The organism is Pseudomonas sp. E315 (assembly GCF_055406205.1).
The window spans coordinates 113,081-225,675 of sequence record NZ_JBUZPJ010000005.1 but is presented as its reverse complement, the minus strand read 5'-3'; the positions used below and the strand labels follow the sequence as shown (position 1 = coordinate 225,675).

Below are 112,595 nucleotides of genomic sequence, written 5' to 3'. Positions count from 1 at the left end.
AAGAAGTACTGGGCGTCGATTCCATCGACTCCTGGGACGTGGTGTTCAAGCCTGAAAACATGAAGAAGCTGCAAAGTTGCGGCGTAGCCTTCCTGGATTCGGCTGATGAAATGCTGCCCACCGTACTCAACTACTTGGGTCTGGATGCCAATAGCACCAACCCGAAAGACTACAAAAAAGCTGAAGAAACACTGATGTCGGTTCGCCCGTACGTCACCTACTTCCATTCTTCCAAATACATATCTGATCTGGCCAACGGCAACATCTGTGTCGCTATTGGCTTTTCTGGTGATGTGTTCCAAGCCAAGGCGCGTGCCGAAGAGGCTAAAAAGGGCGTCAACATCGCCTACATCGTGCCCAAGGAAGGCGGCGCCCTGTGGTTTGACATGCTGGCCATCCCCAAGGATTCCGGCAACGTCAAGGAAGCTCACACGTTCATCAACTACCTGCTCAAACCTGAAGTGATCGCTCAGGTCAGTGATTACGTTGGCTACGCCAACCCAAATCCTGCAGCAGACAAGGTGATGGACGAGTCTATACGTACCGATGAGGCGGTTTACCCAACCCAGGCGGTGCTGGACAAAACTTACGTTTCCACCGAACTACCCCCGAAAGTGCAACGTCTGATGACGCGCACGTGGACCAAGGTCAAGACGGGTAAATAGCTCGCAAGACCACCTATCCAAGGCCCGACTATCTAGGTCGGGCTGCTAAATTTGTTGGGAGTTTCGTAAATGGCTGTTGCCTCCGGCGCCTATAAGAAAGCCCTCGAGGGCGACCAGACCCCTAAACAGGTTCTGGTCAAAATCGACCGGGTCACGAAAAAATTCGACGAGACGATTGCCGTGGACGATGTGTCCCTGGAAATCAACAAAGGCGAAATTTTCGCCTTGCTCGGCGGATCGGGATCGGGCAAATCCACCTTGCTGCGTATGCTCGCCGGTTTCGAGCGCCCAACAGAGGGCCGCATTTTTCTGGATGGTGTCGACATCACTGACATGCCGCCTTACGAGCGGCCGATCAACATGATGTTCCAGTCTTACGCCTTGTTCCCGCACATGACGGTGGCGCAGAACATCGCTTTTGGTCTCAAGCAGGACAAAATGTCCAGCGCCGAGATCGACGCTCGCGTGGGCGAGATGCTCAAACTGGTCCACATGAGCCAGTACGCCAAGCGCAAGCCGCATCAGTTGTCCGGTGGCCAGCGTCAGCGTGTGGCCTTGGCTCGCTCGCTGGCCAAACGCCCGAAACTGCTGCTGCTCGACGAGCCGATGGGCGCCCTGGACAAAAAGCTGCGTTCACAAATGCAGCTTGAGCTGGTTGAGATCATCGAGCGTGTCGGCGTGACCTGCGTCATGGTGACCCACGATCAGGAAGAGGCCATGACTATGGCCCAGCGCATTGCGATCATGCACTTGGGCTGGATCGCCCAAATCGGTAGCCCGATCGACATCTACGAAACCCCGGTCAGCCGACTGGTGTGCGAGTTCATCGGCAACGTCAACTTGTTCGACGGTGAAGTGGTCGACGATGCCGAAGGCTATGCGCGCATTAAATGCCCGGAGCTGGAGAACGACATCTACGTCGGCCACGGCGTCAGCACGTCGGTGGAAGATAAGCACACCACCTACGCCATTCGCCCGGAAAAAATGCTCGTCACTACCGAGAAGCCGACCTGCGAATACAACTGGTCGCGCGGCAAAGTACACGACATCGCCTACCTTGGCGGGCACTCGGTGTTCTACGTCGAGCTGCCAAGCGGCAAGCTGGTGCAATCGTTTGTGGCTAACGCTGAACGTCGCGGCGCCCGTCCTACATGGGACGACGAAGTTTACGTGTGGTGGGAAGACGACAGCGGCGTGGTACTGCGCTCATGAACATGCGAAAGCTAAAACGCCGACTGCAACGAATAACCCCCGGTGGCCGTCATATGGTCATCGGGATTCCATTCCTGTGGCTGTTTTTGTTTTTCATGCTGCCGTTCTTCATCGTATTGAAGATCAGCTTTGCGGAAGCCGACGTCGCGATCCCGCCGTATACCGAGATTTACAGCTACGTTGACCAAAAGATTCAGGTGCTGCTAAACCTGGGTAACTACGCCATGTTGGGCGACGATGAGCTGTATATCGCCGCCTACTTGGGCTCATTGAAGATGGCCTTTTTCAGCACGCTGCTGTGCTTGCTGATCGGTTATCCGATGGCTTATGCCATCGCCAATGCGCGCAAAGAGATGCAAACCGTGCTGGTGCTGCTGATCATGATGCCGACCTGGACGGCGATTCTGATCCGCGTTTATGCGTGGATGGGCATCCTGAGCAACAACGGCCTGCTTAATGGCTTCTTGATGTCGATGGGCTGGATCAGCGAACCGTTGCAGATCCTTAACACCAACATCGCGGTGTATATCGGCATCGTTTATTCGTACCTGCCGTTTATGATCCTGCCGCTGTACGCCAACTTGGTTAAGCACGACACCAGCCTGCTGGAAGCTGCGTCTGACTTGGGTTCTAGCACTTTCAACAGCTTCTGGAAAATCACGGTTCCGTTGTCCAAAAACGGCATTATCGCCGGCTGCATGCTGGTGTTTATCCCGGTAGTGGGCGAGTTCGTGATCCCAGAACTGCTGGGCGGCCCAGAAACCCTGATGATCGGTAAAGTGTTGTGGCAAGAGTTCTTCAACAACCGTGACTGGCCGGTAGCGTCTGCGCTTGCTGTAGTAATGCTGGCGATCCTGATCGTGCCAATCATTCTGTTCAACCGCAGCCAGGCTAAAGAACTGGAGGGCAAGATATGAATCGCTTCCGTTTCTCAAGCTTTATGTTGGTCGCGGGGTTGGCGTTTATCTACCTGCCGATGCTGATTCTGGTGATCTACTCGTTCAACGCTTCCAAGCTTGTGACGGTGTGGGGCGGCTGGTCGCTGAAGTGGTACGTGGGCCTGCTGGACAACACCCAACTGATGGGTTCGGTGATGCGCTCGCTGGAAATCGCCTTGTACACGGCGATAGCCGCGGTAGCACTGGGCACCTTGGCGGCGTTTGTACTCACGCGCATCAGCCACTTCAAAGGCCGCACGCTGTTTGGTGGCTTGGTGACTGCGCCGTTGGTGATGCCCGAGGTGATTACCGGTCTGTCGCTGTTGCTGCTGTTCGTGGCGATGGCGCAGATGATTGGCTGGCCGCAAGAGCGAGGCATTGTCACCATCTGGATCGCCCACACCACGTTCTGTGCCGCCTATGTGGCGGTGGTGGTGTCAGCGCGGTTGCGTGAATTGGACATGTCGATCGAAGAAGCCGCTATGGACTTGGGTGCCAAGCCCTGGAAAGTATTCTTCTTGATCACCATTCCCATGATTGCGCCGTCATTGGCCGCTGGCGCGATGATGTCCTTTGCCTTGTCACTCGATGACTTGGTATTGGCCAGCTTCGTGTCCGGGCCGGGCTCTACGACCTTGCCGATGGAAGTGTTCTCGGCGGTGCGTCTGGGGGTTAAACCTGAGATCAACGCCGTGGCCAGCTTGATTTTGCTGGCAGTATCGCTGGTGACCTTCTTGGTGTGGTTCTTCAGCCGTCGCGCTGAAGAACACCGTAAAAAGGCCATCCAGCAAGCCATCGACGAAGCAGCCGCCGAGTCCTGGAAACAACCCGATGTACGCCGTCCGCAGTCGCCCAACGCGGCTTAAGACAGCACTATAAAAAACCTCGCGCTCTGTACAGGGCGCGAGGTTTTTTTATGTCCTCAACTCGTAGGAGCTGCCGCAGGCTGCGATCTTTTGATCTTTAAAAGACCGAAGCCTTGGCCAGTTACCACGGGTAAAGCGGTTAAGGCTTGGCCACTTTCCAAGCGCCGTCCATTTTGCCATCGCCCGTCCTATCACCGGCCTTCTTATCCATGATGAAGGTGTACAGCGGCTTGTTTTTATAGGCCCACTGCAACTGCTCATCATCGCGACTGATAACGCTCCACTTGCCCACTCCTTTATCGGTGCTTTCTGCTTTCAGTGGTGGCCAATTGGTTGCGCACTTGTCGTTGCACATGGATTTACCGTCCGCATCCTTGGCGAAGGTGTATAGCGTCATGCCTTGGTGATCGACCAGTACGCCATTTTTGACCATTGCAGGTTCGGCGGCGAATGCGAGCCCTGGCAAGGCCAACACCGCGCCAAGCAGTAGTGCCTTCAGGGAAAAAGAGCTGTAGCTCATCGGAATCGTCCTTTTTGCGTTTGTACGATTTGAACTCAAAGCGTAGTTCAGTAACCTGCATAGCGCGTCGAAGCCTGCGGCTGTCACACGACTGCAATATTTCCGTTATCTAATGCGCTTCAAGACAGTTTAATGACACGAGGATTACGGCATGGTTGGCAGGAGCATTCTGATCGTTGATGACGAGGCGCCGATTCGCGAGATGATCGCCGTGGCTCTGGAAATGGCAGGCTACGACTGCCTTGAAGCCGAGAATGCCCAAGACGCCCACGCAATCATCGTGGACCGCAAACCCGATCTGATTCTGCTGGACTGGATGCTGCCGGGCGGTACGTCTGGCATCGAGTTGGCACGTCGCCTTAAGCGCGAAGAGCTAACCACCGACATCCCGATCATCATGCTCACGGCCAAGGGTGAGGAAGACAACAAAATCCAGGGCTTGGAAGTGGGGGCGGATGATTACATCACCAAGCCTTTTTCCCCGCGTGAATTGGTCGCTCGTCTCAAGGCCGTGTTACGACGTGCTGGCCCAGCCGATGCCGAATCGCCGATTGAAATTGGTGGTTTGCTGCTTGATCCGGTCAGCCACCGTGTGACCATTGACGGCACGCCCGCTGAAATGGGGCCTACCGAATATCGCCTGCTACAGTTTTTTATGACGCACCAAGAGCGCGCCTACACCCGGGGCCAATTGCTCGACCAAGTGTGGGGCGGCAATGTTTATGTTGAAGAGCGCACCGTGGATGTTCACATCCGCCGACTGCGTAAAGCGCTCGGCGAGGTTTACGAGAATCTGGTACAAACCGTGCGCGGCACCGGTTATCGGTTTTCCACCAAAAGCTGATATCGGTCTAATTTGATCCAACGGCAAGCAAGGATCCGCGCGACGTGAATCAAAACTGGCATGGCACTCTGATTCGTCATTTGTTGCTTCTAATCACCGGCAGCCTGTTGATCGGGCTGATCAGCGGCTATTACGGCTGGAGTCTGGCCGTTGGTCTGGCGTTTTATCTGGGCTGGACACTTAAGCAACTGTTGCGCCTGCACGATTGGCTACGCCATCACCAACCCGATGAAGCGCCGCCTGATGGCTACGGGCTGTGGGGCGAAGTGTTCGACAGTATTTACCACCTGCAACGGCGCGACCAGCGGGTACGCGGTCGCCTGCAAGCGGTGATTGATCGCGTGCAAGAGTCCACGGCAGCGCTCAAGGACGCCGTGGTGATGCTCGACAGCGAAGGCAACCTCGAATGGTGGAACCGCGCCGCAGAGACCTTGCTGGGGCTCAAAACACCTCAAGACAGCGGCCAGCCAGTCAGCAACTTGGTGCGTCACCCGCGCTTCAAGGAATACTTCGAAAACGGTAACTACGCCGAACCGCTGGATATTCCGTCCCCGGTTAACGATCACCTGCGCATCCAGCTCTACATCACCCGCTACGGCAACAACGAACACCTGATGCTGGTGCGGGACGTCACGCGCCTGCATCAATTGGAGCAAATGCGCAAAGACTTCATCGCCAACGTCTCCCACGAGTTGCGCACGCCGCTGACAGTGATCTGCGGTTATCTAGAAACCCTGCTCGACAACGTTGACGACGTGAACCCGCGCTGGAAGAGGCCGTTGTCGCAAATGCAGCAACAAGGCGAGCGCATGCAAACCTTGCTCAACGACCTGTTGCTACTGGCCAAGCTTGAAGCAACGGACTATCCCTCAGACAACCAGCCCGTGGCTGTGGATACCTTGTTGCGCTCAATCAAGGGCGATGCACAGGCGTTGTCTGGCCAGCGCAACCAAACCATCACGCTGGACGTTGAAGCCGAGGCTGCGCTCAAGGGCAGTGAGGCCGAGTTGCGCAGTGCGTTTTCCAATCTGGTGTTCAACGCCGTTAAATACACGCCCGATGGCGGCAGTATTCGCATTCGTTGGTGGGCCGATGCGTCAGGCGCGCACTTGAGCGTGCAGGACTCGGGCGTGGGCATCGACAACAAGCATTTGCCGCGTCTGACTGAGCGCTTCTACCGCGTGGACTCCAGCCGTAACGCCAGTACCGGCGGCACCGGGCTTGGGCTGGCCATCGTCAAACATGTGCTGTTACGTCACCGCGGGAAGCTGGAAATCAGCAGTGTTTTGGGTCATGGCAGCACCTTTACCTGCCATTTCGCTCCCACTCAGGTGGCAAAAATGACCCTGACTAGCCTGACCGACTAGCCCCTGTAGCTTTTGCCTACTAGGCAAGGGCCGCATCAGCCAGTACATTGCTCGACCTGTGCCTGTTTTTCAGGTATTTGAACCTTAATCCCTATTCGAAATAACGGAACCCTTAAAACTCCATCATGGACCCTTCCCCTGGTTTTACCCTCGCGACACTCTTTGCCGACTTCGGCATGATTCTTTTTGCACTGATCCTGGTTTTGCTCAACGGCTTCTTCGTTGCGGCGGAATTTGCCATGGTCAAACTGCGCTCGACCCGGGTCGAGGCCATCGCAGAAGTTAACGGCTGGCGCGGACAAATCCTGCGCACTGTTCACAACCAACTCGACGCTTACCTGTCAGCGTGTCAGCTAGGTATCACACTCGCCTCGCTGGGTCTGGGTTGGGTCGGTGAACCTGCGTTTGCGCACTTGCTGGAACCGCTGCTGAGCGCCATCGGCGTTGAGTCGGCAGAAGTGGTCAAAGGTGTGTCGTTCTTTGCCGCCTTCTTCATCATTTCTTACCTGCACATCGTGGTCGGCGAGCTGGCCCCCAAGTCATGGGCGATCCGCAAACCCGAGCTTTTGTCGCTCTGGACCGCTGTGCCGCTGTACCTCTTTTACTGGGCCATGTACCCGGCCATTTACCTGCTTAACGCCAGCGCCAACGCTATTTTGCGGGTTGCTGGCCAAGGTGAACCCGGCGCGCATCACGATCACGCTTACAGCCGTGAAGAACTCAAACTGATTCTGCACTCCAGCCGTGGTCAAGACCCGAGCGACCAAGGCATGCGAGTGCTGGCCTCTGCTGTTGAAATGGGCGAGCTGGAAGTGGTCGACTGGGCCAACTCCCGCGAAGACCTCGTGACGCTGGACTCCAAAGCGCCGCTTAAAGAGATCCTTGCCTTGTTCCGTCGTCACAAGTACAGCCGTTATCCGGTGTACGACGCTGAGCACAACACCTTCGTAGGCTTGTTGCACATCAAAGACCTGCTGCTTGAACTGGCAGACCTTGATCACTTGCCCGAGATGTTCAACCTTGAAGAACTGACCCGCCCGCTGGAGCGCGTTTCGCGCCACATGCCGCTGTCGCAGTTGTTGGAGCAGTTCCGTAAAGGTGGCGCGCACTTTGCGTTGGTCGAAGAGGCCGACGGCAAAGTGGTTGGTTACCTGACAATGGAAGACGTGCTGGAAGTGCTGGTAGGCGACATTCAAGACGAACACCGCAAAGCCGAGCGCGGCATCTTGTCGTACCAGCCGGGCAAACTGCTGGTGCGAGGCGATACGCCACTGTTCAAGATTGAACGCCTGTTGGGTGTCGATCTGGATCACGTCGAAGCTGAAACCGTTGCGGGCTTGATCTACGACACCCTCAAGCGGGTGCCCGAAGAAGAAGAACTGCTGGAAGTTGAAGGCCTGCGCATCATTATCAAAAAGATGAAAGGCCCGAAAATTGTCTTGGCCAAAGTCTTGAAGCTCGATTGAGCCAAAGATGATGAGTAGCAGCTGCCGACGGCAGCTGCTACTACAAGTTAACCGAAACCCTGCTAACGCCCGCCGAGCGCAAAGTTCGGCTGGTTTTGCAGCGGTTGCATGAATTGAAACGGAACCGACACCCACCCTGCGCCTGAGTTGCGCTGCACCACAAAGTGCAGATGCGGCCCATTGCTGTGGCCGGTATTACCGGACAACGCCAGCAACGTCCCCAGCCCTACCATTTGGCCGACCTTCACCCTGACCGAACCTCGGGTCAAATGCAGGTACACGCCGGTGCTGCCATCGCTGTGCAAAACCCGCACAAAGTTGCCCGAAGGATTAGGCCCGGCGCCGAACTGGTTGTTCTCAAAGTCCATGACACGCCCAGCCCGTGCCGCCACGATTGGCGTGCCTTCAGGCATGGCAATGTCCATCGCGTAGCGGCTTCTGATGTCCTGATGGCTGTAAGAGCCTCCCGGCCCTTGTGACAGGCGGAACGGCCCACCTCGCCACGGGAAAGGGTAAAACTCACCTTGTGCAACCCACGGCATGATTGGCGCCGCCAACGCTGCGCGTGGGCGATTTTGGATCAGGCTTTGCCCCGGCACATAACCCAGCGCGGGGTTGTCTGGCACCCAGCGCTTTTGGGGGCTGACCACTTTGGCAGGCTTGGCTGGGCGCTCGCTGTACGTCACCACGCCATTGGCATCGGTATGGCTGTACACCTGAAACGCCGCAGCAGACGTGAAATAAAGCAGCAACAGTGTGCCGGCCAGCCTGCTCAACACCTTGGTTGAACGCCGATGCGGTGGCGCGCCGGTCGATTTGAAAAAAATCACAGGGAGTTTCCTTCGCACGAGAGCGGGCACACAACAGCCAGCCTCTGATTAGACAGTAGCCAACGTGCAGGAAAGTGCTGCTACCAGTGGTCTGGCGCGGGTTGTTGCATCGATTCAGCTCGCTCTTTTACGCGACAGTATTCAGATATTTCACCGCCGAAAGCTGGCTGAAAGAATTCATCACTAGCATCCCGTCACTACCGGCAATAGACCGGCTGGCCTGAACAGTTGTGCAACACGCTGTTAGCGCCCAATTAACAACAATAACAATGGTGATTTTTTATGCTGACCTTCCTTGGCTTTGCCATGGTCATTACGTTCATGTACTTGATCATGACCAAGCGCCTATCGGCACTGATTGCCTTGATTCTGGTGCCTATCCTGTTTGCGGTCTTCGGCGGTTTCGCGCCAAAAATCGGCCCAATGATGCTCGAGGGCATCACCAAGCTCGCCCCCACGGGTGTGATGCTGATGTTTGCCATTCTCTATTTCGCGCTGATGATCGACTCGGGCCTGTTTGACCCGGCCGTGCGTAAGATCCTCAAGTTGGTTAAAGGCGACCCGCTGAAGATTGCAGTCGGTACTGCCGTGCTGGCGTTAGTGGTGTCTCTGGATGGCGACGGCGCGACCACTTACATGATTTGCGTTGCCGCCATGCTGCCGCTCTACAGCCGCATCGGCATGAGCCCGCGCATCATGGCGGGGCTGATCATTCTGGCGGGCGGTGTGATGAACATGACGCCGTGGGGCGGCCCGACTGCCCGCGCCGCCAGCGCCTTGCATGTCGACCCTTCCGATATCTTCGTGCCCATGATCCCGGCCATGCTGGCAGGTTGCGTCGCCATTCTGGCCATCGCCTGGTTCTATGGTCTGCGCGAACGAGCGCGCTTGGGTGAGCTGCATTTGCAAGGTGATGAAATCGATCACAGCGAAATCAGCGTGTCGCAATACCCTGATGCCCGCCGCCCTAAACTGATCTGGTTCAACGGCGCGCTGACGTTGGCGTTGATGGTTGCGCTGATTGCGGGCCTGCTGCCATTGCCGGTGCTGTTCATGGTCGCGTTCAGCATTGCAATGATCGTTAACTACCCGTGTCTGCAGCAGCAAAAAGACCGTGTTGCCGCCCATTCGGGCAGCGTATTGGCGGTGGTAGGGCTGATTTTCGCTGCCGGGATTTTCACCGGCATCCTGTCGGGCACTGGCATGGTCGATGCCATGTCCAAAAGCTTACTGGCTGTAATCCCGCCTGAGCTGGGGCCCTACTTGGCCGTGATCACCGCGTTGGTGAGCATGCTCTTTACCTTCTTCATGTCCAACGACGCCTTCTACTACGGCGTACTGCCGGTATTGGCAGAGGCGGCCAGCCACTACGGCATCACGGCTGCCGAAATGGCTCGTGCTTCCATTGTTGGTCAGCCGGTGCATTTGCTCAGCCCGCTGGTGCCATCGACCTACTTGCTGGTGGCGTTGGCCGGTATTGAGTTCGGCGATCACCAGCGCTTCACCCTCAAATGGGCTGTGTTGGTGTGCGTGTGCATCTTGGTGGCGGCGTTGCTACTGGGCACATTCCCACTGTTCAGCACGCTCTAAATCACAGCAGAGAGGGTGTAGGAGTGAGCTTGCTCTCGATGGTTTCAACACGGTAAAGAATGAACACCGTATCGCGAGCAAGCCCGCTCCTACAGCTGAGTGATCGGGTAGATGTTTCTGAAATGTTTCAACACTGCGCCAGCTATGCGATGCTGGCGCACTGCTCAATAGCCGACTACAGCTTATGAAGTACCTGTAGAAAAGGCTCGCAGCTCTTTTGATCTAGCCCACGTGGGCATCCATCACACAGGGAGCCCGCATGCTGACCCTGCTTAATCTGCTTTCTGCTGTGGCCTTGCTGATCTGGGGCACGCACATTGTTCGGACCGGCATTTTGCGGGTCTATGGCTCAAACCTGCGTCATGTGATTGGGCAGAACGTCTCCAAGCGCATGCTGGCCTTTGTCGCCGGTATCGTGGTCACCTCGATGGTGCAAAGCAGTAACGCCACGGCCATGCTGGTTACCTCGTTTGTGGGCCAAGGGCTGATGGCGCTCACCCCGGCATTGGCCACCATGCTCGGCGCCGATGTGGGGACCGCCTTAATGGCGCGAGTGCTCACGTTTGACCTGTCGTGGTTGTCGCCGCTGCTGATCTTTTTGGGTGTGATCTTCTTTCTGTCGCGCAAGCAAACCCGTGCCGGGCAGTTAGGCCGAGTGGGTATTGGTTTGGGCCTGATTATTTTGGCGTTGCAGCTGATTGTCGAAGCTGCGGCGCCCATCACCCACGCCCAAGGCGTGAAGGTTATTTTTGCCTCGCTGACCGGCGACATTCTGCTCGATGCTTTAATCGGCGCGCTCTTCGCGATGGTGTCTTATTCAAGCCTTGCCGCTGTGCTGCTAACGGCAACGCTTGCCGGAGCGGGCGTCATCAGTTTGCCGGTGGCCATTGGTTTGGTGATTGGTGCCAACATCGGCAGTGGCGTATTGGCGTTCTTGAGCACCAGCATGCAAAACGCAGCCGGGCGGCAAGTAGCGCTGGGCAGCTTGCTGTACAAACTCATTGGCTTGCTGCTGATCATTCCTGTGCTCACCCCGTTGGTGACCTGGATGGACACGCTCAGCTATAGCGCGCAAGAGTTGGTGATCGGTTTTCACCTGCTCTACAACACCATCCGCTGCTTTTTGATGCTGCCCACCGTAGGCCCAATGGCGCGGATCTGCGCCTGGTTATTGCCTGATCGCGAACCCGCCAACGGCACAGTAAAACCGCGCCATCTAGACCCTACAGCGCTCGAAACGCCCAGCTTGGCGCTGGCCAATGCCGTGCGTGAAACCCTGCGCATTGGCGACTTGATCGACAACATGCTGGTGAACATGCTCGACGTGTTACGCGGCAAACAAACAGCCATCACCCAACAAATGCGCACCTTGGGCGATGACGTTGAGGTGCTGTACAGCGCGGTCAAACTCTATCTGGCACAAATGCCCCGTGAAGACTTGAGCGAACAGGACAGCCGACGCTGGGCTGAAATCATTGAGCTGGCCATCAACCTCAAACTCGCCAGCGACTTGATCGAACGCATGCTGCGTAAAGTGCAGCAGCAAAAAACGTCGCAGCGGCGCTCTTTTTCCGACGTGGGGTTGGAGGAGTTAGTGGGCCTGCAAAGCCAGTTGATCGACAACCTGCGACTTGGTCTGACGGTATTTCTCAGTTCCGACCCACAAAGCGCGCGCCAATTACTACGCGAAAAACGTCGTTTTCGCGCTCAGGAGCGGCGCTTGGCCCATGCCCATGTCAGTCGTTTGCAGCGCAAGATCACCCAAAGCATCGAAACCAGCTCAATGCACCTGGAACTGATTGCCGACATGCAACGCCTCAACTCACTGTTTTGTGGCAGCGCTTATGTAGTCCTCGAAACCTCTGAAACTGGCGTACTTGAACCTGATGAAACAGCCGACACCACACATTCGCCTTGAACGTTGCCCGCTGGGGAGTTGTCAGTCCTTATGCAGCGACTAACCTGCACAGACTGCTCCACGCTCCCCATACGGATTCAGGGATTTTTTATGCGTTGCCTGTTGTTCATCTGCCTGTTGCTGGGCGCCGTTCAAAGCTTTGCCCTTGATCGTTACAGCGTTGAAGGTTATCAACTGCCCAATGGGCTGCAATTGATCCTCAAACCGGGCAGCGAGCGCGGGCATGTGGCAATTCGCTTGGTGGTGGGTGTAGGGCTGGATGACTTCAGCTGCGCCGATCAACAGTTGCCCCATTTGCTGGAGCATTTGTTGTTCAGCGGCATCGACGACAGCGGTGAAGGCGGGCTGGAAGAGCGCATGCAGGCAATGGGTGGCGAGTGGAACGCGTTTACCAGCCATGCCGACACCACCTTTGTGATCGAAGCCCCCGCTAAAAATCAGCGCAAGATCCTCGACCTGCTGCTCAGCCTTATCACCCAAAGCCAACTGACCGATCAGCGCATTGCCGAGGCTAAGAAAGTGGTTGAGCGCGAAGATGGCGGCCATTATTCGCACTTGCAACGCTGGTTGGATCGTCAGGACTTGGGCCACAGCGCCAGTAATCAACTGGCGGTTGAGCTGGGCCTTAAGTGTGCCGAGCGCGCCGAAGTACATAACCTGACCCGTCAGCAACTAGAAGCCGTGCGAGAACATTGGTATGCGCCCAATAACATGACCTTGATTGTCGTCGGGGAATTGGATCGTTTGTTGCCCGCGTATCTGGAGCGCACCTATGGCTCCCTTGAGCCCGTGGAGCCCAGCGAGCACTTGCCGTTGCCCGCCATCGAAAGCAAGGCTGATACCGAACGTGAGCTGATTAGGGGCGTGGTGGGTAATACCGCCAAGTTGCATTGGCTGCTGCCAGAACCTGTGATTGAAGGCCAAAGCGATGAAACTTGGGATTTGCTCAAGGATTATCTGGAGTGGTCGCTGTACAGCGAGCTTAGGCTCAAGCATGGGTTGTCCTACGGGCCTTGGGCAGAGCGAGAAGTGTTTGGCGGCGTTGGCTTTTTAAGCCTTAACGCTGACCTTGAACACGATGATGTGCCCCAGGCGCGGCAAGTCATTGAGCGCATGAAGGCGCAACTGCTTAAGGATGGGTTAGACCCGCAGGTTTTTGCTCGGCTCAAGAGCGCTGCCATCGCACGTCAGGCGTGGGCCGTGCAGGGCAACAGCGCGCTGGCTGATTATTACTGGAGCGCACTGGCGGATTACGACGAAGGGCGTTTTGCTGACCCGACCAAACGCTTGCAGGCTGTGAGCTTGGAGCAGGCCAATACAGCACTGCGCCAACTGTTTACCGAACCCGGTTATGTGCGGATCGAGAAGCCCTTTTTCAGTTACAACGGTTTGAGTGCAGTGGTGTTGGGCGCGTTGGCATTGCTGGTGATTGTTGCCCTGAGTTGGCGGTTATACCGTCAGCGTCGGCCTTAATCAGTAATTGGACGAGTCCGACCGCTTTTGATGGCGTAAAATCACTGCCATTTGCGGCCGGTTAACCCAGCCGCTGGCCTGCGGAGTATTCATCGTGAGCGAACGTTCCAATCCTTGGCAGTTGCAAACCATCGTCAGCCAGCTGCGAACGGCGCGAAACCAGTGGCGTACGCAAAATGGTCGAGTCAGCGGCGAACTCGGTGGGCGCGAGCTGCCATCCCGGGCCGCGATGGCCGAAATCCTAGAAGCGCTGTGCGGCGCATTGTTCCCGATGCGTTTGGGGCCTGTAGACCTGCGCGAAGAGAGCGAAGACTTCTACGTCGGGCACACCCTCGATGTGGCGCTCAATGCCCTGTTGGCCCAAGCCAAGCTGGAGTTGCGTTACGCGGCACGTCAAAGCGGCGAGCCTGATGAGGGTGTTGGCGCAACGGCGACGTTGTTGATTCAGGATTTTGCGCTGGCCTTACCCGGCTTGCGCAGCATTTTGGACACTGACGTATTGGCGGCCTATCACGGCGATCCGGCTGCGCGCAGTGTTGATGAAGTGTTGCTGTGCTATCCGGGGATTTTGGCGGTGATTCACCACCGACTGGCGCATCACTTGTATCGCGCAGGCTTACCGCTGCTGGCGCGTATCAGCGCAGAGATTGCCCATTCGGCCACTGGCATCGACATCCATCCCGGCGCTCAGATTGGCCGCAGCTTTTTTATCGACCACGGAACAGGCGTGGTGATCGGCGAAACCGCGATCATCGGCGAACGTGTGCGTATTTATCAGGCGGTGACGTTGGGAGCCAAACGCTTCCCGGCCGACGAATCGGGGCAATTGCAAAAAGGTCATCCGCGCCACCCGATTGTGGAGGACGACGTGGTGATTTATGCCGGTGCCACGATTTTGGGGCGCATCACCATTGGCAAGGGTTCAACCATTGGCGGCAACGTGTGGCTGACTCGCAGCGTGCCTGCGGGCTGCAACTTGACCCAAGCCAACTTGCAACACGATGACGGGACGCAAAAATAGTTTTTTGTAAGCGTCAGCTTGCTCGCGATGGCAACACGTCGGTGTTTCAAATAAACCGAGGTGTTTTCATCGCGAGCAGGCTCGTTCCTTCAGGTTAGGGTGTTAGCTCTGACGCGCTTTACGCACCCCTTCGGCCAAGGCTGCGCACAAGCTTAATACGCCATCTACCGCTTGATCCGGTGTGGCTGCATTTTCGATTTTGTCGATTAACGCCGAACCTACCACGACGCCATCTGCCAAGCGTGCAATCGCCGCTGCCTGCTCCGGGGTACGAATGCCAAAGCCCACGCTGATCGGTAAATCAGTGTGACGTCGCAGGCGCGCAATGGCTTCGCTCACTTGTTCTGTGGTCGCAGAACCTGCACCCGTTACACCCGCCACCGACACGTAATACACAAAGCCCGAGCTGCCGGTCAGCACTTTAGGCAGGCGCGCATCATCGGTGGTCGGCGTGGTCAGGCGAATGAAGTCTAAGCCTGCCGCTTGTGCCGGGTCGCACAGCTCGCTGTTGTGCTCCGGTGGCATGTCGACCACGATCATGCCGTCTACGCCTGCCGCTTTGGCGTCAGCAATAAACTTAGGCACACCGTAGTGGTGAATCGGATTGAAATAACCCATCAGCACCAGCGGCGTGTCGCTGTTGCCTTCGCGGAATTCGCGAACCATTTGCAGGGTTTTTGCCAGATTTTGTTTGGCGCCCAGCGCCCGAATATTGGCCAACTGAATGGCGGGGCCATCCGCCATTGGATCGGTGAAGGGCATGCCCAGTTCGATCACGTCTGCGCCTGCGGCTGGCAGGCCTTTCAGGATGGCCAGCGAAGTGTCGTAATCCGGGTCACCGGCGGTTACAAACGTCACCAGTGCGGCGCGGTTTTGTTCTTTGAGTTCGGCAAAGCGCGTTTGCAGGCGGCTCATCAGTGTTTCTCCTGCTGGGAGTGCTCTTGTTGAGACTGTTCCATGTGGTGCATCACGGTTTGCATGTCTTTGTCGCCTCGGCCAGACAGGTTGACCACCATCAGGTGATCGGCGGGCAGGGTCGGTGCACGCTTGAACACTTCGGCCAGCGCATGGGCGCTTTCAAGTGCCGGGATGATGCCTTCAAGACGGCAGCACTTGTGGAACGCATCCAGTGCTTGGGCGTCAGTCACCGAGGTGTATTCGACGCGGCGGATATCATGCAACCACGCATGTTCAGGGCCGATGCCTGGGTAGTCCAGCCCCGCAGAAATTGAGTGCGCGTCGATGATCTGGCCATCGTCGTCTTGCAGCAGGAAGGTCCGGTTGCCGTGCAGCACGCCCGGCTCGCCGCCATTGAGGCTGGCCGCGTGCTTGCCGGTTTCGATGCCATAACCGGCAGCTTCCACGCCGATGATTTCAACGCTGGTGTCATCCAAAAACGGGTGGAACAGGCCCATCGCGTTGGAGCCACCCCCAATGCACGCGACCAGGCTGTCTGGCAGACGGCCTTCTTGAGCCTGCATCTGGTCGCGGGTTTCTTTGCCGATCACGGCCTGGAAGTCGCGCACCATCGCCGGGTAAGGGTGCGGGCCTGCCACAGTGCCGATCAGGTAAAAGGTGCTGTCGACGTTGGTCACCCAATCACGCAGGGCTTCGTTCATCGCATCTTTGAGGGTGCCGGTGCCCGCCACTACCGGGATGACTTCTGCCCCCAGCAACTTCATGCGAAATACGTTGGCCTGCTGGCGTTCGATGTCGGTGGTGCCCATGTAGATCACGCATTGCAGACCAAAGCGGGCTGCCACAGTGGCTGTGGCCACGCCGTGCATGCCTGCGCCCGTCTCGGCAATGATGCGTTTTTTACCCATGCGACGCGCCAGCAGGATCTGGCCAATGCAGTTATTGATCTTGTGCGCGCCGGTGTGGTTCAGCTCTTCGCGCTTGAGGTAAATTTTGGCGCCGCCACAGAACTCGGTCAGGCGCTCAGCGAAATACAGCGGGCTTGGGCGGCCCACATAGTCGCGCTGGAAGTAGGCCAGTTCTTTGATGAACTCAGGGTCTTTTTTGGCCAGCTCATACTCGCGGTCCAGATCAAGGATCAGCGGCATCAGGGTTTCTGCGACGTAGCGGCCGCCAAATGAGCCGAACAGGCCATTGGCGTCTGGGCCGTTGCGCAAAGTTGATTGAGTCATGTGACGCTCCAGATAAAGAGGTACGAAGGTCGATGGGCCTGACTTTACCCGCGACAGTTACAGATGAAAACCGATAAGATCGCCGCAACCTGTCAGGAAAACTCACAGATACCATGAGCCGCGACCTTCCTCCCTTAAATGCCTTGCGCGCCTTTGAAGCCACTGCACGCCTGAACAGCGTCAGCCAGGCGGCTGAGCAGCTAAACGTCACTCACAGCGCCGTAAGCCGGCAACTTAAAGTGCTTGAAGAACACTTGGGAGTGAGCCTGTTCGTCAAGGAAGGCCGGGGCTTGAGGCTTACCGAGGCGGGGATTCGTCTGCGAGATGCCAGTAGCGAAGCTTTTGATCGCTTGCGTAATGTGTGTGCAGAGATCACACAAACTCAGGACAACGCCCCATTTGTGCTCGGTTGCTCGGGCAGTTTGCTGGCGCGCTGGTTTATTCCGCGTTTAGGCCGATTGAATGCAGATTTGCCAGATTTACGTTTGCACCTGTCGGCGGGTGAAGGTGATCTTGACCCTCGCCGACCCGGGCTAGACGCGTTGCTGGTGTTTGCCGAGCCACCTTGGCCGGCTGATATGCAGGTGTATGAGTTGGCGAGCGAGCGAATTGGCCCGGTGCTGAGCCCGCGTTACGCGCGCTATGCACAATTGTCACAAGCCCCTGCAACTGCCTTGGTGCACGAGCCGTTATTGCACACCACTTCGCGGCCCCAGGCATGGCCCAGTTGGGCGCAGCAAAACGCTATCGAACCCAAGGATTTGAAATACGGGCAAGGTTTTGAGCATTTGTATTACTTGCTTGAAGCGGCTGTGGCGGGGCTGGGTGTAGCGATTGCCCCCGAGCCATTAGTGGCTGAGGACCTGCGAGCAGGGCGCTTGATTGCACCGTGGGGCTTTAACGAAACGCCGGCGCAGCTGGCGTTGTGGTTGCCCAAGCGCGCCGCAGATGGGCGCGCCCGGCAACTGGCGCAGTGGCTCAAGGCTGAGCTTGCGCGTAACGCGGTTTAGTTACCGCGTTTGCACATCAGGTATGCCGCCAGCAAACCCAGCGCGCCGATGGCAACACCCGCCGTGGCGTATGGGTGCTCTTGAGCATATTCGCGGGTGGCGATGGCCGTTTCGCGGGTTTTGTCCTTCACTTCTTCATAGGCGTCGCTGAGCAGATGACGGGAATGCTTGAGTGCATTTTCAGCGTTGCCTTTAAGTGCCTTGAGGGTCTTTTTGGACTCGTCAGACGCGTCGTCCTTCAGGCTTTCCAGAGACTTGAGCAGGCTCTCGATCTCAGCTTCCATGCTTTGCAATGAGGCTTTACGTAAAGAATTGCTAGCCATTAGGGCTCTCCTGCATTGATGAGTGAGGTACGTGTTAACTCCGACTCCAGTGATTTCAGAAAGTGCAGAAAACCTGAACTTTTCCTTTTAAATCGATCACGAAGTATTCAGCAGATTCGCTGCTAGGCTTTGATTTACGACAAAGGAGAATGTTATGTCTGATCATCACACCTACAAAAAAGTCGAACTGGTAGGCTCGTCCCCGAGCAGCATAGAAGATGCGATCAGTAATGCACTGGCTGAGGCCAATAAAAGCATCAAGCACCTTGAGTGGTTCGAGGTTATCGACACCCGTGGCCACATCAAGGACGGCAAAGTGGCGCACTACCAAGTGACTCTGAAGGTCGGTTTCCGCATCGCCAGCAGCTGATTGATACAAACCTTTTGAACTTACGGGCTGGCCGTTTGCCATAAAGTCCGCTACACCGTCTGGGTGCGATGCTGCGTAAGCGCGTCGCACCCTTTTGTTTTGATCTGGGGATTTGACCGATGAAAAAGATTTTATTAGCTGTAGGTTTGCTGAGCTTGGCGGGCACAGCGTTCGCAGCGGGCAAGCCTTGCGAAGAGCTAAAAGGCGAAATCGCCGCAAAGATTGAAGCCAACGGTGTCCCGCAGTATTCGCTGACAGTCGTCGACAAAGGCGCCTCGGCAGACGGTAAAGTCGTGGGCAGTTGCGAAGGTGGCACCAAAGAAATCGTCTACAAGCGCGGCTAACCACCCCGAAGACGACAAAGCCGACCCAAGGGTCGGCTTTTTATTTCATCACTGTGTAGAAGTGAGCTTGCTCGCCAGAGCACCCGCACAGCTCACCTGAAACACCGACTCGCCAATAGCGCGAGCAAGCGGGCTGCTACAGTTTTTGCGTTAATCCTGCTTCATCACCTGTGCCAGCAATTCATAGGAATGAATGCGGTCAGCGTGTTCATACAAGTCGCAGGTAAAAATCAGTTCGTCAGCCTGTGTTTGCTCAACCAGCATTTTCAAGTTGGCGCGTATTTTCTTTGGGCTGCCGACCATCGCCAGGCCGAGAAAGCTCATCACGGCGTCTTTTTCGTGGGGCAGCCATAGCCCATCCATTGTCTTGACCGGCGGGCGCTGCACCAAACTTTGCCCGCGCATCAACGCCAAAATGCGTTGGTATACCGAGGTTGCCAAGTAATCGGCTTGCTCATCGGTATCGGCGGCTACCAGCGGCACACCCAACATGACATAGGGCTTGTCGAGCACCGCCGAAGGTTTGAAATAGTTGCGATACACCCGAATCGCTTCGTGCATAAGGCGTGGTGCGAAATGTGAGGCGAAGGCATAAGGCAGGCCGCGCTCGCCTGCCAATTGCGCACTGAACAGGCTTGAGCCCAGCAACCAGACCGGGACGTTGGTGCCCGTGCCTGGCATGGCGATGATTCGCTGATCCGGGGTTCGCGGGCCTAAATAGCGTATTAATTCGGCCACATCTTCAGGGAACTCATCAGCGCTGCCAGAGCGCTCACGGCGCAGGGCGCGGGCTGTCATTTGGTCTGAACCCGGCGCGCGGCCAAGCCCCAGATCAATTCGCCCCGGGTAAAGGCTTTCAAGCGTGCCGAACTGCTCAGCAATCACCAAGGGCGCATGGTTGGGCAACATAATGCCGCCCGAGCCAACGCGAATGGTTGAGGTGCCACCCGCCAGATAACCGATCAGCACCGAAGTCGCAGAGCTGGCGATGCCATCCATATTGTGGTGCTCAGCCACCCAAAATCGGTTGTAGCCGAACTTTTCGACGTGCTGTGCCAAGTCCAGCGAGTTACGCAACGACTGGGCTGCGCTGCCGTTTTCACGCACAGGCACCAGATCGAGGGTCGAGAATTTGATATCAGACAAGCGTGTCATCAGTCGGCTACTCCAGGTGGGATGCAGTACCAAGGTACTCGTCTTGGTCTGCCAGTGTTGTTAGCAATATGGGCATATACCCGAGTTTCAATGGCTCTTGTGATTTGAGCCACGAAAAAATGCGTTTTGTCCGACAAGATGAACTTTGTGTGTCCGACTACCCTCACAACTCCAGTCAAGGCGTGAAACCGTCACGCCGTTCTTCAGGAGGCACGCATGAGTATCAAAAAAACAGCATCGGCTCATTGGGCTGGCGACCTTAAAACCGGTATTGGCTCCATTTCCACTGAAACGGGCGTACTGCGTGAAGCTCCGTATGGCTTTAAGGCGCGTTTTGAGGGCGGCAAAGGTACAAACCCTGAAGAACTGATTGGGGCAGCCCATGCCGGTTGTTTCTCGATGGCGTTGTCGATGATTCTCGGTGATGCCGGGCTTAAGGCCTACAGCATTGATACCCAGGCCGAAGTTACGCTGGATCAAGTGGAGGGTGGCTTTGCGATAACCGCTGTGCATCTGATCCTAAAGGCCAAAGTTCCTAACGCCACTCAGCAACAATTCGATGAGCTGACCAAAAAAGCTAAAGAAGGCTGCCCGGTATCCAAAGTGCTTAACGCCAAGATCACCCTCGACGCCACGTTGCTGAGCTAAGGCGCTGGATGAACAACATGCGCCCCTGCTTGTCATGCGCAGGGGCGCTGGCCCGGACAGTTCGCACACCTCTGCGATAGATCAGTCTTGCGCTGCGCCAAATGTGATCGAATGATCACCCAGCGCGTCAGTCTATGACTTTGCGTACTGCATCAAGGGAGTCTCACCATGAAACGTTTTGCTCTAGCTGTTATCTGCGGCGCTATGGCCACCTCGGCATTCGCGGCCCCCAAGCCTTGTGATGAGCTCAAGGCTGAAATCGAAGCCAAGATCCAAGCCAATAACGTGTCGTCTTACACGCTAGAAGTGGTGACTAACGACGAAGTTCACGACCAGAACATGGTGGTGGGCACGTGTGAAAACGGCACCAAAAAAATCATCTACCAAAAGAACGACAGCTAAGCCTTAAGGCAAGCAGTTCACCAGCCGCTCCTCGGCCACCACCTTACCTTCGGCGTTGTACAGCCGGGCGTAGGCGTTAAAGCCCAGCGAGCGAGCCTGTAAACGATAATGCTGCCCGGGCTGGAAGTCGGCGTAGTTGAGCGTCAGGTAGCACAAGCGCTCCTGCGGCTCGCTGAACAGGCCCATGCCGCCTAAAAACACCTCGTAATCGAAACGCACCATCAGTTCATGACTGCCCGGCGTGACCTGAAAATAGCGGCCGTCGTTTAGGCGCTGATTATCCAGACGCTCGGCCATGATTAACCTGCCGGTTTGAGTTTCAAGGTCGATCCAGGCCAATGCGGGATCAGGTTTGGGTAATGGGGTGCTGGCACAAGCGCTCAGCAGCCCGGCCATCAGCAACAACAAAAACAGGCGCATAGTGATCTCCGCGTAGGGCGCGCATAAGCATAGCGCCTGTTGGAGTATTGATCAGCCGTGCTGAATTAGCCCCACTGGATACCCTATGAAGCCGTTTGCACGCCACCTGTTCACTTTGCTGCTATTGGCCCTGCTTAATGGCTGCTCCAGTGTGAGTTATTACTCGCAATTGGCCACGGGCCAGTGGCAATTGTTAAAAGCTCGCGAACCCGTAAGCCAAGTGATTGCAGACCCCCAGCGTGATCCCGCGCTACGTGAGCATTTACGCAAAGCTCAAGCGGCCAGAACCTTTGCCAGCCAACAGTTACACCTGCCCGACAACCAGAGCTATCGGCTGTACGCCGACCTTGAGCGGCCTTACGTGGTGTGGAATGTGTTTGCAGCGCCAGAGTTTTCCCTCAGCCCAGTGACGCATTGCTTTCCCATTGCCGGGTGTGTGGCCTACAGAGGTTATTACTCACAAGGGGGCGCACGCGGCGAAGCTGCGCTTCAACGCCAGCAAGGCATGGACGTTTTTGTCAGCGGGGTTGAGGCCTATTCCACCTTGGGTTGGTTTGATGACCCGATCCTCAACACCATGCTCAATTGGGGAGATGAGCGATTGGCCTCATTGATTTTTCATGAGCTGGCGCATCAGCGGTTTTATGTGAAAGACGATACGGAGTTCAATGAATCCTTCGCCAACTTCGTCGAACAAGAAGGCACTCGACAGTGGCGCATCGCTCAAGGTTTACCGGCTGCTAATGCCAGCGGTCTACAGCAGCGCGATCAATTTATAGCGTTAGTCCTTAATACGCGTGAGCGCCTGCAACGGCTCTATGAGCAACCATTGAACGCAGCTGAGATGCGTCAACGAAAAGCTCAAGAGTTTGAGCGAATGCGCCGTGAGTATCGTCAGATGCGCGACCAGCAGTGGGGCTCAAATGGTCGCTTTGATGCGTGGGTTAATACGCCAATGAATAACGCCAAGCTATTGCCATTTGGACTGTACGACCAATGGGTGCCAGCGTTCGCCAACGTGTTTAAACACTCGTCAGGTGATTGGCAGGCGTTTTATATCCAAGTCGAGCAGCTCGGCAAACTTCCCCTTGAACAGCGTAAAGCCGCGTTGCGCCAATGGGCGTCTCACTAAAAAACGCTGTGTGTATTACATAGATACGCCCCTTGAAAACACGGACTCAATAGGCTGAGAACTTCCTAATCCTCAACCCTAATGAAGTCCATGTTTCAAGGAACCTATTGATGAATTCCGACAATCCGCTGCTGCAAACCAGTCAACTGCCCAACTATTCGAGTGTGCGCACAGAGCACCTTGAACCGGCCGTCGCCCATATTCTTGAGCAGAACCGTGAGGCAATCACGGCCATTATTGCCAGCCAGTCACAAGCCCCGTCCTGGGAGGGGTTGGTGCTGGCAATGGAGAACGTGGATGCTCGTCTAAACGACATCATTGAAGTGATTGCCACGCTGGGGCAAGTGCCTCGAGACGACCTCTGGCGCGAGAGCGTGAGCCAGTGTGCAGGTGATATTGAGAACTACCAGGCTCAGGTTTTGCAAAATTATGACTTGTTCCTGCTCTATCAGGCGTTATCAAACAGCGAAGTCGCCTCATCCTTTGATAAGGCTCAGCAGTTCTTGTTAGCCGAAAAACTGCGCCAATTTCGGTTGGCCGGAAATGAATTATCCCCGGCGAATAAAATAGAGTTCATTCGTCTTAGTCGCCAGATCAGTTCACTGCAATGGACCTTTTTTACAAATGCCCAACAAGCCAGTAAGGCCTGGACAAAGCACATAACAGATGAGGCGGAGTTGGCTGGCCTGTCTGTCGAAATCAAGGCCCGACTTGCAAGTAGGGCACAGGCGTCCGGCCTTGAGGGATGGCTGATTACCCTCGAAGAGCAAGCGCTTTATAGCGCCATCATGGCGGCCTGTGAAAACAGGGCGTTACGTGAAGAGTTGTTCACCGCCAATAACACGCGAGCTTCTGATCATGGTCCAACGAATGGGCAGAACGATAATGGCCCGATACTCACTGAGCTGCTGTTGTTGCGTCATCAAAAAGCGCTGCTTTTAGGGTATGAAAACCATGCCCAGTTAAGCCTGCAAAACAAAATGGCAACGTCGACTGATCAAGTGCTGAGCTTTTTATCCCGTCGTATTGAGCAAAAAAAAGCGCACTTCGCCATGCAAACGGCCGCACTGCACAACTTGGCGGCGTCCATGCAGTACTCGAGCATGCAACCTTGGGATTTGCTGTTTTTGGCACAAAAGCTGGCTGAGCAGCAAAGCTCTATTTCGACCGATGAGCTGAGCGCGTACTTTCCTTTCGCGCGAATGTTGAGCGGCCTGATCTTGGTCATTAAACGCTTGTTTGGGGTTGATCTGGTTGAGCAGCATGCTTTTGACACCTGGCATCCTGATGTGCGGATGTTTGAGGTTCGGGATGGTGGTGAGCTATTAGGTCACTTTTTCATTGACCCCTTCATACGAGAGCCCAAAACCAATGGCTGCTGGATGCAGCCCGCCCGCAACCGACGCATTACTGACGAGGGTGTTCTGGTAACGCCGATTGCTATTTTTCATGGCAACTTTACCCCTGAAGTTGAGGGTTCACCTTCGCTGCTAAGCCATATGCAAATGAGCATGCTGTTTCACGAAGTTGGCCATTGTCTGAAGCAACTGCTCACGCGCAGCCCTTATGGATCGCTTTCGGGGGTCGACAGCTCGGGCCGCGATACTACGGAAGTGTCAGGTAAGTGCGCCGAGCAATGGTGCTGGTCCAAGGAAGCCTTGATTTGGCTGGCCAGGCACTTTGAAACAGACACCCGCTTGAGCGCCGAACAGGTGGATCAAGTGCTGGCGGCCCGCAAGATAGAGTTCTGGCCGGGTGAAGCGCTAGAGCTTACCTACGCACTCTTCGATTTTGAGCTGCATCGAACTTATGGAGACGGTCGCAGTGTGCACGAGGTGTTGCTCAGCTCCAAGAATGCCGTGCAGCCTTTACCTTTGATCGAAAACGATCGCTTTGCCAACACCTTTGATTACATGGTGGCCGGCTACGATGCGGGTTATTTCGGCTATGAATGGTCTGAGGCGTTGGCGGAGCAAGTGTTCGTAAAGTTTGAGGAAAATAGTGTGTTTAACCCCGAAACAGGCCTTGCTTACCGCGAAGCGTTTTATACGCCGGGCGCAGAGTGCTCAGTGCTTGAGTCACTTGAAATTTTTACGGGCCAGACTGCTAGCGGGTTTCAGTAAGTGCGCTTGCCCGGTTGAGTCGCTCAACCGGGCAATACGCTATGTGTTGGCGGGTTTGAACCAGTTCATCACCACGCAGGACGCGAACGGGCTGGTGCTGCATGCACCGCTGCTTAAGGCGGTACGCAGTTGCGCAATATCAGCCTTCATCATGTAGTCCACGCCATCTTTGAAGTGTGAGTTTTCACCAAAGCCGCCTTGGGTCATTTCCTTTAGCGCGTCTTCCTTGCTCCAGTCCTGCACGACTACGCGGTACATCGCTGACATTAAACCGGTGCGATCTGAGCCGTGTTTGCAGTGCATCAGCACAGGGCCTTGAGCCTGTGCTGTTTGAATGGCTCGCAAAGCGGCCAGCACATCGGCGTCATCAACGTGGTTAGTGCGATAAGGCAACTGAACCTGAGTGACCCCGGAGGTTTTGAGCCAGGTGTCATCCGCTTCAGGCAAAAAGTTAATCACCGTGCTGATATGGAGCTTTTCCAGCAAGGGCAGTGCAGCGCTGTCTGGCAGGGCGCTGCGATACAGGGTGGGCGACATTTGATACAGGTTGTATTGCGCCGCGATCGGTTGAGCCCATTGCGCAGGTCGGGACGCGGTATTTTCGTCCGCCTGAGCCTGTGGCAGCGCAACCAGTGCAAGCAACGTCAGGCACAGGGCAGGAAGAATCCGGTTTCTCGACATGTTGGCTCGACCATCGTTAGAAAAGATGCCGTTAGCTTGTGTGAATCCAGATCAAAACCCCGTGAGGCGTTTGTCAAAAATCTGTGAGGGCGGGTCAGTAATTAGCCGCAGGTGCGGCAAATTTACGCATGAAACGATTCACCTGTCGGGCGGGCCTGTTAGAATTTGTAACTAATGGTTTCCCGCGTGTTCTATTTTCTTAGGTCGAAGACGACCTGTTGCGCTGCCAAAACGAAAAGTCGCCACTGAGCGGCTGTAATCCGTGACTGCCTGATGAGGTGCCTCCATGTCTGAGCAAGACAACCCGCGGCGTGAGTTTTTGCGCAAAACCCTGACCCTGATTCCCGTGGTGACAGTTGCCAGCACTGGCCTTGGCGGTTCTGTGCTGATGGCCTCCTCCGAGGTTGGCGCACAAACTGCCCCGCAATCTGTGCAGCGCACATCCACACCCGGCAAGGCCTATGAGCCGACGTATTTCACAGCCGAAGAGTGGGCCTTTTTGAACGCCGCAGTGGCCCGGCTGATCCCGGCTGACGAGCAAGGGCCGGGGGCAGTTGAAGCGGGTGTTCCTGAGTACATCGATCGTCAGATGAACACGCCTTACGCCAGCGGTGCGCTGTGGTTCATGCAAGGTCCGTTTAATGCTGAGGCGCCGCCCGAAATGGGTTGGCAGAGCAAACTGGTGCCAAAGCAGATCTATCGTTTGGGCATCGCCGAAACGGATGAGCAGTGCAAAAAGGTCTACGGTTCAGTATTTGCTGGGCTAGACAGCGCTACCCGAGACGAAGTGCTCAAACAGCTAGAAGCAGGCACGCCAAAATTCGAGAGCGTCCCGGCCAAAATGTTTTTTAGCTTTTTGCTGCAAAACACCAAGGAAGGCTTCTTTTGCGATCCCATCCACGGCGGCAACAAAGGCATGGTCGGTTGGACCATGATCGGCTTTCCCGGCGCTCGCGCTGATTTCATGGACTGGGTAGAACGCAATGAGCAGTACCCCTTCCCGGCAGTGTCTATTCGCGGCGAGAGGGCTTAAGCATGGCGACCGTAATGAAAAAAGTGGATGCAGTGATCGTTGGTTTCGGCTGGACTGGCGCGATCATGGCCAAAGAGCTGACCGAGGCGGGCTTGAATGTTGTAGCGCTTGAACGCGGCCCTATGCAGGACACCTACCCAGACGGCAACTACCCGCAGGTGATCGACGAGCTCACCTACAGCGTGCGTAAAAAGCTCTTTCAGGATGTATCGAAAGAAACCGTCACCATCCGTCATAGCGTGAATGACGTGGCTTTGCCTAATCGTCAGTTGGGTGCATTTTTGCCCGGTAATGGTGTGGGTGGTGCGGGCCTGCACTGGTCGGGTGTGCATTTTCGAGTCGATCCGATCGAACTGCGTATGCGCAGCCATTACGAAGAGCGCTACGGCAAAAACTTTATTCCCCAAGACATGACCATTCAGGACTTCGGCGTTAGCTATGAAGAACTGGAGCCGTTTTTTGATTACGCCGAGAAGGTGTTCGGGACTTCGGGGCAGGCCTGGACGGTCAACGGCCAGTTGGTCGGTGAAGGAAAAGGCGGCAACCCTTATGCGCCTGATCGCTCAGACCATTTCCCATTGGTGTCGCAGAAAAATACCTACTCTGCACAGCTGTTTCAAAAAGCGGCCAATGATGTGGGTTACAAGCCTTACAACCTGCCTTCGGCCAACACGTCGGGGCCTTACACCAACCCCTACGGTGCGCAGATGGGGCCGTGCAACTTCTGCGGTTTTTGCAGTGGCTATGTTTGCTACATGTATTCCAAGGCATCGCCCAACGTAAACATCCTGCCGGCCCTAAAGCCGTTGCCCAATTTCGAGCTGCGCCCTAATGCACACGTGATTCGGGTCAATCTGGACAGCACTAAAAGCAAAGCCACCGGCGTGACCTACATTGACGCGCTGGGTCGTGAAATAGAGCAACCCGCAGATCTGGTGATTCTGGGGGCATTCCAGTTTCATAACGTTCGCTTGATGCTGCTGTCAGGGATTGGCAAGCCATACGACCCCAAAACCGGCGAAGGTGTTGTGGGTAAAAACTTCGCTTATCAGAACATGGGCACCATCAAGGCCTACTTCGACAAGGATGTGCACACCAACAACTTCATCGGCGCGGGCGGCAATGGTGTCGCGATTGATGATTTCAACGCAGACAACTTTGACCACGGGCCACACGGCTTTGTGGGCGGCTCACCCATGTGGGTCAACCAGGCCGGGAGTCGCCCGATTGCAGGCACTTCAAACCCGCCGGGTACTCCGGCGTGGGGCAGCGCCTGGAAGCGTGCTACGGCTGATTACTACACGCATCAAGTGTCGATGGATGCCCACGGAGCGCATCAGTCCTACCGTGGCAACTACCTTGATCTCGACCCGGTTTATCGCGATGCCTACGGCCAGCCGTTGTTGCGCATGACCTTCGATTGGCAAGAAAACGACATCAAAATGAACCGTTTCATGATGGAGAAAATGGGCAAAATCGCCGAGGCAATGAACCCTAAAGCCATTGCCGTGATCGGCAAAAAAGTTGGCGATCATTTCAACACCACGTCCTACCAGACCACTCACCTCAATGGTGGCGCGATCATGGGCACCGATCCGAAAACCAGTGCGCTCAATCGCTACTTGCAATGCTGGGACGTACATAACGTGTTTGTGCCGGGTGCTTCGGCCTTCCCACAGGGGTTGGGTTACAACCCGACAGGCTTGGTGGCTGCGTTGACCTACTGGTCGGCCCGGGCCATTCGCGAGCAGTACCTGAAAAACCCCGGCCCGCTGGTTCAGGCATAAGGAGCGATCACCATGAAAGTAATTGTTATCGCGACCTTGGCCTTGTTGGGCAGTGTTTCGGCCGTGGCCGCAGACACGGATCAGCTCGCACTAATCAAGCAAGGCGAGTACCTGGCACGTGCCGGTGACTGTGTGGCGTGCCACACGGCCAAGGGCGGCAAGCCGTTTGCGGGCGGCCTGGCGATGGAAACGCCGATCGGGACGATTTATTCGACCAACATCACGCCGGATAAAACCGGGATTGGTGCCTACAGCTTTGAGGATTTCGACAAAGCTGTGCGTCATGGCGTCGCTAAAAACGGTAGTACGTTGTACCCGGCCATGCCGTATCCGTCTTATGCGCGGGTCAATCAGGCCGACATGCAGGCGCTGTATGCCTACTTTATGAAAGGCGTGAAACCGGTAGCTGAAGAGAATCAGGACGTCGAGATCCCGTGGCCGCTGAGCATGCGTTGGCCGTTGGCGATGTGGCGCTGGATGTTCGCGCCTGCTGTTGAGGACTTCACCCCGGTCGCAGGCCAAGACCCGGTTATCAGCCGCGGTGCTTATTTGGTGGAGGGGCTTGGGCACTGCGGTGCTTGCCATACGCCACGGGCACTGACCATGCAGGAAAAAGCGCTGAGTGCGAGTCAAAGCAGCGTGTTCTTGTCGGGCAGCGCACCGCTGGAAGGTTGGATCGCGAAGAACCTGCGCGGCGACCATAAAGATGGCTTGGGCAGTTGGAGCGAAGAGCAACTGGTGCAGTTTTTGAAAACGGGGCGCAGTGATCGCAGCGCAGTATTTGGCGGCATGAGTGACGTGATCGTACACAGCATGCAGTACATGTCTGACGCTGACTTGACTGCGATAGCCCGTTATTTGAAAGCGCTGCCTGCGGTTGACCCTGAGGACAAGCCACATCAATACGATTCTGCAGTTGCCGATGCGTTGTGGAATGGGGATGACAGCAAGCGGGGCGCGGCGGTGTATATCGACAACTGTGCGGCATGCCATCGCACTGACGGTCATGGTTACACCCGCGTGTTTCCAGCGCTGGCGGGCAACCCGGTGTTGCAATCAGATGACCCGACTTCGCTGGTTCACATCGTGCTTAAAGGCGCAACGCTGCCTGCAACTCACGCAGCGCCATCGACCTTCACCATGCCCGGTTTTGATTGGCGCCTGTCGGATCAGGAAGTGGCCGATGTGGTCAATTTCATCCGCACCAGTTGGGGTAATAAAGGCTCTGACGTGAAGGCTGTGGATGTAAAAGCGATGCGCGACTAACCCGATGTTTGCCGACCTGTAGGAGCAAGCTCGTTCCTACAGGTCAGGTGTTGCAGGCGCATTTAAGGTTTTGTGGCATCCATCCCAAACCATTTCTGCGACAAGGCGGCCAGTCGGCCATCTGCTTTGATGCGTTCGAGCGCCTTGTTCAAGCTGGTCTGAAAGGCCGGGTTCCCTTTTTGAAAGGGGATCGCCAAGCTGACCATCGGGCCTATTTGCGCGCCTTCGGTAACAGGCAAGTTGCTGTCACGAATAGCAAACGGAATGAGCAAACGATCACTCACGGCGGCGTCTACTTGTTTGCCTGCCACCGCCGCCAACGGCTGCTGGGCATCCGGGTAGCTACGAACATCAACCGCCTCGCTGGTGCGCACTTGTTCGACAAACTGACTGCCTTGGGCTACGCCTAAGAGCTGACCCTTGAGCGTTTCCAGAGAGTTAAGCGGGCGTTGCTCTTCTTTGCGCACGATCAATTGCGCACGGGTGTAGCCGTAAGGCTGGCTAAAATCGAACCGATCAGCAAGTTCGGGAGTCAAAGCCACATGATTGATCGCAACGTCATATTTACCGCTTTCAACGCCTGGCAGCAGGTCGTTGGCGTCGGTGACAAGCAGGGAGGCATGGACTTCAAGTTCCTGGGCCAGCAGCTCACCCAGCTCGACGTCAAAACCGGTCAAACGGCCGTCTTGTTTAAAGCTGAATGGCGGCGTATCAGCTTCGAGGGCGATGCGCAGTTCACCTCGATCGTTAACGTCGTCGATCAATTCGGCTTGGGCAAAAGGGCTCACCAATGGCAGTAAAAGTATCAGGCCCGGCAAAAAACGCATGGTCACTCCTTTGATCGGGATGCAAGCGATTCGCAATTAACGTTCGCTTTGCTTTATGTTGGTCACCTGCGGCGTTGGACAACAGATTGGCTCGAAGTTGTCCTAAGCCTATGAATTTAGTGAAACTCGGAGAAAAAAAATGAAAGCTTTACTGTCTCGCGTAGCATTGGCCTCTGTCTTGATGGGCGCTTCGGTTATGGCTATGGCCGCTACTCCAGCGCCTGAAGGCGCCAAAGTATCTATTATTTCCCCTGCTGATGGGGCCACGGTGGATAAAACCTTCACCGTCAAATTCGGTGTTGAAGGTATCGCGCTGGCGCCGGCTGGCGACCAAACGCCAAACACCGGTCATCACCACTTGCTGATCGACGTCGATACACCAGTGGCTGCGGGTCAGGTTATTCCGGCAGATGCCAACCACGTGCACTTCGGTAAAGCGCAGACCGAAACCGAAGTCACGCTGACACCGGGCAAGCACACCTTGCAACTGGAACTGGCTGACAAAAACCACATGGCATTCGACCCAGTGGTCGTGTCGAAGAAGATCATCGTTAACGTTAAGTAAGCGTTTTCGCAATAAAAAAGGGAGACCCAAGGGTCTCCCTTTTTAGTCACGGCTCAAACTTAGAACAGCACGCGGCAACGAATGGTGCCGGTGATAGTTTGCAGCTTCTCTTGCGCAAGGTCCGAAGACTCTGCGTCGACGTCGATCACTACATAACCCACTTTTTCGTTGGTTTGCAGGAACTGGCCGGAGATGTTGATACCGTTTTCGGCGAAGACCTTGTTGATCTCGCTCATCACACCCGGAATGTTTTCGTGGATGTGCAACAGGCGGTGCTTGCCAGGGTGAGCCGGCAGGGCTACTTCCGGGAAGTTCACCGACGATACCGACGTGCCGTTGTCGCTGTACTTGACCAGTTTTTCTGCCACTTCCAGACCAATGTTGGCCTGAGCTTCAGCTGTAGAGCCGCCGATGTGAGGGGTCAGAATCACGTTGTCCAGGCCGCGCAGCGGGCTTTCGAAGATGTCGTCGTTGGAGCGAGGCTCAACCGGGAACACGTCGATAGCAGCGCCAATCAGGTGCTTGTCCTTGATCGCGTCAGCCAAAGCGTCCAACTCAACCACGGTGCCGCGAGCAGCGTTGATCAGAATGCCGCCCTTTTTGATGGCGCGGATTTCTTTCTCGCCGATCATCCACTGAGTTGCAGCGGTTTCAGGAACGTGCAGCGTCACGATGTCGGACATGCCCAACAGTTCGTGCAGGTTGCCGACCTGAGTCGCGTTGCCCAATGGCAGTTTGGTCACGGTGTCATAGAAGAACACCTGCATGCCCAAACCTTCAGCCAAGACCGACAGCTGAGTACCGATCGAACCGTAACCCACGATACCCAGCTTTTTGCCGCGGATTTCGAAGGAGTTGGCCGCGCTTTTGATCCAGCCACCACGGTGGCAGGAAGCGTTCTTCTCAGGAATGCCACGCAACAACAGGATCGCTTCAGCCAACACCAACTCAGCCACCGAACGGGTGTTGGAGTAAGGGGCGTTGAAAACAGCGATACCGCGTTCGCGAGCAGCGTTGAGGTCGACCTGGTTGGTACCGATGCAGAAACAACCAACGGCAACCAGTTTCTTGGCGCAGTCGAACACTTCTTCGGTCAGCTGGGTACGAGAACGGATGCCGATAAAGTGGGCATCGGCGATCTTTTCCTTAAGCTGGGCTTCAGGCAAGGAACTGGTGATGTACTCAATGCTGGTGTAACCGGCAGATTTGAGAACATCAACAGCGGATTGGTGGACGCCTTCTAGAAGAAGGAACTTGATCTTGCTCTTATCGAGAGAAGTCTTGCTCATCTGCGTAAACCTGTGTCCCAGAGAAAAATGGCAGGGAAGTGGACAGCCTGAGCTGACCTGGCCGGCGTGAAGACCGGCACCGAGAATCGTCCTACGGCTCGATTCTACGGGGGGCCCGTATGCTAGCATAAGCGCCCCGCTAAACACCCATTCCTGCGACGTGAAGCGTTCTCAGGATGACCATGAATTGTTCGAGAGTTCTGTTGATGACCCATCCTGCCTTGATTGATGAGCTAAAGACCCTGGTAGAGCCTGGCAAGGTCCTGACCGATGCTGACTCCCTTAATGCTTATGGCAAGGATTGGACCAAGCATTTCGCCCCGGCTCCAGTGGCCATTGTGTTCCCGAAAACCACTGAACAAGTTCAGGCCATTGTTGTGTGGGCCAACACCCACAAAGTGGCGCTAGTGCCGTCGGGTGGACGTACAGGTTTGTCAGCGGCAGCGGTTGCCGCCAATGGCGAAGTGGTTGTGTCGTTCGACTATATGAATCAAGTGCTGGACATCAACCTGACTGACCGCACCGTGGTCTGCCAGCCGGGTGTCGTCACCGAACACCTGCAAAATCTGGCTGAAGAAAACGGCCTGTATTACCCGGTTGATTTTGCTTCGGCAGGTTCCAGCCAAATTGGCGGCAATATCGGCACCAATGCCGGCGGCATCAAGGTTATTCGCTACGGCATGACCCGTAATTGGGTCGCGGGCATGAAGGTCGTGACGGGCAAAGGTGATGTGCTTGAGCTGAACAAAGACCTGATCAAAAACGCCACCGGCTACGACATGCGTCAGCTGTTTATCGGCGCCGAAGGTACGTTGGGCTTTGTGGTTGAAGCCACCATGCGTTTAGACCGTGCGCCGAAAAATTTGACCGCGATGGTGCTGGGTACAGCGGACTTTGATTCGATCATGCCCGTGCTACATGCCTTCCAAAGCAAGCTGGATTTGACGGCGTTTGAGTTCTTCTCGGATAAGGCGCTGACTAAAGTCCTGGATCGCGGTGACGTGCCTGCTCCGTTTGAGTCGGACTGCCCGTTTTATGCGCTGCTCGAATTTGAAGCGACCACCGAAGAAGTGGCAAACGCCGCCTTGGAAACCTTCGAACACTGCATGGAGCAAGGTTGGGTGCTCGATGGTGTGATGAGCCAAAGCGAAACCCAGTTGCAAAACCTGTGGAAGTTACGCGAATACATCTCCGAAACCATCTCGCACTGGACACCTTACAAAAACGACATTTCTGTCACTGTGTCGAAAGTGCCTGCATTTTTGAAAGAAATTGACACCATCGTCGGCGAACACTACCCGGACTTCGAAATCGTGTGGTTCGGTCACATTGGCGACGGCAATCTGCACTTGAACATCCTTAAGCCTGAAAACCTGAGCAAAGACGAGTTCTTCGCCAAGTGCGCGACAGTGAATAAGTGGGTGTTTGAAACCGTCGAGAAGTACAACGGCTCAATTTCGGCTGAACACGGCGTGGGCATGACCAAGCGTGATTACCTGACCTACAGCCGTTCGCCGGTTGAGATCGAGTACATGAAAGCGCTCAAAGCGGTGTTCGACCCGAACGGCATCATGAACCCCGGCAAGATTTTTGCAGTTTAAACACATCATCTGTAGTCGCTGCTGCAGGCTGCGAAGGTTTGCCAAGCAGCTCGTTTCCTTGAAGCCTGTGCAGGCCCATCGCAGCTTGGGCAGCGACTACAAAAAACATGCGCCATCCAACACAACGGAGTCGGTCAATGAGCTATCAGCACCAGTATGTCGACGGTACCCGGATTCACTTTCCTATCGGCAAAGTGGTGTGCATTGGGCGTAACTACGCCGAGCACGCCAAAGAGCTAGATAACCCGATTCCGACTGAGCCTTTGTTGTTCATCAAACCCGGCAGTTGTGTGGTTGCACTGGAGGGTGGTTTTGCGATTCCGGCTGAGCGCGGTTCGGTGCATTACGAAGCAGAGATTTCGGTGCTGATCGGCAAGCCGTTGTCGAACAACCCGAGCGTGGAAGAAGTGCTGGACGCCATTTCGGGCTTTGCGCCCGGCCTGGATCTGACGCTGCGCGACAAGCAGGCAGAGCTGAAAAGCAAAGGCCTACCGTGGGAAATCGCCAAATCGTTCGATGGGGCATGTGTACTTGCTCCATTCGTACCGAGTTGCACCTTTGCTGACCTCACGGACATTGGGATTCGTCTGACGATCAATGGTGAAGTCCGTCAGGACGGCAACAGCGCCCTGATGCTCAACCCGATTGTGCCGATGATTCAGCACATGGCGGCGTGCTTCTCGTTGCAACCCGGTGACGTGATCATGACGGGCACGCCAGTGGGTGTTGGCCCGCTCAATGTCGGTGATGAGTTGGTGCTGGAATTACCCGGTGTGAGCCGTTTCGAAAGCAGCGTGCGCTAAACACGCCTCTCGTAGCTAACGCAGGCACACCCTGCGTCAGCTACACGTTTGACCCTTCAGATCAAAACGGGGCATCACCGAAAATAGTGGCGCGGTGCATCACGCGGCGGTTCGGGCGATAGTCATCGACCGCGTAGTGTTGCGTCACGCGGTTGTCCCAGAACGCGACGTCGTTTTCTTCCCAGCGCCAGCGAATGGTGTACTCGGGGCGCGTTGCGTGCGCAAACAACAACTTCAAAATGGCTTCGCTCTCAAGCTCCGACAATTCGTTGATGCGCGTGGTAAAGCCTTCGTTGACGAACAACGATTTACGCCCACTGACCGGGTGTGTGCGAATAACCGGGTGTGACAGCGGCGGGTTGTTTTTGCGGGTTTGATCCCAGCGTGCGAAGTCTTCCGGGGTGCTGCCAAAGCGCTCCAGCGGGAAGGACTTGGTGAAATCGTGAGTTGCCGTCAAGCCATCCAACAACGCTTGCAGCGGCTTGGATAAACCTTCAAAGGCGGCAATTCCGCTGGCCCAAAGTGTATCGCCGCCAAATGCTGGCAACTGTTTGGCGCTCAACACTGCGCCCATCGCAGGCGTGGCTAAAAAGGTGACATCGGTGTGCCACACCGCGTTATCGCGCACGTCTGTGACCGCTGTGTCCAGCACCAGGACTTCAGGCTGCTCAGGCACATTGGGGTAGATCGGGTGAATGTGCAGATCGCCAAAATTGGCGGCAAAACGCGCTTGCTGTTGCGGCGTAATCGACTGCTTTTTGAAGAAAATCACCTGATGCTTGAGCAGCGCTTGCTCGATGGCATCACGCTGCTCGGTGTTCAACGGCTGGGTCAGGTCAATGCCGTCAATCTGGGCGCCAAGGGCAGCACTAATGGGAGTAATGGTCAGGCTCATGATCGATCTCTTATTCAGCGCGCTGTCGAGTCAGCGTCGGGTGCAATTTGGATATTAGTGAGCCTGGCCGTGCCACGGCACCAGCTTGCGTTGCAGGGCGCGCAGGCCCATTTCCATAGCGAAGGCGATCACGGCAATCACCAAAATCCCCAGTACCACCACATCGGTGACCAAGAACTGTGCGGCCGATTGCACCATGAAGCCCAGCCCACTGGTGGCGGCGATCAGCTCGGCAGCCACCAGCGTCGACCAACCCACGCCCAAACCAATGCGCACACCGGTCAAGATATCGGGCAGCGCGCTGGGCAAGATCACGTAGCGAATCAACTGCCAGCGCGTAGCCCCCAATGACTGAGCAGCGCGCACTTTGGCCGGGTCTACGGTGCGCACACCGGTTGCTGTGGCAATGGCGATCGGGGCGAAAATCGCCAGATAAATCAGCAGCACCTTCGACAGCTCGCCAATGCCGCACCAGATCACAATCAGCGGCAAATAGGCCAAGGGCGGAATCGGGCGATAAAACTCAATCAGCGGGTCGAAAATCCCACGCGCAATGCGGTTGTGACCAATGGCAATGCCGACCGGCACGGCGGTCAAAATCGCAAAGCCCAGGCCCAAACCAATGCGGCTCAAGCTCGCGCCCAAGTGCTGCCACAAGGTGGAGTCCATGTAACCTTTGGTGACCAGCAGCCAGCCTTTTTCCAGCACGGCCGATGGTGGTGGTAAAAACAGTGGCTCAATTAACTGCGCCGCCGTCACGGCCCACCAGGCGGCGAGCAACGTGATGAGGGTCAGCACGCTAATCCAGCGGGTGCTTAGACTGCGCCGAATCGGGCGCGGGGTGTGTGGTGTGGCAGCAGGCGCTGCTGTTGCTGCAATTTCATAACTGCTCATGCGTGCTCCTGCCGCTGAGCGGCACCGCGTTGTGAAAAAACACGCTCAAGTACGTGCTCGCGGGTTTCGATAAAACGGGGGTCGGACTTGATCGAGCGGGCAGATTCGCCAGCGCTGTAACGCTGGCCGAAGTCCAGCGTCAGGCGTTCAACAATGCGTCCTGGGTTAGGTGCCAGCAGAATTAAATCGGTGGCCAAAAACACCGCTTCCTCAATGTCGTGAGTAATCAAGAACACGGGTTTTGCAGTGCGTTTGCACACTTGCAGCAGCAACTCTTGCATCTGCTCGCGGGTGAACGCATCGAGTGCGCCGAAGGGTTCATCCATCAACAAAACGCGTGGGTCAGCGGCCAAGGCGCGGGCCAGGCCCACGCGCTGCTTTTGTCCGCCAGACAGCTCCCATACACGGCGCTTTTCAAAGCCTGATAAATCCACCAGCGCCAGCATTTCGCGGGCGCGGGCTTCACGTTTGTTGCGTGCAACACCGGCCAGTTCCAGGCCGAATGCAACGTTTGCCAGCACGTCTTGCCACGGCAACAGCACGTCATCCTGAAACACCACGCCGCGCTCAGCACTGGGGCCATGCACGGGCGCGCCATCGAGGGTGATACGCCCGGCGCTGGGCTCTACAAAACCGGCTATCAGGTTCAGCAGAGATGTTTTGCCACTGCCTGAGGGGCCGAGTGCAACCAGCAGCTGCTGAGGGCCGAGGTTGACGGAAATGTCCGACAGTACCGGCTCGGCAGCGCCTGGGTACTGTGCGCTGATGCGCTCCAGTGATAACAAGGCCATGTCAGTCGACTCCTCGGCAGGCAAATATTATTGAGTGATAAAGCTGGCGTTCACCGACGGCGCGTAGTCGGGCAGCACGGCGTCGACCTTGCCTTGCTCTTTAAGGAAGGTGGCGGTATCTGCCAGAGCTTTAGTGGTAGGTTCGCCCAGCAGCAGCACTTGGTCGGCGGCCAGCGGATACACGTTGCCTTGCAGCAGCAATGGGATGTCCGCCGCTTTAGCGCCCGAGAGCTTCACCACTTTGTCGACATTGCTTTGGTTGGCCAGCCAGGCTTTAGGGTCTTTGTGGTAGTCGGCGTAGGCATCCAGCGTAACCTTGGCAAAGGCTTTGACGATTTCCGGGTGCTTGGCGGCGAAGTCTTTGCGCACGATCCACGCATCAAAGGTCGGTGCGCCGAAGGTGCTCAACTCACCCGAGGTGATCAGCACTTTGCCGTTTTCTTTGGCGGTGCCCAAGGCTGGGTCCCACACGTAGGTGGCGTCGATGTCACCGCGCTTCCAGGCGGCAATGATTGCCGGTGGCGCGAGGTTCAAAATCGTCACTTTCGAAGGTTCGATGTTCCAGTGCTTCAAGGCAGCCAGCAGGCTGTAGTGGCCGGTAGACACAAAAGGCACCGCAATTTTTTTTCCGATCAAGTCTTGCGGGGTGTTGATGCCCGAGCCGTCACGGGCGACCAACGCTTCAGCACCGCCGATTTGGGTGGCGATCAAAAAGGTTTCAACGGGCACTTTGCGGGTGATGGCGGCAGTCAGTGGGCTTGAGCCCAAATAGCCAATTTGTACGTCACCCGAAGCGATGGCAGCGATCACGTCTGCGCCGTTATCAAATTTGCGCCAGTTAATTTTGGCGTCAGTGGCTTTTTCGTAAGCACCGTCTGCTTGAGCGACTTTGGCCGGGTCGACGGTGGTTTGGTAAGCCACGGTGACATCTGTGGCAGCCTGCGCAAAGAAGCTGGCACTTGCCAGAGACAGAGCTGCCAAAAGGCGTAGGGGAGAATGCAGTTTCATCATGAAGCTCCTCGGCAGGCGGCCGGATATCGGCAGAACGCGAGGTTAAATGATCTAAGAATGGGTAAATAAATAACTTTTAGGCATTAGCTTATAAAGTTCTGAGCCCTTCTTACGTGCGGGCGTGCGCGATCTGTTATGGATATTTCAGTCAGAACTGATCTGCCTTAGCACTGAATCAGCCAACCATCTTAAAAATTTCACAAATATCTGTTTAGGAATTAGACCAAAGGCCGATAGCATCCGTCCGCGTTCGAACCCGGATTGCGCTGCCATATACCTAGAAAGCATTAAAAAGTTCTAAATAATTCTTTTTGGGTTTATGAAAAAGCTATTACCCTGCGCACAAACGGAAACTGACTAGACAAAAGTCGTAGACATCAATAGTTACGATTGACTTGTCAGTCACTGTCTGGCGCTAATCGCGCATCTGTAGCACCGAGACGTCAGATTTCGGGCTAAAGAACTACAAAAATTAGAAACGTAAAGGAGCAAGACAATGAACAAGTCCACCTTGGCCATCGCTGTGGCCGTAGGGTTGTTGGCGCAGCAAGCAGGTGCTGCCGGCTTCATCGAAGACAGTAAAGCAACACTGAAACTGCGTAACTTCTACATCAACAACGACAACCGTGATTCGGGCACTAAAGCCGCTAAGGCCTCAAACTACCAAGAAGAATGGGGCCAAGGCTTCCAGCTGGACTTCACCTCGGGTTTTACCCAAGGCACTGTAGGTTTCGGCGTTGACGCCATTGGTCTGTTGGGCGTGCGCCTGGATTCAGGCAAAGGCCGTCACGGCAACCCAAACAGCACAAGCTACGGCGGCACTGTATTCCCAACGGACAGCGATGGCCGTGCCGTTAACGACTTTTCAAGCGTGGGCCTGACAGCTAAAGCTAAAATTTCTCAGACCGAACTGCGTTACGGCACTTTGATGCCGAAACTGCCGGTCATCTCGTACAACGATGGTCGCCTGCTGCCACAAACCTTTGAGGGTGGCCAGATCACCTCCAACGAGTTCAAAGACCTGACCCTGATCGGTGGTCAGATCGAACACGTTAAAGGCCGTAACTCCAGCAACAACGAGCAAATGTCCATTGGCGGCGCCGCAGCACGCACTGCTAACAGCAACAAGTTCCTGTATGCCGGCGCTGACTACAAGATCAACAAGGATCTGTTGGCTCAGTACTACTACGGCAACCTGTCTGAATTTTACAAACAGCACTTCTTGGGCCTGACCCACAACTGGGCCATCGGGCCGGGTGTATTGAAGTCTGACCTGCGTTACTTCCACAGCACCGATGACGGCAAAAACGGTCACGACTCGGACTACTACAGCAGCGGTGATTACGCCAACAGCTCACTGGGCAACGGTAAGGGCAAGGTTGATAACAACCTGATCAGCGGCTTGTTCCTGTACACCGTTGAAGGTCACACCTTCGGTGGCGGTTATCAGGTCAGCAACGGCAGCAGCGACTTCCCGTGGCTGAACCAGGGCGACGGCTCGTCGGCTTACATCCCTACTGACATGCAGATCTCGAAATTCGCCCGCGCTGGCGAGCGTACTTGGCAGGCCCGTTACTCGTATGACTTCGCCAAAGTCGGCGTTCCAGGCCTGACAGCAGGCGCGGTTTACCTGCGCGGCGATAACATCGACACCTATGCTGGCGGTAAGCAGGCGAGCAATGGTGCTTCTGAGTGGGAGCGCGATATCACCGTGGCTTACGTTATCCAGGAAGGCGCGCTGAAGAACCTCGGCTTTATGTGGAAAAACGCCATGTGGCGCAACGATATCGCTGGCCAGCGCGACCAGGACGAAAACCGTCTGATCGTCAGCTACTCGATTCCGTTGCTGTAAGCCGCACTTAGAGCAAAGCTAAGAAAAATCCTGCCCGGCGCAATGCCGGGCAGGGTGTTGACCGAAGACTCTTGCAGTCAATGGGCAACACATTCAAATGTCGCAGCATCCTGCCGCTCCCCTTGCCTAAATCTGAGTTCACAGTGAACCCGGTGCTTTGTCGCGTCCAATGAAACAGTTTTTAATATTCCTTTCAGATCTAAATAAATCGATATTTATTCTTTTTAAATATTTTTTGGTGCAGGCAAAGTAAGCCATCACGCCCTGCCATTCCCTATAAAAAGGAGCTGCACCATGAGCCTCAGACTTGGCGATATCGCCCCCGATTTCGAACAGGATTCCAGCGCTGGCAACATCCATTTTCATGAATGGCTGGGCGACAGCTGGGGCGTGTTGTTCTCGCACCCGGCGGACTTCACCCCGGTATGCACCACTGAACTGGGTTTCACCGCCAAACTTAAGGATGAATTCGCCAAGCGCGGCGTTAAAGCCATCGCGTTGTCGGTTGACCCCGCGGACTCCCACCACAAATGGATCGAAGACATCAACGAGACCCAGCACACGGTGGTCAACTTTCCGATCCTTGCGGACGCAGACCGCAAAGTGTCCGACCTCTACGATCTGATCCACCCCAATGCCAGTGACACCTTGACCGTGCGCTCACTGTTCGTGATTGACCCGAACAAAAAAATTCGCCTGACCATCACCTACCCGGCCAGCACCGGGCGCAATTTCAACGAAATCTTGCGCGTGATTGATTCATTGCAACTGACTGACAACCACAAAGTGGCTACGCCAGCTAACTGGCAAGACGGCGACGAAGTGGTCATCGTGCCCTCGCTTAAGGACGAAGACGAAATCAAAAAGCGCTTCCCTAAGGGCTACCGCGCCGTTAAGCCCTACCTGCGCCTGACGCCGCAACCGAACAAGTAGCCTTAGTCAGCACTTATATGCACAGGGTTTGAGGCCGTTTCGACGGCCTTTTTTTTCGACTGTGATTGTTTAAACCATATATTCATTTATGGAATAACCAAATGAATAAATATGATTTATGGATATAAAAATCACCTGTTAATGTCTCTCCACTCAAGCGAAAACGCTGACAGCGAATTGCACACATTCATTCAAGGAAACGCCTAGATGCTGGTCGTGACACTCGGAGGAAGCCCAAGCCAACGATCCCGCTCCGGGGTGTTGCTGGAACGCGCCAAACATTGGCTGAACCAGCAAGGCGTTGAAGTGGTGAGCTATCAAGTACGTGATTTTCCGGCGGAAGACTTGCTGCATGCGCGCTTCGACAGCCCGAAAATTATCGACCTGCTGCAACAGATTGAAAACGCTGACGGCCTTGTGATTGCCACGCCGGTGTACAAAGCCTCGTTCAGTGGGGCTCTGAAGACAGTGCTCGATTTACTGCCTGAGCGCGCTCTGAGCCATAAAGTGGTGTTGCCGATCGCCACTGGCGGCAGCATTGCTCACATGCTGGCCGTGGACTACGCCCTCAAGCCTGTGCTGTCGGCACTGAAGGCGCAGGAAATGCTTCACGGTATTTTTGCTGAAGACAGCCAAATCGCTTACGGCGAAGGCAGCGCACAAGCGCAACTGGTGCCGGTATTGGAACAACGCTTGAACGAGTCGCTGGAGCATTTTTACAGCGCTCTGGCGCGCCGCCCCAAGCCGCTGGACCCGAGCATCCTCAACGAGCGCCTGATCACGGCTCGCTGGAGCATCTGACCCTTCCCCCGTAGGGGCTGCACCATCACCTTACTGATCCGCTAACGGCTCGGCAGGTGCCACCTGAATCTCGAACTGCAATAGGAGAGCGCCATGCGCCCTGTCATTTTGCGTCGCGGTCTGGTCGCACTGTTAGCTGCGGCTGTGTCCTTCGGCGTTGTTGTTGAAGCCCAAGCTGATGCACTGCGCATCGGTTATCAGAAGTACGGCACGCTGATGCTGCTCAAGGCCAAAGGCACGCTGGAAAAGCGTCTGGCCGAGCAAGGTGTGGACGTGCAATGGACTGAGTTCCCCGGCGGCCCGCAACTGCTTGAAGGCTTGAATGTCGGCTCAATCGACTTTGGGGTAACGGGCGAAACCCCGCCTGTGTTCGCTCAGGCGGCAGGTGCCGATTTGCTGTACGTCGCTTACGAGCCGCCAGCCCCCACCAGTGAAGCGATTTTGGTGCCCAAGGATTCACCGATCAAATCGGTGCAAGACCTCAAAGGCAAAAAAGTCGTGCTCAACAAGGGCTCCAACGTGCATTACCTGTTGGTGCGCGCCCTTGAAGATGCTGGCCTGAAATACACCGACATTCAGACCGTATTCCTGCCTCCTGCTGATGCCCGTGCCGCTTTTGAGCGTGGCAGCGTAGATGCCTGGGTCATTTGGGACCCGTATCAGGCCGCCGCCGAACAACAGTTGCAAGCACGCACCCTGCGTGATGCCACCGGCATTGCTGACAACCACCAGTTTTATCTGGCCACCAAACCTTATGCCGAGCAGCACCCCAAAGTGATCGAAACCTTGGTCGACGAGGTGCGCAACATCGGCGAGTGGGCCAAGGCCAACCCTGAAGAGGTGACCCAACACGTTGCGCCCCTGCTGGGTCTGCCGCCAGAGATCACCTTGACGGCGGTTAAACGCCAAGGCTACGGCGCACAGTTTTTGACCCCGCAAGTGGTCAACGCACAGCAAAAAATCGCCGACGCCTTTTACCAGCTCAAGCTGATCCCCAAGCCGCTGACGATTAAAGACGTGATCTGGACGCCACCGGCCACTGTGGCCAAAGCCCTCTAACGCTTGCCGTACCCACTTAGGAGACCACTCCATGAGCCTCAATATTTTCTGGTTTTTACCTACCCACGGTGATGGCCATTACCTTGGCACTTCCGAAGGCGCGCGCGCTGTTGATTTCGGTTACCTGCAACAAGTGGCACAAGCCGCAGACCGCCTGGGCTTTGGCGGGGTGCTGATCCCTACCGGGCGTTCGTGCGAAGACTCATGGCTGGTGGCTGCATCGCTGATCCCCGTGACCCAGCGCCTCAAATTTTTAGTCGCGCTGCGTCCGGGGATCGTTTCGCCGACCGTGGCTGCACGTCAGGCGGCCACGCTGGATCGGCTGTCAGGCGGGCGCGCGCTGTTCAATCTGGTGACGGGCGGTGATCCGGAAGAGCTGGCCGGTGATGGCTTGTTCCTTAGCCACGAAGAGCGCTATCAGGCGTCGGTGGAATTCACCCGCATCTGGCGCCGTGTGCTGGAAGGCGAAACCGTGGATTACGACGGCCAACACATCAGCGTCAAAGGGGCCAAGTTGCTCTACCCGCCGATCCAGCAACCGCGTCCACCGTTGTACTTCGGAGGTTCGTCCGAAGCGGCGCAAGACTTGGCTGCTGAACAAGTTGAAATGGTGCTCACTTGGGGCGAGCCGCCTGCCGCTGTGGCTGAAAAAATCGAACAGGTGCGTGCCAAGGCCGCCAAGCTCGGGCGCACAGTACGCTTCGGTATCCGTTTGCACGTGATCGTGCGTGAAACCAATGAAGAAGCATGGAAAGCCGCTGACAAACTGATTTCGCATCTGGACGATGAAACCATCGCTCGTGCTCAGGCATCGTTGTCGCGTTTTGATTCGGTGGGTCAGCAGCGCATGGCGGCACTGCATGGCGGCAGCCGCGACAATCTGGAAGTCAGCCCTAACTTGTGGGCGGGCGTTGGGCTGGTGCGCGGCGGTGCTGGCACGGCGCTGGTCGGTGATGGCCCAACTGTGGCTGCGCGGGTCAAGGAATACGCAGATCTGGGCATCGACACCTTTATCTTCTCGGGCTACCCGCATCTGGAAGAGTCGTACCGCGTGGCGGAGCTGTTGTTCCCGCACCTGGACATCGAACGTGCGGAGCTGCCAAAAAGTGCAGGCTACGTGAGCCCGTTTGGCGAGATGGTCGCTAACGACATTCTCCCTAAAGCCGCGTCGCAGAGCTGAGGCGGTCATGAGTACGGCGAAGGCGTTCAGCCTTAATAGCATTGGCCACAAGCTGGCCCCCTGGGCCTTGCCGATCTTGCTGTTGGCGGTGTGGCAGTTATCGGTGTCGGCAGGTTGGTTGTCGACGCGGATTCTGCCCGCGCCCAGCGCTGTGATCGCAGCTGGCGTTGAGTTGGTGCGCAGTGGCGAGATCTGGAAACACTTGGCCATCAGCGGCTGGCGTGCCGGGTTGGGCTTTGTGATCGGCGGCGGCATCGGTTTGGCGTTGGGCTTCATCACCGGCCTGTCGAAGTGGGGCGAACGCCTGCTCGACAGCTCAGTGCAAATGATCCGCAACGTGCCGCATTTGGCGCTGATCCCATTGGTGATTCTGTGGTTCGGGATTGACGAGTCGGCGAAGATTTTTCTAGTCGCGCTGGGCACTTTGTTCCCGATCTACCTCAACACCTATCACGGCATTCGTAACGTTGACCCGGCGCTGGTTGAGATGGCGCGCAGCTATGGTTTGTCGGGTTTTAGACTGTTCTGGCAGGTGATTCTGCCCGGCGCCTTGCCTTCCATTTTGGTCGGGGTGCGTTTTGCACTGGGCTTTATGTGGTTGACGTTGATCGTGGCCGAAACCATTTCTGCCAGCTCCGGCATTGGCTATCTGGCGATGAACGCCCGAGAGTTTTTGCAAACTGACGTGGTGGTGTTGGCGATTGTTTTGTACGCCGTACTCGGCAAGCTGGCTGACAGCGCCGCGCGCGGTTTGGAACGTGTCTGGTTGCGCTGGCACCCGGCCTATCAAGTGGCAAAAGGCGGTGCAGCATGACGGCTCAACAACCTCCTCGTTTGCGTCAGGGCATTCCGCTGGCGATCAACAACCTGCAAAAGTCGTTTGGCGAGCGTCAGGTGTTGCGCGATATCAATCTGCACATCCCGGCGGGTCAATTTGTGGCCATTGTGGGGCGCAGCGGTTGTGGCAAAAGCACGCTGATGCGTTTGCTGGCGGGGCTGGATCAGCCCACTGGCGGCGAATTACTGGCGGGCAGCGCGCCGTTGCAAGACGCCCGTGAAGACACCCGCTTGATGTTCCAAGAGGCACGTTTGCTGCCTTGGAAGAAAGTCATCGACAACGTGGGCCTGGGGTTAACTGGCGACTGGCGGCCCAAGGCCCTCAAGGCACTGGAAGAAGTCGGTCTGGCCGAGCGCGCCCATGAGTGGCCAGCCGCGTTATCGGGCGGGCAAAAACAGCGTGTGGCGCTGGCCCGTGCGTTGATTCATCAGCCGCGTTTACTGCTGCTCGACGAGCCGCTGGGCGCACTGGATGCCCTGACCCGTATTGAAATGCAGCAATTGATCGAACGCCTGTGGCACCAACATGGTTTTACCGTGCTGCTAGTGACCCACGACGTCAGCGAGGCCGTAGCCATTGCTGATCGAGTGATCCTGATCGAAGACGGTGAAGTGGGGCTTGATCTCACGGTTGAGCTGGCCCGTCCTCGGGTGCGGGGTTCACATCGACTGGCCGCACTGGAAACCGAAGTTCTCAATCGTGTCCTCGCTTTACCCGGCTCGCCACCCGAGCCAGAACCTGTTGCACCGTTGCCTACGCAATTGCGTTGGGCGCAATAACCTTCAGCTTTCTATCCCAAACAGGAATTGACCCCATGACTATTAAAGCCATCAACGTTCGCAACCAATTCAAAGGCCACATCAAAGAAATCGTACTGGGCGACGTGCTTTCTGAAATCGACGTACAAACGGCTTCAGGCATCGTCACATCTGTGATCACCACCCGTTCGGTCAAAGAGCTGGAGCTGGTGGTCGGCAGCGAAGTGATCGCCTTCGTAAAATCCACCGAAGTGTCCATCGCCAAGTTGTAAATCATGAACGATCCACAACCCCGAACGGCGCAAGCCCTTCGGGGTTTTTTGTGGGTGCAGATCAGCGCCTACAGTTAGCCGGACACAGAACAAAGATGTTTCTCGGACACTTCCCGCATCGTGTAGCGGTGTTGGCTTGCTTGCGGTGTCAGGTGAGCGAGCCTAGTCTTGGTGCAGCCAGTGAGCTGTATCAGGCTGTTGAGGTGGCTACGACAGCTTCTTCCTCAACATCCTTATCTTTATCGGCTGGGTCGAGTGACAGCAACTCGGGAGATGGTTGCGCACCCCAATTACGTGGTGATCTATCGAGTGACGGATCGAATCGAAATTGTGACGGTGCTGCATGCCAGACAGGAATACCCCTGAAGGGGGCATTCCTTTTACTCAGCGCTTGTTCAGTACCCGCGCCAAACGGTCGCCGCCGAGCTGAATCACGGCCACCAATATCACCAGCAGCACAATCACAGTGAGCATGATTTGCGTATCAAAACGCTGATAGCCGTAGCGGTAGGCAATGTCACCCAAACCGCCTGCGCCGATTGCGCCCGCCATCGCAGAGGAGTTGATCATGGTGACCAACGTGATGGTAAATCCACCGACAATGCCCGGTAAGGCTTCTGGCAACAGCACGTGCCAGATGATGTGATGGCGTTTGCAGCCCATAGCTTGAGCCGCCTCGATCAACCCATGATCAACCTCGCGCAAGCTGACTTCGGCAATGCGCGCAAAGAACGGCGTGGCGGCGATGGTCAGTGGTACAACTGCCGCCCACACGCCATAAGTGGTGCCGACAATCAAACGCGTAAACGGGATTAAGGCGACCATCAAAATCAAAAAAGGAATGGAGCGAAACAGGTTCACAAACGCGCCCAATGCTTTGTTCAACGCTGGTGCTTCATAAATCCCGCCTTTACCGCTGGTGACCAAAATTACGGCCAGCGGGATGCCCAGAACCAACGCGACTAACGACGAAACGCCCACCATCAAAAAGGTGTCGATCACGCCTTGCCATAAACGATCAAACCCCATAGCCCAGCACCTCGACCTGTTGTGCCCATTGTTCGGCGCGTTTGCGCAATTCGTCTGCTCCCAGCGACGTACTGGTCACGCTAAGCAGCAGTTGGCCCAAGGCATGGCCCTGAATTTGTTCAACCCCGCCATGCAGCAAGCGCACTTGGCCTCCAAGAGCACCAAACAGCGCACCCAAATCGGGCTCCTGTTGTTGGCTACCGGTAAAGCGCAGGCGCAAAATCACGCTCGATTGCGACGACTGCGGCTGGGCAGTGATACGGTTTTTCAGGGTTTCAGGCAGCGTGTCTTGCAGCGGCGCGAGCAAGGTTTTGCTGACCTCGTGTTGCGGGTCGCCAAACACTTGCCACACCGGGCCTTGCTCGACCACGCGACCTTGTTCAAGCACCACCACGCGATGGCAAATGTCGCGGATGACGGCCATTTCGTGGGTGATCAAAATGATGGTCAGGCCAAGACGCTGATTAATCTCACGCAGCAAACCAAGAATCGACTGCGTGGTTTCAGGGTCGAGGGCTGAAGTGGCTTCGTCGCACAGCAGAATTTTGGGGTCGTGAACCAGTGCGCGGGCGATGCCTACGCGCTGCTTCTGCCCGCCTGACAATTGCGCGGGGTAGGCTGCGTGTTTGCCTTGCAGGCCCACCAGTTCCAACAACTCACGAACCTTTTGCTCACGCTGCGGCTTGGGCACGCCCGCAACCTTGAGTGGCAGCTCAACGTTTTGCCACACGGTTTTGGCAGACATCAGATTGAAATGCTGAAAGATCATGCCAATTTGCCGACGCAATGCGACCAACGCGTTTTCGTTGAAGTCGCCGATATCGATCTGATCAATCAGCACGCGCCCGCTGCTGGGCTGTTCAAGACGATTGATGGTGCGAATCAACGATGATTTGCCTGCGCCACTGCGGCCAATAATGCCGAATATTTCGCCGTGTTGAATGGCCAGATCGATGCCCTGAAGTGCATCAACCGGGCCTTGGCGACCGTCATAGGTTTTGCCCACGCCAATAAAGCGCACATGGGCCCGGTTAAGCTCGGGATGCAATTGGGTGTGGGTCGCGCTGGGCTGCGGCTTATCGAGCAGCTCGCGAGCAATGGCAACGCTCATAAATCAGCCTCCCCAGCCAGGTTGGTACAGGGTGCCGTAGGTTTTATCCAGCGAGGCTTTGACCACTGGCGAGTGCTGGTAAATGTCGATGAATTTAGCCAGACGCGGGTCGTCTTTGCTTTTGGGTTGAATCACGAACTGAATCACGTATTCGGGGTGGTCCAGGCCATCGAACAGTAGGGCCGAACCCGCATCGAAGGTTTTGGCCAAGCGGATATAAGCCGGGTAACCCTGAACCAAATCGGCGTCGTCGTAAGCACGTACCAGTTGAACAGCTTCGACTTGCAGGAGTTTGATCTTCTTCGGGTTGGTGATGATGTCTTCTTCAGTGGCTTTGTAGCCGACGCCCGGTTTGAGGGTAATCAGCCCGGCCTTGGCCAGCAGTTGCAAACCGCGACCGCTGTTAATCGGATCATTAGCAATGGCCACGGTGGCGCCGACAGGTAAATCGTCGAGGCTTTTGTAGCGTTTCGAATACAGGCCGACGTTGTTGATAACCCCCGGTTTGTAAGGCACCAGATGGCTCCCGGCCGCAGCGTTGGCGTTCTCTAAAAACGGAATGTGCTGGAAGTAGTTCACATCAATATCGCCACTGGCGAGGCTGACGTTGGGTGCAATCCAGTCGGTAAATTCCACCAGTTCGACTTTCAGCCCTTGTTTTTCGGCCTCGGCCACTGCGGTTTCCAGTGGAATGGCAAAGGCGGCGGTGGTGCCGACTTTAAGGGGTTGCTCGGTGGCGTTTACCAAACCGCTGAATAGCCCGAGTGCCAGAACCAGTGCTTTGACTGGGTGAGAAATGTGCTTTTTGTTCATGGTTTATATCCAGTCAAAAATAAGAATGCGAACCCGAAAACTACGAGGGTTGGGTTATGAGGCGTGTCTGAACGCTGCGCCGGTATGACGCTGCGGCAGGTGTGCATCACCTTCGGTAAATAACTTTTGCCGCAGGCTGCCCGTGTCATAAGCAGTCTTATAAGAGCCCCGGCGTTGCAGCTCAGGGATCACCAAGTCGATGAAGTCGACGTAGCTTTCCGGCGTGACGATGCGGGTCAGGTTGAAACCATCCAGGCCCGTTTCAGAGATCCACGATTCCAGTTCGTCGGCTACCTGTTCGGGTGAGCCCACAAGCGTCATGTAGCGGCCGCCAAGCGCGTGCTGGTCGAGCAATTTGCGCCGCGTCCAGTCATTGTTTTGCAGCACTTTGGTCGCTGATTGAATGGCGTTGCTTTTCACGTATTGAATCGGCTCGTCCAATTCGTAGTCAGCAAAATCGATGCCCGTAGAGCTGGAAAAGTGCGCCACACCGGCTTCGGCGCTGGCATAGCTCAAATACTCGTCGCGCTTGGCCAGTGCTTGCGCCTCGGTGGGCGCAACAATCACGTTCAGGCCCATAAACAATTTAATGTCGTCAGGGTTACGCCCAGCCGCCACGGCGCTGGCGCGAACTTTATCGACTTGAATTTTGGTCGCAGCCTTGGTTTGCCCGCTGATAAACACGCATTCAGCATGCCGCCCGGCAAACACCAAGCCACGGTCTGAACTGCCCGCTTGAAACAGCACCGGCGTGCGCTGTGGCGAAGGTTCGCACAGGTGATAACCCTCCACCTGATAGAACTCACCCGCATGTTTGACCTTATGAACCTTGTCGGGCTGGGCGTAGATGCGTTGCACAGGGTCGTTGAGCACCGCGCCGTTTTCCCAGCTGCCTTCCCAGAGTTTGTAGAGCACTTGCAGGTATTCATCGGCCTGATCGTAGCGCCGGTCATGTTCGACTTGCTCGGTCAGGCCCATAGCCTTGGCGGCGCTGTCGAGGTAACCGGTCACAATGTTCCAACCCACGCGGCCACGGCTTAAGTGGTCGAGTGTCGACATGCGGCGAGCGAATAAATACGGGGCTTCGTAGGTCAGATTGGCGGTCAAACCAAAACCGAGGTTTTGGGTGACGGCTGCCATCGCTGAAACCAGCAGTAACGGGTCATTGACCGGCAACTGGATCGACTCTTTGAGTGGCACGTCAACTGACTGTTGGTACACGTCATACACGCCCACGATGTCGGCGATAAACAGCCCGTCAAACAGCCCGCGCTCTAGCAGTTGCGCCAGTTGTGTCCAGTATTCGAGGGTGTTGAATTGAGTGGAGTTATCCCGCGGGTGGGTCCACAACCCGTGGTTGATATGGCCAATGCAATTCATGTTGAAGGCATTGAGCAGGATCTTCTTTTTGGCCATCAGATGGTCCCCCGTAACGGCGGGTTTTCATCGTTGAGGTAATAATTGCCAACCGCGTGGTACTTCCAGCGCACGGGGTCGTGCAGCGTATGTACGCGAGCATTGCGCCAGTGGCGATCAAGCCCGTGCTCGGCCAGCGTGGCTTGACTGCCGGCTAGCTCAAACAAAGTGCTGCCTGCGGCCAGTGAGATTTCGGTGCTGATGGCCCGTGCTTCGGCGACGGCAATAGAAGCAGCGGCCACGGTGCTGGCGTTGGTGTTGGCTTGAGCAATATCGAGAAACTCGCCTGCGCGCTCCAACAACGCTTCGGCTGCGTGCAGGCGCACGCTCAAATGGCCGAAGCTTTTGAGCGTCAGCGGGTCTTCGCTGGCAATGTCGGTGGTGGCGTCGATCCAGGGCCGGGTTTTAGTACGCACAAAGTGCAGCGCATCTTCGAAGGCGGCCCGTGCGGTGCCGGTGTCGATTGCAGCGTGCAAAATCTGCGCGAGCGGGCCAACCGGAGTCGGACGCTCGAAGGCACTTTGAAACGGGATGACGTCTTCGGCCTCAACAAACACGTTATCGAACACCACCGAACCACTGCCCGTGGTGCGCTGACCAAAGCCGCTCCAGTCGTCAATCACGGTCAGCCCGTCGCTGTCACGCGGGACAAAAGCCAGATGCTGTATGCCGTCGTCATCCACGACTGAGGTAGGAATGCGCTGCGCATACAGTGCGCCAGTGGCGTAGAACTTACGGCCAGTGATGCGATAACCGTGTTCAGCCTTGGCCAGATGTGTGGTGCGTTCGTGAGCGTTTTTAGTTCCGATTTCAGCCAGTGCATTGCCAAAGCGTTGGCCTGCCAGTACTTGGGCGTACAACCGTTGTTTTTGCTGCGGGCGGCCATTTACGCGCAGCACTTCAAGGGCATAAAAGTGGTTTTGAGGAATTTGCCCCAGTGAGCTGTCAGCCGCTGCAATCAACGCAATGATTTTTGCCAGCGTGACGTTGGACACGCCTGCACCACCATAGGCCTTGGGCACAGTGATGCCCCATAGCCCGGTGCTTGAGAACAGCTCCAGTTCATCGTGAGGCAGGCGCCGCTCTCGGTCGCGTACCACGCTGTCGCGCTTGAAGTACTCGGCTAATTCATAGGCGATGCTCAGGGCTTCGGCATCGCTACGGATAACCGGGACCTGGTTGGATATCAGTGACATGGGTGTCTCCGGGGTCAGATCCAGGAATGCCGGGCAGGCAAGGTGCCGTTGAGGCGGTAAGCGCCGATGGCGTGGTATTTCCAGCGCACCGGGTCGTGCAGGGTATGCACGCGGGCGTTACGCCAGTGACGATCAAGATTGAATTGCGCGAGGGTGGCGCTGCTGCCTGCCAGTTCGAACAGTTTCTCGCTGGCTAACAACGACAGCTCAGTGCTGAGTACTTTGGCTTCAGCCACTGCAATAGACGCGCGGGCAGCTGCTTGTGCATCAATCGCAGCTGCGCTGACTTCATCCAATACTCGCCCAGCCTTACGCAGTAATGCTTCGGCGGCGTGCAGTTCAATGTGCAATTTGCCGATGTCGGCGATGACGTAAGGGTCATCACGGTTGCGTTGCACCTTGGCGTCGATCCATGGGCGGGAGCGTTCGCGCACAAAGGAGATGGCATCTGCGATCGCGCCGCGGGCAATGCCCAGGTCGATTGCGGCCTGAATCAATTGCGATACAGCGCCCTGAATATTGGGGGTTTCGTTGAGGCGCCAGTTGTCGACCACCAGCGCGGCTTCAACTCGCACATTGTTTAGCAAGACTGTTCCACTGGCGGTGGTGCGTTGGCCAAAGCCCGACCAGTCATCCACAACCCGCAGGCCGGGCGTACCGCGTTGCACAAAGGCAATCACTTGTTTGCCGTTTTCATCGAGGGCTTTAACTGCGATCCAATGAGCGAACAGGGCGCCAGTGGAGTAAAACTTCTGACCGTTGATAACGAATTCATCGCCGTCTGCGGTGATACGCGCCTTAAGATCGAGGGTATTTTTGCTCCCGCGCTCAGGCCCCGCATTACCAATGCGCCACCCTTGCAACACACTGCTGAACAGTTGTTGTTTTTGGGCTGGGGTGGCGGTGCTCGAAATCAGATTGAGAATGCCCACCTGATTTTGTGGGATTTGCCCCAGCGCTGGGTCAGCTGCCGAAATAATGGCAAAGACTTCGGCCAAAGTTACAAACGAGACCTGTGGGCCGCCGTACTCACGGGCAATGGAAATACTGCCCAAACCGCTTTGGGTGAATTGTTCTATCAGTGACCACGGCAGTTTGCGTTGCTGGTCGCGCTGGGCCGCATGCTCGCGGGCTGCTTGGGCCAGTTCATGGGCCGCTTGAAGGGCTTCGCTGTCGGTGCGCAGGATGCGCGCCAACACTAAAAGTGGCGCGACATCCGAGTCGCTTTGCAGTTGTGCATCAGCCAAATTAGACATCAGTGCCGCTCCTTGGCTGCACGCAATGCCCTGGCGATCTGCACAAGGGTGATTGTGTTACTGACCATACCTACCTCGCATCTCATTGAAGCGCCGCTTGTGCGGCGCGAGTAAAAACCAGAGAGTCCGGTGGTCCGGTGCATATACCCTAATCGAGCATAAAAATTAAAAGAACTAACTTTTAGGAATATAGATAGACGATTCTTTTGTCTGAGCCAATCAGTTACGCCAGTTAGGTCGCGTCTCTGCGGCGCGCAGCACCTCGCGTGGCGCAGTGTTGACGTAGAGCTTGTTGGCGCCGACCTTGAGTGTGCGTGCGGGCGCCCAGCGTGAGTTGTTACCCACGCGGTCAATAATGCAGTAGGTAACCTCCAGTTTTGGATCTTCCCCGGCTTCTTGAATGATTTCGGAGGGGACGAACACGCTGATCGGCTTGCCGATGTCCATCATGCGTAGCTTGGGCAGGTCGAGGCGTACATCGCCCCACATCACAGTGATTGCGTCTTCTGTTGCCATGTTGCGGTAAGGCTCGATGGTGATGGGAACGCCGCGTTTAATCTGACTCGGGTTGACCCCGTAGCGCTGAATGGGCTCAGGAATCGTCACGGGTGCGAGGCCCTGATTTTCTTCACCCAATGCTTGCCCGCCTGGGCAGTCGAGTTTAACCAACACTTTTAGTTGTGCAGAAAGAGCAGGGCAACTGCCAATATGCATGACGCGGTAATAAAGCCGGGCCGTCCCATTTTGAATAAAACTTTCGGGCACTCTTAATGATAGGGGTAGGCCGATATCACGTTTGCAAAGTTGTTGGGATGTCACATAGCAACCGTCCCAAAAAAGTTCTACAAGGTCGCCTTCTTCCATGTTTGGATAAGGGCATATTTCAATAAATAATTGTTCTGCGGCAAGCGCGCAGATTGTGTGTTTGCCGTGTTGATGAATACTGGGGGCAGCTAACTTTTCAGCGTGAGAAGTAAAGGGCATGTGTTCAGTTCCTGAATAACCGTGCATTAAGTAAAAGGCACACGTTGATGAACGCTCAGCACTGTTTTTGAGCGGGTTAATCAAGGTGCCGGTACTGTTTAATAAATTGTGGGTGACAGATGCCCGGAAAATGAGAGCGCTTGCGCCGCTCACTTTAGTCGTGCGCATATATCAGTTGTCTGCTAATTAGATAAGAGGCTCGGCCTATCAGTGTCAAGACCCAATACTGTGAATCTAATTGTCCTCAGCTTATTCAGAAAACTCCTACTGATAATGTGTTGCTTACGCAAGGAACTACACCCTTTCTTTAAGAAGTCTCGAGAGTGTAGAAATAAATTCTGTCATTTTTATATTTCATTTTTTATACGTAGATGACTGTGAAGATTTATTACCTGGCAATTCTGATTTAAATGAAGGTGCGCAGGTGAAAATATTAGACACGATTAAAGAGCTGTCCTACATATGATGTTATAAAGGCCGCACCAAAATTGGATGCACATTCGACGGGCGCGCAACGATCGTAGCCTTTAGCCGTGCTTCGTGATTTCTTGGTGCTCGACGCTTGATTTGCCATTTATTTCACACATTCTTTGGATAATGTACCCAAGTAGGGCAGTCGAATAAGCCCTCAGTGTGATATTTAGAAGCAGCAAAAAAATCAGGAAAAAACCAATGACCATTGCTACTCGTAAAACCCCGCCTGTACGCCGGCTACCTCGTTTCATGTTGCGTTGGTATTACTGGCTGTTATTGCTTGTGGCGCTGTTTTATGGCGTGGCGGTGGTAATGCATTGGGATGATCGGGGGGCATTGTGGGTATTAGAGCGCTTCGAGAGTGTGTCAGAGCAGAACGATAGCGTTTGGTTGCCTGACTATGTAGCGGTCATTGATGCCAAGCCTCTGCCAGGGATGGAGGAAGATGAAGCATCAGATCTGGCTTATAACCCACTGAGTAAAACGCTGTTTTCGGTCATGGGCAAAAACCCGTTTCTGGTCGAACTGACGCTGGAGGGTGATGTGTTGCGCAAGATCCCTCTGGTGGGCTGGAGCAACCCTGAAGGTGTGACCGTTATGGAGAATGGCTTGCTGGCCATTGTCGATGAGCGTGAGCATCTGCTGACCTTGGTCAAAGTAGACGCAAACACTAAAAGCCTGAACATCGCAGACTTCCCTAAGTACAACCTGGGTGTGTCCAAGGATCAAAACAAAGCATTCGAGGCCATTGCATGGGACCCGCGCCGCCAGCAACTGCTGCTGGGCGAGGAGCGCCCGCCTGCGTTGTTTGCGTGGCAAAGCAATGGCAGTCAAGTGCTCAGGGGCAGCAAACAGCGCGTCCCCAGCGATGAGCTGGATTTGCGTAACTTGTCAGCGCTGAGCATTGACCCGCGTACCGGCCACACGCTGGTGCTGTCGGCAGACTCCCACATGCTGCTTGAGCTGGACGAGGCGGGTGAGCAAGTTAGCTTCATGACCCTACTGCGCGGCTTCAACGGTCTTAAAAACACCATCCCTCGAGCGGAAGGTGTGGCGATTGATGAACAAGGCACGCTGTACATGGTGAGTGAGCCCAACTTGTTTTATCGCTTCGAAAAAACCGGTAAATCGACGGATCAGGGTAAGAAGCAGACCCAGCCCTAATGTCAGCAGTGGCGTTGGCGCTTAAGGAGGATTAAGTTTGGATTCATGCAGTCGTGGTATTTCATCTACCTGATTTGTTTTGAGTCCGCCTTATGCGCCGTATAAACCGTTTAACTTTGCTGCTGGTCAGCGTTATTTTCTTGGCTTTGGTGACGGGAGTCGTTGCGGCGCAGCACTACCGTTTATTTGAGCGTGTCTGGTTCAACGCTAAACAGATGTGGCAGCCCTTAGATCCTGATGCGATCAATCTGGGCGAGTATCGCGCTGTCGTACAAGCGCAGGTCATCGAGGGGCTTGACGATGATGTGTCAGCCCTGACCTATGATCCGATTCGCAAAAGCTTGTTTACGGTGACCAACAAACAGGCTGAGCTGGTTGAGCTGTCGCTGGACGGGAAGCTGTTGCGGCGTATCCCTTTGATCGGCTTTGGCGATGCTGAGGCTGTTGAGTTTATTGGCGCTGACACCTATGTGATCACTGACGAGCGCCAGCAGCGGCTGATTAAAGTTCACGTCAACGAAGACACACGCTTTCTGGATGCTGCGCAGGCTGAGCAATTGACCTTGGGCATTGGCCTTAATGGCAACAAGGGGTTTGAAGGCTTGGCATACGATTCTGTGGGCAAGCGCCTGTTTGTTGCCAAAGAGCGCGACCCCATGGTGATTTACGAGGTGCGCGGCTTCCCGCAAACCAACCCCCAGCAACCCTATGCAACCCATGTGGTGACCAATCCACGGCGTGATGCGCGGTTGTTTGTGCGAGACCTGTCGAGCTTGCAATTTGACGAGCGCAGCGGGCATTTGCTGGCGCTGTCTGATGAGTCGCGTTTGGTGCTGGAACTCAATGTCGAGGGTCGCCCGATCAGCAGCTTATCGCTGAACAAAGGCCAGCATGGTTTGCGAAAATCGGTGCCGCAGGCGGAGGGCATCGCCATGGATGATGAAGGAACGGTGTACTTGGTGAGTGAGCCAAATCTGTTTTACGTGTTTAAAAAGCCGTGAGTTCACGGCTTTTGTAATCGCTGCCCAAGACTGGAGTAAAAGGCCACAGCGGTTTGGAACAGGAACGCTTGGCACCCATCGCAGCTTGGCGGCAGCGACTACAAGGTTGGGCTTTACTTGCTCAGGGTTTTTACGCCTTCGCTGGTGCCCAGCAGCAGCAAGTCGGCCGGGCGGGCGGCGAACAAACCGTTGGTGACGACGCCCACAATGGCGTTGATTTGGCGCTCCAGCTCAACCGGGTTGGTGATCTGCATGTTGAACACATCAATGATGATGTTGCCGTTGTCGGTGATGACGCCTTCGCGATAAACCGGGTCGCCGCCCAGTTTGACGAGTTCACGCGCTACATGGCTGCGAGCCATTGGAATCACTTCAACAGGCAGCGGGAACGCGCCTAACACCGGAACCAGCTTGCTGGCGTCGGCGATGCAAATGAAAGTTTTAGCGACAGCGGCCACGATCTTTTCGCGGGTCAGGGCTGCGCCACCGCCTTTGATCAGGTTCAGGTTTTCGTCGCTCTCATCGGCGCCATCAACGTAAAACTCAAGGTCGCTGACCGTGTTCAGTTCATAGACCGGAATGCCGTGGCCCTTAAGGCGAGCGGCAGTGGCTTCGGAGCTGGCCACGGCGCCATCAAAAGCACCTTTGTGCTGAGCCAGTGCGTCGATGAAGCAGTTGGCCGTGGAGCCAGTGCCCACCCCAACGATGCTCTTGTCATCCAGCTTTGGGAGGATGAAGTCGACGGCAGCCTGGGCTACGGCCTGTTTGAGTTGATCTTGGGTCATGGGGGCTCCGGGGCAGGAAGGGTCAACAGAAGGGCGGCATTATACGACCACCGCCCGCCGAATGTTTCACCGACATGACTCAGCGCAGGGCGTAATCGAGCACGATACCGACAAAGATCAACAATCCCGCCCAATGGTTGTGCAAGAAGGCTCTGAAGCAGCGCTGTGGATCGCGGTTGCGGGTGTACCAAAATTCCCACACGAAACACGCCGCAGCTGCTAACAGCCCCAGATGGAACCAGCCCCCCAGATCGAATTGCGAACCGGCCAATAGCAGGCAACCCAGTGCCAACCCTTGCAGGCTGAGGTTGATGACACGGTCGGCGTCGCCAAACAGGATGGCGGTGGATTTGACGCCGATTTTCAGGTCGTCTTCGCGGTCGGTCATCGCGTAATAGGTGTCGTAGGCCACTGTCCACAGCAGGTTGGCGATGTACAGCAGCCATGCGGCTGCAGGCAAGCTGCCCGTTTCGGCAGTAAACGCCATTGGCATGCCCCATGAAAACGCCGCCCCCAGCACCACTTGCGGGTAATAGGTGTAACGCTTCATGAAAGGGTAGCTTGCGGCCAAAGCCAGCCCGCCCAATGACAGCCAGATGGTAGGTGCGTTGGTGCACAGCACCAGTAAGAAACTGACGCCCATCAGCAGCGCAAAAAATACCAATGCTTCTTTACTGCTGATTTTTCCGCTGACCAAAGGCCGTTGTTCTGTTCGTTTGACGTGCCCATCGACCTTGCGATCGGCGAAGTCGTTAATCACGCAGCCGCCTGCACGGGTCAGGATTACACCGAACACAAAGATCAACAGATTGCTCAATGAAGGCACGCCTTTGGCGGCAATCCATAGTGCCCACAAGGTGGGCCACAGCAGCAGGTAAATGCCGATGGGTTTGTCCATGCGCGTCAGCTGAATGAAATCCCAAGCCCGTGGGTTCAGACGATTAAGCGATTTGAGCAGGCTCTGGTACATCAGGTGTTCTCCGGCTGGGCACTCAGCACAGCCCACAATTGAGGTAAGAAGACTTCAGCAACCAGCACGCTCAGCGCCCCGCGGGAAAAAAGCGAGCGTCGCCCCCACAGGTCTTCGGTCTGATCGGTGCTCGCCAGCCACTCGCGCGGGTAATGACACACCTGTAACGCCCCTCGCTCAAAGGCATGGTCGCAAAACAGCAATTCGCCCAGAGAGCGTGTGCCCAGTGCGTCCATGTTCAAGCCACCGTCTTCAAGCGCGCTTTTGGCGGCCACGCTGCGGGCAAACACCCAAGGTTGCTCATGCCCGCGCAGGTACACCTCGCGTACCCAGCCTTCGCTGGCCTGGGGCAGGTCGAGCGCGGCACATTCGTCTTCACGCAACGGTTGCCAGCCCTCGAATAGAGGCACAACGCTGAAGGCACCGTCTGAAAGCGCTGTGAGACGCCGGGTCAAAGAGCCTTGATCGAACAACCAATCGAGGGTTTGTGCGTCAGGCAGCGCGGGAAGATGACGTTGTTCAAGCCAAAGGGGGGAGATCAACGGGGAAGTTATGTGCGGCACGGAGGGTCATAATTGGCAGCCATTGAGGCCGCCGAGCTTATCACGCTGCTCCTTGAATGAGCGCTTGAGCACCTTTAAGCAGCAATCGAGCTTGCATCTGCCGAGCGTGATCAGTACAAAACGCCCTGAATTCGACGAGCAACACGGCAGATCGTCAAAGTCTGTGGCCTCGAATAAGCCTGAACCCAAGGAATTACCTCATGAAAAAGTGGCAATGCATCGTATGTGGACTGATTTATAACGAAGCCGACGGCTGGCCAGATGACGGCATCGCCCCCGGTACGCTGTGGCAAGACGTACCCGAAGACTGGCTGTGCCCGGACTGTGGCGTCGGCAAAATGGATTTCGAAATGATCGAAATCAACTGATACCTCGTTAACGAGTCACCCTGTTTATGGAGATTGGAATGAACGCACCTGTCGTGATCGTTGGCACTGGGCTGGCGGGCTATAACCTGGCTCGCGAGTTTCGCAAACTCGATAGCGAAACCCCGCTGTTGTTAATCACGGCTGATGACGGGCGCTCCTACTCCAAGCCAATGCTGTCCACCGGTTTTGGTAAAAACAAAGAAGCGGACGGCTTGAGCATGGCTATGCCTGGCGCTATGGCCGAGCAGCTCAACGCCCAAGTGCGCACGCACACACGCATCAGTGGCATTGACCCAGGCCACAAACAACTGTGGATCGGTGATGAAGCAGTGCCCTATCGCGATCTAATTCTCGCGTGGGGCGCACAAACCGTGCAGGTGCCGGTAGAAGGCGACGCACAAGATGCCATCTTCCCCATCAATGACCTTGAGGACTACGCACGCTTTCGCGCCGCCGCTGCGGGTAAGCGCCGCGTCCTGATATTGGGTGCAGGGCTAATCGGCTGCGAGTTTGCCAACGACCTGATCGCTGGCGGCTATGAAGTTGAACTCGTGGCACCTTGTGAGCAAGTCATGCCCACGTTGCTGCATCCCGCTGCAGCGGCGGCGGTACAGGCTGGGCTGGAAGGCTTGGGTGCGCGTTTTCATTTGGGGCCGGTATTGACGCGTTTACAGCGTGTGGTCGAGGGGCTGGAAGCGCATTTGTCTGACGGCAGCGTCATTGCGTGTGACGTAGTGGTGTCGGCCATTGGCTTGCGCCCGCGCATTGATATGGCCGCGGCCGCCGGCATGCGGGTCAATCGTGGTATCGAGGTTGATCGTCAGCTCAAAACCTCTCACGCCAATATTTACGCGTTGGGTGATTGCGCGGAGGTGGAGGGTTTGAACCTGCTGTATGTGATGCCACTGATGAGCTGTGCTCGGGCACTGGCGCAAACATTGGCGGGCAATCCGACTCAAGTGAGCTACGGTGCCATGCCCATTACCGTTAAGACCCCCGTTTGCCCGCTGGTGGTGTCACCTGTGCCGCGTGGCTCAGAAGGTGTTTGGACGGTTGAAGGTCAAGGTGCCGACATCAAGGCGTTGTGCCGTGATGTTGAAGGTAAATTGCTGGGTTATGCGCTGACGGGTGAAGCGGTTCGAGAAAAACTGGCGTTGAACAAAGAGCTGCCTGCACTTTTGGCGTAAATACTGCTAACTCTGTCGTATATGCCATTGCCTTGCCTCAACAAAGCCCCTGACGAGACTGGCGCCGGCCTTGGCCGCATGCCATTCTCACACCGGTCTGCCGCAGAGTAGAGCCTGCGGCGCCTTGGGCGCTGCTCCAAAGAGAGCAGCACGGACATAACAACAAAAAACCGTCAAAGAGGCTTCATCATGCGTAAACCAGATCTCGCCGCCGCAATTGCTGAAAAAGCTGATCTCACCAAGGAACAAGCCAGCCGCGTCCTCAATGCAGTGCTTGAAGAAATCACCCAAGCCCTGCATCGCAAAGACAGCGTGACGCTGGTCGGTTTTGGCACCTTCATTCAGCGCCATCGCGGTGCTCGTACCGGTCAAAACCCGCAAACGGGAGAGCCGGTAAAAATCAAGGCCAGCAACACAGTTGCATTCAAACCGGGCAAGTTCCTCAAAGACAGCGTCAATCCGTAAGCTGACGAACAGACTCTTTGGGGAGTCCTTGAAGAATGGGCATGCCAACCCGGACGGCGGCCCATTCTTGAAGACAGCCCTGCCGATCATGCGGCCATAAGTGGCAAAATGTCCCCCATCTGCGCCTAACTATGCAGATATATAGCGTTCTACGCTCAAATCGTTAAACTGCGCCGGCCATTTATTGATTCCCCTGAGGCCGCGTACATGAAATTTCGTTTTCTACTCTGGATGCTGGGCTTTTTGATGGGCAAAGCCAGCCGCAAAAACCCTGCGTTTCAGCAGCAACTGGTCGACAAAGACTTGGTTTTTCAGCTGCAAACCCTCGATGGCAACGTAGCCCGTCACTTCAAGGTCAAGAACCAGCGCATCACCAGCCATAGCGGTCTATACCCTGAGCCTGCGTTTGCCATTGCCTTCAAAGATGCCGCTTATGGCTTCGCCACACTGCAAGCCAAAAACAAGCAGTTGGCGTTTATGACCGGGATTCAAGACAAATCGATTCAGATCAAAGGTAACCCAGCCCTGGTGATCTGGTTCCAGGGCCTGACCAAGTACCTCAAACCGCGTAAAAAGCCGAAAGCCTGAGTCTCAGGCACACACCTCCCCGCGGCTTGCCTTTCAGGGGTTGAGGGTTGTTTGCTTCAGCCCTCTAGCGTGACTTCCCTTAAGAACCCGCCATACGGCCCATAGCTGCGCTCCACCATGTGCCGCGAACCGTGTGCGTTAACCACCAGCGCGGTGCTGGCACGGGTGCCATAACTGGGGCTGGCAATAAACACGCTCGACAGCAGGCTTTCAGTGGCCAGCCCTACGCCGGTATCGGGCAGCTCGGCGAACGGTGCGGTTTGCGGGTCTTTGAGCAGCGCCAGTAACGCTTGTGGTTGTGGGTCATGGAGTATTTCGGTCAGTGCCGCCTTGGCTTTGAGTAACTTGGGCCACGGCGTATCAAGCCCGGCATTGGACAACCCATAGACCCCTGCACTCAGCGGCTGTGGCGCCAAGTCTTTGGAGTTGAAGTGCCAGAGCTGATCCTGAGTGCCCAGCAACAGATTGAACCCGGCATAATCCACCGAACGTCGTCCAATGTCGGTGAAGTACTCGCCAATTGCCCGATTACCCGTCAAAAAATCCGCCACTAATTGGCCCCGCGAGCGGCGTGCAGGAGGGGCGTGGGGTTCGCGGATATTGGTCAGCGCAGCAAAACGCCCATCAGCCCCAATACCGAGCCAAGTGCCGCCTGCTTCAAGATCGCGCCCGGCATACACCTGTGGTGCATCAACCCATTGGGCCAAGGGTTTGGCCGGGCGTGCATAGAACTCATCACGGTTGGCCGCAACGATCAAAGGCTGTGCATGGCCGGGGCGCCAAGCGAAGACAATCAGACACATGGGCAGTCCTTAATGTTTTTTTAACCACACTACTTATAGATTGCCGGGGCGTGTTGCGCCATGCAGTGGAGCCCAAGCCTTTGCTCCGTTACCATGCGGGTCAAAATTGGGAGCCGCTATGGAATTTCTGCTCTATCTGGTGCTGGGAGGCTTTGCTGGCGTATTGGCCGGGCTGTTTGGGGTGGGAGGTGGAATCATCATCGTGCCGGTGCTGGTGTTCAGTTTCACCTTGCAGGGGTTCAACAGCGAGGTGCTGACTCACTTGGCCGTTGGCACGTCACTGGCCACGATTATTTTTACCTCGATCAACTCGATCCGTGAGCATCATCGTAAAGGGGCTGTGCGTTGGTCGCTGTTTGTCTGGATGGCCTTGGGCATCTTGATTGGTGCAGGCATTGGCGCGCTGACAGCTGAGGCCATAGCCGGCCCGCACTTGCAGAAGATCATTGGCGTGTTCGCGTTGGTCATTGCCCTACAAATGGCTTTGGAGCTTAAGCCCAAGGCCAGCCGAACAGTGCCGGGCAAGCTCGGTCTGACCTTGGCGGGCAGCGTGATTGGCTGGGCGTCGGCGATATTCGGCGTAGGTGGCGGCTCCCTGACGGTGCCATTTTTGAGCTGGCGCAGTGTGCCCATGCAGCAAGCGGTGGCCACTTCGGCAGCTTGCGGGTTGCCGATTGCGTTGGTGGGTGCGTTAAGTTTCATGATCATTGGCTGGCACAACCCTGACTTGCCCGCGCATAGTCTGGGCTTTGTTTACCTGCCGGCGCTGCTCGGGATTGCCCTGACCAGTATGTTTTTCGCTCGTTTTGGTGCGCGTTTGGCCCACAAGCTGTCGCCACGTTTGCTTAAACGGCTGTTTGCCGCACTGCTGTTTTGTGTCGGTTTGAGTTTCTTGATTTAACAAGGAGTCGCAATGCTGCCTTACCCGCAGATTGACCCGGTGGCATTGGCCATCGGACCGCTGAAAATCCATTGGTACGGCTTGATGTACCTGATCGGGATTGGCGCTGCCTGGCTGATCCTGTCGCGACGCTTGAACCGCTTTGACCCGACCTGGACCAAAGAAAAACTCTCCGATCTGGTGTTTTGGGTCGCGATGGGTGTGATTGTCGGCGGGCGTCTGGGCTATGTGTTGTTCTACGACCTGAACGCCTACATTGCCAACCCACTGCTGATTTTTGAAGTGTGGAAAGGCGGCATGGCGTTCCACGGCGGTCTGATCGGCGTGATGCTGGCTACCTGGTGGTTCGGCAAGCGCAACAACAAGTCGTTCTTCCAGATCATGGACTTCATTGCACCTGTGGTGCCGATTGGTCTGGGAGCCGGGCGCATTGGCAACTTCATCAACGCCGAGCTGTGGGGCAAGGCCAGTGATGTGCCGTGGGCGATGATCTTTCCGACCGACCCGCAACAATTAGCGCGCCACCCGTCGCAGCTTTACCAGTTCGCTCTGGAAGGTGTGGCACTGTTCCTGATTCTTTGGCTGTACTCACGTAAACCTCGCCCGACTATGGCGGTTTCCGGGATGTTCGCCCTGTTCTACGGGATTTTCCGCTTCATCGTCGAATTCGTCCGGGTACCGGATGCTCAGCTAGGCTATCTGGCGTTCGGCTGGGTGACCATGGGGCAAATCCTGTGTATCCCGATGATTGCGGGCGGTCTGTTCTTGATCTGGTGGGCTTACCACCGCGATCCAGCGGCTCAAAAAGCTGCGCAATAAATTCGAATCGCAGGGCGTGTTTCGCCCTGCATTCAAACGGTAGGAAAACCATGAAGCAATATCTCGACCTCGTTGCCAACGTCATCAAAAATGGCACCTTGCAAGCCAACCGCACCGGCGTGAAGACCATCAGTCTGCCCGGCGCAATGTTGCGCTATGACCTTAAAGAAGGCTTTCCGGCCATCACCACCCGGCGCATGGCATTCAAATCGGCCATTGGCGAGATGTGTGGCTTTTTGCGCCCTGTGAACAGTGCTGCCGATTTCCGTGCGCTGGGCTGCAAAGTGTGGGATCAAAACGCTAACGAAAACGCACAGTGGCTGGCCAATCCGTTCCGGCAGGGTGAAGACGACCTCGGCGAGATTTACGGCGTGCAATGGCGTAAATGGCCCGCGTACAAACAGGTAGAACGCAGCAATCAGGCGGCTATCGAGTTGTGCTTGAGCCAGGGCTATCGTCAAATCGCCGAAGGCGAAGAAGACGGCCAGCCGTATGTGGTGCTGTACAAGGCGATCGATCAGGTGCGCCAGTGCGTGGACACCATCATCAACGACCCGGGCAGTCGTCGCATTTTGTTCCACGGTTGGAACTGCGCCCAGCTCGACGAAATGGCCCTGCCGCCGTGTCACTTGCTGTATCAGTTCCACCCGAACGTTGAGACCAAGGAAATCTCCCTGACCCTCTACATTCGCTCCAATGATCTGGGCCTGGGCACGCCATTCAATCTGACCGAAGGCGCTGCGCTGCTGAGCCTGATCGGTCGCCTGACCGGTTACACGCCGCGTTGGTTTACCTACTTCATTGGTGATGCCCATGTGTATGAAAACCACTTGGACATGCTCAACGAGCAGATGACCCGCGAGCCGTTCCCGATGCCCAAGCTGGTGATTTCAGACCGCGTGCCTGAGTTTGCCAAAACCGGCGTGTATCAACCGGAGTGGCTGGGTTTGATCGAACCGAGTGACTTCAGCCTTGAGGGTTACCAGCACCACGCCCCCATGACTGCACCGATGGCGGTGTAACACCGTCAAAACCCGTGGGAGCTGCCGAAGGCTGCGATCTTTTAAGATCAAAAGATCGCAGCCTTCGGCAGCTCCCACGAGGTTATTCACCCATCACCCTTAATGCCCGTGGCTTCTGCCCACATGGCTTGGCTCGCCTTCTGGCGCCGTCACTGAGCCGCTGAGTTCCAAACGCTGCAAAATCCCGCATGGCTCTCCATCCGGCCCTTCGCTACAGCGTTGGCGCAGGTTGAGCAGTTGCGTCTGCAAAGCCTGCAAACCATCAATTCGTGCTTTGACGTGGTGGATGTGTTCGTCAATCAACGCATTCACGTTTTCGCATTGATCCTGCGGGCTGTCGCGCAGGTTGAGTAAGCTGCGGATCTCTTCCAGCGTCATGTCCAGGCTGCGGCAGTTGCGGATAAACGTCAGGCGTTCGACATGGGCCTGCGTGTACAAACGGTAATTGCCCTCACTGCGCGCAGGCTCTGGCAGCAGCCTTTCACGCTCGTAATAGCGAATGGTTTCGACCTGACAGTCGGTCAATTTCGCCAGCTCACCAATTTTCATCACGGTTATCTCCGAAAGGGCGCTTGACCCTATAGTGGCTACAGGGTCTTTACTTGGCAACAAGCACCTTTTTGGACGCAACCTGATGAGCGACTCCATTCACACCCAGCACAAACCGAATGCTGATCACGATCACGATCACGATCACGATCATGCCAGCCACGCGCACAGCTGCTGCTCGGCTGCCGATGCCCCGAGCATTATTAAGTTGAGCACCGTGACAACAGCGAGTGCTCGTTTAAGCAGCTTTCGCATTGAGGCGATGGACTGCCCGACCGAACAAACTTTGATCCAGAACAAACTGGGTAAGCTGGCGGGTGTGCAGCAGTTGGAGTTCAACCTGATCAATCGGGTGTTGGGCGTGACCCACGATTTGCCCTCGACTGCCCCAATTGTTGAGGCCATCAAGTCTCTCGGCATGCAGGCCGACCCACTGGAGCCCGGCGCGGATAATGCTGGCGCGCCAGTTGCACCGGCCAAGAAGCATTGGTGGCCGCTGGCGGTTTCGGGTGTTGGCGCCCTGGCCGCTGAAGTGCTGCACTTCAGTGGCCAGGTGCCGACTTGGGTGATTGCGTTGGTGGCGCTGGTGTCGATTCTCAGCGGCGGCTTAACCACTTACAAAAAGGGCTGGATTGCCCTGAAAAACCTCAACCTGAACATCAACGCCCTGATGAGCATTGCCGTCACCGGCGCCGTGCTGATTGGCCAGTGGCCGGAAGCGGCGATGGTGATGTTCCTGTTTACCGTGGCCGAGTTGATTGAGGCCAAATCCCTTGATCGCGCCCGCAATGCGATCAGTGGTCTGATGCAAATGGCACCGGACAAGGCCACGGTGCAGCAGGCCGATGGCACATGGCTGGAGCGCGAGGTTAAAGACGTTGAGCTGGGCGCCATTGTGCGAGTTCGCCCCGGCGAGCGCATTGGGCTCGATGGTGAAGTGGTGGCCGGCAACTCAACCATCGACCAAGCCCCCATCACAGGCGAAAGCTTGCCGATTGAGAAAACGGTCGGCGACAAAGTGTTTGCGGGCACCATCAACCAAGCCGGCGCACTGGAATATCGCGTCACGGCTGCGGCCAATAATTCAACCTTGGCGCGCATTATCCATGCGGTTGAGCAGGCTCAAGGCGCCCGTGCACCAACCCAGCGTTTCGTTGACAGCTTCGCGAAAATCTACACCCCTGTGGTGTTTTTGTTTGCACTGGTGGTGGCGCTGATCCCGCCTTTGTTTATGGGCGGCGTGTGGTTTGACTGGGTCTATCGTGCGCTGGTACTGCTGGTGGTGGCGTGCCCATGTGCCTTGGTGATCTCAACCCCGGTGACCATCGTCAGCGGTCTGGCAGCCGCCGCGCGCAAAGGCATTTTGGTCAAGGGCGGCGTGTACCTCGAAAGCGGCCACAAGCTGGACTTTTTGGCGTTGGATAAGACCGGCACCCTCACCCACGGCAAACCGGTGCAAACCGATTACATGCCGCTTGATCCCGTGTATCAAGACACTGCGGTGTTGCTGGCAGCGAGTTTGGCTGCGCGTTCTGATCACCCTGTATCGTTGGCGGTGGCCAAGTCGGCTGTGGATAACAACTTGCCGCTGAGTGCTGTGGATAACTTCGCTGCGCTGACCGGGCGTGGTGTTCGGGGCGAGATCGACGGCCAGTTGTATCACCTGGGCAACCATCGTTTGGTTGAAGAACTGGGGCTGTGTTCACCTGCGCTCGAAGAAAAACTCGATGCGCTGGAGATGCAGGGCAAAACCGTGGTTTTACTCTGCGACACGTCTGGCCCGTTGGCGCTGTTTGCCGTAGCCGATACGGTCAAGGAGTCCAGCCGCGAAGCGATTCGTGAGTTGCACGCGCTGGGCGTTAAAACCTTGATGTTGACGGGCGATAACCCGCACACGGCCAACGCCATTGCCGCGCAAGTGGGCATCGATCAAGCCCAAGGCAATTTGCTGCCAGATGACAAACTCAAAGCCATCGAAGCGCTTTATGCCCAAGGGCATCGGGTGGGCATGGTGGGTGACGGGATCAACGATGCACCTGCATTGGCCCGTGCCGAGATCGGTTTTGCAATGGCGGCTGCTGGTACAGATACCGCAATTGAAACGGCAGATGTCGCCCTGATGGACGATGATCTGCGCAAAATCCCGACCTTCATTCGTTTGTCACGCGACACCGCCCGCATTCTTAAGCAGAACATCGCCCTGGCTTTGGTCATTAAAGGGATCTTTCTTGCGGTAACCTTCCTCGGCATGGCCACGATGTGGATGGCTGTGTTTGCCGACATGGGCGTCAGCCTGTTGGTGGTGTTCAACGGGCTGCGCTTACTGCGCAAATAGATCAAGAGAGGCCGCAGTGCTGAGTGCCGAGTTAAAAGCGTTTTACCGGGTGGCCCAATTGGGCAGTATTACTCAGGCCGCGAAGAAGCTCGGGCTTAGCCAGCCGACAGTGACCACGCAAATCCGCCAGCTCGAAAGCCAATACGGTGTAGAGCTGTTTTATCGCGGCGGGCGCCGCCTGAGCCTCAGCGATGAGGGTGTGCGTTTGCTGCCGATGGTCAAAGCGCTGTTGCAGCAAGAAGCCGACATTGAGTTCTTTTTGCGCAACAGTGGCCAAGGCGTTGGGACGCTGCGCATCGCGGCCACAGCGCCGTATTACATCCTTGATTTGGTGAAAACCCTGCGCGAGCGCTTGCCGCAGATCGACGTGTCAGTGGACATCGGCAACTCGCAGCAAGTGCTCGAAGCACTGGATGAATACCGCGTCGATATCGCCGCCTCCTCGCAATTGCTGGAGGACTCGCGTCTGATTCGCCGCGTATTGGGCTCCGACCCGCTGGTGCTGGCCGTACACCGTAATCACCCGCTGGCCAAGCTCGATCACGTGCCGCTCAGCGCACTGGCCGGGCACTGCCTGTTGATGCGAGAACAAGGCTCGACGACGCGCAAGTTGACCGAAGAACTGCTCAACAGCGCAGGTGTCAGCTTTGGCCCGCTGCTGGAAATTGGTAGCCGTGAGTCGATTCGTGAAGCGGTGCTGCGCAATATCGGCATCAGCATCATTGCGCGACAGGAAGTCCCGCACGACCCGCAATTGCGGGTGCTCACACTGCAAAACGCGCCAGTTATCCACGAATACCTGTACTGCCTTAAAGAGCGAAAATCGGCGCGACTGCCTGCGGCCTTTCTGGGATTGGCGCAAGAAATGGCGGGCTGCTAACCCCTGCGTTGGAGCTGCCGAAGGCTGCGATCTTTTAAACATCAACAGATCGCAGCCTTCGGCAGCTCCAACGGGGGTTATCCAAAATCCACCAATACCACTATCGGCAGCTTTTGCCTTGTTGCCACATCTTGTACGTATTGCGTCTCTAGGATGGCCCTCATCTGCTTGATGAGGTGCCCCCATGAACAGCTCGAACGCAACCGCTTTGACCCAACCCGGCGTACCCATGAAGGTGCGCAATGTGAACAAGCGATTCGGCGCCTTTACGGCGCTGGATAACGTCTCGCTGGAGGTGGCTGCCGGGGAGTTGGTGTGCCTGTTAGGCCCGTCAGGCTGTGGCAAAACCACCTTATTGCGCTGCATCGCCGGGCTTGAGCGTCAGGACAGCGGCGTATTGCATCTTGGGGATCGCGATGTGTCTGACCTCGCGCCCCAAGCCCGTGATTACGGGATTTTGTTTCAGTCGTACGCGCTGTTTCCCAACCTCAGCGTTGAGGCCAACATCGCTTATGGCCTTGCGGGCAGCAACCGCGACGTGGTGCGCAAGCGTGTCAGCGAGATGCTGGCGCTGGTGGGCCTGACCGGCAGCGAGAAGAAGTTTCCGGGCCAGCTTTCTGGCGGCCAACAGCAGCGTGTGGCTCTGGCTCGGGCGTTGGCGCCGTCGCCGTCATTGCTGCTGCTCGATGAACCCATGTCGGCTCTCGATGCCCGAGTGCGAGAGCATTTGTGTACTGAGCTGCGCCAACTCCAGCGCAGCTTGGGCATTACCACGTTGATGGTCACTCACAATCAGGACGAAGCCATGTTGATGGCCGACCGCATCGCCGTGATGAACAACGGCAAGGTCGAGCAATACGCCACCCCGCAGGAAATCTATGACAAACCCGCCACGCCGTTTGTGGCCGAGTTTGTCGGCCAAGGCAACTGGTTGCCGTTTCAGCGCAACAGCGACAGCCATGCGCAAGTGGGCGGCATGAATATGCGTTTGGCCGATGATGCCGGGCGTGCCACGTCGGGCCGTTTGTTTTGCCGCCCCGAGGCCATCAGCGTGAACCCGGTGCTGCATCAAGAGAACCTGTTTCCGGCCCGTGTGCGAGAAATCACCTTCCTGGGTAATCGCTGCCGCATGAGCTTTGAGCTCAACCATTTGCCGGGCCATGCGCTCACGGCAGAAGTTGGCAGCCAAGACCTGCCACGCCTTGGCGCACAAGACATAGTCGTTGCCTTGCCGCCGAGCAGCTTGCAGGTGTTTGCCTGAGATGGCCGCTGAAATGGCCTTGCCACTGCCCGGCAAACTGACCCGCAAAGCCTCGCGTGCCGAACTGGGCGACACAATCTTTGTGGTCGGCGGCAAACTGCTGTTGCTGCTGCTATTGAGTGTCGCCGTGTTGATGCCGCTGCTGGCGATTTTTTGGCGCGGCTTTAGTGCGCAAGACGGGCAAGGCGGTGGCTGGTTGGCCGCGCGCGAGCTGGTGACCAGCGATAACTTTCACTGGTTGCTCGGCAACAGCCTCAAGGTGTCTGTGAGCGTGGCGGCGATTGTCGTCCCGCTGGCTTATCTGTTTGCCTACGCACTGCAACGCACAATGATTCCGGCCAAGCCGTTGTGGCGCGGCCTGTCACTGTTGCCGCTGATGGCCCCGTCGATGTTGCCGGGTATTGCGCTGGTGTACCTGTTTGGCAACCAAGGGATGTTGCGCGGGTGGGTCTCGGACAACATTTATGGCTTTTGGGGCATTGTGTTGGGCGAAGCGATTTACACCTTCCCTCATGCGTTGATGATTTTGCTCTCGGCGCTGTCGCTGGCCGATGCGCGCTTGTTTGATGCCGCGTCGAGCATGGGCGCCGGGCCGTTCAAAGCGTTTCGCAGCATCACCTGGCCGGGCACCAAACAAGCTGTGTTCGCCGCCTTTTGCTTGGTGTTTACCCTGACCATCACAGACTTCGGCGTGCCGGTGGTGGTGGGTGGCGACTATCAAGTGCTGGCGCTGGAAGCCTACAAAGCGGTGGTGGGGCAGCAGCAATTTGGTCGTGGAGCCTTGATCGGGATGGTCTTGCTGCTGCCTGCGTTGTTCAGCTTTGGGGTCGATGCCTGGCTGCGCCGCCAACATGGTGATTCGATGAGTGGCCGCGCTCAAGTCTTTAAACCTGTCCCGTCCAAGGCCCGTGATTGCTGCTATCTGGCCATCGTCATGTTGATCTGTGCGGCCTTGCTGCTGGTGTTCGGCATGGCGGTGTACTCGTCACTGGTCAAATTTTGGCCCTACAACCTGTCGCTGTCGCTCAACCACTATCAATTCAATGACACGGCGGGCGGTGGTTGGTTGGCTTATCGCAATAGTTTGACGATGGCGCTGTGTACAGCACTGATCGGCAGCGTGGTGATTTTCACCGGCGCTTATTTGATGGAAAAAACCAACGGCCAAAAAGGCCTGAATCTGGCGCTGCGCATGCTCAGCTTTGTGCCGATGGCAGTGCCGGGCTTGGTGTTGGGCTTGGGCTATGTGTTCTTTTTCAACATGACCGGCAATCCGCTGCATGTGTTTTACGCAACCATGACGCTGCTGGTGGTTTGCACCATTGCTCACTATTTGACCACCGCTCAAATGACCGCGACCACCGCCTTGCGCCAGCTTGACGGCGAATTTGAGGCCGCTGCGCTGTCGCTTAAAGCGCCGCTGTATCGCCATTACTGGCGCGTCACCGTGCCCATTTGCTTGCCAGCACTGCTCGATATCGTGCGCTACCTGTTTGTGTCGGCCATGACCACGGTGTCGGCGGCGATTTTCCTCTACAGCCCCGACACCATCCTCGCGGCGGTGGCGGTGTTGAACATGGACGACGCCGGAAACGTCGGCGGCGCAGCGGCCATGTCGACCTTGATTCTGTTCACCTCGGCGGGCGTCTCCCTGCTGCTGGCCTGGGCTTCGCGCGGTTTGTTGCGCCGCTCCCAAGCCTGGCGTCAAGGCGCTCCTGCGCAATGATTTATGCCCCTACAACCCAAAGGAACCGCACCATGTTCAAGCCACTTGCTCTTGTCGCTGCTGTCCTCACTGCGTTTAGCGTGAATGCGTTGGCTGCCAAAACTGAATTGACCGTTTACACCGCGCTTGAAGCCGAACAACTGAAAAGCTACAAGCAAGCGTTTGAGAAGGCCAACCCGGACGTGGAAATCAAATGGGTGCGCGATTCCACTGGCATCATCACGGCCAAGTTGCTGGCCGAAAAAGCCCGCCCGCAAGCCGATGCAGTCTGGGGTTTGGCGGCCTCCAGCCTGGCGATTCTTGACCAGCAAGGCATGCTGCAAAGCTACGCGCCCAAAGACTTGAGCAAAATTGGCCCCAACTACCGCGATGCAGCCAACCCGCCGGCCTGGGTCGGGATGGACGTGTGGGCCGCAACCATTTGCTTCAACACCATCGAAGCCGAAAAACAGGGCCTGACTAAACCTGTGAGCTGGCAAGACCTCACCAAGCCTGAGTACAAAGGCAAAATCGTCATGCCTAACCCGGCGTCTTCTGGCACGGGCTTTTTGGACGTCAGTGCCTGGCTGCAAACCTTCGGCGAGAAGCAGGGCTGGCAGTACATGGACGACCTGCATCAAAACATCGGCCAATACGTTCACTCCGGCTCAAAGCCTTGCAAACTGGCGGCGGCGGGTGAGTTCCCGATTGGTATTTCATTCGAATACCCGGCGGTACAACTCAAGCGCCAAGGGGCGCCGCTGGACATCGTGTTGCCCAAAGAAGGCTTGGGCTGGGAGATCGAAGCAACTGCTGTGATCAAAGGCTCGGCCCATGAAGAAGCCGCCAAAAAGCTCGCGGACTTCTCTGCCAGCCCTGAAGCGATGGAGCTTTATAAAGAGAACTTCGCCGTTCTCGCGCAACCTGGCATCGCCAAACCACAGACCGAACTACCGGCGGATTACGAACAACGGCTGATTAAAAACGACTTCGCTTGGGCGTCGAAAAATCGCGACAGCATCTTGAGCGAATGGCGTAAACGCTACGACGGCAAGTCCGAAAAAGCGGCGCAATAATTCCCTCAACGACGAGCAACTGAACCTTAGGAGCTGCCGCAGGCTGCGATCTTTTGATCGTTGAGAAGATCGCAGCCTGCGGCAGCTCCGAGGATTGGGTTTGCTTCAGGGCACAATCATGACTCATCAGATTCTTATCGTTGGCGCAGGTATTTTGGGTTTATCCCATGCTTATGCGGCAGCCAAGCGCGGGCTAAAGGTTAAGGTTTTTGAGCGCACCAGCACGCCATTGGGCGCGTCGGTGCGCAACTTCGGCCAAGCGCTGGTTACCGGCCAGCCGCCGGGTGTCATGCTCGATTTGGCCCGTGCCAGCCGTGAAATCTGGGCGAACTGGGCGCAGCTCGCGGGTTTCGACCTTAAGCGCAATGGCTCGTACCTGTTTGCCCGCACCGAAGCCGAAGAGCACCTGTTGGATGCCTTTTGCCAAGGTCGCGCCCGTGAGTTTGGGTATCGCGCCGAGCTGTTGCGCGGTCATGGCTTAAACGCTTTGTACGACGGCCAGTTCAAGCATCATCGGGCGGCTTTGCACGGGTTGGACGATCAGCAGGTCTATTCACGCGAAGCTATCCCGGCGCTGATCGACTATTTGCGCCGCGACTTGGGCGTTGAGTTTCACTTCTCGACGTTGGTGCATGACATTGAACCGGGTCAGGTTCACACCACTGCAGGCAGTTTTAAGGGCGCGCAGGTGATTGTGTGCTCGGGGCACGATTATCAAACTCTGTTGGCTGAACCGCTGGCCACGCTCAAACCGCAGATCTGCCGTTTGCAAATGCTGCGGGTGCGCCCGCGCATGGACTTGAAGTTGCAACATGCGCTGCTGACCGGCCTGAGTTGCGTGCATTACGGCGCGTTTGCCGACTTGCCTGAAGCCGCAACTGTGCAGGCTGAGATCTTGCGTGACAGCCCGCATCTGGACCAACACGGCATCCATCTGCTGATCAGTCCGACGCCTTATGGCGAGCTGATTGTCGGTGACTCTCACGATTACAGTCGCGATCCATCACCATTTAACAGCGAACAGGTCGACAACTGGCTGTTGCAACTGTGCACCCAAACCCTTGGCTGCGACGTGCAGGTGGTTGAACGTTGGCAAGGCGTTTATGGTGCGCAAGGGGCTAAGCCGTTTACATGGTTACAGGTGGCGCCCGGCTTGAATGCTGCGCTGATGCACACCGGCGTTGGCATGAGCGTGGGCCCGGCGATGGCCGAGGGTAATATCGCCCGGATGCTGGAGGAGTTGTGATGACACACGCGCAGCAAGTAGTCGAAGACGTTTTTGGGTTGTATCAGCAATACGGCACCGACGATTACATCGGGGAGCCAGTGTCACAAATCGAGCACATGTCCCAAGCCGCGCAGTTGGCGTTGGCAGAAGGCTTTGACGATGAAGTGGTATTGGCTGCCTTCTTTCACGATATTGGCCACTTTTGTGTCAATGATGCCAAGAACATGGGCGGATATGGCGTGGTCAGCCACGAGTTGGTTGGTGCCAATTACCTGCGCCGTGCAGGCTTTAGCGAGCGCGTGGCCAAACTGGTTGAATACCACGTGCAAGCCAAACGCTACCTCGCCCTGCGCGAGCCCGGTTACTACGACGTGTTGAGCGAAGCCAGTATTCGCACGCTGGGCTATCAAGGGGGTGTTATGAGCGACGCTGAAGCCGATGCGTTTGAGCAAGACCCGCTGTGTGAACTCAGCCTGCGCATGCGCCATTGGGATGAACAGGCCAAGGAAATGCACGTGCCGATCATTGACCTGCACCTGCTCAAACAAAAAGCCTTGCGCCACCTGACGCTGTAGCAGCTGGCGTAGGCTGCTACAGGTTTAGATGTGCTGGGCGAGTCGTTCAATTTGCTCTTGGCGCTCAGCTTGGCTCAGCTTGGGGTGAGGGTTGAGCGAAGACCATTGTGGGTGCGCACGCGCTTTGTTCAGGGCTTCGGGTAACTTGCCTTCGCGCCAGGTTTTGTCTTGTGGGGTCGCGACTTTGATGCTGTCCACCGCCGCATGCCCACGGGCATTAAGGGCGTGTAGCAATTGGCGTTGGCGTAAGGCCAGCAATCTCAGCACGCTGTCATCCACCGTCAATTCGCGCTGCCCCTTAAGCTTACCCAGCAAACGACTGCCGTAGCTGCGCGCGGTTTGCAGTGCGCCGCCGGCAATGGCGCCTGCCAGCGCTGCGGCGCCCAGCGTCAGCCCGCCTACCATCAAGTCCACGCCCGCACCCGCTGCTGCGCCTGCGGCAATCCCGCTGCCAACGCGCACGCCCAATTGCTTGAGGGTTTCGGGGTTGAATAAGTCGTCTCCCCAGCGCCCGTTCAGCAAGGGCAAATCGCTGGCCGTGGCATCGTTGGGGCGAAAACCATACAGCTTGAGCAAGGCCTCCACACAGCGTTGTTCGCGCTGGCGAATGGCTTCGCGCAGTTGGCCGATGGCCTGCTGTTCGACGGTCTTTTCGCTGACAACGCTACGTCGGCAGGCGGCGCAGTCAATTAAAAGCTCTGCAATCAGGCGCAGTGCGCTGTGTTTGCGCGCTTCACGTTGGGCTTCTTGATCGGCAATCAAGCGTTGCAAGGCGTCGCGTGAATGCTCCAGCAGCAGGGCGAGGCTTTCATACAAGCGGCGTTCACCATCTTCGGGCGGTGCCACGCTGTCAAAACGCACCAGCGCATGCAGGCCAAGACGGGCCAAGGCTTCGCGCCATTCGGGTTCGCGATGGTGCGCACTGCTGACAAAGTTGAGCACCGGCAGCAGCGGCTTACCGCAACTGGCCAATACGCTGAGTTCGTCACGGTACTTGGCCAGCACTGGCTCGCGGGCGTCGATCACATACAGCCCGGCGTCTGAGGCCAGTAGTTGGCGCAGCACCTTGGCTTCTTGCTCAAAACGCTGTCGCGCCTCGCTGCCTTCAAGAAAGCGTGCCACGCGTGCCGGGCCATCGAGGCGTTCGCCGGGGCGGTCGAGGCGCTCAAGGTAGTCGAGCAAAGCGATGGCATCTTCCAGCCCCGGCGTGTCGTACAGCTCCAGCAGTGGTTCACCGTTTACCGAAAGGCGGGCGCCCTCCACATGGCGGGTCGTGCTGGGCCGGTGCGAGACTTCACCAAACCCGATATCACGGGTAAGGGTTCGCAGCAGCGATGTTTTGCCGACATTGGTGTGACCAACCACTGCCAGCGTGAGCGGCTTAGTCATGGCCTGTCTCCAGCCAATTGAGGGGGGCGCTGGCGGAAAATGGCAGCCCCAGTTGTTCAAGGGCCGTGTGCCAGTCGCTTAAACGGTCGGCGTCCAGCGCCTGACCGGGAGGCGCTTGCAGCAACCAGATGCGGGTTTGGGCGGCACTGCGTGCCAGTTCGCCAATCAACGCCAGACTGCCACGATCTGGCGAGCGCCGTGGGTCACAGGCAATGGCCAAGCGCGCCGGAGGGAAGCGGGTCATCTGCTCTAACAGCTTTTGCCGGGACTCGCGGCTGTCGAGGATGCCTGCATCTTTGACAGTGGCGGGCAACTTGGGTGGCCACGGATGTTGATCATCCAGCTCAATCGCCACGATCAGCGCGCCATCGGTTTGCACATCGGTATGCCCTGCCTGAATGTTATGCAGGTGTTCGGGGGCGATGTCGTTGACGCCCAATCGCTCGCTGCTCGGCATTAAACGTTCGCGCAATTGGCTGTAGCCGGGCAGGTTGAGATCCAACTGCAAGGCGTTGCGCCCGGTTTTCCAGCGCCACAGGCAAAATGCCGACAGCAGCAGGCGCGGGATCACGCCGTAGATCAGGACAACACCCACCAACCAGATTGCCCAAGACTGACGCACGAGTTCGTTGTTATAGAGGCTGCTGTCGGTGCTGATGCGGATCATCTCCACCGTTGGCACACTGAGGCCCATCCAGTTCGGGAGTGCGCCGAGGGCGCGGGTCGCGGCGACAAACACGTCGGCACCCAAAATGGTGGTTTCCCAAATAAACCCGTAACGGCGTGTGGCCATGAGCAGCAGCATCATCACCAGCGTGCTCAGCATCGCCAGCAGCCACAGGCCGTTGACCAACGTGCCGAGCGCCCAGCGATTGAGTTTGCGCCGCTGTAGCAGCAGCAATAATGCGGGCGCCAGTTGAGCGGCTTTGGCGTCGCGGGCGAACTTTTCGCTGAGCCATAGCCATAAGCGGCCAAGGCTGGCGCCATGTTCGCCCGCAAACAGCAGGCCCAGCAGCCAACTGATTAAAAGAATAAGGTTGAGCCCAAGCAAGCTGCCCAGCGCCCAGAACACATTGACCGGGGTTTGCCCGTCGCCCAGTGCGGCAAATGCCAGCCCGGCACCGCTGACGATGGCCACGATGATCAGCCCCAATAGCGCTAGGCGCGCGCCTTGCAGCCAATGCTGCAATGCACTCAATAAACCGTCACGCTCGGCCAGCCACAAGGCACGATTTTGCAGGCGAGTCGGCAAATCGCCGCCTTCGCTGCGGGCTCGGCGATTAGCTTCAAGGTCATCCAGCGGGCCTGCGTGTTCTTCGCGCAAGCGCACGGTTTCGGTCAGCCAAAGGCGTTGCAGCGGGGAAAGTTGAGTCACAGGCCAATCCATTCCAAGTGAGCGGTGAGCATAACCGCTGTACGTCGCACGGGGTACTGTCGGCGCGGGTGGCTCTGGTATCCTCGGCGCCATGAAAAAATCACTCCCCCTCAGCCTGATCGCAGCGCTCGGTGAAAACCGCGTGATCGGCGTCGACAACAGCATGCCGTGGCATTTGCCGGCGGATTTCAAATATTTCAAGGCCACCACCTTGGGCAAGCCGATCATCATGGGTCGCAAAACCTGGGATTCGCTGGGCCGTCCGTTGCCGGGGCGTTTGAACCTGGTGGTCAGTCGTCAGACCGATTTGCAGCTCGAAGGTGCCGAAGTGTTTGCCTCCCTTGAAGCGGCCGTTGAGCGCGCCGAAGTGTGGGCAAAAGAACAAGGCGTGAGCGAAGTGATGCTCATTGGTGGCGCGCAGCTATACACCCAAGGGCTGGCAGATGCCGACCGGTTGTACCTGACGCGAGTGGGCCTTAGCCCGCAAGGGGATGCGTGGTTTCCTGAGTTTGATCAGGCGCAGTGGAAGCTGGTGTCCAACGAGCCGCATGCGGCAGCAGATGACAAGCCAGCATTCAGCTTTGAGGTCTGGGAACGGGTGTAACACCCCGTGGGAGCGTCGAAGGCTGCGATCTTTTGACTTTTTAAAAGCTCGCAGCCTTCAGTGCCTATGCGGTTGTGTCCGTTAGGCGTGTGCCAAGTCACCATGATCGTCTTCAGCCAAAATGGCTTTGTCGGTCTGGTTCATGACTTGGCTGGTTACCGTACCGGCAACCATCGCGCCGCTGACGTTCAGCGCCGTACGGCCCATGTCGATCAAAGGTTCGACGGAAATCAGCAACGCCACCAGCGACACGGGCAAGCCCATCGCAGGCAGCACGATCAGCGCGGCAAAGGTCGCGCCGCCGCCAACGCCCGCTACACCTGCCGAACTCAAGGTCACAATCGCCACCAGCGTCGCGATCCACAGTGGGTCCAGTGGGTTGATGCCAACCGTTGGGGCAACCATCACCGCCAACATCGCTGGGTACAGGCCCGCGCAACCGTTTTGGCCAATGGTTGCACCAAACGAGGCGGCGAAACTGGCGATCGAACTTGGAATGCCCAAGCGACGGGTTTGCGCTTCGATGCTCAGCGGGATGCTGGCTGCGCTCGAACGGCTGGTGAAGGCGAAGGTCAGCACTGGCCATACCTTGCGGAAGAAGCGCAGCGGATTCACGCCCGACACCGACACAATCACCCCGTGAATCACGAACATCAGCGCCAGGCCGATGTAGGACACCACCACGAAACTGCCGAGTTTGATGATGTCTTGCAGGTTAGACATGGCGACCACTTTGGTCATCAAGGCCAGCACGCCGTAAGGGGTCAGCTTCATTACCAGTCGCACCAGACGCATCACCCAGGCTTGCAGGGTGTCGATGGCGTTCAGCACTTTGCTGCCTTTTTCTGGCTCGTCCTTGAACAGTTGCAGCGCGGCAACCCCCAGGAACGCAGCGAAAATGACCACGCTGATGATCGAGGTCGGTTTGGCGCGAGCCAAGTCAGCAAACGGGTTTTGCGGAATAAACGACAGCAGCAGCTGCGGCACATTCAGGTCAGACACCTTGCCCGCGTACTCGCTTTGGATAACCTGCAAGCGGCTCATTTCAGCTGCGCCAGCCACCAGACCATCGGCGGTCAGGCCGAACAAGTTGGTCAGGCCAATACCCACCAGCGCTGCAATCATGGTGGTGAACAGCAGCGTGCCGATGGTTAAAAAGCTGATCTTACCCAGCGATGAGGCGTTATGCAGACGCGCCACGGCGCTCAGGATCGAGGCAAAAACCAATGGAATGACGATCATTTGCAGCAGTTGCACATAGCCACTGCCGACCAGATCGAACCAGCCGATAGAGGTTTTCAGGGTTGGGCTTTCTGCGCCGTAGATCAGGTGCAGGCCAAGGCCGAAAACAACGCCCAGGACCAGCGCCAGCAGGACTTTTTTTGCCAGGCTCCACGCAGTGTGGCGGGTCAGCGACAGGCCGAACAGCAACGCGAGGAACACCAGCAGATTGAGGATCAGCGGGAAATTCATGAAAGCTCCGAGGGGCGACTTGTACCAGTCTTTGGGTGCAACAATTGCGAACCGGAAATGCTAACAGGTTGATATAGCTGGAAATATACCGTTCTGGAATGGAGACCTTCGCTTTTGGAATAAGCGGCAGGTACTTAAGGGAGCATAGCTGATGAATCTGAATGCGAATGGGCGGCCGAGCGGCTACAGGGGATACCCTTGATTTAAGGGCGCGGTAGGAACGAGCTTGCTCGCGAAGCACTGAAGGTGATCGCGCTCGTGCTGTGAATTCGTGGTTTTCGCGAGCAAGCGTACCCCTACCCGGATTTACAGCGGTTACAAAAATCCCGGCGCGAGGCCGGGATTTTTATTGGTGCGTGGTGGCTTACGGCACCAGTTTGTCCAACAGCGCTTTGTCACGCACAGCGCCTTTATCGGCGCTTGTTGCCAGCAAAGCGTAAGCCTTGAGAGCGGTGGTGACTTTACGTGGACGCACTTCTACCGGCTTCCAGCCTTTTTTGTCTTGCTCAGCGCGCCGTGCTGCCATTTCTTCATCGCTGATCAACAGGTTGATCGAGCGGTTTGGAATGTCGATCAGCACTTTGTCGCCGTCTTGCACCAGGCCAATCGCGCCACCGGCGGCGGCTTCTGGCGAAGCGTGACCAATGGACAGGCCCGAAGTACCACCCGAGAAGCGGCCATCGGTCAGCAAGGCACAGGCTTTGCCCAAGCCTTTGGATTTGAGGTAGGAAGTGGGGTAGAGCATCTCTTGCATGCCCGGCCCGCCTTTTGGGCCTTCGTAGCGAATGATCACGATGTCGCCAGCTTTAACTTCGTCAGCCAAGATGCCGCGCACGGCGCTGTCTTGGCTTTCGAAGATTTTGGCGTTGCCTTCAAACACGTGGATCGACTCATCGACGCCAGCGGTTTTGACCACGCAACCATCCAGCGCGATGTTGCCGTACAACACGGCCAGACCGCCTTCTTGCGAATAGGCGTGCTCGACGCTGCGGATGCAGCCGTTTTCGCGGTCGTCGTCCAGGGTTTCCCAGCGGGTCGACTGGCTGAACGCCGTTTGCGTCGGGATACCGGCCGGGCCTGCCTTGAAGAAGGTGTGTACCGCTTCGTCGTCAGTCTGGGTGATGTCCCACTTGGCAATGCCTTCGGCCAAGGTCTTGCTGTGCACAGTCGGCAGGTCGGTGTGCAACAAACCGCCACGGGCCAGCGAGCCGAGAATGGAGAAAATGCCGCCAGCGCGGTGCACATCTTCCATGTGGTACTTCTGAATATTCGGCGCCACTTTGCACAGCTGCGGTACGTGGCGTGACAGACGGTCGATGTCCTTGAGGTCGAAATCGATTTCGGCCTCTTGAGCGGCGGCCAGCAAGTGCAGGATGGTGTTGGTCGAACCGCCCATAGCGATGTCCAGCGTCATGGCGTTTTCGAACGCCTTGAAGTTGGCAATGTTGCGCGGCAATACCGACTCGTCGTTTTCGACGTAGTACTGACGGCACAGATCAACAATGGTGCGCCCTGCTTGCAGGAACAACTGCTCACGGTCGCTGTGGGTCGCCAGTGCCGAGCCGTTGCCCGGCAATGCCAGCCCCAGCGCTTCGGTCAGGCAGTTCATGGAGTTGGCAGTGAACATGCCAGAGCACGAACCGCACGTTGGGCAAGCGCTGCGCTCGTACTCGGCAACCTTCTCGTCAGAAGCGCTGGAGTCGGCGGCGATGACCATTGCGTCTACCAAGTCGAGACCGTGGCTGGCGAGCTTGGTTTTGCCCGCTTCCATTGGCCCGCCAGAGACGAAAATCACCGGAATGTTAAGGCGTAACGAGGCCATCAACATGCCAGGGGTGATTTTGTCGCAGTTGGAGATACACACAATGGCGTCGGCGCAATGGGCGTTGACCATGTACTCGACCGAGTCGGCGATGATCTCGCGACTTGGCAGCGAATACAGCATGCCGTCGTGGCCCATAGCAATGCCGTCATCAACGGCAATGGTGTTGAATTCTTTGGCAACGCCGCCAGCGCGTTCGATTTCGCGGGCAACCAGTTGGCCCATGTCCTTGAGGTGGACGTGGCCGGGTACGAACTGGGTAAAGGAGTTGGCAATGGCGATGATCGGCTTCTTGAAGTCGGCATCTTTCATCCCCGTGGCGCGCCACAAAGCGCGGGCACCGGCCATGTTGCGGCCGTGGGTGGAGGTTTTTGAACGATAGTCAGGCATGGAGCAACTCCGGGCGGCTAATCAGGTAACAAACAGGGAAGTGAGCTTCTAATCACTCGCGGACTACACAGAAAATGACCACGTGTCCGCTCGTTGCCGTAAACGTTGCGGGATCGCCGCGCGCTTGGGCCTGAGCTCATAAACCCGCCGGGGATGATTGGCGATGAATGCGTCGATTCTACACGGCTGGTGGCGGGAGGGAATGGCAGCGCAAGCTGCGAGTGTGCTCAGTGAATCTACAACCAGACGTTATTGAGTGATTCTGACGGTAATAGCCACACCCAGCAGGCTCAGGACAATGAAGCCAACGGCAATATTGAGCAGCAGAAAGGTTCCGGAATAAGCCAGTGCTGCGCTGCTGGCTGCTGCGGTGGCAAACATGAGGGTGTTGCCCGTGGAAGCGGCAGTGCCTGCCTTATCTGAAAACAATGACATGGCTGCTGAGATAGCGGCGGGTCTGACCAGTGTCACGCCCACCGCACTCAACGAAAAGGTACTTAGTAGGCTGGCGACCGACAGCCGATCACTGACCAGAATGAGTATGAGCAGTACGCCTGAAAAGGCGAGAACCAGTAGCCCAAGAATGATTTGGATTCGAGTGGGCAGGTGTTTTTGCAACTTGGCGGCCAGCATGCCTCCGAGAACGTAGGCAGCGCCGTAAAACATGAGTAGCCAAGCGTATTGATTGGGCGAGAGCTTGAGTTGGGCCATGAAAATTTGTGGCGTCACGCTGATTACCGCGAAATAGCAGGCAAAGGTCAGTGATGCGATTAGCCAGTACCCCATGAAGTCTCGATGGCTTATGAGGGTCAAAACGGTTTGCATTATGGATGGATGTGGAACGGGCCGTTGTGAGTGGCTATCCAGTGCCAGCTGTACGTGGAGAAAAATAACGGCGGCAATTAATCCAAATAGATAGAAGCTGGCGGGCCAATCAAAGTGATCTTGTAAAACCGAGCCTAGAAGTGGCGCGATTGCGATGAAAAAACCGCTAAGGGTTAGATAGAAATTGCGCACCTGGGCTCTTTGTTGCCTGGCAAACAAGTCTTCAACCAGTGCATGGCCCAGTACGAATAATCCACAGCCAACTGCTTGAACGCCGCGAAAGAACAGGAACTGGGCATAGCTGTTTGACAGCGCACAGCCCAAAGCTCCGAGCAATGAGAGGGCAAGGGTGGCGAGTAGCAGAGGTTTACGGCCCCACCTGTCTGACAGTGGCCCGACCAGCAGCTGTGAAACCGAGAACACTAATGTAAACACGCTGATGGATAAGGTGATGTCTGCTATCGGAACGTTAAAGCGTTGTGCAAGTGCGGAAAATGAGGGCAACAACACATTAATTGGGAAAACACTGAGCAACGCGATGCCACTCATCAAAAGGTAGCTGGACACCCGTTGGCGCAGTGTGTGGGTGGCTGCAGGCTGAGGAGCCAATGTCATACATCGCTCAACGCGGGGCTAAGAGCTGATTCAGCTCTTCACAGAATGCGGCTCCGGTGCTGTGGCCGCCGCCTGTGAACAGCAGCACTTGTTCCTCCATTGCGTTGATGTTCAAGACTTTTTCAACCTGTGAGTCGTTCATAGCAGCAGATAGCCAAGTACTGAAACCCAGTGCGGTTGCAGTGAGCTGGAACGTTTGTGAGAGGTGCCCTGCTTCAAGCAAGGCCGCACGATAGGCGCGGGAATGTTCATACTTCCACCACAGTTTGTCGAAGCGGCTCGTAATAAACACGCCAAATGCCAAGTTGCCTATAAAGTGTTGTCCCTGCATGAGTGTACCCAGCGAAGTATTTATTTTTTGGATGAACCGAACAGCATGCAAGGCAGAATGGTAATAATAAATCCCTGGGTTTAATGTCCTGATGTTGTAAGCATATAAATAAGCTTCGCAGCTATTTAGCCCTCCCGCTGAAGGACTGCTGCGCCGAGGTGCTAAATGTTTGGGTGTGAGGGGGGATATATCCTCCTGGCGCTCCTTAAGATAGCCGAATGATAAATACAATAATGTGCTGATATCTTCCAGTGAGACACTTTTGCGCAGAAACTCCCGGCAGGTTTTACGTTTTATCAGGGCCGCGGTAAAGCTGTGATCAGTAACAAGCTTGGAATTAGGTAGCGGAGGTGGCAGAGACAGCATGTTTTCGGTCGATATAGCGGCAAATCGATGGGGCGCAGGAAAGGGGCGACTCATAGCGTTATCGCAGTGCATCAGGTATTTATGCGCCCATTGCTGTGTGTTATGTGGCTGCTGTTCCGTTACCAGATCCTTGGTGCCTACGTGGAAAATTCTGGACAGGATATCCCAGCCCCAGTGCTCAGCGTCATCCTGTGCGAGCTGGATCAGGCCGGTGCTGAACAGTGTGTGGTCAAGCGGGTTATGGGTATTGAATAACGAAATGTCATCAATCAGTGTCCATAAACGTGAGGCGTGGTCCCGGTCTATTTCAAATTGCTCGTGGGTTTTATAGTTCCAGATAATTAAGGCGGGTGGTTTGATCAGAATGAATACGTTTGGGTTAATGCGCATCATACGATCTCTCCCTGTAAGGGTTGGTTTAAATAACACCCCAACCCTCATTAGCTATTTTTGCATTATTGGCGTATTCCGATCATTGCAAAGGTGATCGGCTCTTTTGATTCAAGTATGATGGTTTTCATTGTGAGCACTCCTGCACGATATATTTTTATAAATCCCACTTTTTAATTAAGTGGTATTTTGAGCGTAGTTTTATGAGGGGCATAGTTCAACATGAGTTTGTGTAGGCTTGGTCTCGACGTTGTGAAAGATTGATCCTGCAATGCAGGTATATATTAGGTTCTTGCGGGGATCGTTAATTGGGTCGTAGATAAGTGTGCGATTCGCTGTGCGCGACTTTGTACTAGACTGGCGCTTCTGAAAAATATCGTTATAAGGAATTATCGATGCTAACCCTCAACCGATCCATCAAGGTGTGTCTGGCCATTGGGCTGGTGCAGGGTGTGTTGCTTTGGCTGGCCAGTGTCACGGCTCAGTCGGGTGTGAAGTTTGCGTTAGTCACCGCAGTGTTGGTGGGCGGTATCAATCTGTTGTTGCTGGGTGACAATGTGCGGCAGCGCGGCACCGGTTGGTGGGTGCTGGGTTTGACTGCGGTGATGACTGCAATCAGTGCTTGGGTGTTTTGGGAGGACGATGAGGTCTGGCGCTCAAGCCGTTGGCTGGTTGGCAGTTGGAGCGGTTTGTCAGTGGTGGTTGCTTACGTCTGCACGGCTTTTATTCTGAGTTGGCCGACCCGGGAAGGGCGTTATCCGCGCTACGAAGATTTGTTCAGGCATGCCTGGGATACGGTGTTTATCGTGTTGCTGGGGTTACTGCTTAACGGGGTGTTTTGGGCGCTGATGCTGTTGTGGGGCAGCTTGTTCAAGATGCTCGGGATTGTGGCGCTCAATCAGCTGTTTGCAACTGACGGGTTTATTTACATCAGTTCGGCGATGGTGTTTGCGCTGGGCTTGCACATGGGGCGGGATAACGACCGAATTATCGGAATGTTGCGTGGGATTTTGCTCACGCTGTGCCGCTTTTTGCTGCCTTTGGCGTCGATGATCGCGATTGTGTTCACCTTCGCGTTGCCGTTCACCGGGCTGCAGCCGATTTGGGACACCGGCTATTCCACGCCGATTATGTTGTGTCTGGTGGCGGTCAATTTGTTCCTGCTTAACGGCGTGTTTCAGGACGGTGAGCATGGCAGTGGTTACCCGACTTGGCTGGTGCGCATGGTCGATCTGTGCCTGTTGTGCTTAGTGGTATTGGTGCTGCTGGCCGGTTACTCGACCTGGTTGCGCATTGAGCAATACGGCCTGACGCCGAGCCGTTTGCTGGCGATGCTGCTGGCGTTGGTGATGCTGGCGCACAGCGTCGCCGCCGTTTGGGCGATGGCCGCCCCGCAGCGCCAATGGCTATGGAGCCTGCGTGTCAGTAATCCGCTCATTGCGTTGGTGAGTGTGGCTGTGGTGTTGGCCCTGTATACGCCTTGGTTCAATCCATTGCAGCTGAGCGCCAGTAATCAGGTGCAGCGCGTGCTTGGCGGTAAGGCCGAGGTTGATACTTTTGATGCGTACACGTTGCGCTATGACTTGGGCCCGCCCGGCAAGCGTGCGTATGACGCGTTGTTGGCGCAACTTGAGCAGGGTCAGGTGTTGTCGGAGCCGACACGGCAAGCGTTGTTGGAGCGTCTAAAGCAAGTGGAAGCGGGCAAGGGGCAGCGCAAGCCGAGTGAGCGGCTGCTGGAATGGATAGGCCCCAGGGTTGAAGGTGCTGACCAGTTTGATGTGCCGGGGATTGGCGGTCAGCCGTGTTTGTATCCGGGCTGCGCGATGTGGGCCGTGGATCTGGATCAAGACGGCAGCAGTGAAGTGCTGCAACTGCCTAAGCAGCAGTGGTCTGAGCCGCTGTACTTTTTCAAGCGCGACACCCAAGGTAATTGGCAACGAGCCGGTACTTATGAAGGGGGCGACAGCCCGCTGGAGCTGATTGAGAAGATCCGCGAAGGCAAGGTGACGGTGATCAAACCCCGTTATCAGTCGTTACTGATTGACGGGCAAGAGTTGAGCCCAAAACTGGATCGCCTACCTTGATGCAACACGCGTAGCCGCTGGCGAAGGCTGCGTCCGGCGGCGTAGCCGTCGTTGAGTCTGAGGGTGCGGGTAATTCGCACTCTCAGAACTTACGATCGCTTCGTAATCGGACGCAGCCTGTCGGCAGCGGCTACAGGTTTTGCTTAGCTGTTTGGTAGCAAACGGCAGGTGATGCTTTTGATATAGCGGGTTTCAGCGATGGCCGGGTGAACCGGGTGATCCGGGCCTTGGCCGCCACGTTCCAGCAGCTGGATGTTGCGATCCAGATGGCGGGCGCTGGTCAGCAGAATGTTTTGCAGGTCGTCTTCTGGCAGGTGCATCGAGCACGATGCGCTGACCAGAATGCCGTCCTTGGTGAGCAGACGCATGGCTTGCTCGTTCAGGCGGCGGTACGCGCCTTCGCCGTTTTTCAGGTCTTTTTTACGTTTGATGAAGGCTGGCGGATCCGCCACGATCACGTCAAAACGCTCTTCGTTGGCTTTTAGTTCTTTGAGGGCTTCGAATACATCGCCTTCCATGCAGGTAACTTTTTCGGCAAAACCGTTCAGCGCGGCGTTACGCTCAACACCGTCCAGTGCGAACGACGAAGCGTCAACACAGGTGACTTCGCTGGCGCCGAAAGCCGCAGCCTGAACACCCCAGCCGCCGATGTAGCTGAACAGGTCCAAAACCTTCTTGCCTTTGACGTAAGGGGCCAAGCGGGCGCGGTTCATACGGTGGTCGTAGAACCAGCCGGTCTTCTGGCCGGCCATGACAGGTGCTTCGAACTTCACGCCGTTCTCTTCCAGTGCAACCCACTCAGGCACCAGGCCGAAGACGGTTTCGACATAACGCTCAAGGCCTTCAGCGTCGCGAGCGGCCGAGTCGTTTTTGAACAAGATGCCGCGTGGCTTGAGCACTTGCACCAGTGCGGCGATCACGTCGTCTTTGTGCTGTTCCATGGTCGCGGAAGCCAGTTGCACCACCAAAATGTCGCCGAAACGGTCAACGACCAAACCCGGCAACAAATCGGAATCGCCGTACACCAAACGGTAATAAGGCTTGTCGAACAGGCGCTCACGCAGAGACAGCGCCATGTTCAGACGATGCACCAGCAGCGACTTGTCCAATGGCAGCTTGATGTCGCGCGACAGCAAGCGTGCGCAGATCAGGTTGTTCGGGCTCATTGCCACGATGCCCAGCGGTTTGCCGCCGGCTGTTTCGAGCACGGCCTGGTCGCCGGCCTTGAAGCCGTTAAGGGGGGTGGTGGCTACATCAATTTCGTTGCTGTAGACCCACAAGTGGCCGGCGCGCAGGCGTCGATCGGCATTGGCTTTAAGGCGCAGGCTTGGCAGGGACATGACGTCGCTCCGGGTATTGAAAAGGGCGCGATTATAGCCTTAGACGCGACCTTGAGGCGTGGCTGATTCGTCGCATTGCGTCGGATTACGTGCCCAATGGTGCTGAAAATTCCGTTAGAATCGCCAGCTATTCCAGAGTGTGTCGTCATGCCCCCAGAGCTTTCATCCGAACAGATCAGCCAAGCGCTGCAAGGCATTAGCGTGCCGCCTCAACCGCAAATCATGGTGGATTTGCAGATGGAGCAGTACATGCCCGATCCGGATCTGGAAGTGATCGCGCGCTTGATCGCCCAAGACCCCGGTTTGTCAGGGGCGTTGATGAAAATCGTCAACTCGCCGTATTACGGGTTAACCAACAAAATTGCCTCTATTCAGCGGGCCGTCACGCTGTTGGGCAGCCGCACCATTATCAACTTGATCAACGCGCAATCGATCAAGGGCGAGATGTGCGATGAGACCATCGTGACCCTCAACCGTTTTTGGGACACCGCCCAAGACGTGGCCATGACCAGCATGACGCTGGCCAAACGCACGGGTTCGCAGGCGGTTGATGAGGCCTATGCCCTGGGGTTGTTCCACGATTGCGGCATTCCGCTGATGCTCCAGCGCTTCCCCAATTACATCAGTGTGCTGGAACAGGCTTACGCCGCCGCAGGCCCCGGCAGCCGGGTGGTTGACACCGAAAACAAACACTTCAACACCAACCATGCGGTGGTCGGTTATTACACGGCCAAGTCTTGGCGTCTGCCCGAGCACCTGACCCACGCAATCGCCAATCACCACAACGCGCTGGCGATTTTCAGCGACGAGACCACGCGCAACAGCCAATTGAAAAACCTGCTGGCGATTCTCAAGATGGCCGAACACATTTGTGCTTCACACAAAGTGTTGGGCAACCAGCGCGCAGACCATGAGTGGAACAGCATCAGTCACTTGGTGCTCGACTACATTGGCCTGTCCGAATACGACTTTGAGAACCTTAAAGAAAGCATCCGCGAATTGGGTGCTCACTAGGTTTTCCCCCGCAGGAGCCTTGCATGCCTGAATTACCTGAAGTTGAAACTACGCGCCGTGGCATCGCCCCGCATTTGGAAGGGCAGCGTGTCAGCCGGGTAATTGTGCGCGAGCGACGCTTGCGTTGGCCGATCCCTGAAGACCTGGACGTGCGCCTTTCGGGGCAGAAGATTGTGCTGGTCGAGCGGCGCGCCAAGTATCTGTTGATCAATGCTGAAGTCGGCACCCTGATTAGCCACTTGGGCATGTCGGGGAATTTGCGGCTCGTGGAGGCCGGGTTGCCAGCGGCCAAACACGAGCACGTGGACATCGAGCTGGAATCGGGGCTGGCCTTGCGCTACACCGACCCCCGGCGTTTTGGCGCAATGCTGTGGAGCCATGACCCGCTCAACCATGAATTGCTGATACGGCTCGGGCCAGAGCCGCTGACTGACTTGTTTGATGGTGAGCGATTGTTTCAACTGTCGCGCAAACGTTCGATGGCGGTTAAGCCGTTCATCATGGACAACGCGGTGGTGGTGGGCGTCGGCAATATTTATGCGACTGAAGCATTGTTTGCAGCGGGCATTGATCCGCGCCGCGAAGCCAAGAGCATTTCACGGGCGCGGTATTTGAAGCTGGCAATCGAGATCAAACGAATTCTGGCCGCTGCCATTGAGCGAGGCGGTACTACCTTGCGCGACTTTATTGGCGGGGATGGCCAGCCGGGGTACTTCCAGCAAGAGCTGTTTGTGTACGGGCGGGGTTATGAGCCGTGCAAAGTTTGCGGCACTGAACTGCGTGACATGAAACTAGGCCAACGCGCCAGTGTGTTCTGCCCGCGCTGCCAGACCTGACCCAAGCGTTTGAGCAACAAAGACCAAAAGATCGCAGCCTGCGCCACCGCCCCCACAGATAAAACGTAGGAGCTGGCGTAGCCTGCGATTTTTTAGGCTTTACCGGTAATCGCTTTGTACTTGGCCATCAGTTGTTCTTCGGTTTCCGGGTGGGCTTCATCCAGTGGGATGCAGTCAACCGGACACACTTGCTGGCATTGCGGCTCATCGTAATGGCCCACGCACTGTGTACACAGATTGGGGTCAATCACGTAGATCTCTTCGCCCTGGGAAATAGCAGCGTTCGGACACTCGGGTTCGCAGACGTCGCAGTTGATGCAATCGTCGGTGATGATCAGGGACATGGGTACTCCTGCCGGGGCGGTCGGCCCGGGCAACTGAAATCGAATGCGGCAATTGTGCCGCATTGGCGCCCGCAGTGCACGCGGGCGCCGCTTCAGCGGTTACTGCTTGCGAAAGCGCTCGGTCAGAGCATCAGCAACGACTGGATGCACGAACTTGCTGATATCGCCGCCTAATGCTGCGATTTCACGCACCAATGTCGACGATATGAACGAATAACGCTCAGACGGTGTGAGGAACAAACTTTCGACATCGGGTGCCAATTGACGATTCATGTTCGCCAACTGGAACTCGTATTCGAAGTCCGACACCGCTCGCAGGCCGCGTAGAAATACATTGGCATTCTGTTCTTTGGCAAAGTGCGCGAGCAGCGTCGAGAAGCCGACCACTTCAACATTGGGCAGATGCTTGGTGACTTCGCGAGCCAGCTCAACGCGCTGTTCCAGAGGGAATAGCGGGTTTTTCTTGGTGCTGGCAGCGACGGCGATGATCACGTGATCGAACAAGCGCGAAGCGCGTTCGACCAGGTCGCCATGGCCCTTGGTAATAGGGTCGAATGTACCTGGGTACAACACTCGGTTCATCGCGTCGTCCTGGCGGGAATCCGTTGGGGAGTCGGATGGTATCGCAGCATTCCCGGTCGGCCAAGTCGCCATTCGCAGAAGAAAGCACTATAGACGTAGCAAGTTAAGTCGTTTTTCATGATTTTTTCAGGCGTTCGGCCAGTGCCGTGGCGAGTTTGGCGGTGAGCCCATACACCGACAATTGCGGGTTGGCACCAATGCTGGTGGGGAATAAAGAGCCGTCATGGATTGATACATTACTCAATTGATGATGGCGGCCCAGGCTATCGGTGACGGCCATTTCGGCATTTTCGCCCATTGCGCAACCGCCCATGACGTGGGCACTGGCCAAGCGGGTTTGATACAACTCAAGGCGCAAATTGTCGATTCGATCACGGGTTTCACCCAAGGTGCGCATGTACCGGGCATCGCTGTGCAGCGGCATTACAGCTGAGGCGCCTGCTGCAAATTGAATCTCGGCCATGCTGTGGAACGCACGCTTGAGGGCTTCCCAGCCATAAGGCGTGAGGCTGTAGTCGAGCACCGGAGTGCCATCACTGCGCAATTCGACACTGCCGCCGGGGCTGTGCGGATGAAAACCGTCACGCATCAATGCCAGCATCATGTGGGTGTTGGGCAACTGCGACATCACTTGCGCACTGTTTTCGCCAAAGCGCGCAAACAAGGTAGCAGCCAGCGCCGGGTGTAAGGGGGGGACTTCAAGTTTGTAGCCCATTGGCCCGGTAGTGCCGTCTTTCCACTGAAAGTGGTCGGAGTAAATGGACTGCGGAGCACCATAAAACGGGTTGATAACGGTAGGAAATAGCCCTGCCGAGAAGTTAACCAGATGCAGGAACGTGCGCTTGCCGAGCCGCTTGTGCGGGTCGGGTGCGTTAGAGCGCAACAACAAGCCGGGCGTATTGATACCGCCGCCCGCCAGCACGTAATGCCGGGCCTTGACCTTGATCGTCCGACCATTGGGCACGACGCAGCGGCTGTCCATGCCTTGGCATTCGAGCCCGGTGACCTGGCCGCCACTGATCAACAAGCGTTGTGCCCGTGCCAAATACAGCAGCTCGCCGCCTTTTTCGAGGGTGGCGGGAATGGTGGTCACCAGCATTGATTGCTTGGCGTTGGTCGGGCAGCCCATGCCGCAATAGCCCAGGTTCCAGCAGCCGCGCACATTGCGCGGGATCACATGCCAGCTGTACCCGAGCTTTTCGCAGCCCGTGCGGATCACCTCGTTATTGGCATTGGGCGGCACAAGCCACGGCGCAATGCCGAGGCGTTGTTCCATGCGCTCAAACCAAGGTGCCATTTGCTCAGTGCTGTGGCCTGCCACATCATGCTCGCGAGCCCAGTGTTCAAGGGTCTGCGCTGGCGTGCGGAAGCTGGAAGTCCAGTTGACCAGTGTTGTACCGCCCACCGCCCGGCCTTGCAGAATACTGATGGCGCCGTCTTTGCTCATGCGCCCAACGCCTTCCTGATACAGGCTGGTGTAAGCCTCGCCTTCCAGCAGCTTGAAGTCGCTACTGGTTTTGAGTGGCCCTTCTTCGATCAACAAAACCTTGAGGCCCGCCGCGCTGAGGATTTCAGCCGTGGTGCCACCTCCCGCGCCGCTGCCGATGATGGCGACGTCCGCTTCAAGGGTCAGATCATGCTCCAGTTGTGAGCCATCATAGGTTTTCCAACCTCGGGCCAAGCCTTCACGGAATGGGTCGGGTACGGGCATGTGCGATTTCCATGAGCAAAATTATTATTGTTGGGCCAGCGGTGATGTGTAATCGCCGTCGTGAAATCCGATGTCGTGACGTGTCAGGTGTATCGTGCGCTCTGAATGGCGTTTTATATCTTTGGCGGGCCGGGATACCCGCAATGAGCCCATAACTCCGGCCTTTCGTAGCCACTCATCATCACCAGTTGGGTGAGCGAGCCATGCCCCATACGCAGCAGGCTCAGGCTGCTGTTTTGCCAGCGATCGAGAAACTGCCCAACTTGCTCGGGGCTGGCGGTTTCCCAGCGTCCCCAAATGCCCGTTAACGGGCCTCGTGTGACAGGCATGGCCAGCACGTCGAACAGTTGTTGAGTCAGCTTCAGCAGTTCGGGCGACAGGTGATTGAGGTTGTCGTCCAGCCTGTGCAGGGTCGCATCCGCTGCGCTTGGCATGGCCGCCTCGGTGACACTGGCGCTGAGCATCACGGGGATCAGCGTGCGCAAAAAGGGCAAATCACTGCTGCGTAAAACAGCAAAGCCCTGCGCTTTATCGCTGGACGAGCACCCGCTCAAGCTGGCGCCTAACCCCACAGTGGCCAGTAACGCACTGGCGCATAGGCCGATTTTTAGAGCACCACGACGCGACAGCAGTGTTTCAACGCAAGGATCAGGCATGGGCAAGGCTCACCGGCTGACAGCAAAGAATGGTTGGCGTAGTGATTAGCGAATAAACAGTTTTTGGATCAAACGCACCAGCGTCCGCCCATAGGGCGGGTAGGCCAATGCCGAGCTGTTCAAACGCTGCTTGATCAATACACTTTTAGCTTTGCTGAAGGTCAAAAAGCCTTCATGGCCGTGGTAATGGCCCATGCCCGAATGACCGACTCCGCCAAAGGGCATGTCTTCGACACCCACGTGTTGGAGTGTTTCGTTGATGCACACGCCACCCGAATGAGTGTTATGTATGACCCGCTGCTGTTCAGCCTTGTTGTAACCGAAGTAATAGAGCGCTAAAGGACGTGCCCTGTCATTGATATAGGCCAGCGCTTGATCCAGATCGGAGTAGACCACGATGGGTAGCAGCGGGCCGAAAATCTCTTCTTGCATCACCTGCATGTCGTCGCTCACATCCACTAGCAAGGTGTGCGGCATGCGGCGCCCTTGGCCTTGGTCGTACAACGCAATTGCCCGCGCGCCTTTGTCGACGGCATCGCTCTGCAAGCCTTCAAGCCGTGCCACTTGACGTTCGCTGATGATGGCGGTGTAGTCCGGGTTGTCGATCAGGGTTGGATAAAACCCGTGGACGGCCTGACGATAAGCCTCAACAAAACCCTCGACCCGGTTTTGCGGCACTAGCACGTAGTCTGGGGCAATACAGGTTTGGCCCGCGTTCAGCGTCTTGCCCCAGGCAATGCGTTGGGCCGCGTCTTTGAGCGGCACATCGGCTGACACGATCGCGGGTGATTTACCGCCTAACTCCAGCGTCACGGGGGTCAGGTTGTCGGCGGCGGCGCGCATCACGAGCTTGCCAACGTGGGTGGAGCCGGTGAATAACAAGTGATCAAACGCCAGACCGGAAAAGGCCACCGCCACATCGGCTTCGCCCAGCACCACGGCCACCCTGTCTTCGGGGAAGATACGCTCCAGTAAATCCTTGAGCAGGCGCCCTGTGGCCGGGGTGAACTCGCTGAGTTTGAGCATTACCCGATTGCCCGCGGCCAGCGCACCAATCAATGGGCCTATTGCCAGAAACACCGGGTAGTTCCACGGCACGATGACCCCGACCACGCCCAATGGCTGGTAAATCACTTTGGCACTGGCTGGCTGAAACACTGCACCGACCCGGCGTGGCGAAGGTTTCATCCAGTGTTTTAGGTGTTTGAGGGTGTAATCAATGCTGTGCAGGCTGGGCATTAACTCGGCAAACAGAGTTTCGTCGGGGCTGCGGTGGCTAAAGTCCTGGCTGATGGCGTCGATTAATACCTCACGCTCCTGACTTAAAAGCTGACGTAAGGCCTTGAGCCACAGTTGGCGCTGCGCAAGCGTAGGAGAGGGATGAGCGGCGTAAGCCTTGCGCTGTGCCTCGAACAGGGCGCTGAGATCGCCCGACGCGTGTGCGTTGGCGTGATGAGGGGCGTGGTCGATAGACATGGTTCGCTCCAGGAGGGCGTGGACTCTTTTTATAGGTTTTTTTTGGAGCTGGATCGTTTCTAGAGCTATTGCTCTATGTTGTCAATCAGGGGGCCGAATTGCAGAGTATTTATTGCTCCGGGGTTTAGGTCGTAAGATGCCTCTCGTTATTAATTTAAGCTCAAGCCCATGGCCATCCGAATAAAAACCAGCCAGCGGATTGTTAACAGCAGTCTGGAATTGTTTAACCAGCTAGGCGAGCGCAGTGTCAGCACCAATCACATTGCGGCCCACATGGAGATCTCTCCGGGCAATCTGTATTACCACTTCCCCAACAAGCAAGCGATCATCTCGGTACTGTTCAACGAATATGAAGCGCTGGTAATGAGCTTCTTGCGCCTGCCCGAAGGCCGTGCCCCGGATGTGGCAGACAAGCGGTTTTACTTGCAACAGCTACTGGACGCGATGTGGCGCTACCGTTTTTTGTACCGCGACATTGAGCACTTGTTGCACAGCGACAGTGAGCTGGCGATTCGTTATCGTCGTTTTTCCCAAAACTGCCTGGCCCAAGCCCAAGCGATCTATGCCGGGTTTGTCGAGGCGGGTGTGTTGAACATGACGCCGTTGCAAATCGAGTCGCTGACCTTGAATGCGTGGATCATTCTGACTTCGTGGGTCAGCTTTCTGTGCACCACCCGTGAGAACAGCGACCAGCTCAGTGAGCAGGCCATTAAGCGCGGGGTGTATCAACTGCTGGTGCTGGAGTCTGGTTTTGTCACGGATCAGGCCCGCGAAGCAGTCGATGAGTTAATCAAGGACTACTACGTGCCTCTGGAAGACGCGATGCACGTTCACTAACTGCCTTTCATCCCTCTCAGGAGTTCACTATGCCCGTTGCGCAACTGATCAGCCCGCAAGCCCTGCATGAACGTATGGAGCAGCCCGGTCTGGTAATTCTGGACTGTCGTTTTGCTCTGGAAGACCCGGACTATGGCCGATGCAGCTATGCCGAAGGCCACATTGCAGGCGCGCACTTTGCTGACCTTGAGCGTGATTTGAGCGGGCCAGTGGTTAAAGGCGTGACAGGGCGTCATCCCTTGCCTGACCCGCACACGCTGCTTGAGCGCTTGCGCACATGGGGCATTAACGCTGACAGCGATGTGGTGGTGTACGACGACGGCCCGGGTGCTTTCGCCGCCCGTGCATGGTGGTTGTTAGCTTGGCTGGGTAAGCGCGACGGCGTGTTTGTGTTGGACGGCGGCCTCAAGGCTTGGCATGGCGCGGGTTACCCGCTGAGCCTGGATGCGAGCGTTGCGCAGCACGGGACTTTCAAGGGCCAACCTGACAACCATTTGCTGCTGAGCGCCGAGCAGTTGCAAAAGCGCTTGGGCGACCCTGGTTTGACCCTGATTGACGCTCGCGCTCAGCCGCGCTTTCGTGGCGAGGTTGAGCCTATTGACCCGGTTGCAGGTCATATTCCGGGGGCGCAATGTGCCGCATTCAGCGCCAACCTCGACAGCGATGGGCGTTTTTTGCCTGCCGAGCAGCTTAAGCAGCGTTTCGCCGAGCAACTCAAGGGGCGCTCACCTGATGAGCTGGTGGCGTATTGTGGTTCTGGGGTCACGGCATGCCACAACTTGTTCGCCTTGAGCCTGGCGGGTTACCCGTTGGGCAAGCTCTATGCGGGCTCCTGGAGCGAGTGGATTAACGACCCGGCACGCGGTGTGGCCACGGGAGATTAAGCCGGGCGCTTATCGGGGCAACAACAGGCTGTTGGCGCTGGCCGCTCGATACGCGGCAGGGCCAACGCCATACACTTTTTTGAACTGCCGACTCAGGTGGCTTTGATCGGCAAAGCCCAGTTGCGTGGCTACCTGTAGCGGTAGGCAGCCTTTTTGCAGTAACGCCCGCGCATGGGCGATGCGTTGTTGCATCAACCACGTGTGCGGCGGCATCCCCGTTGCTCGCTGAAACACTCGCGCAAAATGGAACGGTGACACATTGACCGCCGCTGCCAACTCTTCCAGTGAGGGCGGTTCTGCCAGTCGGGCTTGGAGCAGTTCTTTGGCTTGGCTGACTGCGCGGTGTTCAACGCCGGGCTTTGCGGGTGCCGGCAGGCGGGCGTGCCGATTCAGCAAGGCCAGCATCACCTGCCGCCACGCAGTTTGCTGATGCAACGCCGACGCCGGGCCTTCAAGTAACTGGTGCAATTGGCACAAGCCATTGAACAAGTCAGGGTCATGCAACAGTGTTTCGTTGAATGTTGGCAAGTGGGTGTTGGGCAGCCCGAGCTCTTCGAGCAAGCGCTGCATCTGTGCGTTATCAGGGTAAAACGCCCGGTAACGCCAGCCGGCATCATGGCCTTTGTGGCCGTTGTGAACTTCATCCGGGTTAATCAAAACCAGTGTGCCGCTGGCAGCCAGGTGCTCTGCGCCTCGATAACGATAGCGTTGAGCCCCCGACATGATCATGCCGATGACAAAACCATCATGTACGTGGGGCACAAAGCGGTGCTCGATGTATCGCGCCGTCAGCAGCTCGACGCCCGTGAGCGGCGGCGCTTGCCAGAAACGGATGGATTCACCTTGCTCGCCGTTCATTACGTGCGCTCGGCCCGCACACTTGCCAGCCACTGCGGGATACGCTGTTCAAGGTAATACCTCGGCGTTTTCAGCGACCCGCCAACGAACCCCACATGCCCACCTTGTGTATGCAGCTCAAGCTGCGTGCTGGCCGACAGTTCGTGGTTTTCGGGGATGCTGTGGCGAAACACAAACGGGTCGTCTTCGGCCTGAATGATCAAAGTGGGGGTATCAATAGCGCCGAGAAAGTAGCGGCTGGAGGCGCGGCGGTAATAGTCGTTGACGCTCAAGTAACCATTGAGCGGGGCCGTGACCTTGTCGTCGAACTCCCAAAAAGTGCGCATCTTGGCCAAGGTTTTTATGGCGCCGAGCTTGGCCAGTGTCGCCAGGCCTTCATGCCTGGAATCGTGCTGAAACTGGCGCTGCTTGTCTTTGAGGTAGGCCAGCATCTGGCGCATGAAATGGGCCTGATACACCTTGGAAAAGCCCTGACCAATGCGGTCGGCGCATTGGTCCAGCCGAAACGGCACCGACACCGCGACAGCGCCTTGCAGGCCACTGTCGGCCCCGGACTCGCCCAAATACTTGAGCAGCACATTGCCCCCCAGCGAATAACCCACGGCATAAAGCGGCGCCAACGGGTGCTTGGCGCGTAAATGCGCCACAGCAGCGGCCATGTCTTCGCTGGCCCCCGAGTGGTAGCTGCGGGCCAGCAAGTTGGGTTCGCCAGAACAACCGCGCCAGTTAACCGCAACACTGGTCCAGCCTTGGGCTGCGAGTGCCTTTTGCTGGCCCAGCACATAATGCGAACCCGAGGAGCCGGTCAGGCCATGTAAAACCAGCACCACTGGGCTGTAGGCCGTGGGTGTGCCGTGCCAGTCCAGATCCAAAAAGTCGCCATCATCGAGCCATATCCGCTCACGTTGATGCTCAATCACAGGCTTGGTGCGCCACAGCGGCCCCCAGAGCGTTTGCATATGGGGGTTGCTGAGACCGAATGCGGGCGTGAACGGTTGAAGCGTTGTGGCGTGGTTAGTTGAGCAGGGCACTTAGATTCTCATCGGGTGACTGATACGGCGCGGTGCGTAAGTTGCCATAACCAGAGCGCATGCCCAAGTGTTTGCAACGTGACGGCGGGCTGTTCAAAGGTTTGCTCGGCAACTGTGTTCGGCTAACACTTCAGGCGCCATCGTGACAGGCAACGGCAATTGCTCGGCGTTTGGCCCGGCCGTCACGCTAACCCAGCCTTGGGCACTGTAGTGACGCTGCATGGCCGCTTTTACCTGAGCGCTCGTGAGTTTTTCGATTTGTTGTGCCTTGTAAGTGAAATCCAGAGGCTGGTTGAAACGGCTCATCAGTGATATTTCTTCAAGCATGCTCTTATTGCTGACTGTGTACTGAGGTTGCGCACGCATGACGTACTGTTTGACCTCTTCTAACGCCTTGTCAGTTGGCCCTTGTTCCAGAAACTGAGCAAATCGAGCCTTGATGTAGGCCATTGAACTGAGGCTGTACTGGGACGGTGTATTGAGATCAATGACCCAAGGCGTCAGGCCTTGGGCGTGTGAAACATTCGAGAGCACGCCATAGGTAACGCTGTGCTTCTCGCGCAGTTGCGCATTCAGCATCAGGCTGAAAATCAGATGCCCCACGCGGGTGGTGAGCGCATCAGGATGCTGATTGGGCAGAGCGGCTTGAGCCAGCACCAGCAAACTTTGGGTCGAATCATTCTCGACGTGCAGCGTCTTGCCTGAGGCCTTTGGCCCGGCAAGTAGCTGAGGAAGCGCCAGCGCCGGCCCTGAAGGCAAGGCATCGGCCAGCGCTTGGCTGAGGGTTTGCGCTTGTTCTGCGGTGAGATCGCCGACGATGACTATCTGTGCGTTTGTAGCGGTGTAGGCGCGGCGGTAAAAAGCCCGTAATTGCGCCTCATCAATACGCTCTAAGCTGTCGACGGAGCCATACATCGAATGTGCAATCGGTTGGTCTGGATACAGTTCGTTGTAGATCAGCGTCAGTGCGTGAGATTTTGGAGCATCTTGCTCCAGTTGCAATTGGGTAATGAGCTCACTTTTAACCCGCCTTATGGCGTCTGCGCTAATGCCCGGTTGAGCGAGCATTTCGGTGAACAACTGCAATGCGGGCTGTAAAACATCAGGGGTGCTCAAGCTGCGCAGGCTCAGGTGGCTTTGTTCTCGGTCGATATCGTTATGCTGCTCCACGCCAAGGCGGTCAAACCCTGTTGCCAATGAAGTGGCGTCCCTGAGGGCGGTGCCTTCATTGAACAGGCTTAGCATCATCGCGGCGATCCCGGGTGAATCGCCATCTTGCTGACTGCCCGCGGCAAAGCTGACCTTCACGTCGATCATCGGCAAGGCGTGGTTTTCAACAAACAGCACTTTAGTGTTTTGTTTGAGCTTCCAAGCGGTGATTTTGGGCGAGGCTTGGGGGCTTGTGGGCTCAGACAGTTCATTCAGTGATTGCAGGCGGGCGGTGGAAGCAGGGGCGTGTTGTGCCCAAACGTGCTGGGTGCCAGCCAATAATGTGAACAACAGGGCGACTATGTACTTAGTCATGGCGAGTCTCCTTGGCAACTAAGTAGCCTGTGGTGAGTCGGTCTCGGTTGAGGAACGTTTGGGCCGTGTGCTGAATGTCTTCGGGGGTGATGGTTTTCAGTAGCGCTACCCATTGTTCGTCTTGCTCTAAGGGCAACCCTGCGATAGCCAGTTTGCCTAAATGGAAGGCGAGTGTTTCTAGGTCGTCACGGCTAAAAATATGCTGGGCAATGATTCTTGTGCGCGCCCGATCAAGGTCTTCGATCGAGGGAGGTGTTTTTTTCAGTGTTTCGATCTCGGCCACAATCCGGTCTTTCATCTGGCTCAGAGAGGTCGTTTTTTTAACATTGAGCATGCCTGCAATGATGAATAACTCATCGCCACGCTTGATGCCGTCGTAATGGGTCGTTGCCCCGATCAGAAGCTCGCTCCCACGCACTAACTTGGACTTGAGCACTGAGCTGTTACCGCCGCCCAGTAGCTCGCTCAGCAGTTTAAGTGCGGGCGCTGTGCGTGGGTCGGTTTGCGTGCTAAGGCTCGGGACGTTGAACGCCATGTTCAACATCGGGATTTGATGGTTGATGCGCTGAGTAACAGAGCGCTCGCCAGGGGTGGGTAATTCGAGCGGGATTTTGACCACGGGTAACTCGCGCCGGGCGATCGGGCCAAAGTAGCGCTGGGCTAAGGTTCTGACTTGCTCAACGCCAATTGCACCGGTCACAACCAGCGTGGCGTTGTTGGGTGCATACCAATTGCGATACCACTGTTGCAGCTCTGTGACGTGCATGCGCTCAAGGTCGTGCATCCACCCAATCAGCGAACTGCCGGAAGCGCTGGCCGGGAAGGCGATGCGGCGCGAGATTTCGAGCGCACGTTGGTTGGGTGTGTTGTCGACGGTTTCACTGCGTTCATTTTTGATCACTTCGCGCTCCGCCACCCAGTGGGTGTCGGTCAGGTGCGCGGTGTTCATCTGGTCGGCCATCACCTCTAGCGCGACACCCAAGGCTTGAGGCGGCAAAGTTTGGTAGAAGATGGTGGCGTCATACAACGTGGCGGCATTGTCTATTGCGCCCAGCCCCCGGTAAATCTGCTCTGACTCCCCTGCGCACAGCTTGCTGCTGCCGTGGAAAAGCATGTGTTCAAGGGCGTGTGAAAGCCCGGATTGGCCCGGCGGTTCGTAGCTTGCGCCAACGTGATACCAAAGCTGCGAGTTGACCACGGCGGCACGATGGTCTTCGTGAACGATGACTTTGAGGCCGTTATCCAGCGTGAATTGATGAGTGGCAGGGGGGCTGTCGGCGAATGCCAACAACGGCTGCATCATAAGGCCGAGTGCGACCCCGGCGAGGGAGTGGTTCATGGTGAGTGTCCTGACGGTTAAACGTCAGGACAGGTTGAACCTGCGAGGCCAGGCGGGTGCGGTACATAGATACCCTTGGGTGCTGGGCCTAATTGCGCTCGCAGGTGTCGGTTACTGCGCCAGTGGTGCCGCAGCGGCCTCGCGTTGCCACAGGGTGTAATTCACGCCGCCCGCTTTTTGCTCGCGGTGCAGACGCCAATTGGCCGGTAAGCCAAGCTCCGATGGGCGCTGTTCGCTTTCGGTGTAGATCCACGCGTCGTCGGCCAGCCAGCCGCGCTGCTCCAGCAGATCGCACGCAGGCTTGAGCAAGTCTTTGTGGAACGGCGGGTCAAGGAACACCACATCAAAGGTATCGCTTGGGGTGGCGTCCAGAAAACGCAGCGCGTCGGTCTGTTGAACTTCGCCCACAGTGCAGCGCAGGATGCCCATGTTCTCGCGGATGTTGGAGATGGCATCGCGATTGCTGTCCAGTGCCACACCTTTGGCTGCGCCGCGAGACAGCGCCTCAAGGAACAACGCGCCGCTCCCTGCGAATACGTCCAATACCTTGGCGCCGCCTATGTGGGGGGCCAACCAATTGAACAGGGTTTCACGCACGCGATCGGGCGTAGGGCGCAGGCCCTCTACATGGGGGAAGTCCAGCTTGCGGCTGCGCCATTCCCCGCCAATGATGCGTAACTGACCCGCACCTGAGTGCGATGTGTTTTTTGGCTTTGCCATTAATGCTCCGGAACCCCAAGAGGTTGCTCTGAAGGTTTGTCGGTAGGAGGTGGCAGTGGTTTTTGCGGCACAGTTGGGCCGGCGGTCACCACGACCATTTTGTCGGCGCTCAGGTGCTTGTTCATGGCGGCTTTGACCTGCTCGGTAGTCAGGTTCTGAGACTGCTGCATGAAGGTTTCCAGATAGTCCAAAGGCAAATCATAGAAGCCCATTGCGCCCAGTTGGCCGACGATGGCCGCGTTGCTGGCAGTCGACAGCGGGAAGCTGCCCGCCAGTTCGCGCTTGGCATCGTCGAGTTCTTTTTGCGTCGGACCGTTTTTCAGGTAGTCAGCCAAAATGTCTTGCACCAGTTTGAGCGTGCCTTCGCTCAGTTCGGCGCGAGTTTGCAGATTGATCATGAACGGGCCACGGGCCTGCATCGGGCTAAAGCTTGAGTACACGCCATAGGTCAGGCCGCGTTTTTCACGCACCTCGGTCATCAAGCGCGTACCAAAACCACCGCCCCCCAAAATCTGGTTGCCCAGCGACAGTGCGGCGTAGTCCGGGTCGTCCCGGTCAATGCCCAATTGGGCTAGCAGCAAATGCGTTTGCTTGGAAGGGAACTCAATATGGTTGGCGCCGGCTTTGGGCTCAGCCGGTTGCGCGGTTTTGGCCACCGCAGGGCCTTTAGGCAACGCGGCTGAAACTTGCGCGGCAATGGCTTGAGCTTCTTCGCGAGACAGATCGCCAACGATCGCTATAACCGCGTTGCCAGCGGTGTAAGCCTTGTTGTGAAAGGCTTTGAGCTGGTCGATGGTGATCGACGTAATGCTTTGGGCTGTGCCGTCGCTGGCGTGAGCGTAAGGGTGGTTGCCGTACAGGCGCTTGAACAGCTCATCGCCGGCCAGTTTGCCGGGGTTTTGCTTTTGGAACTCAAAACTGGCGAGTAACTGGTTTTTGATGCGCGCCAACGAGTCGGCCGGGAAGGTAGGTTTGCCCACAACTTCGGCAAACAGATTCAGCGCCGGTGTGCGTTTATCGACATCGCTCAGGCTGCGCAACGAGGCAACGGCCATGTCGCGGTAAGCGCCATTGCCAAAGTCTGCGCCCAAGCCTTCAAAGCCTTGGGCAATAGCGCCTACGTCTTTGCCAGCGACGCCTTCATTGAGCATAGCGTTGGTCAGCAAAGCTAACCCTGGGGTGTTTTCATCCTGACTGCTACCGGCCGCGAAGGTCAGGCGCAGGTCGAACATCGGCAACTGCCGCGCTTCAACGAACAGTACCTTGGAGCCTTCGGCGGTTTTCCAGGTTTGCACGTTCATCGCGCGATGGCTCGGGGCTTTGCCATCGAGCTCGGCCAAAGATTCAAGTTTTTGTTCAGTCTTGGCTTGATCCAGCGCAGGGCTGGCAACCGATACGGCAGGGCTGGCGAAATAGTAGCCGAGTGCGCCGACCAGTACCGCAGCGCTCAGACCGAGCAGGGCGAAGCGGGGGGCTTTACGCTCACTCATGGGTTTTCTCCTCGGGCAGAACGTGCGCAACGCTGAGACGGTCGCGAGTGAAATAGGTGCGGGCGGCTTGCTGGATGTCAGCTGGCGTGACCTTTTGTAGATCGGCCAACTCGGAGTCCATTAGCTTCCACGACAAACCGACTGTTTCCAGCTGGCCAATCGATGTGGCTTGGCTTGTGATCGAGTCGCGTTCATAGACCAGACCTGCAATCACTTGGGCGCGTACGCGCTCCAGCTCTTCAGTCGACGGCGGGGTCTTTTTCAGGTCATCGAGCAAACGCCACAAGCCGGCTTCGGCCTGCGCCATGCTGACTTTTTTCTGGCTGTTCGGCATTGCAGAAAGCATGAACAGGCTGTCGCCACGGGTGAACGCGTTGTAGCTGCTTGATGCGCCAGACACCAGTTCTTCGCCACGCTCCAGTTGCGTCGGCATGCGGGCGCTATAGCCGCCATCCAACAACGCTGAAATCAGACGCAGGGCATTGGCCGTGATGGGGTCTTTGGCGGTGGCAATGCTTGGCACGTTAAAGCCCAGCATCAGGCTCGGCAGTTGGGTCTGCACGTGGATCTTGAGCAGGCGTTCGCCGGGGGTTGCCAATTCTAGTGGCACTTTGGCGACAGGAATTTCACGCTTGGGCACTGGGCCAAAGTAGCGCTGGGCCAAGGCTTTGACTTCGTCCGGCGTTACGTCACCGACCACCACCAATGTGGCGTTGTTGGGGGCGTACCAGTCTTCGTACCATGCGCGCAGCTCGCCAACGCTCATGCGATCCAGATCGACCATCCAGCCGATGGTGGGCGTGTGATAGCCGCTGGAAGGGAAGGCCATTGCGCTGAACAGCTCATACGCTTTGCTCATGGGCTGGTCGTCAGTGCGCAGTCGGCGTTCTTCTTTAATTACCTCAATCTCGCGCTTGAACTCTTCAGGCGGCAAGCGAAGGCTGGCCATGCGATCCGCTTCAAGCTCAAAGGCTACGCCCAGACGGTCGCGGGCCAGCACTTGGTAGTACGCGGTGTAGTCATCGCTGGTGAAGGCGTTTTCTTGTGCGCCGAGGTCGCGCAAGATCAATGAGGCTTCGCCGGGGCCAACTTTGTTACTGCCTTTGAACATCATGTGTTCAAGCGCATGGGACAAACCGGTCTTACCGGGTGTCTCGTAACTGGAACCCACTTTGTACCAAACCTGAGACACCACCACGGGCGCGCGGTGGTCTTCGCGAACAATAACCTTCAGGCCGTTGTCCAGACGAAACTCGTGGGTCGCTTGTGGTTCGGCCGCCAAGGCGGAGAGTGGAAGCAAAACTGTGCTGAGCAACAGGCCAGCAGCGCGGCGGGCTAGAGCATTCATACGATTTTAAACCTGTAGGGCTGCCCGCTTGGCCTTAGCGTCTGCGGGTGAGGAGGTGCTAGGATACTGATCCGTTTTACTGGCGGCCACGCCTATCAAGCCAATGACGATCAGACGATGTTTGGTTGGGCAGTATAGGAGCCCGCTCGCAAGTGTGGATTTATCCCGGTAAATTTCGCTTTTTTGCCGATTTTTCCGTTCCAGACCCGAGTTAAGACGAAGTTTGTGAGGTGTTTTTTACCCTCTCAACAGAGTGCGCGCGAACAAGCTGAGCAAAAAACAGTCTGTTGCGCATCGAATATTATTTGCCGGAGCGCCACAGTGGCGCGCCGCTACCAGTGAGATAGCCGTCCTCCATGTTTGGTTCCAACGACGACAAGAAGAACCCAGCTGCGGCTGGCGAGAAAAAAGGCCTGTTCGGATGGCTGCGCAGAAAGCCGCAGGAACCCGTCGTTGAACAGCCCGCCCCTGCCCCTGAAATCACGCCTGAGCCGTTGATCGAGCCTGCGCCTGTGGTGCTCGAAGCGGCGCCCGAACCCGTTGTGATTGCTGAGCCTGAGCCCGTTGTTGCGCCCGCGCCTGTTTCAGCGCCGACGCCTTGGCCGCCTTTGCCGGTTCCCGAAGAGCCGGTTGCGCTGGTTGAAGACGTACAAGCGCCGCATATCGTGCCGCCGATTCCAGAGCCTGTGGTTCAGGTGCTTGTGGCTGAGCCTGTTATCGAGCTTGCTGAGCCAGAGCCAGAGCCAGAGCCAGAGCCAGAGCCGATTGCTGTTGTCGCACCGATTGTGGTGCCAACACCGGCGCCTGTTGTGGCTGCACCTGTCCCGGTTGTTGAGCCTGAAGTGACTAAGCCTGCGCCTGTTGCCGAGGCCAAGGTTGGTTTCTTTGCCCGTCTCAAGCAAGGCCTGTCCAAAACCAGCGCCAGTATCGGCGAAGGCATGGCTAGCCTGTTTTTGGGCAAAAAAGTCATCGATGACGATCTGCTAGAAGAGATCGAAACCCGTTTGCTGACAGCTGACGTGGGGGTTGAAGCCACCTCGGTGATCATCAAGAACCTGACGCAGAAGGTCGCGCGTAAGCAACTGACCGACGCCGACGCACTCTACAAATCGTTGCAGGATGAGCTGGCTGCCATGCTCAAGCCTGTTGAACAGCCCCTGAAAATCGAATCGCAGAACAAGCCGTTTGTGATCTTGGTGGTGGGCGTCAATGGCGCGGGTAAAACCACCACCATCGGCAAGCTGGCGAAGAAGCTGCAACTGGAAGGCAAAAAAGTGATGCTTGCAGCGGGGGATACCTTTCGCGCAGCCGCAGTTGAACAGTTGCAGGTATGGGGCGAGCGCAACAACATCCCGGTGATCGCCCAACACACAGGCGCTGACTCGGCATCGGTAATTTTCGATGCGGTGCAAGCGGCCAAGGCGCGTGGTATCGATGTGCTGATCGCTGACACTGCTGGCCGCCTGCATACCAAAGACAACTTGATGGAAGAGCTGAAAAAAGTGCGCCGCGTGATGGGTAAGCTTGATGAAGACGCTCCGCATGAAGTGTTGCTGGTGCTCGACGCGGGCACAGGTCAAAACGCAATTAACCAGACCAAGCAATTCAACCAAACCGTCGCCCTGACGGGCTTGGCGTTGACTAAGCTCGATGGTACGGCCAAAGGCGGAGTCATTTTCGCGTTGGCCAAGCAGTTCAATATCCCGATTCGCTTTATCGGTGTGGGTGAAGGCATCGATGATTTACGTGATTTTGAGTCCGAACCCTTTGTCCAGGCTCTATTTGCGGAGCGGGAGCGTCCATGATTCGTTTCGAGCAGGTCGGTAAGCGCTATCCAAATGGACACGTGGGCCTGCACGAGCTGAGCTTTCGGGTGCGCCGCGGAGAGTTTCTTTTTGTGACGGGCCACTCTGGCGCAGGCAAGAGCACGCTATTGCGCCTGTTGCTGGCGATGGAGCGCCCGACCACCGGCAAGCTACTGTTGGCAGGGCAGGATCTGGGCCAGATCAGCAACGCGCAAATTCCTTTTTTGCGCCGCCAGATTGGTGTGGTGTTCCAAAACCACCAATTGCTGTTTGATCGCACCGTTTTTAACAACGTGGCCCTGCCGCTGCAAATCCTTGGGCTGTCCAAGGCTGAAATCATAAAACGTGTTGATTCGGCGCTGGAGCGCGTGGCGCTGTCGGATAAAACCGATCTGTACCCCGGCGACTTATCCACCGGCCAGCAACAGCGTGTCGGTATTGCTCGCGCCATCGTGCATCGCCCAGCCTTACTACTGGCCGATGAACCTACCGGTAACCTCGACCCGCGTTTGGCAGCAGAAATCATGGGCGTGTTTGAAGACATCAACCGTTTGGGCACCAGCGTGCTGATTGCCAGTCACGACTTGGCGCTGATCGCACGCATGCGTCACCGCATGCTCACCTTGCAACGTGGCCGATTGATTGGCGACGGGGAGGCTGGGCAATGAGTGCAACACGCAGCTCCAAGGTTTCTGAACGGGTGGCGCCCAAGGCTGCTGACCCTCAGCCGCCGAAGAAAAAACATGACGAAGACGACGGCCCAACCTTTGGCATGTTGTTTCATGCCTGGGTTGAGTCGCATCGCGCCAGCCTGCTAGACAGCTTGCGTCGTCTAGGCAAACAGCCGATAGGCAGTTTTTTCACCTGTTTGGTGATGGCTGTGGCCTTGAGCTTGCCGATGGGCTTGTCGTTGTTACTCAACAACGTTGAACGCTTGGGCGGCTCATGGCAGCGTGCGGCGCAGATTTCGCTGTATCTGCAAATGGAAGCCAGCAGCTCACAAGGTGAGCAACTGAGTAATCAGATCAAAGGTATGCCGGGGGTCGCGGACGCTGAGTTTATCAGCCGCGAAAAAGCCCTTGAGGAGTTCCAACAGCAGTCAGGGCTGGGCGAGGCGCTTAAAGAGTTGCCTGAAAACCCATTGCCGGGCGTGGTGCTGGTAACCCCCAAAGAGGTTGATAAAGCGGCATTGGAGGCCTTGCGTGAGCGACTTTCCGAATTGCCGACCGTGCAACAGGCGCAACTTGATCTAGTCTGGGTCGAACGCTTGGCGGCCATCCTGAAGCTGGGTGATCGTTTTGTGTTTGGTTTGACGGTATTGCTGGTCTCGGCTTTGTTGTTGGTTATCGGTAATACCATTCGGTTGCATATCGAGAACCGTCGCACCGAAATTGAGGTCATCAAATTGGTCGGCGGGACTGATAGCTACGTACGTCGTCCTTTTCTGTACATGGGTGCGCTTTATGGCTTTGGCGCCGGGATACTTTCCTGGGGTGTATTGGCGTTTGGCCTTAACTGGCTCAACGACGCGGTTGTTGGGCTGGCCGGGTTGTATGGCAGCAATTTTGCGCTGGCCGGTGTGCCGGTAGCCGATGGTCTGTCTCTCTTGCTTGGCGCAGTGCTGTTAGGGTATATCGGTGCATGGATTGCAGTAGCGCGTCACTTACGTGAGCTTTCGCCTAAGTAGTGTCCTTTTTACCCATTGACCTTTTCAGCTTATTTGGGAACTTTTTTCGTGGTTCCTGGTCAATTTTCGCAGTGCTGAACTGCACGAGTTATGAAAGTAGGAGGTTTTTCGTATGACCACTTCTTTGCAACCTGCTTATGCGTTGGTCCCTGGTGCGAACCTTGAGGCCTATGTCAACACGGTGAACAGCATTCCACTGCTGACACCGGAGCAGGAGCGTGAACTGGCCGAGAGTCTCTACTATGAGCAGGATTTGGGGGCGGCTCGGCAGATGGTGCTCGCCCACCTGCGTTTCGTTGTACACATTGCCCGCAGTTACTCGGGTTATGGCCTGGCTCAGGCAGACCTGATCCAGGAAGGCAACGTCGGCCTGATGAAGGCGGTCAAACGTTTCAACCCAGAAATGGGGGTGCGTCTGGTCTCGTTCGCTGTGCACTGGATCAAGGCTGAGATCCACGAGTTCATTTTGCGCAACTGGCGGATCGTAAAAGTCGCGACCACCAAAGCTCAGCGCAAACTGTTCTTCAACCTGCGCAGCCAGAAAAAACGCTTGGCTTGGCTGAACAATGAAGAAGTTCATCGTGTGGCAGAAAGCCTTGGCGTAGAGCCTCGCGAAGTACGCGAGATGGAAAGCCGTCTGACCGGTCACGACATGGCGTTCGACCCGGCAGCAGAAGCTGACGACGACAGTGCGTTCCAGTCGCCAGCCAATTATCTGGAAGACCACCGGTATGACCCGGCGCGCCAACTCGAAGATGCTGACTGGACAGATAACTCCACCAGCAATCTGCATGAAGCGCTGGAAGTGCTGGATGACCGCAGCCGCGACATTCTCTATCAGCGCTGGTTGGCTGAAGAGAAAGCAACGCTGCATGACCTGGCGCAAAAGTACAATGTGTCGGCTGAGCGTATTCGTCAGCTGGAAAAAAGCGCGATGAACAAGCTCAAGCTATCGATTGCCGCCTAATTACTCGGCGCTACCAAAAACGCCCCGGCTCTTGCGAGTCGGGGCGTTTTTTTTGTGCGGTGCTAACTCAGCGGTTGCGAGTCAACAGCGCTGGTTTTTCACCGCGAGGGCGGTTCGGCAGTTGATCAAGTTGCTCCGGAGTCAGAAAGCGGTCGCTTTTGGACTCCTTGTGCATGATCTTCGGCTGGTTTTCGCGTGGGCCTTTAACCGCTGGCTCTTGGCGAGCATCGTCACGCGCCGGGCGGTTGTCGCGACGGGCTTGGCCGTCACGAGGTGCGCCATTGCGTGGGCCGCTGCGCTTGGCTGGCGGGGTGCCAGTGGTTGCGCCGCTGCCAGTACGTGGAGCGTTTTGACGACCGCCGGTACGAGCGCCCGGTGTTGCACCCGTGCCTTGAGCAGGCGCTGGAGCACCCGGACGGCGGCCACGGCTCTGGTTGTTTTTGTTCTGGTACGGGCTGACGTAATCAGCGCGGTTACCAAAATTGTCTACGTCGTCATCACGGAACTCGTCTGGCGCGCGGTTGGCGTCTGAACGAGGCGTTGGTTGACGTTGCTCACGAGCTGGCTGAGCCTCGCGAGGCTTTTGATCACGAGCAGGACGCTCGCCGCGTGCAGCGGCTGGCTTCTCTTTGCCCTTGTCTTTGCCTTTGTCTTTACGGCCACCGCCGCCGCCATTACCCGGGCCGTCGCCACGTGGGCCGCGTGGCGGGTTGCGTGGGTTACGCACATCTGGACGCTCGCGAACTTCAGGCTTTTCAGCTTCTACCGTGCTGGCGTCAAAACCCATCAGGTCGCCATCGGCGATTTTCTGCTTGGTCATGCGTTCGATGCTTTTTAGCAGTTTTTCTTCGTCCGGAGCCACCAGCGAAATGGCCTCGCCCGAACGACCGGCACGGCCTGTACGACCGATACGGTGAACGTAGTCTTCATCGACGTTTGGCAGCTCGAAGTTGACCACGTGTGGCAACTGATCGATATCCAGCCCGCGAGCGGCGATATCGGTGGCTACCAGAATGCGTACAGCGCCGGCTTTAAAATCAGCCAGGGCTTTGGTGCGTGCGTTTTGGCTCTTGTTACCGTGGATGGCCACAGCGGTAAGGCCGTGTTTGTCCAAGTATTCGGCCAAACGGTTGGCGCCGTGTTTGGTGCGAGTAAACACCAGTACCTGTTCCCAAGCACCTGCGGTGATCAAGTGCGCCAACAAGGCACGCTTGTGGCTGGCTGGCAGACGGAATACGCGCTGTTCGATGCGCTCAACCGTGGTGTTCGGTGGCGTGACCTCGATGCGTTCCGGGTTGCGCAGCAACTTACCGGCCAGATCGGTGATGTCTTTGGAGAACGTTGCCGAAAACAGCAGGTTTTGACGTTTGGCTGGCAGGCGTGCGAGCACTTTTTTCACGTCGTGGACGAAGCCCATGTCGAGCATCCGGTCGGCTTCATCGAGCACCAGAATTTCAACGTGAGACAGGTCAACACTGCCTTGCCCGGCTAGATCGAGCAAACGACCCGGGCAGGCAACCAGCACGTCAACACCACGCGCCAGTGCTTGAACCTGAGGGTTTGTACCCACACCGCCGAACACGCAGGCGCTGACGAACTTCAGGTCGCGGGCATAGAGCTTGAAGCTCTCATGCACCTGAGCGGCGAGTTCGCGAGTAGGAGTCAGAACCAACACGCGTGGTTGGCGTGGGCCGTGGCGCTGGGATTTGTCCGGATGGCCATTGGGAAACAGCTTTTCCAGAATCGGAAGAGCGAAACCACCGGTTTTACCAGTACCTGTCTGAGCCGCAACCATCAAATCGCGACCTTGCAACACGGCGGGAATGGCCCGCTGTTGCACCGGAGTAGGCTCGGTATAGCCCGCAGCTTCAATGGCGCGGACTAAAGCCTCGGAGAGACCGAGGGAAGCAAAGGACATGAGTAATCCTGTTTTAGTTAGGGCTTGGCCCAAAGAGATAGTCTTGCCTGGCGTGAATGGCGTTTAAGGTGACGCAATCCCGTCCGGTCCTGCTCCAGTCCTGAAGGCCCATTCATAACGCTCGCGCGGGCTGAAGCTGCGCAGTAGCGAGAGTGAATGCCTTGTACAAGGACGAGCGGCCGGGCGTAAGCCTGGCGGAAAGCCCGGAGTATAACAGAGCAATCACGGCGCGCCGATTTCATGCTGCTCAACGGTTTGCCGTGATAAGCGCTACACCCGTAGCAGCTGCCGCAGGCAGCGACTACAGGGTTTAGATCAGCGCGGCAGCTTGAGATTGTTCCAGATCGCCAGGCTCGGTTCAGACTGGTTCAGGGTGTAGAAGTGCAACCCCGGTGCGCCGCCTTCAAGCAGGCGTTCGCACATTTCACTGATCACGTGTTCGCCAAATGCCTGAATGCTTTGCACGTCGTCGCCGTAGGCTTCGAGTTGCTTGCGAATCCAGCGTGGGATCTCAGCACCACAGGCGTCAGAGAATCGCGCCAGTTTGCTGTAGTTGGTGATTGGCATGATGCCCGGCACGATCGGGATTGTGATGCCTGCTTCTTGCACGCGCTCGACAAAGCGGAAGTAGCTGTCAGCGTTAAAGAAGTACTGAGTGATCGCACTGTCGGCGCCTGCATGGGCTTTGCGCACGAAGTTGGAGATATCGTCTTCGAAGTTGCGTGCTTGCGGGTGCATCTCTGGGTAAGCGGCGACTTCGATATGGAAGTGACTGCCGGTTTCTTCACGGATGAAGCTCACCAGATCATTGGCATAACGCAGCTCGCCGCTGGCCACGCCCATACCCGAAGGCAGGTCGCCACGCAGCGCAACAATGCGTTTGATACCCGCAGCTTTGTACTGGGCCAACAGGCCACGTAAATCGTCTTTGCTGTCGCCCACGCATGACAAATGCGGAGCAGCAGGCACTTTAACTTCGCTCTCCAGCTGCAGCACGGTGTTGATCGTGCGGTCGCGGGTCGAGCCGCCCGCACCATAAGTGCAGGAGAAAAAATCCGGGTTGTAGGTCGCCAATTGGCGAGCCGTGTTCATCAGCTTTTCATGTCCAGCATCGGTCTTGGTCGGAAAGAACTCGAAGCTGAAACGACGATCTTGAGACATGGGAATACCCTTGCGTACGCGAAGGGGTTAATCAAAACCCCTGACACTGAACTCACACACAAAAAAAAGGCGGTCAGTGCAAGCCTGACCGCCTTTTTAATCAGTAACGGTAAGCGTCTGGCTTGAACGGGCCTTCGACGGTTACGCCGATGTAGTCAGCCTGTTGCTTGGTCAGCTGAGTGACCACGCCACCGAAACCGCGAACCATTTCCAGGGCCACTTCTTCGTCGAGCTTCTTAGGCAGTACTTCTACTGTCAGGCGCTCAGCTTGCAGTTCGGCTGGCAGGTCTGCGTATTTCTGAGCGAACAGGAAGATCTGAGCCAGAACTTGGTTGGCGAACGAGCCGTCCATGATGCGGCTTGGGTGACCTGTGGCGTTGCCCAGGTTAACCAGACGGCCTTCGGCCAGCAGAATCAGGTAGTCGTCGTTCTGTGGGTCGAATTCGCCCAGACCAGTACGGTGAACCTTGTGAACCTGTGGCTTCACTTCTTCCCATGCCCAGTTTTTGCGCATGAAAGCAGTGTCGATTTCGTTGTCGAAGTGACCGATGTTGCACACCACGGCGCGTTTTTTCAGCGCAGCGAGCATGTTCTTGTCACATACGTTCACGTTACCGGTAGTGGTCACGATCAGGTCGATCTTGCCCAGCAGCGCAGCGTCGATGCTAGCGGCAGTGCCGTCGTTTTGGCCGTTGATGAACGGCGAAACCACTTCAAAGCCGTCCATGCACGCTTGCATCGCGCAGATTGGGTCAACTTCGGACACTTTTACGATCATGCCTTCTTGACGCAGGGACTGAGCCGAGCCCTTGCCCACGTCGCCGTAGCCGATCACCAGCGCTTGCTTGCCGGACAGCAGGTGGTCGGTGCCACGCTTGATCGCATCGTTCAGGCTGTGACGGCAGCCGTACTTGTTGTCGTTTTTGCTTTTGGTCACCGAGTCGTTCACGTTGATC

The 112,595-nt window shown here is 56.5% G+C and carries 106 protein-coding genes and 1 pseudogene (2 of these 107 running past the window's edge); 59 read left to right on the top strand and 48 right to left on the bottom strand.

What is annotated here, in order from left to right; translation table 11 throughout:
• From ACZRJQ_RS09970 to ACZRJQ_RS09955, 4 genes are all read left to right on the top strand, one after another.
• Positions 1-665 carry the 3' portion of a polyamine ABC transporter substrate-binding protein gene (locus ACZRJQ_RS09970; RefSeq protein WP_463978189.1) on the top strand. 430 nt of this gene lie to the left of the window's left edge, so the window shows 665 of its 1,095 coding nt (coding positions 431-1,095); its start codon lies off the left edge, out of view; its stop codon occupies positions 663-665.
• A gap of 69 nt (positions 666-734) precedes the next feature.
• Entirely contained in the window at positions 735-1,877 is a 1,143-nt protein-coding gene (gene potA, locus ACZRJQ_RS09965; RefSeq protein ID WP_235573964.1) for a polyamine ABC transporter ATP-binding protein, read from the top strand.
• Entirely contained in the window at positions 1,874-2,794 is a 921-nt protein-coding gene (locus ACZRJQ_RS09960) for an ABC transporter permease subunit (RefSeq protein WP_029611643.1), read from the top strand. Before potA ends, ACZRJQ_RS09960 begins: the two co-directional genes overlap by 4 nt.
• Positions 2,791-3,681 (top strand): ABC transporter permease subunit, encoded by an 891-nt coding sequence (locus tag ACZRJQ_RS09955; RefSeq protein WP_463978188.1) that lies wholly within the window; start codon positions 2,791-2,793, stop codon positions 3,679-3,681. Before ACZRJQ_RS09960 ends, ACZRJQ_RS09955 begins: the two co-directional genes overlap by 4 nt.
• 139 nt (positions 3,682-3,820) lie before the next feature.
• Here ACZRJQ_RS09955 and ACZRJQ_RS09950 read toward each other — a convergent pair whose 3' ends face one another.
• Positions 3,821-4,201, bottom strand: a complete 381-nt coding sequence (locus ACZRJQ_RS09950; protein ID WP_463978187.1) for a COG4315 family predicted lipoprotein — start codon at positions 4,199-4,201, stop codon at positions 3,821-3,823.
• Between the two features lie 151 nt (positions 4,202-4,352).
• Between ACZRJQ_RS09950 and phoB the strand changes: the two genes are divergently transcribed.
• The 3 genes from phoB (at position 4,353) to ACZRJQ_RS09935 (ending at position 7,878) form a co-directional block, all read left to right on the top strand.
• The gene (gene phoB / locus ACZRJQ_RS09945; RefSeq protein ID WP_463978186.1) at positions 4,353-5,045 is read left to right on the top strand and encodes a phosphate regulon transcriptional regulator PhoB; all 693 of its coding nucleotides are present in this window, start codon (positions 4,353-4,355) and stop codon (positions 5,043-5,045) included.
• 44 nt (positions 5,046-5,089) lie between these two features.
• Positions 5,090-6,412, top strand: coding sequence for a phosphate regulon sensor histidine kinase PhoR (gene phoR / locus ACZRJQ_RS09940; protein WP_463978185.1), 1,323 nt, complete (start codon positions 5,090-5,092; stop codon positions 6,410-6,412).
• A 125-nt stretch (positions 6,413-6,537) separates the two neighbouring features.
• Positions 6,538-7,878 carry a hemolysin family protein gene (locus ACZRJQ_RS09935; protein ID WP_463978184.1) on the top strand — a complete coding sequence of 447 codons (1,341 nt, stop codon included), beginning with the start codon at positions 6,538-6,540 and terminating at the stop codon, positions 7,876-7,878.
• A gap of 62 nt (positions 7,879-7,940) precedes the next feature.
• Here the strand turns inward: ACZRJQ_RS09935 and ACZRJQ_RS09930 are convergent, their stop codons facing one another.
• Positions 7,941-8,657 carry a peptidoglycan DD-metalloendopeptidase family protein gene (locus tag ACZRJQ_RS09930; protein WP_463978299.1) on the bottom strand — a complete coding sequence of 239 codons (717 nt, stop codon included), beginning with the start codon at positions 8,655-8,657 and terminating at the stop codon, positions 7,941-7,943.
• A gap of 333 nt (positions 8,658-8,990) precedes the next feature.
• On the opposite strand from ACZRJQ_RS09930, the gene ACZRJQ_RS09925 reads away from it, so the two are divergent.
• The 4 genes from ACZRJQ_RS09925 (at position 8,991) to epsC (ending at position 14,710) form a co-directional block, all read left to right on the top strand.
• Complete coding sequence (locus ACZRJQ_RS09925; protein WP_463978183.1) at positions 8,991-10,298, top strand: CitMHS family transporter; 1,308 nt, start codon at positions 8,991-8,993, stop codon at positions 10,296-10,298.
• 259 nt (positions 10,299-10,557) lie between these two features.
• A complete protein-coding gene (locus ACZRJQ_RS09920) occupies positions 10,558-12,216 on the top strand; it encodes a Na/Pi cotransporter family protein (RefSeq protein ID WP_463978182.1) in 1,659 nt (552 codons plus the stop codon).
• Positions 12,217-12,306: 90 nt separating this feature from the next.
• Positions 12,307-13,689, top strand: coding sequence for a M16 family metallopeptidase (locus tag ACZRJQ_RS09915; RefSeq protein WP_463978181.1), 1,383 nt, complete (start codon positions 12,307-12,309; stop codon positions 13,687-13,689).
• A gap of 94 nt (positions 13,690-13,783) precedes the next feature.
• The gene (gene epsC, locus ACZRJQ_RS09910) at positions 13,784-14,710 is read left to right on the top strand and encodes a serine O-acetyltransferase EpsC (RefSeq protein ID WP_463978180.1); all 927 of its coding nucleotides are present in this window, start codon (positions 13,784-13,786) and stop codon (positions 14,708-14,710) included.
• A gap of 102 nt (positions 14,711-14,812) precedes the next feature.
• On the opposite strand, the gene trpA is transcribed toward epsC, so the two are convergent.
• A complete protein-coding gene (gene trpA / locus ACZRJQ_RS09905) occupies positions 14,813-15,625 on the bottom strand; it encodes a tryptophan synthase subunit alpha (protein ID WP_463978179.1) in 813 nt (270 codons plus the stop codon).
• A complete protein-coding gene (gene trpB, locus ACZRJQ_RS09900) occupies positions 15,625-16,860 on the bottom strand; it encodes a tryptophan synthase subunit beta (RefSeq protein WP_463978178.1) in 1,236 nt (411 codons plus the stop codon). The genes trpA and trpB overlap by 1 nt, the downstream gene beginning before the upstream one ends.
• 113 nt (positions 16,861-16,973) lie before the next feature.
• On the opposite strand from trpB, the gene ACZRJQ_RS09895 reads away from it, so the two are divergent.
• Positions 16,974-17,870: a LysR family transcriptional regulator gene (locus ACZRJQ_RS09895; RefSeq protein ID WP_463978177.1), complete on the top strand. Its 897-nt coding sequence runs from the start codon at positions 16,974-16,976 to the stop codon at positions 17,868-17,870.
• On the opposite strand, the gene ACZRJQ_RS09890 is transcribed toward ACZRJQ_RS09895, so the two are convergent.
• Positions 17,867-18,193, bottom strand: coding sequence for an ElaB/YgaM/YqjD family protein (locus ACZRJQ_RS09890; protein ID WP_463978176.1), 327 nt, complete (start codon positions 18,191-18,193; stop codon positions 17,867-17,869). The two genes, ACZRJQ_RS09895 and ACZRJQ_RS09890, sit on opposite strands and share 4 nt — an antisense overlap.
• A gap of 154 nt (positions 18,194-18,347) precedes the next feature.
• Between ACZRJQ_RS09890 and ACZRJQ_RS09885 the strand changes: the two genes are divergently transcribed.
• Positions 18,348-18,563, top strand: coding sequence for a dodecin (locus ACZRJQ_RS09885; RefSeq protein ID WP_019828312.1), 216 nt, complete (start codon positions 18,348-18,350; stop codon positions 18,561-18,563).
• Between the two features lie 119 nt (positions 18,564-18,682).
• A complete protein-coding gene (locus tag ACZRJQ_RS09880; RefSeq protein ID WP_463978175.1) occupies positions 18,683-18,907 on the top strand; it encodes a DUF1161 domain-containing protein in 225 nt (74 codons plus the stop codon).
• 150 nt (positions 18,908-19,057) lie between these two features.
• On the opposite strand, the gene ACZRJQ_RS09875 is transcribed toward ACZRJQ_RS09880, so the two are convergent.
• Complete coding sequence (locus ACZRJQ_RS09875; RefSeq protein WP_463978174.1) at positions 19,058-20,062, bottom strand: LLM class flavin-dependent oxidoreductase; 1,005 nt, start codon at positions 20,060-20,062, stop codon at positions 19,058-19,060.
• A gap of 216 nt (positions 20,063-20,278) precedes the next feature.
• On the opposite strand from ACZRJQ_RS09875, the gene ACZRJQ_RS09870 reads away from it, so the two are divergent.
• Positions 20,279-20,710 carry an OsmC family protein gene (locus ACZRJQ_RS09870; protein ID WP_463978173.1) on the top strand — a complete coding sequence of 144 codons (432 nt, stop codon included), beginning with the start codon at positions 20,279-20,281 and terminating at the stop codon, positions 20,708-20,710.
• A 168-nt stretch (positions 20,711-20,878) separates the two neighbouring features.
• Positions 20,879-21,112 carry a DUF1161 domain-containing protein gene (locus ACZRJQ_RS09865; protein ID WP_463978172.1) on the top strand — a complete coding sequence of 78 codons (234 nt, stop codon included), beginning with the start codon at positions 20,879-20,881 and terminating at the stop codon, positions 21,110-21,112.
• 3 nt (positions 21,113-21,115) lie between these two features.
• Here the strand turns inward: ACZRJQ_RS09865 and ACZRJQ_RS09860 are convergent, their stop codons facing one another.
• On the bottom strand, positions 21,116-21,532 hold the full coding sequence (locus ACZRJQ_RS09860; protein ID WP_463978171.1) for a PA0061/PA0062 family lipoprotein: 417 nt from the start codon (positions 21,530-21,532) through the stop codon (positions 21,116-21,118).
• Positions 21,533-21,617: 85 nt separating this feature from the next.
• Between ACZRJQ_RS09860 and ACZRJQ_RS09855 the strand changes: the two genes are divergently transcribed.
• Both ACZRJQ_RS09855 and ACZRJQ_RS09850 read left to right on the top strand, forming a co-directional pair.
• A complete protein-coding gene (locus ACZRJQ_RS09855) occupies positions 21,618-22,664 on the top strand; it encodes an aminopeptidase (protein WP_463978170.1) in 1,047 nt (348 codons plus the stop codon).
• 110 nt (positions 22,665-22,774) lie between these two features.
• Complete coding sequence (locus ACZRJQ_RS09850) at positions 22,775-24,787, top strand: M3 family metallopeptidase (protein WP_463978169.1); 2,013 nt, start codon at positions 22,775-22,777, stop codon at positions 24,785-24,787.
• 39 nt (positions 24,788-24,826) lie between these two features.
• On the opposite strand, the gene ACZRJQ_RS09845 is transcribed toward ACZRJQ_RS09850, so the two are convergent.
• Positions 24,827-25,468: a dual specificity protein phosphatase family protein gene (locus ACZRJQ_RS09845; RefSeq protein WP_463978168.1), complete on the bottom strand. Its 642-nt coding sequence runs from the start codon at positions 25,466-25,468 to the stop codon at positions 24,827-24,829.
• 286 nt (positions 25,469-25,754) lie between these two features.
• Between ACZRJQ_RS09845 and ACZRJQ_RS09840 the strand changes: the two genes are divergently transcribed.
• The 3 genes from ACZRJQ_RS09840 to ACZRJQ_RS09830 are packed head-to-tail and all read left to right on the top strand — an operon-like array spanning position 25,755 to position 29,554.
• Positions 25,755-26,501, top strand: coding sequence for a gluconate 2-dehydrogenase subunit 3 family protein (locus ACZRJQ_RS09840; protein WP_463978167.1), 747 nt, complete (start codon positions 25,755-25,757; stop codon positions 26,499-26,501).
• Between the two features lie 2 nt (positions 26,502-26,503).
• Complete coding sequence (locus ACZRJQ_RS09835; protein WP_463978166.1) at positions 26,504-28,288, top strand: GMC family oxidoreductase; 1,785 nt, start codon at positions 26,504-26,506, stop codon at positions 28,286-28,288.
• Positions 28,289-28,300: 12 nt separating this feature from the next.
• Positions 28,301-29,554 carry a c-type cytochrome gene (locus ACZRJQ_RS09830; RefSeq protein WP_463978165.1) on the top strand — a complete coding sequence of 418 codons (1,254 nt, stop codon included), beginning with the start codon at positions 28,301-28,303 and terminating at the stop codon, positions 29,552-29,554.
• Between the two features lie 62 nt (positions 29,555-29,616).
• Here ACZRJQ_RS09830 and ACZRJQ_RS09825 read toward each other — a convergent pair whose 3' ends face one another.
• Positions 29,617-30,381 carry a transporter substrate-binding domain-containing protein gene (locus ACZRJQ_RS09825; RefSeq protein ID WP_463978164.1) on the bottom strand — a complete coding sequence of 255 codons (765 nt, stop codon included), beginning with the start codon at positions 30,379-30,381 and terminating at the stop codon, positions 29,617-29,619.
• A 139-nt stretch (positions 30,382-30,520) separates the two neighbouring features.
• On the opposite strand from ACZRJQ_RS09825, the gene ACZRJQ_RS09820 reads away from it, so the two are divergent.
• A complete protein-coding gene (locus tag ACZRJQ_RS09820; protein ID WP_463978163.1) occupies positions 30,521-30,946 on the top strand; it encodes a DUF4399 domain-containing protein in 426 nt (141 codons plus the stop codon).
• Positions 30,947-31,005: 59 nt separating this feature from the next.
• Here the strand turns inward: ACZRJQ_RS09820 and serA are convergent, their stop codons facing one another.
• The gene (gene serA, locus ACZRJQ_RS09815; RefSeq protein ID WP_463978162.1) at positions 31,006-32,235 is read right to left on the bottom strand and encodes a phosphoglycerate dehydrogenase; all 1,230 of its coding nucleotides are present in this window, start codon (positions 32,233-32,235) and stop codon (positions 31,006-31,008) included.
• 206 nt (positions 32,236-32,441) lie between these two features.
• On the opposite strand from serA, the gene ACZRJQ_RS09810 reads away from it, so the two are divergent.
• The gene (locus tag ACZRJQ_RS09810; RefSeq protein WP_463978298.1) at positions 32,442-33,836 is read left to right on the top strand and encodes an FAD-binding oxidoreductase; all 1,395 of its coding nucleotides are present in this window, start codon (positions 32,442-32,444) and stop codon (positions 33,834-33,836) included.
• Between the two features lie 137 nt (positions 33,837-33,973).
• Positions 33,974-34,639 carry a fumarylacetoacetate hydrolase family protein gene (locus ACZRJQ_RS09805; protein WP_463978161.1) on the top strand — a complete coding sequence of 222 codons (666 nt, stop codon included), beginning with the start codon at positions 33,974-33,976 and terminating at the stop codon, positions 34,637-34,639.
• Positions 34,640-34,700: 61 nt separating this feature from the next.
• Here ACZRJQ_RS09805 and tauD read toward each other — a convergent pair whose 3' ends face one another.
• The 4 genes from tauD to tauA are packed head-to-tail and all read right to left on the bottom strand — an operon-like array spanning position 34,701 to position 38,227.
• Positions 34,701-35,534 (bottom strand): taurine dioxygenase, encoded by an 834-nt coding sequence (gene tauD / locus ACZRJQ_RS09800; protein WP_463978160.1) that lies wholly within the window; start codon positions 35,532-35,534, stop codon positions 34,701-34,703.
• Positions 35,535-35,588: 54 nt separating this feature from the next.
• Positions 35,589-36,428 carry a taurine ABC transporter permease TauC gene (gene tauC / locus ACZRJQ_RS09795; RefSeq protein WP_463978159.1) on the bottom strand — a complete coding sequence of 280 codons (840 nt, stop codon included), beginning with the start codon at positions 36,426-36,428 and terminating at the stop codon, positions 35,589-35,591.
• A complete protein-coding gene (gene tauB / locus ACZRJQ_RS09790; RefSeq protein ID WP_463978158.1) occupies positions 36,425-37,219 on the bottom strand; it encodes a taurine ABC transporter ATP-binding subunit in 795 nt (264 codons plus the stop codon). The genes tauC and tauB overlap by 4 nt, the downstream gene beginning before the upstream one ends.
• A gap of 27 nt (positions 37,220-37,246) precedes the next feature.
• Positions 37,247-38,227 carry a taurine ABC transporter substrate-binding protein gene (tauA, locus tag ACZRJQ_RS09785; protein ID WP_463978157.1) on the bottom strand — a complete coding sequence of 327 codons (981 nt, stop codon included), beginning with the start codon at positions 38,225-38,227 and terminating at the stop codon, positions 37,247-37,249.
• Between the two features lie 499 nt (positions 38,228-38,726).
• Between tauA and ACZRJQ_RS09780 the strand changes: the two genes are divergently transcribed.
• The 9 genes and pseudogenes from ACZRJQ_RS09780 to ACZRJQ_RS09740 all read left to right on the top strand — a co-directional run bounded on the left by ACZRJQ_RS09780 (position 38,727) and on the right by ACZRJQ_RS09740 (position 46,289).
• On the top strand, positions 38,727-40,082 hold the full coding sequence (locus ACZRJQ_RS09780) for an OprD family porin (protein WP_463978156.1): 1,356 nt from the start codon (positions 38,727-38,729) through the stop codon (positions 40,080-40,082).
• A 294-nt stretch (positions 40,083-40,376) separates the two neighbouring features.
• Complete coding sequence (locus tag ACZRJQ_RS09775) at positions 40,377-41,015, top strand: peroxiredoxin (RefSeq protein ID WP_463978155.1); 639 nt, start codon at positions 40,377-40,379, stop codon at positions 41,013-41,015.
• Between the two features lie 207 nt (positions 41,016-41,222).
• Entirely contained in the window at positions 41,223-41,816 is a 594-nt protein-coding gene (ssuE, locus tag ACZRJQ_RS09770; protein WP_463978154.1) for an NADPH-dependent FMN reductase, read from the top strand.
• Between the two features lie 93 nt (positions 41,817-41,909).
• A complete protein-coding gene (locus tag ACZRJQ_RS09765) occupies positions 41,910-42,875 on the top strand; it encodes a sulfonate ABC transporter substrate-binding protein (protein ID WP_463978153.1) in 966 nt (321 codons plus the stop codon).
• Between the two features lie 31 nt (positions 42,876-42,906).
• Positions 42,907-44,055, top strand: a complete 1,149-nt coding sequence (gene ssuD, locus ACZRJQ_RS09760; protein ID WP_463978152.1) for an FMNH2-dependent alkanesulfonate monooxygenase — start codon at positions 42,907-42,909, stop codon at positions 44,053-44,055.
• Between the two features lie 7 nt (positions 44,056-44,062).
• Positions 44,063-44,869, top strand: coding sequence for an aliphatic sulfonate ABC transporter permease SsuC (ssuC, locus tag ACZRJQ_RS09755; RefSeq protein WP_463978151.1), 807 nt, complete (start codon positions 44,063-44,065; stop codon positions 44,867-44,869).
• Entirely contained in the window at positions 44,866-45,672 is an 807-nt protein-coding gene (gene ssuB, locus ACZRJQ_RS09750) for an aliphatic sulfonates ABC transporter ATP-binding protein (RefSeq protein ID WP_463978150.1), read from the top strand. The genes ssuC and ssuB overlap by 4 nt, the downstream gene beginning before the upstream one ends.
• A gap of 35 nt (positions 45,673-45,707) precedes the next feature.
• Positions 45,708-45,923, top strand: coding sequence for a TOBE domain-containing protein (locus tag ACZRJQ_RS09745; protein ID WP_003444581.1), 216 nt, complete (start codon positions 45,708-45,710; stop codon positions 45,921-45,923).
• Between the two features lie 185 nt (positions 45,924-46,108).
• Positions 46,109-46,289: pseudogene (locus tag ACZRJQ_RS09740) on the top strand (type II toxin-antitoxin system RelE/ParE family toxin).
• A gap of 18 nt (positions 46,290-46,307) precedes the next feature.
• Here the strand turns inward: ACZRJQ_RS09740 and ACZRJQ_RS09735 are convergent.
• The 7 genes from ACZRJQ_RS09735 to ACZRJQ_RS09705 form a co-directional block, all read right to left on the bottom strand.
• Positions 46,308-46,952, bottom strand: coding sequence for a methionine ABC transporter permease (locus ACZRJQ_RS09735; protein WP_463978149.1), 645 nt, complete (start codon positions 46,950-46,952; stop codon positions 46,308-46,310).
• Entirely contained in the window at positions 46,942-48,063 is a 1,122-nt protein-coding gene (locus tag ACZRJQ_RS09730; RefSeq protein WP_463978148.1) for a methionine ABC transporter ATP-binding protein, read from the bottom strand. The genes ACZRJQ_RS09735 and ACZRJQ_RS09730 overlap by 11 nt, the downstream gene beginning before the upstream one ends.
• Positions 48,064-48,066: 3 nt before the next feature.
• Positions 48,067-48,876, bottom strand: coding sequence for a MetQ/NlpA family ABC transporter substrate-binding protein (locus tag ACZRJQ_RS09725; protein WP_463978147.1), 810 nt, complete (start codon positions 48,874-48,876; stop codon positions 48,067-48,069).
• A 54-nt stretch (positions 48,877-48,930) separates the two neighbouring features.
• Positions 48,931-50,292 carry an LLM class flavin-dependent oxidoreductase gene (locus ACZRJQ_RS09720; protein ID WP_463978146.1) on the bottom strand — a complete coding sequence of 454 codons (1,362 nt, stop codon included), beginning with the start codon at positions 50,290-50,292 and terminating at the stop codon, positions 48,931-48,933.
• Positions 50,292-51,488 (bottom strand): SfnB family sulfur acquisition oxidoreductase, encoded by a 1,197-nt coding sequence (locus ACZRJQ_RS09715; protein ID WP_463978145.1) that lies wholly within the window; start codon positions 51,486-51,488, stop codon positions 50,292-50,294. The genes ACZRJQ_RS09720 and ACZRJQ_RS09715 overlap by 1 nt, the downstream gene beginning before the upstream one ends.
• A 14-nt stretch (positions 51,489-51,502) precedes the next feature.
• Positions 51,503-52,744, bottom strand: a complete 1,242-nt coding sequence (locus ACZRJQ_RS09710; RefSeq protein WP_463978144.1) for an SfnB family sulfur acquisition oxidoreductase — start codon at positions 52,742-52,744, stop codon at positions 51,503-51,505.
• 219 nt (positions 52,745-52,963) lie between these two features.
• On the bottom strand, positions 52,964-53,728 hold the full coding sequence (locus ACZRJQ_RS09705) for a hypothetical protein (protein ID WP_463978297.1): 765 nt from the start codon (positions 53,726-53,728) through the stop codon (positions 52,964-52,966).
• Between the two features lie 672 nt (positions 53,729-54,400).
• Here ACZRJQ_RS09705 and ACZRJQ_RS09700 point away from each other — a divergent pair.
• A complete protein-coding gene (locus ACZRJQ_RS09700; protein ID WP_463978143.1) occupies positions 54,401-55,366 on the top strand; it encodes an SdiA-regulated domain-containing protein in 966 nt (321 codons plus the stop codon).
• A 92-nt stretch (positions 55,367-55,458) separates the two neighbouring features.
• Complete coding sequence (locus ACZRJQ_RS09695) at positions 55,459-56,367, top strand: SdiA-regulated domain-containing protein (protein ID WP_463978142.1); 909 nt, start codon at positions 55,459-55,461, stop codon at positions 56,365-56,367.
• A gap of 113 nt (positions 56,368-56,480) precedes the next feature.
• On the opposite strand, the gene rpiA is transcribed toward ACZRJQ_RS09695, so the two are convergent.
• From rpiA to ACZRJQ_RS09680, 3 genes are all read right to left on the bottom strand, one after another.
• The gene (gene rpiA, locus ACZRJQ_RS09690) at positions 56,481-57,152 is read right to left on the bottom strand and encodes a ribose-5-phosphate isomerase RpiA (RefSeq protein WP_059765694.1); all 672 of its coding nucleotides are present in this window, start codon (positions 57,150-57,152) and stop codon (positions 56,481-56,483) included.
• 79 nt (positions 57,153-57,231) lie between these two features.
• Positions 57,232-58,122: a 4-hydroxybenzoate octaprenyltransferase gene (gene ubiA, locus ACZRJQ_RS09685; RefSeq protein ID WP_463978141.1), complete on the bottom strand. Its 891-nt coding sequence runs from the start codon at positions 58,120-58,122 to the stop codon at positions 57,232-57,234.
• Positions 58,122-58,685, bottom strand: coding sequence for a chorismate--pyruvate lyase family protein (locus tag ACZRJQ_RS09680; RefSeq protein ID WP_463978140.1), 564 nt, complete (start codon positions 58,683-58,685; stop codon positions 58,122-58,124). The genes ubiA and ACZRJQ_RS09680 overlap by 1 nt, the downstream gene beginning before the upstream one ends.
• Positions 58,686-58,885: 200 nt before the next feature.
• On the opposite strand from ACZRJQ_RS09680, the gene ACZRJQ_RS09675 reads away from it, so the two are divergent.
• From ACZRJQ_RS09675 to ACZRJQ_RS09660, 4 genes are all read left to right on the top strand, one after another.
• Positions 58,886-59,053, top strand: a complete 168-nt coding sequence (locus ACZRJQ_RS09675; protein ID WP_003437744.1) for a rubredoxin — start codon at positions 58,886-58,888, stop codon at positions 59,051-59,053.
• 38 nt (positions 59,054-59,091) lie between these two features.
• On the top strand, positions 59,092-60,240 hold the full coding sequence (locus ACZRJQ_RS09670; protein ID WP_463978139.1) for an NAD(P)/FAD-dependent oxidoreductase: 1,149 nt from the start codon (positions 59,092-59,094) through the stop codon (positions 60,238-60,240).
• Positions 60,241-60,429: 189 nt separating this feature from the next.
• Positions 60,430-60,705 carry an HU family DNA-binding protein gene (locus tag ACZRJQ_RS09665; RefSeq protein WP_463978138.1) on the top strand — a complete coding sequence of 92 codons (276 nt, stop codon included), beginning with the start codon at positions 60,430-60,432 and terminating at the stop codon, positions 60,703-60,705.
• Positions 60,706-60,912: 207 nt separating this feature from the next.
• The gene (locus ACZRJQ_RS09660; protein WP_463978137.1) at positions 60,913-61,293 is read left to right on the top strand and encodes a helicase; all 381 of its coding nucleotides are present in this window, start codon (positions 60,913-60,915) and stop codon (positions 61,291-61,293) included.
• A 56-nt stretch (positions 61,294-61,349) separates the two neighbouring features.
• Here ACZRJQ_RS09660 and ACZRJQ_RS09655 read toward each other — a convergent pair whose 3' ends face one another.
• Complete coding sequence (locus ACZRJQ_RS09655; RefSeq protein WP_463978136.1) at positions 61,350-62,096, bottom strand: NRDE family protein; 747 nt, start codon at positions 62,094-62,096, stop codon at positions 61,350-61,352.
• A gap of 118 nt (positions 62,097-62,214) precedes the next feature.
• On the opposite strand from ACZRJQ_RS09655, the gene ACZRJQ_RS09650 reads away from it, so the two are divergent.
• The 3 genes from ACZRJQ_RS09650 to ACZRJQ_RS09640 are packed head-to-tail and all read left to right on the top strand — an operon-like array spanning position 62,215 to position 64,838.
• A complete protein-coding gene (locus ACZRJQ_RS09650) occupies positions 62,215-62,997 on the top strand; it encodes a sulfite exporter TauE/SafE family protein (protein WP_463978135.1) in 783 nt (260 codons plus the stop codon).
• 12 nt (positions 62,998-63,009) lie between these two features.
• Positions 63,010-63,816, top strand: coding sequence for a prolipoprotein diacylglyceryl transferase (gene lgt, locus ACZRJQ_RS09645; protein ID WP_463978134.1), 807 nt, complete (start codon positions 63,010-63,012; stop codon positions 63,814-63,816).
• A 50-nt stretch (positions 63,817-63,866) separates the two neighbouring features.
• On the top strand, positions 63,867-64,838 hold the full coding sequence (locus ACZRJQ_RS09640) for a thymidylate synthase (protein ID WP_463978133.1): 972 nt from the start codon (positions 63,867-63,869) through the stop codon (positions 64,836-64,838).
• Between the two features lie 99 nt (positions 64,839-64,937).
• On the opposite strand, the gene cadR is transcribed toward ACZRJQ_RS09640, so the two are convergent.
• Positions 64,938-65,387, bottom strand: a complete 450-nt coding sequence (gene cadR / locus ACZRJQ_RS09635; protein ID WP_463978296.1) for a Cd(II)/Pb(II)-responsive transcriptional regulator — start codon at positions 65,385-65,387, stop codon at positions 64,938-64,940.
• A gap of 85 nt (positions 65,388-65,472) precedes the next feature.
• Between cadR and ACZRJQ_RS09630 the strand changes: the two genes are divergently transcribed.
• The 7 genes from ACZRJQ_RS09630 (at position 65,473) to ACZRJQ_RS09600 (ending at position 74,447) form a co-directional block, all read left to right on the top strand.
• Positions 65,473-67,722 carry a heavy metal translocating P-type ATPase gene (locus ACZRJQ_RS09630; RefSeq protein ID WP_463978132.1) on the top strand — a complete coding sequence of 750 codons (2,250 nt, stop codon included), beginning with the start codon at positions 65,473-65,475 and terminating at the stop codon, positions 67,720-67,722.
• A 16-nt stretch (positions 67,723-67,738) separates the two neighbouring features.
• Positions 67,739-68,602, top strand: a complete 864-nt coding sequence (locus tag ACZRJQ_RS09625; protein ID WP_463978131.1) for a LysR family transcriptional regulator — start codon at positions 67,739-67,741, stop codon at positions 68,600-68,602.
• A 184-nt stretch (positions 68,603-68,786) separates the two neighbouring features.
• Positions 68,787-69,863 (top strand): putative 2-aminoethylphosphonate ABC transporter ATP-binding protein, encoded by a 1,077-nt coding sequence (locus ACZRJQ_RS09620; protein WP_463978130.1) that lies wholly within the window; start codon positions 68,787-68,789, stop codon positions 69,861-69,863.
• 1 nt (position 69,864) lies between these two features.
• A complete protein-coding gene (locus ACZRJQ_RS09615) occupies positions 69,865-71,589 on the top strand; it encodes a putative 2-aminoethylphosphonate ABC transporter permease subunit (protein WP_463978129.1) in 1,725 nt (574 codons plus the stop codon).
• 32 nt (positions 71,590-71,621) lie between these two features.
• Positions 71,622-72,644, top strand: coding sequence for a putative 2-aminoethylphosphonate ABC transporter substrate-binding protein (locus ACZRJQ_RS09610; RefSeq protein ID WP_463978128.1), 1,023 nt, complete (start codon positions 71,622-71,624; stop codon positions 72,642-72,644).
• Between the two features lie 118 nt (positions 72,645-72,762).
• Positions 72,763-73,890 carry a TIGR03364 family FAD-dependent oxidoreductase gene (locus tag ACZRJQ_RS09605; protein ID WP_463978127.1) on the top strand — a complete coding sequence of 376 codons (1,128 nt, stop codon included), beginning with the start codon at positions 72,763-72,765 and terminating at the stop codon, positions 73,888-73,890.
• Positions 73,890-74,447, top strand: a complete 558-nt coding sequence (locus ACZRJQ_RS09600; RefSeq protein ID WP_463978126.1) for a phosphonate degradation HD-domain oxygenase — start codon at positions 73,890-73,892, stop codon at positions 74,445-74,447. The genes ACZRJQ_RS09605 and ACZRJQ_RS09600 overlap by 1 nt, the downstream gene beginning before the upstream one ends.
• A gap of 24 nt (positions 74,448-74,471) precedes the next feature.
• On the opposite strand, the gene ACZRJQ_RS09595 is transcribed toward ACZRJQ_RS09600, so the two are convergent.
• Both ACZRJQ_RS09595 and ACZRJQ_RS09590 read right to left on the bottom strand, forming a co-directional pair.
• Complete coding sequence (locus ACZRJQ_RS09595) at positions 74,472-75,836, bottom strand: GTPase/DUF3482 domain-containing protein (RefSeq protein WP_463978125.1); 1,365 nt, start codon at positions 75,834-75,836, stop codon at positions 74,472-74,474.
• Complete coding sequence (locus ACZRJQ_RS09590) at positions 75,829-77,211, bottom strand: DUF2868 domain-containing protein (RefSeq protein ID WP_463978124.1); 1,383 nt, start codon at positions 77,209-77,211, stop codon at positions 75,829-75,831. Before ACZRJQ_RS09590 ends, ACZRJQ_RS09595 begins: the two co-directional genes overlap by 8 nt.
• A gap of 91 nt (positions 77,212-77,302) precedes the next feature.
• On the opposite strand from ACZRJQ_RS09590, the gene ACZRJQ_RS09585 reads away from it, so the two are divergent.
• Entirely contained in the window at positions 77,303-77,815 is a 513-nt protein-coding gene (locus ACZRJQ_RS09585) for a dihydrofolate reductase (protein WP_463978123.1), read from the top strand.
• 81 nt (positions 77,816-77,896) lie between these two features.
• Here the strand turns inward: ACZRJQ_RS09585 and ACZRJQ_RS09580 are convergent, their stop codons facing one another.
• From ACZRJQ_RS09580 to ACZRJQ_RS09565, 4 genes are all read right to left on the bottom strand, one after another.
• Entirely contained in the window at positions 77,897-79,288 is a 1,392-nt protein-coding gene (locus ACZRJQ_RS09580) for an L-cystine transporter (protein WP_463978122.1), read from the bottom strand.
• A gap of 364 nt (positions 79,289-79,652) precedes the next feature.
• Positions 79,653-81,500 (bottom strand): dihydroxy-acid dehydratase, encoded by a 1,848-nt coding sequence (gene ilvD, locus ACZRJQ_RS09575; RefSeq protein WP_463978121.1) that lies wholly within the window; start codon positions 81,498-81,500, stop codon positions 79,653-79,655.
• 249 nt (positions 81,501-81,749) lie between these two features.
• Positions 81,750-82,874, bottom strand: a complete 1,125-nt coding sequence (locus ACZRJQ_RS09570) for an MFS transporter (RefSeq protein ID WP_463978120.1) — start codon at positions 82,872-82,874, stop codon at positions 81,750-81,752.
• Between the two features lie 73 nt (positions 82,875-82,947).
• Entirely contained in the window at positions 82,948-84,030 is a 1,083-nt protein-coding gene (locus tag ACZRJQ_RS09565) for a SagB/ThcOx family dehydrogenase (RefSeq protein ID WP_463978119.1), read from the bottom strand.
• A 392-nt stretch (positions 84,031-84,422) separates the two neighbouring features.
• Between ACZRJQ_RS09565 and ACZRJQ_RS09560 the strand changes: the two genes are divergently transcribed.
• Entirely contained in the window at positions 84,423-86,111 is a 1,689-nt protein-coding gene (locus tag ACZRJQ_RS09560) for a DUF4153 domain-containing protein (RefSeq protein WP_463978118.1), read from the top strand.
• Positions 86,112-86,254: 143 nt separating this feature from the next.
• On the opposite strand, the gene ACZRJQ_RS09555 is transcribed toward ACZRJQ_RS09560, so the two are convergent.
• On the bottom strand, positions 86,255-87,451 hold the full coding sequence (locus tag ACZRJQ_RS09555; protein WP_463978117.1) for a class I SAM-dependent rRNA methyltransferase: 1,197 nt from the start codon (positions 87,449-87,451) through the stop codon (positions 86,255-86,257).
• 201 nt (positions 87,452-87,652) lie between these two features.
• Between ACZRJQ_RS09555 and ACZRJQ_RS09550 the strand changes: the two genes are divergently transcribed.
• Together ACZRJQ_RS09550 and mutM are read left to right on the top strand one after the other, a co-directional pair.
• Positions 87,653-88,465 (top strand): HDOD domain-containing protein, encoded by an 813-nt coding sequence (locus ACZRJQ_RS09550; RefSeq protein ID WP_463978295.1) that lies wholly within the window; start codon positions 87,653-87,655, stop codon positions 88,463-88,465.
• A 23-nt stretch (positions 88,466-88,488) separates the two neighbouring features.
• Positions 88,489-89,301: a bifunctional DNA-formamidopyrimidine glycosylase/DNA-(apurinic or apyrimidinic site) lyase gene (mutM, locus tag ACZRJQ_RS09545; RefSeq protein WP_463978116.1), complete on the top strand. Its 813-nt coding sequence runs from the start codon at positions 88,489-88,491 to the stop codon at positions 89,299-89,301.
• 92 nt (positions 89,302-89,393) lie between these two features.
• Here the strand turns inward: mutM and ACZRJQ_RS09540 are convergent, their stop codons facing one another.
• From ACZRJQ_RS09540 to ACZRJQ_RS09520, 5 genes are all read right to left on the bottom strand, one after another.
• The gene (locus tag ACZRJQ_RS09540) at positions 89,394-89,645 is read right to left on the bottom strand and encodes a YfhL family 4Fe-4S dicluster ferredoxin (RefSeq protein WP_004419756.1); all 252 of its coding nucleotides are present in this window, start codon (positions 89,643-89,645) and stop codon (positions 89,394-89,396) included.
• 99 nt (positions 89,646-89,744) lie between these two features.
• Positions 89,745-90,227, bottom strand: a complete 483-nt coding sequence (coaD, locus tag ACZRJQ_RS09535) for a pantetheine-phosphate adenylyltransferase (protein WP_463978115.1) — start codon at positions 90,225-90,227, stop codon at positions 89,745-89,747.
• A 115-nt stretch (positions 90,228-90,342) separates the two neighbouring features.
• The gene (locus ACZRJQ_RS09530; RefSeq protein WP_463978114.1) at positions 90,343-91,938 is read right to left on the bottom strand and encodes a GMC family oxidoreductase; all 1,596 of its coding nucleotides are present in this window, start codon (positions 91,936-91,938) and stop codon (positions 90,343-90,345) included.
• A 113-nt stretch (positions 91,939-92,051) separates the two neighbouring features.
• Positions 92,052-92,594 (bottom strand): twin-arginine translocation pathway signal protein, encoded by a 543-nt coding sequence (locus tag ACZRJQ_RS09525; protein WP_463978113.1) that lies wholly within the window; start codon positions 92,592-92,594, stop codon positions 92,052-92,054.
• Positions 92,595-92,639: 45 nt separating this feature from the next.
• Positions 92,640-94,070: a coniferyl aldehyde dehydrogenase gene (locus ACZRJQ_RS09520; protein ID WP_463978112.1), complete on the bottom strand. Its 1,431-nt coding sequence runs from the start codon at positions 94,068-94,070 to the stop codon at positions 92,640-92,642.
• 168 nt (positions 94,071-94,238) lie between these two features.
• On the opposite strand from ACZRJQ_RS09520, the gene ACZRJQ_RS09515 reads away from it, so the two are divergent.
• Positions 94,239-94,907, top strand: coding sequence for a TetR/AcrR family transcriptional regulator (locus ACZRJQ_RS09515; protein WP_463978111.1), 669 nt, complete (start codon positions 94,239-94,241; stop codon positions 94,905-94,907).
• 29 nt (positions 94,908-94,936) lie between these two features.
• Positions 94,937-95,791 (top strand): sulfurtransferase, encoded by an 855-nt coding sequence (locus tag ACZRJQ_RS09510; protein ID WP_463978110.1) that lies wholly within the window; start codon positions 94,937-94,939, stop codon positions 95,789-95,791.
• A 9-nt stretch (positions 95,792-95,800) separates the two neighbouring features.
• Here the strand turns inward: ACZRJQ_RS09510 and ACZRJQ_RS09505 are convergent, their stop codons facing one another.
• From ACZRJQ_RS09505 to ACZRJQ_RS09475, 7 genes are all read right to left on the bottom strand, one after another.
• Positions 95,801-96,649: an AraC family transcriptional regulator gene (locus ACZRJQ_RS09505; RefSeq protein ID WP_463978109.1), complete on the bottom strand. Its 849-nt coding sequence runs from the start codon at positions 96,647-96,649 to the stop codon at positions 95,801-95,803.
• On the bottom strand, positions 96,649-97,680 hold the full coding sequence (locus ACZRJQ_RS09500) for a hydrolase (protein ID WP_463978108.1): 1,032 nt from the start codon (positions 97,678-97,680) through the stop codon (positions 96,649-96,651). The genes ACZRJQ_RS09505 and ACZRJQ_RS09500 overlap by 1 nt, the downstream gene beginning before the upstream one ends.
• Positions 97,681-97,773: 93 nt before the next feature.
• The gene (locus ACZRJQ_RS09495; protein WP_463978107.1) at positions 97,774-99,204 is read right to left on the bottom strand and encodes a M16 family metallopeptidase; all 1,431 of its coding nucleotides are present in this window, start codon (positions 99,202-99,204) and stop codon (positions 97,774-97,776) included.
• Positions 99,197-100,543 (bottom strand): M16 family metallopeptidase, encoded by a 1,347-nt coding sequence (locus tag ACZRJQ_RS09490; RefSeq protein WP_463978106.1) that lies wholly within the window; start codon positions 100,541-100,543, stop codon positions 99,197-99,199. The genes ACZRJQ_RS09495 and ACZRJQ_RS09490 overlap by 8 nt, the downstream gene beginning before the upstream one ends.
• Before the next feature lie 111 nt (positions 100,544-100,654).
• A complete protein-coding gene (rsmD, locus tag ACZRJQ_RS09485) occupies positions 100,655-101,263 on the bottom strand; it encodes a 16S rRNA (guanine(966)-N(2))-methyltransferase RsmD (RefSeq protein WP_463978105.1) in 609 nt (202 codons plus the stop codon).
• Positions 101,263-102,753, bottom strand: coding sequence for a M16 family metallopeptidase (locus tag ACZRJQ_RS09480; protein WP_463978104.1), 1,491 nt, complete (start codon positions 102,751-102,753; stop codon positions 101,263-101,265). Before ACZRJQ_RS09480 ends, rsmD begins: the two co-directional genes overlap by 1 nt.
• Positions 102,746-104,101 (bottom strand): M16 family metallopeptidase, encoded by a 1,356-nt coding sequence (locus ACZRJQ_RS09475; protein WP_463978103.1) that lies wholly within the window; start codon positions 104,099-104,101, stop codon positions 102,746-102,748. Before ACZRJQ_RS09475 ends, ACZRJQ_RS09480 begins: the two co-directional genes overlap by 8 nt.
• A gap of 356 nt (positions 104,102-104,457) precedes the next feature.
• On the opposite strand from ACZRJQ_RS09475, the gene ftsY reads away from it, so the two are divergent.
• From ftsY to rpoH, 4 genes are all read left to right on the top strand, one after another.
• Positions 104,458-105,906 (top strand): signal recognition particle-docking protein FtsY, encoded by a 1,449-nt coding sequence (gene ftsY, locus ACZRJQ_RS09470; protein ID WP_463978102.1) that lies wholly within the window; start codon positions 104,458-104,460, stop codon positions 105,904-105,906.
• The gene (ftsE, locus tag ACZRJQ_RS09465) at positions 105,903-106,574 is read left to right on the top strand and encodes a cell division ATP-binding protein FtsE (RefSeq protein ID WP_463978101.1); all 672 of its coding nucleotides are present in this window, start codon (positions 105,903-105,905) and stop codon (positions 106,572-106,574) included. Before ftsY ends, ftsE begins: the two co-directional genes overlap by 4 nt.
• Positions 106,571-107,593: a permease-like cell division protein FtsX gene (gene ftsX / locus ACZRJQ_RS09460; protein WP_463978100.1), complete on the top strand. Its 1,023-nt coding sequence runs from the start codon at positions 106,571-106,573 to the stop codon at positions 107,591-107,593. The genes ftsE and ftsX overlap by 4 nt, the downstream gene beginning before the upstream one ends.
• Before the next feature lie 112 nt (positions 107,594-107,705).
• The gene (gene rpoH, locus ACZRJQ_RS09455; RefSeq protein WP_463978099.1) at positions 107,706-108,560 is read left to right on the top strand and encodes an RNA polymerase sigma factor RpoH; all 855 of its coding nucleotides are present in this window, start codon (positions 107,706-107,708) and stop codon (positions 108,558-108,560) included.
• A gap of 67 nt (positions 108,561-108,627) precedes the next feature.
• Here the strand turns inward: rpoH and ACZRJQ_RS09450 are convergent, their stop codons facing one another.
• The 3 genes from ACZRJQ_RS09450 to ahcY all read right to left on the bottom strand — a co-directional run.
• Positions 108,628-110,478 (bottom strand): DEAD/DEAH box helicase, encoded by a 1,851-nt coding sequence (locus ACZRJQ_RS09450; RefSeq protein ID WP_463978098.1) that lies wholly within the window; start codon positions 110,476-110,478, stop codon positions 108,628-108,630.
• A gap of 315 nt (positions 110,479-110,793) precedes the next feature.
• Entirely contained in the window at positions 110,794-111,639 is an 846-nt protein-coding gene (metF, locus tag ACZRJQ_RS09445; protein ID WP_463978097.1) for a methylenetetrahydrofolate reductase [NAD(P)H], read from the bottom strand.
• Positions 111,640-111,739: 100 nt separating this feature from the next.
• On the bottom strand, positions 111,740-112,595 hold the 3' portion of the coding sequence (ahcY, locus tag ACZRJQ_RS09440; protein ID WP_463978096.1) for an adenosylhomocysteinase. The gene runs 554 nt beyond the window's last position; the window shows 856 of its 1,410 coding nt (coding positions 555-1,410); its start codon lies beyond the right edge, outside the window; the stop codon is at positions 111,740-111,742.

Bases quoted from the DNA above. Each gene is read 5' to 3' on its own strand.
- ACZRJQ_RS09960 (WP_029611643.1), top strand. From the start codon at position 1,874: ATGAACATGCGAAAGCTAAAACGCCGACTGCAACGAATAACCCCCGGT.
- ACZRJQ_RS09825 (WP_463978164.1), bottom strand. From the start codon at position 30,381: ATGCGTTTTTTGCCGGGCCTGATACTTTTACTGCCATTGGTGAGCCCT.
- ACZRJQ_RS09540 (WP_004419756.1), bottom strand. From the start codon at position 89,645: ATGTCCCTGATCATCACCGACGATTGCATCAACTGCGACGTCTGCGAA.
- ACZRJQ_RS09860 (WP_463978171.1), bottom strand. From the start codon at position 21,532: ATGCGCCTGTTTTTGTTGTTGCTGATGGCCGGGCTGCTGAGCGCTTGT.
- ftsX (WP_463978100.1), top strand. From the start codon at position 106,571: ATGAGTGCAACACGCAGCTCCAAGGTTTCTGAACGGGTGGCGCCCAAG.
- ACZRJQ_RS09810 (WP_463978298.1), top strand. From the start codon at position 32,442: ATGACCCATCCTGCCTTGATTGATGAGCTAAAGACCCTGGTAGAGCCT.
- ACZRJQ_RS09865 (WP_463978172.1), top strand. From the start codon at position 20,879: ATGAAACGTTTTGCTCTAGCTGTTATCTGCGGCGCTATGGCCACCTCG.
- ACZRJQ_RS09915 (WP_463978181.1), top strand. From the start codon at position 12,307: ATGCGTTGCCTGTTGTTCATCTGCCTGTTGCTGGGCGCCGTTCAAAGC.
- ACZRJQ_RS09855 (WP_463978170.1), top strand. From the start codon at position 21,618: ATGAAGCCGTTTGCACGCCACCTGTTCACTTTGCTGCTATTGGCCCTG.
- ACZRJQ_RS09890 (WP_463978176.1), bottom strand. From the start codon at position 18,193: ATGGCTAGCAATTCTTTACGTAAAGCCTCATTGCAAAGCATGGAAGCT.
- trpB (WP_463978178.1), bottom strand. From the start codon at position 16,860: ATGACTCAATCAACTTTGCGCAACGGCCCAGACGCCAATGGCCTGTTC.
- ACZRJQ_RS09505 (WP_463978109.1), bottom strand. From the start codon at position 96,649: ATGAACGGCGAGCAAGGTGAATCCATCCGTTTCTGGCAAGCGCCGCCG.
- ACZRJQ_RS09880 (WP_463978175.1), top strand. From the start codon at position 18,683: ATGAAAAAGATTTTATTAGCTGTAGGTTTGCTGAGCTTGGCGGGCACA.
- ACZRJQ_RS09850 (WP_463978169.1), top strand. From the start codon at position 22,775: ATGAATTCCGACAATCCGCTGCTGCAAACCAGTCAACTGCCCAACTAT.
- lgt (WP_463978134.1), top strand. From the start codon at position 63,010: ATGCTGCCTTACCCGCAGATTGACCCGGTGGCATTGGCCATCGGACCG.
- trpA (WP_463978179.1), bottom strand. From the start codon at position 15,625: ATGAGCCGCCTGCAAACGCGCTTTGCCGAACTCAAAGAACAAAACCGC.
- ACZRJQ_RS09660 (WP_463978137.1), top strand. From the start codon at position 60,913: ATGAAATTTCGTTTTCTACTCTGGATGCTGGGCTTTTTGATGGGCAAA.
- ACZRJQ_RS09925 (WP_463978183.1), top strand. From the start codon at position 8,991: ATGCTGACCTTCCTTGGCTTTGCCATGGTCATTACGTTCATGTACTTG.
- ACZRJQ_RS09715 (WP_463978145.1), bottom strand. From the start codon at position 51,488: ATGTCACTGATATCCAACCAGGTCCCGGTTATCCGTAGCGATGCCGAA.
- ACZRJQ_RS09695 (WP_463978142.1), top strand. From the start codon at position 55,459: ATGCGCCGTATAAACCGTTTAACTTTGCTGCTGGTCAGCGTTATTTTC.
- coaD (WP_463978115.1), bottom strand. From the start codon at position 90,227: ATGAACCGAGTGTTGTACCCAGGTACATTCGACCCTATTACCAAGGGC.
- ACZRJQ_RS09655 (WP_463978136.1), bottom strand. From the start codon at position 62,096: ATGTGTCTGATTGTCTTCGCTTGGCGCCCCGGCCATGCACAGCCTTTG.
- ACZRJQ_RS09700 (WP_463978143.1), top strand. From the start codon at position 54,401: ATGACCATTGCTACTCGTAAAACCCCGCCTGTACGCCGGCTACCTCGT.
- ACZRJQ_RS09765 (WP_463978153.1), top strand. From the start codon at position 41,910: ATGCGCCCTGTCATTTTGCGTCGCGGTCTGGTCGCACTGTTAGCTGCG.
- ACZRJQ_RS09705 (WP_463978297.1), bottom strand. From the start codon at position 53,728: ATGCCCTTTACTTCTCACGCTGAAAAGTTAGCTGCCCCCAGTATTCAT.
- ACZRJQ_RS09775 (WP_463978155.1), top strand. From the start codon at position 40,377: ATGAGCCTCAGACTTGGCGATATCGCCCCCGATTTCGAACAGGATTCC.
- ACZRJQ_RS09730 (WP_463978148.1), bottom strand. From the start codon at position 48,063: ATGAGCGTTGCCATTGCTCGCGAGCTGCTCGATAAGCCGCAGCCCAGC.
- ubiA (WP_463978141.1), bottom strand. From the start codon at position 58,122: ATGTACCAGAGCCTGCTCAAATCGCTTAATCGTCTGAACCCACGGGCT.
- ACZRJQ_RS09840 (WP_463978167.1), top strand. From the start codon at position 25,755: ATGTCTGAGCAAGACAACCCGCGGCGTGAGTTTTTGCGCAAAACCCTG.
- ACZRJQ_RS09835 (WP_463978166.1), top strand. From the start codon at position 26,504: ATGGCGACCGTAATGAAAAAAGTGGATGCAGTGATCGTTGGTTTCGGC.
- cadR (WP_463978296.1), bottom strand. From the start codon at position 65,387: ATGAAAATTGGTGAGCTGGCGAAATTGACCGACTGTCAGGTCGAAACC.
- ACZRJQ_RS09565 (WP_463978119.1), bottom strand. From the start codon at position 84,030: ATGATGCGCATTAACCCAAACGTATTCATTCTGATCAAACCACCCGCC.
- ACZRJQ_RS09830 (WP_463978165.1), top strand. From the start codon at position 28,301: ATGAAAGTAATTGTTATCGCGACCTTGGCCTTGTTGGGCAGTGTTTCG.
- ACZRJQ_RS09650 (WP_463978135.1), top strand. From the start codon at position 62,215: ATGGAATTTCTGCTCTATCTGGTGCTGGGAGGCTTTGCTGGCGTATTG.
- ACZRJQ_RS09630 (WP_463978132.1), top strand. From the start codon at position 65,473: ATGAGCGACTCCATTCACACCCAGCACAAACCGAATGCTGATCACGAT.
- ACZRJQ_RS09530 (WP_463978114.1), bottom strand. From the start codon at position 91,938: ATGCCCGTACCCGACCCATTCCGTGAAGGCTTGGCCCGAGGTTGGAAA.
- ACZRJQ_RS09555 (WP_463978117.1), bottom strand. From the start codon at position 87,451: ATGTCCCTGCCAAGCCTGCGCCTTAAAGCCAATGCCGATCGACGCCTG.
- ACZRJQ_RS09610 (WP_463978128.1), top strand. From the start codon at position 71,622: ATGTTCAAGCCACTTGCTCTTGTCGCTGCTGTCCTCACTGCGTTTAGC.
- ACZRJQ_RS09580 (WP_463978122.1), bottom strand. From the start codon at position 79,288: ATGAATTTCCCGCTGATCCTCAATCTGCTGGTGTTCCTCGCGTTGCTG.
- ACZRJQ_RS09570 (WP_463978120.1), bottom strand. From the start codon at position 82,874: ATGAGTGGCATCGCGTTGCTCAGTGTTTTCCCAATTAATGTGTTGTTG.
- rsmD (WP_463978105.1), bottom strand. From the start codon at position 101,263: ATGGCAAAGCCAAAAAACACATCGCACTCAGGTGCGGGTCAGTTACGC.
- tauA (WP_463978157.1), bottom strand. From the start codon at position 38,227: ATGAAACTGCATTCTCCCCTACGCCTTTTGGCAGCTCTGTCTCTGGCA.
- ACZRJQ_RS09870 (WP_463978173.1), top strand. From the start codon at position 20,279: ATGAGTATCAAAAAAACAGCATCGGCTCATTGGGCTGGCGACCTTAAA.
- mutM (WP_463978116.1), top strand. From the start codon at position 88,489: ATGCCTGAATTACCTGAAGTTGAAACTACGCGCCGTGGCATCGCCCCG.
- ACZRJQ_RS09950 (WP_463978187.1), bottom strand. From the start codon at position 4,201: ATGAGCTACAGCTCTTTTTCCCTGAAGGCACTACTGCTTGGCGCGGTG.
- ssuB (WP_463978150.1), top strand. From the start codon at position 44,866: ATGACGGCTCAACAACCTCCTCGTTTGCGTCAGGGCATTCCGCTGGCG.
- ilvD (WP_463978121.1), bottom strand. From the start codon at position 81,500: ATGCCTGACTATCGTTCAAAAACCTCCACCCACGGCCGCAACATGGCC.
- tauC (WP_463978159.1), bottom strand. From the start codon at position 36,428: ATGAGCAGTTATGAAATTGCAGCAACAGCAGCGCCTGCTGCCACACCA.
- ACZRJQ_RS09875 (WP_463978174.1), bottom strand. From the start codon at position 20,062: ATGACACGCTTGTCTGATATCAAATTCTCGACCCTCGATCTGGTGCCT.
- ACZRJQ_RS09885 (WP_019828312.1), top strand. From the start codon at position 18,348: ATGTCTGATCATCACACCTACAAAAAAGTCGAACTGGTAGGCTCGTCC.
- rpiA (WP_059765694.1), bottom strand. From the start codon at position 57,152: ATGACCCAAGATCAACTCAAACAGGCCGTAGCCCAGGCTGCCGTCGAC.
- ssuD (WP_463978152.1), top strand. From the start codon at position 42,907: ATGAGCCTCAATATTTTCTGGTTTTTACCTACCCACGGTGATGGCCAT.
- ACZRJQ_RS09515 (WP_463978111.1), top strand. From the start codon at position 94,239: ATGGCCATCCGAATAAAAACCAGCCAGCGGATTGTTAACAGCAGTCTG.
- ACZRJQ_RS09480 (WP_463978104.1), bottom strand. From the start codon at position 102,753: ATGAGTGAGCGTAAAGCCCCCCGCTTCGCCCTGCTCGGTCTGAGCGCT.
- ACZRJQ_RS09845 (WP_463978168.1), bottom strand. From the start codon at position 25,468: ATGTCGAGAAACCGGATTCTTCCTGCCCTGTGCCTGACGTTGCTTGCA.
- ACZRJQ_RS09615 (WP_463978129.1), top strand. From the start codon at position 69,865: ATGGCCGCTGAAATGGCCTTGCCACTGCCCGGCAAACTGACCCGCAAA.
- ftsY (WP_463978102.1), top strand. From the start codon at position 104,458: ATGTTTGGTTCCAACGACGACAAGAAGAACCCAGCTGCGGCTGGCGAG.
- ACZRJQ_RS09520 (WP_463978112.1), bottom strand. From the start codon at position 94,070: ATGTCTATCGACCACGCCCCTCATCACGCCAACGCACACGCGTCGGGC.
- ACZRJQ_RS09805 (WP_463978161.1), top strand. From the start codon at position 33,974: ATGAGCTATCAGCACCAGTATGTCGACGGTACCCGGATTCACTTTCCT.
- ACZRJQ_RS09935 (WP_463978184.1), top strand. From the start codon at position 6,538: ATGGACCCTTCCCCTGGTTTTACCCTCGCGACACTCTTTGCCGACTTC.
- ACZRJQ_RS09600 (WP_463978126.1), top strand. From the start codon at position 73,890: ATGACACACGCGCAGCAAGTAGTCGAAGACGTTTTTGGGTTGTATCAG.
- phoB (WP_463978186.1), top strand. From the start codon at position 4,353: ATGGTTGGCAGGAGCATTCTGATCGTTGATGACGAGGCGCCGATTCGC.
- ACZRJQ_RS09490 (WP_463978106.1), bottom strand. From the start codon at position 100,543: ATGAACCACTCCCTCGCCGGGGTCGCACTCGGCCTTATGATGCAGCCG.
- ssuC (WP_463978151.1), top strand. From the start codon at position 44,063: ATGAGTACGGCGAAGGCGTTCAGCCTTAATAGCATTGGCCACAAGCTG.
- potA (WP_235573964.1), top strand. From the start codon at position 735: ATGGCTGTTGCCTCCGGCGCCTATAAGAAAGCCCTCGAGGGCGACCAG.
- ACZRJQ_RS09450 (WP_463978098.1), bottom strand. From the start codon at position 110,478: ATGTCCTTTGCTTCCCTCGGTCTCTCCGAGGCTTTAGTCCGCGCCATT.
- ACZRJQ_RS09710 (WP_463978144.1), bottom strand. From the start codon at position 52,744: ATGTCTAATTTGGCTGATGCACAACTGCAAAGCGACTCGGATGTCGCG.
- ACZRJQ_RS09595 (WP_463978125.1), bottom strand. From the start codon at position 75,836: ATGACTAAGCCGCTCACGCTGGCAGTGGTTGGTCACACCAATGTCGGC.
- rpoH (WP_463978099.1), top strand. From the start codon at position 107,706: ATGACCACTTCTTTGCAACCTGCTTATGCGTTGGTCCCTGGTGCGAAC.
- ACZRJQ_RS09510 (WP_463978110.1), top strand. From the start codon at position 94,937: ATGCCCGTTGCGCAACTGATCAGCCCGCAAGCCCTGCATGAACGTATG.
- ACZRJQ_RS09495 (WP_463978107.1), bottom strand. From the start codon at position 99,204: ATGACTAAGTACATAGTCGCCCTGTTGTTCACATTATTGGCTGGCACC.
- ACZRJQ_RS09720 (WP_463978146.1), bottom strand. From the start codon at position 50,292: ATGGCCAAAAAGAAGATCCTGCTCAATGCCTTCAACATGAATTGCATT.
- ACZRJQ_RS09725 (WP_463978147.1), bottom strand. From the start codon at position 48,876: ATGAACAAAAAGCACATTTCTCACCCAGTCAAAGCACTGGTTCTGGCA.
- ACZRJQ_RS09665 (WP_463978138.1), top strand. From the start codon at position 60,430: ATGCGTAAACCAGATCTCGCCGCCGCAATTGCTGAAAAAGCTGATCTC.
- ACZRJQ_RS09955 (WP_463978188.1), top strand. From the start codon at position 2,791: ATGAATCGCTTCCGTTTCTCAAGCTTTATGTTGGTCGCGGGGTTGGCG.
- ssuE (WP_463978154.1), top strand. From the start codon at position 41,223: ATGCTGGTCGTGACACTCGGAGGAAGCCCAAGCCAACGATCCCGCTCC.
- metF (WP_463978097.1), bottom strand. From the start codon at position 111,639: ATGTCTCAAGATCGTCGTTTCAGCTTCGAGTTCTTTCCGACCAAGACC.
- ACZRJQ_RS09745 (WP_003444581.1), top strand. From the start codon at position 45,708: ATGACTATTAAAGCCATCAACGTTCGCAACCAATTCAAAGGCCACATC.
- ACZRJQ_RS09735 (WP_463978149.1), bottom strand. From the start codon at position 46,952: ATGGGGTTTGATCGTTTATGGCAAGGCGTGATCGACACCTTTTTGATG.
- ACZRJQ_RS09640 (WP_463978133.1), top strand. From the start codon at position 63,867: ATGAAGCAATATCTCGACCTCGTTGCCAACGTCATCAAAAATGGCACC.
- ACZRJQ_RS09670 (WP_463978139.1), top strand. From the start codon at position 59,092: ATGAACGCACCTGTCGTGATCGTTGGCACTGGGCTGGCGGGCTATAAC.
- ACZRJQ_RS09475 (WP_463978103.1), bottom strand. From the start codon at position 104,101: ATGAATGCTCTAGCCCGCCGCGCTGCTGGCCTGTTGCTCAGCACAGTT.
- tauD (WP_463978160.1), bottom strand. From the start codon at position 35,534: ATGAGCCTGACCATTACTCCCATTAGTGCTGCCCTTGGCGCCCAGATT.
- ACZRJQ_RS09525 (WP_463978113.1), bottom strand. From the start codon at position 92,594: ATGCCTGATCCTTGCGTTGAAACACTGCTGTCGCGTCGTGGTGCTCTA.
- ACZRJQ_RS09920 (WP_463978182.1), top strand. From the start codon at position 10,558: ATGCTGACCCTGCTTAATCTGCTTTCTGCTGTGGCCTTGCTGATCTGG.
- ACZRJQ_RS09620 (WP_463978130.1), top strand. From the start codon at position 68,787: ATGAACAGCTCGAACGCAACCGCTTTGACCCAACCCGGCGTACCCATG.
- ACZRJQ_RS09780 (WP_463978156.1), top strand. From the start codon at position 38,727: ATGAACAAGTCCACCTTGGCCATCGCTGTGGCCGTAGGGTTGTTGGCG.
- ACZRJQ_RS09675 (WP_003437744.1), top strand. From the start codon at position 58,886: ATGAAAAAGTGGCAATGCATCGTATGTGGACTGATTTATAACGAAGCC.
- ftsE (WP_463978101.1), top strand. From the start codon at position 105,903: ATGATTCGTTTCGAGCAGGTCGGTAAGCGCTATCCAAATGGACACGTG.
- ACZRJQ_RS09895 (WP_463978177.1), top strand. From the start codon at position 16,974: ATGAGCCGCGACCTTCCTCCCTTAAATGCCTTGCGCGCCTTTGAAGCC.
- ACZRJQ_RS09585 (WP_463978123.1), top strand. From the start codon at position 77,303: ATGAAAAAATCACTCCCCCTCAGCCTGATCGCAGCGCTCGGTGAAAAC.
- ACZRJQ_RS09560 (WP_463978118.1), top strand. From the start codon at position 84,423: ATGCTAACCCTCAACCGATCCATCAAGGTGTGTCTGGCCATTGGGCTG.
- tauB (WP_463978158.1), bottom strand. From the start codon at position 37,219: ATGGCCTTGTTATCACTGGAGCGCATCAGCGCACAGTACCCAGGCGCT.
- ACZRJQ_RS09820 (WP_463978163.1), top strand. From the start codon at position 30,521: ATGAAAGCTTTACTGTCTCGCGTAGCATTGGCCTCTGTCTTGATGGGC.
- ACZRJQ_RS09605 (WP_463978127.1), top strand. From the start codon at position 72,763: ATGACTCATCAGATTCTTATCGTTGGCGCAGGTATTTTGGGTTTATCC.
- serA (WP_463978162.1), bottom strand. From the start codon at position 32,235: ATGAGCAAGACTTCTCTCGATAAGAGCAAGATCAAGTTCCTTCTTCTA.